Source organism: Listeria goaensis (assembly GCF_900186125.1).
In the GTDB taxonomy this organism is placed as follows: domain Bacteria; phylum Bacillota; class Bacilli; order Lactobacillales; family Listeriaceae; genus Listeria; species Listeria goaensis.
Genome location: NZ_FYBQ01000002.1, coordinates 1 through 115,343, shown reverse-complemented (window position 1 = coordinate 115,343; position 115,343 = coordinate 1). Strand labels below are relative to the sequence as shown.

The window sequence follows — 115,343 nt, the reverse complement described above, 5'->3', positions numbered from 1 at the left end:
AAACACTTATGGACGATGTGAAGTTGTATTATGATGACGGAGTTTCCGTTGTAATGACCAAATATATTGATGAAAAGCAGGTGGGGGAGAATGCAGAGAGTGTCTCAACCTGATAAAGATGCCGCAAAAGCAAAAGTCTATGAATGGATTCAGGCTTACCAAGAGACGGGCGATGACGAGGCGCAGTATCAGCTCGTTGTGCACTATAAAAACTTGGTTGAGTCCATCGCGCGTAAATATTCGCAAGGAAAGTCTTTTCATGAAGATTTAGTTCAAGTCGGAAACATTGGCCTACTCGGAGCAATTCGTCGCTATGATGCCACTTTTGGTAAAAGCTTTGAAGCATTTGCTGTCCCAACTATTGTCGGCGAAATCAAGCGGTTTTTACGAGATAAAACGTGGAGTGTCCACGTGCCGAGACGAATAAAAGAACTTGGTCCTAAAATTAAAAATGCGGTTGAAGAGCTGACACGGGAAATGCAAACCTCACCGCAAATCAAAGACATCGCCGCTTACATTGGTGTTTCTGAAGAAGAGGTCTTGGAAGCAATGGAAATGGGCAAGAGCTATCAAGCACTTTCTGTTGACCATTCTATTGAAGCAGATTCAGACGGCAGTACGATTACACTTTTAGACGTTGTCGGTAACAATGATGACGGTTTTGAACAAGTGAATCAACGGATGCTTTTAGAAAAGGTACTTCCAGTTTTAGATGAACGTGAGCAGAAAATTTTGCAATATACGTTTATTGAAAATCGCAGTCAAAAAGAAACAGGCGAACTGCTTGATATTTCGCAAATGCACGTATCACGTATTCAACGCCAAGCCATCAAAAAGTTGCGAGATGCTTTGCAAAATGAGGAAGTGGATTGAAATGGCAACGGAGAATAAATTAGATTTATTCACTTTCCAACGCGCTAAGCTGCTCCAGCAGTATTGTGGTGATGTTTTTTACACGTATGAAAAAGACGATCATTTTTTATGCGTTTTAGCAGATGGATTAGGAAGTGGTTACGAGGCGCATCTTGCAGCGAAAGCCATAACGGACACTGTGGAAAATGAACCAGAGGCGGATTTGGTGACTATGATTGAACATTGCAATCAGGCTGTTTCTGGCCTTCGAGGTGCTGCAGTTGCCATTATACGCGCCCATTTTAAAACACAAAAGTTGGCATATGTCGCTCTTGGTAACATTCGTTTTTACATGCTTGATAGTCATGGGAAATTAAGTTTTCCGCTTTCTACAACTGGGTTTCTGTCTGGAAGAAAACAGCATTTTAAGCAAAAGAATATGGAATTTAAGCCCGGCTCAAAATTTCTGCTCCATTCAGACGGATTAGTTTTAAAAAAAGTGAAAAATTATTTAACTTCAGCGCAGTGCCTTGCGAAAACGGGGTACGACATCGAGCGCTTAGTGCCGGATATACCAATGGATGATGTTACTTTTGTGCTTGGGAAATTCCCCGAATAGAGAACCGAACTGTCATTTTTAAATGGCAGTTTTTTCTATTTATTGATACACTAGAAAAGAAGGAAGTTCGAGGAGGTACATACCGTGGAAAAAAGTGTCTTACCATTTATTTACAAGAAATTAACTTATAAGCCCGCGCAAATTGATGCAGTAATTGGATTGCTTGAAGAAGGGAATACCGTACCGTTTATCGCCCGCTACCGTAAAGAAAAAACGGGCAGTCTTGACGAAGTCGAAATTCGAGATATTGAAGAAACTTACCAATATATCACCAAGCTAGAGGCGCGAAAAGAAGAAGTCATTCGTTTAATTGAGGAACAAGGAAAATTAACGGAAGAACTACGTAAACAAATTTTAGGGACGGATAAACAACAAACATTAGAAGACCTTTACCGCCCTTTTAAACAAAAGAAAAGAACAAAAGCGACCATTGCGAAGGAACAAGGTTTACTGCCACTCGCTGAATGGTTACTCACATTTTCTGACGGAAATCCTGAAGAAGAGGCGGCGCGTTATATTTCGGCTGAAAACAACGTTCAAACTGTCGAAGAAGCGCTGCAAGGTGCGCACGAAATTATCGCCGAACAAGTGAGCGATGTGGCGGAGTATCGCAAATGGATTCGCGATTTTACGCGTAAATTTGGGATGATTGTTTCCACGAAGAAAAACGATGCTGAGGACGAAAAAGCTGTTTACGAAATGTATTACGAGTATCAAGAAATGATTGCTAAAATGCAAAATCACCGTGTCCTTGCTTTCAACCGCGGCGAAAAAGAAGGCGTTCTCCGTGTTGCTGTACAAGTCGATACGACGAAAATTCACCACTTTTTAGAAGAAAGCATGTTGCCGAAAAAGGAGAACGCTTCCGTTCAAGTCGTCCGCGTCGCGATTTTAGATGCCTACAAACGTTTCATTGGACCAGCAATTGAACGTGAAATTCGCGCCGAGTTAAGCGAAATCGCCGAAGATCACGCGATTGATATTTTTTCAGAAAACTTGCGAAAATTACTCTTGCAACCGCCGTTAAAAGGCAAAGTCGTGTTAGGCGTTGACCCAGCGTATCGTACAGGCTGTAAACTCGCCGTTTTAGATTCTACAGGAAAAGTGCTTGAAATTGGCGTTATTTATCCGCATACAGCTAAAGCGCGCCGGCCAGAAGCTAAACAAAAAGTAACCGAGTGGCTTTCGAAATATGCTATTGAAATCATCGCCATTGGTAATGGAACGGCATCGCGAGAAACTGAGCAATTTATTGTAGAAGTCATAAAAGAAGCAAATAGCCAAGCGTTTTATACGATTGTAAACGAAGCCGGCGCAAGTGTTTATTCCGCTAGTGATGTGGCGCGTGAAGAGTTTCCTGATTATCAAGTCGAAGAACGAAGCGCCGTTTCAATTGGTCGCCGTCTGCAAGATCCGCTCGCCGAATTGGTTAAAATCGATCCGAAATCAGTTGGCGTTGGCCAGTATCAGCATGACGTAGCACAGAAAAAATTAAATGATACTTTGACGTTTGTCGTCGAAACGGCTGTAAACCAAGTTGGCGTAAACGTGAATACCGCATCAGCCGCGTTGCTCCAATATGTGGCAGGTTTAAACAAAACGGTTGCGGGGAACATTCGCAAATATCGCGAGGAAAACGGGCCATTTCAATCGCGTGCCGAACTGAAAAAAGTGCCCCGTCTTGGCGCAAAATCATACGAGCAAAGTATTGGCTTCATGCGAATTCTAGAAGGGAAGAATCCGCTTGATAAGACCGCAATTCACCCAGAAAGCTATGCTGCCGCGAAACAACTCATCGAAAAAGCTAATCATACGGTAAAAGATATCGGGTCAGACAGCTTAAAACAAGCGCTCGCCGATTTGAATGTCACAGAAACCGCCAAAGAACTTGAAATCGGGGTAGAAACGCTAAAAGATATCATTCAAAACCTAATTGCGCCCGGGCGTGACCTACGTGATTCGCTCCAAGCACCCATGCTAAAACAAGACGTTATCAAGATGGAGGATTTGAAAGCGGGAATGGAGCTTCAAGGGACCGTTCGAAATGTGGTAGATTTCGGAGCCTTTGTTGATATCGGTGTCAAACAAGATGGACTAGTTCACATTTCGAAACTAAGCCGTTCGTTCGTCAAAAATCCAATGAGCGTCGTTTCAGTAGGCGATATCGTGACCGTCTGGGTAGAAGAAGTCGATTTGAAGAAAAACCGTATCGCACTTTCTATGGTAGGACCTGCAGGGGCGTAAAATGGAACAAGCGGAATTACAAAAATGGATGGAAGAAACATCGCTTCGATACTTTGATAAAGTGTTTAAACATCAGGCGCGTTTTAATTCAAGGTTGCGGACAACGGGCGGGCGCTACCTGCTTCGTTCGCACGATATTGAAATGAATCCGAAATATTTGTTTCATTACGGCGCAGACTATTTTTTAGGCATTATGAAGCACGAACTCTGCCATTACCATTTGCATTTAGAAGGAAAAGGCTATATGCATCGCGACGCTGAATTTCGCGCCCTTTTAAAAGCAGTCGATGCCCCGCGCTTTTGTAAAGCTATCGAGCCGGACATTCCGAAGCACGTCTATGTTTGTGAACAATGCGGGCAAGACTTTTTTAGGAAAAGGAAGTTTAACGTGAATCGTTATGCGTGCGGGAAATGTGGTGGGAAGTTGCAATATATAGCGAATGGAACAGCTTCAAGCAAGCGAAATTTCAACTGAAATTTCGCTTGCTTTTTTATAAAAAGCTGATTATAATTAAATTTGTTAAGTTTATTCCACAGTAGCTCAGTTGGTAGAGCAATCGGCTGTTAACCGATCGGTCGCAGGTTCGAGTCCTGCCTGTGGAGTCACTCGGAGAAATACTCAAGAGGCTGAAGAGGCGCCCCTGCTAAGGGTGTAGGTCGCTAACGCGGCGCGAGGGTTCAAATCCCTCTTTCTCCGCCATAAACGTATCACACAAGCTTTATCTTTTTCTGGTAAAGCTTTTTTTATGTTTAAATTTCAGCTGTTGCGATAAGGGGCAATTACTGATAAACTTAATAAAGTCTGATAAATAGGAATTTGAAAGAAAAAGAAGGTGAATAGAATGGTGAAACCAGTTGTAGCAATTGTAGGTCGACCGAACGTTGGGAAATCGACCATTTTTAACCGCATTGTCGGGGAACGTGTTTCTATCGTAGAAGATGTCCCAGGCGTAACGCGTGACCGAATTTACAATACAGCAGAATGGCTTGGAAAAGAGTTTAATATTATTGATACGGGCGGAATCGAAATTGGCGACGAGCCGTTTTTAGACCAAATCCGTGCACAAGCAGAAATCGCAATTGATGAAGCGGATGTCATTATTTTTATTGCAAATGGTCGTGAAGGCGTGACTGATGCCGATGAACAAGTCGCTAAAATTTTATATCGTTCGCAAAAGCCAGTCGTTCTGGCCGTCAACAAAGTAGATAACCCTGAAATGCGCGATCAAGTGTATGATTTTTATTCACTTGGTTTCGGTGAGCCCTATCCAATTTCTGGTTCGCATGGGTTAGGACTCGGGGATTTGCTTGATGAAGTACGCAAACATTTCCCGCAAGAAGAAGAGGACGAATACGATGATGATGTGATTAAATTTTCATTAATCGGCCGTCCGAACGTTGGGAAATCCTCACTTATTAACGCCATGCTAGGCGAAGACCGAGTTATCGTCTCAAATATCGCAGGAACGACACGCGACGCGATTGACACCGGTTATACGTTTGAAGATCAAGAATACGTTATGATCGATACGGCCGGTATGCGGAAAAAAGGGAAGGTTTACGAAAGTACTGAAAAATACAGCGTTTTACGTGCCATGCGCGCCATCGAGCGCTCCGATGTCGTCCTTGTCGTTTTAAACGCCGAAGAAGGTATTCGCGAGCAAGATAAACGAATTGCTGGCTATGCTCACGATGCAGGCCGCGCGATTATCATCGTCGTAAATAAATGGGATGCCATCGAAAAAGATGAAAAAACAATGAATACTTTTACGGAAGATATTCGCGAACAATTCCAATTTCTAACATACGCACCCATCGTTTTTGTATCAGCATTAACGAAAAAGCGCTTGACCAATTTGTTCCCGCTTATCAACCAAGTGAGCGACAATCATTCACTGCGCGTGCAGTCGAGCATGCTTAACGATGTCATTAGTGATGCCGTTGCAATGAATCCGGCACCGATGGATAAAGGAAAACGACTTAAAATTTTCTATACGACCCAAGTGGCTGTCAAACCGCCCGCTTTTGTTGTGTTTGTCAATGAACCCGAACTTATGCACTTTTCATATGAACGCTTCTTAGAAAACCGAATTCGTGAAGCATTTCCATTTGAAGGGACACCAATTCGCGTGATACCACGTAAGCGGAAATAGAAATGGAGGAGTTTATTTTGACTAAAAAACAAATCGCAGTTCTCGGTGCGGGAAGCTGGGGAACTGCTCTTGCTATGGTTTTAGCCGACAATAATGAAGAGGTTTTTATTTGGGGAAATCATCATGCGATTGTTGATGAGATTAACCAGTCGCATAAAAATGCTCATTATCTTCCAGATATTCAGCTACCGGAGTCCATTCGGGCTACGCTTTCGCTAGAAGAGGCAATCAGCCATGCAGATATGCTCGTCATTGCGATTCCGACAAATGCGATGCGCATCGTTTGTAAACAGCTAAATGACACGCTTACGGAGCCGAAAATCATTGTTCATGTAAGCAAAGGAATTGAACCTGAAACGAATTTACGCATGTCTGAAGTGATTGCGGAAGAAATTGATGCGACAAAACGGAAAGGCATTGTAGTCCTTTCTGGTCCGAGCCATGCCGAGGAAGTCGCTCTTCGTCATCCAACAACGCTTTGTGCAAGTAGCCATGATTTAGCGCTGGCCGAGCAAGTTCAAGACGTTTTTATCAACAATAATTTGCGCATTTATACCAATGAAGATGTTGTAGGTGCGGAAATTGGCGGAGCCCTTAAGAATATCATTGCGTTAGGTGCAGGGATTTCTGACGGTCTTGGCTACGGAGATAATGCGAAAGCGGCATTAATGACCCGTGGAATGGCGGAAATTACGCGTCTAGGGGTTGCTGTAGGTTCTCATCCGCAAACGTTTTACGGCTTAACAGGGATTGGCGATTTAATCGTTACCTGTACGAGCGTGCACTCCCGCAACTGGCGAGCTGGTAACATGCTTGGCAAAGGAAAAAGTTTAGATGAGGTGCTAGAAAGCATGGGCATGGTCGTAGAAGGCGTCCGAACGGCAAAAGCGGTTTACGGTTGGGCAGAAAAACTGAACATCGATATGCCGATTTCAAAAGCGATTTACGAAGTGCTTTTTGCCGAAAAAGATCCAGGCGAAGCCGTTGATATGTTGATGGGACGCGAGAAAAAAGTAGAGAAAGAGAAGTTTTAAAACCGAAAACTCTAAAATAGAGTGATTTTAAAGCGATTTATACGCCTTGGAAATGTAGAAACCTATAAAACAAGCCATTTATCTTATTAAAAAGCTGACTCTATTTTAGAGTCGGCTTTTTTTGCGGATTATGCTAGAATAAAAATCAAGAGGAGGGATAAAATGTTAGTCATTCAGGAAGAAAAACAATACAACATTACTTTTGATGAAAAAATTGAAAACGGCTCCATTTTGTACGTCGATACAAAGCCTGAAAAAACAAAGGCGAGCCGCCAAATTGCAACCTTGACAGCGGTTCCGGAAACTATCGCCCACACGTCTGAAACAAAGACACGTCCCTATTTTATTTTAGAACAACCGAATGGTGAGATAACCGTTTCAACCCAGCGGATTCTAAACTTTGAAGGTACGTTTAATTTCCGCGATTTAGGCGGCTACATGAATGAAAACGGCAAGCAGGTAAAGTGGGGGGCACTGTATCGCTCTGGCAATTTAGCAGGCCTCACCAAAAATGACGTAGCACAAATTGAACAGCTTGGCATCAAATGGATTTGCGATTTGCGTAGCACAACCGAAGTGACCGCACAACAAACGCCTGAAATCCCCAACATTCCAAATCTCAACATCCCAATTGGTACAGCTAAAAATGAACCAGCGGAAAAACAAAAGTTAGATTTGCCAACGGATAGCGCGATTTATGAACCGCTGATGGGGGAAAGCTATAAAGTTTTTGCAACGTCGCTCGGTAGCTATCGCGAAATTTTCGAACAAATTCTCACACGTCAAACACCATTTTTATTCCACTGTACCGCCGGAAAGGACCGTACAGGCGTTTTAGGCGCCCTTTTATTAAAAGTACTAGACGTTCCAGAGAAAACGATTTTTAACGATTATGAGCTTACAAACCAGTATACGGACGAGATTTTAAGCGAAATGGTTGATTTAATTAAAGCGTTCACTGGAAATGACGTCCCGCTTGGGCTAGATGCCATTCGACCAATGGCAGAAGCAAAGCCGAGCTATCTGGAAATTGCGTTTACAGAAATGGAAAAGAAGTATGGTTCTGTAGAGGCATTCATTGAAGAAGGAATTGGCATTAATAGCGATATGAAAGCGTGTTTACAAAATATGCTTTTGTATTAAACTAGGCGAAGAAACCTAGATTTTTCAGGCAACAGACATATTTTTGCTTTGTTTTTATGAGGAAAAAGAACTATTTTCGTTCCAAGCGATGATTTCGCTTGCTATTATAGGTCTTCCAAGTTAGTATTATGTGTAACAGATTGATACTATCACGTTTTAAGCGTAATGTATTATGTTTGAAATGTTAAGAAATAGTGTCAATTTGGCATAAATCCTTGCAGTCGCGGGGATTATGTGATAATCTTTTATCAGAATTACTGCAAAGGCTTGCATTTAAGCCGTTTCGGTCTTAATTCTTCAAAGATTTTTCTTAAGCCTTAAAGTGATTTTGGGAAAAGGAACGTCCAAGTAATAATTAAGACCTGATTATTTTGGATTATTCTTTTGAGGGAGGTGAAACAAAAATGGCAAACAAAACAGATTTAGTAAACAGTGTAGCTGAAAAAGCTGAACTTTCTAAAAAAGATGCTGCGAAAGCTGTAGAAGCATTATTTGAAACTATTCAAGAAAACCTTTCTAAAGGTGAAAAAGTTCAATTAATCGGTTTCGGTAACTTCGAAGTTCGTGAACGTGCTGCTCGTAAAGGTCGCAACCCACGTACTAAAGAAGAAATCGACATTCCAGCAAGTAAAGTACCAGCATTCAAACCTGGTAAAGCGCTTAAAGAAGCAGTAAAATAATCTACATACGACTTTAAGCTAAAAACTACCCATCCACTTTGTGGATGGGTTTTATTGCGTTTCTTAACGCTTTAGCGTTTAGAAACGCAATATAAGACCGAACGGAGAGAGGTGTTAATCCATAAAAGAAAATGACGCTTTAGCGTTTAGAAACGCAATATAAGACCGAACGGAGAGAGGTGTTAATCCATAAAAGAAAATGACGCTTTAGCGTTTAGAAACGCAATATAAGACCGAACGAAGAGAGGTGTTAATCGATAAAATCCCCCGCGCATCAAGAGCTGCCATTCAGACGGCTTTCTCACCAAACTTAACCTTCTGCCCCTCCCAATCACTCCCATACGAATCAGTCCTAAGACGGATAAGCCATACTTTCCTAGACGTTGGAAAATAAACGTTAGGTCAGCTATAATTATTTTATAAGCAAAAATTTTCAGTTAACTATTTATTGGCGTTAATTAAATTACAAGAAAGGAGCTTTTTTACAAAAAAATAATTGTAAATGAATGGTAATTAAGGTATGGTAAAGGTATAGCAGTTGCGCATGACCTTGATGAAAGAGGGTGACACAAATGACGCACAATTTTTCAGAAGACGAGCTAGTATACGGAGACTCTTGGGGACTCGTTCATCGTGGCGTTTTAGAGGATAAAGAAATTGAAAGAATGAAAGCGCTACGAGATAAGGTTTATGGAAAGTCTGGTATTGCTGTGACAACGATGAAGCCGATTGGGCGTGTTGAGATTGAAGGCAAAGTATATGAGGCGAGACTTGAAAATGGTTATTTGGACGTTCGGACGCCAATTATAGTAGTTGGAATTGATTTTGGCTATTTGCTTGTAGAAGAACTAAAAATGGAGGCGAAGTAGATGATGTATGCAGGACCAATTATTATTGCAGTACTTATTATTCTAGTTTTAATTATTTTCTTTACACTAGTACCAGTGGGGCTTTGGATTAGTGCAATCTCCGCGCGAGTGTCGGTAGGGCTTGGAACGCTTATCGGAATGCGCTTACGTCGTGTTGTTCCGTCGCGAGTTGTGAAACCACTTATTAAAGCTGTAAAAGCTGGACTTGAACTTGAAGTTAACCAATTGGAAAGCCACTATTTAGCAGGTGGTGACGTTGATAATACGGTTGATGCCCTTATTGCGGCTCATCGCGCAAATATTGAGCTTGATTTTAGTCGTGCGGCTGCCATTGATTTAGCAGGTCGTGACGTTTTAGAAGCGGTTCAAACTTCCGTAACGCCAAAAGTTATTCGTACACCTGAATTTACAGGTGTAGCGCAAAACGGGGTTGAAGTAAAAGTTATTACGCAAATTACGGTGCAATCTAATATTGAACGTATCGTCGGTGGTGCCGGTGAAGATACTGTTATCGCCCGTGTCGGTGAAGCAGTTGTATCAACAGTCGGTGAAACGCGTGAACATACAGATGTTTTAGAAAACCCAAATAGCATCTCGAAAAAAGTTCAGGAGCAAGGGCTTGGAGACGGGACAGCATATACAATTTTATCCATTGATATTGCGGAAATGCGTATCGGGGACAATATTAAAGCAAAACTTGATATTGAAAAAGCAAATGCTGATATGGAAGTTGCTCAGGCGGCGGCTTCGAAACGTAAAGCGGAAGCGATTGCGCTGGAACAAGAAAATCGTGCAGCCGTTGTGGCAGCAGAAGCCGAAGTTCCTAGAGCGATTGCAAGTGCTTTTGAGGCAGGAAAACTAGGGGTCATGGATTACTATAAGATGGAGAACGTTCAAGCGGATACAAGTATGCGCGAAACAATTGCCGGCGACGACAAACCAATCGGTTGATAGGAAAGTAGGTGCCTAATATGTCTTTTGATCCAATGGATTTCATTAGCGACTTGATGGGCTTTTTACCACTGATTATCATGGTAGGTGGCGTCTTGCTTGCTAGGCATGCTAAAAAAGAGGCTGAAAGTAAGCGGAAAGCTGGAACTGGAAAAGCTCCGCAAAGTAAGATGAGGCAAGCAATGAATGAGGCGCGGAATGAATATCGTGATGCGATGAAAACTCATTCAAAACCGAGCCCGAAAGCAAAACCTGCTGTAACAAGTGGGACTTATACAAGCGCACCGCAAGTTCAAACAGCGAAAGTAGATGTTGCGGCTAAAAAACAAGCGGAGCGTGCGCGAAAACAAATGGAGCGCGAGTCGACTATTGAAGATATTAATGTGACGAGAAGTGGATTTGAAACGCATCGTTCACATCGACAAAAACTTTCAAGCATAAATTTGAAGCGTGCCATGATTGCGAAAGAAGTTTTAGACAAACCAGTGTCTCTTCGTGATCATTCATCTTGAAATTTGCTTTAGAAACGTGTATAGTTGTAGTTAAGTTCATAAGAAAATCCCGCTTAAGGGGAGTAGCAGTCATAGCTATGTCGTCAATCCGGATTTTATGCCCGGCATAGTTAGCAATTTTAAATTGTTTGCAAGACCTTACGTTTATTTCGTAAGGTCTTTTTGTACGCAAAAGAAGGAGGAAGAGTGTGAAAAAATTAGTTTCTGTATTATTAGCAGCTGGCTTAATCTTTACGCCAGTAGGAGGTACGATTGTTGACAACCTAGTTCCTGCACAATATTCGCAAGTGAAAGAGGCGGACGCAAGGGGCTACCGCTCGCCAGTTAGATCGTTTAAGTCAAATAACAACGGAATTAATCGTTCAAATGTAAACCGCTCGCAAACGAATGCGAATGCTGGTAAACGAGGGTTTTTTAGCGGCGGAGGACTTATGGGCGGCTTAATGATGGGCGGAATCGCTGGTTTATTATTTGGCGGTCTGCTTTCTGGAATGGGCGCATTTGGAAACATTTTAGGTTTAATGATTAACATTCTAGCGATTATTTTAATTATTCGTCTAGTAATGATGTTGTTTAGTAAACGAAAAAATCGCCATGCGGAACCAGTGGTGGAGTCTAGTCGCGGCAACCATGCCGATGTTCAGCATGAAACGATTCAAGCAGGAACAACTACGCGAGAAGAAATCCTTGATGAAGGAAATATTTCAAACGCGGTTATCGCCTTCTTCACGCACGAAAAAGGTTTAACGCTCGATGATGTACAAGTCGCGCTAACCTATGATGATAAAATTGGGTTTGGCGCTGACGTCATTCAAAATGACCGTGTGATTCAGCAATTAGACCATTTCTCACTTATTCAAGCGATTCGCTACTGGGCGGAACATTTCGCGCACATGGATCCGAATATGGGGCTTAAGCTTGAGTACTCGGAACGCGACGGCATCTATGCTGTTGTCACAGAATAAAATGAAGGCGGCTAGGCGTAAAAGCTTAGCTGCTTTTTTTGACAGGCGAAGCAACTAGCGGTATAATTATTCTTACTTATTTAGTCGGAATTTGGAGGGGTTTGGATTGCATTTAAAAAAAGTAGGAAAGAAAGTGGAACTTTTACACGAAACTGGGAACTGGCCTTTAATCAAAGAAGAAGGTTTTTCCCCGGTTCAAATTACAGTGGCGGCTGTCGCGGCTTGTAGCGTCTATGTGTACGCGAAGTTGCTTGAGAAGAAGCGGATTCCGTTCGAAGACTTGGAAGTTGATGTGGACTACGAGCAAGATTTAGAGCAGCCGGTGCACGTGATTAAAAAGATTAATGTGCAGTTCGAAGTAAAAGTGGCAGCGGAATTCCAACAAAAGGCTGAAAAAACGGTGCATCTCGTGAAAGACGCTTGCCCCGTCGCGAAAAGCATGCACCCTGATATTGAGATTACAGAGCAAGTAAGGTTTTTGGAAAAGTAGGTGTCTGCCTACTTTTTTATTTTTCTGCTTCGAATTAATTTTCAAACTATGGCACTTTGTGCGACGTAGAAACTAAAACGAAAGTCCTTTCTTTCGTGAAAGCGCATACAAATAAAATAGGTCGAAAGTTTTTGTTTTAAACAAAAAGTATGAATTTCGTCTTAAATAATCCAAAAACTTTTACAGCGCTTTCAAAATTCGTATAATAAGGGTAGCGAGTTGAGTTTCATGTGTTTTAGACTAAAGGGGGCAATGTATCATGTTATTTGAGAAGATGGAAAAATATGATTATGAACAAGTTGTTTTTTGTCAAGATAAGGCTTCTGGACTAAAAGCGATTATTGCGATTCACGATACGACACTCGGACCAGCGCTTGGTGGATGTCGGATGTGGCCGTATGAAACGGAAGAGGAAGCGCTTCTCGATGTGCTTCGTCTAGCTCGTGGGATGACGTATAAAAATGCAGCTGCGGGGCTCAATTTAGGTGGCGGGAAAACGGTCATTATCGGAGATCCGAAAAAGGACAAAAGCGAAGCGTTGTTTCGTGCGCTAGGTCGTTATGTGGAAAGTTTAAACGGCCGTTACATTATTGCTGAGGATGTCGGTACGACCGTTCAAGATATGGACTACATTCATGAAGAAACCAAATATGTGACAGGGATATCTGAAACGTTTGGCTCATCGGGTAATCCAAGTCCAATGACAGCGCGGGGTGTTTATGCAGCAATGAAGCGCACTGCAAAAGAGGCTTTTGGAAGTGATTCTTTACTTGGGAAGAAAGTAGCGGTCCAAGGTGTTGGCAACGTGGCGTACGCGCTTTGTGCGCTGTTACGCGCGGAAGGCGCGGAGCTTGTCGTGACGGATATTAACCCAGACGCGGTAGAGCGAGCGGTACGCGATTTTGGTGCGGAAGCGGTCTTGCCAAATGATATTTATACGGTTGACGCGGATATTTTTGCCCCGTGTGCGCTAGGCGGAATTTTAAATGACGTTACCATACCAAATTTAAAATTTAAAATGATTTGCGGAAGTGCAAACAACCAATTGCTTGATATTCAAACGCATGGCGAAATGCTTTCTGCACGCGGAATTTTATATGCGCCCGATTATATCGTAAATGCTGGCGGCGTCATTAATGTGGCGGATGAATTGCTTGGCTACAATGAAAACCGTGCGAAGAAAAAAATTGATGAAATTTATGATCAAATTGGAAAAGTTTATGAGATCTCAAAAGCTGAAGGCATCATTCCAGCAGAAGCTGCTGACCATATGTCTGAAAAGCGAATTGAAATGATGAAGCAAGTTCGTAGTACGTTTTTGATGATGAAATAGCGTAAAGGGTCCCTTTGTTTTTTGAAAGGGGCTTTTTCTTGCCTAAAAAGCGCTGGATTATTATACTTATTTCATAAGACACAAGGAGGAATTGACAATGAATGAAGGACAACAAAAGTTTCTTGATTTTATTTTAGAGCGGACTGAAAAGGGGAAAGAATCCGCTATGAAGGAGCTTCTTAGCGAGAGCTTTGGCAAACAAGATTCGGGAGATTTTGACCAAAAGTATTTGATGGCAATGGTTCCAAAAATGGTTTCTTACATTCGCGAGGATAAGCGTGATGAAGTCATGGAAGTAGTTCAAAAATTTGGCGCAAGTCATGTGAGCAAATAATATGGCAAAGTCGATTGTAGAAAAACTTAATTTAACGAAATACGCGAACAAAGCGGTTCTAAACGTGCCACAGGATTTCACTGAGCTTGATGCTTTGGCTAGCGTGGACCATTCTTTTAAACAAAAACAGTACGATTTGATTTTTGGTTTTGCGCTAACGATGGCGGAAATGGAGGCTTTTGTAAACGATGTTGTTCAGCACGACCGCCTGGCCAAGAAGGGCTATTTGTTTGTGGCATATCCGAAAAAAGGAAATTCGGTGTACGACACGTTTGTGCATCGTGATGAAATTATGCCAACGCTTAAAGTTGATGAGGAAGGCTTTTTGCCAAAAAGTAGTTTGAAGTTTTCGCGCATGGTGAGCATGGATGATACGTTTACAGTTGTTGGTATGAAGGAAGCTTTCAGTGAAAAAGGAAAAAGTGCAGCGAAGGCTGAGACGAATTATGCAGAGAAAATTCCCGATTTAAAAGCGCGACTTGCGGACGATGCAGAGGCTTCTGAGCTGTATGAAAAACTTGCTGCGGGTTATCAAAAAACTTGGGCAAGCTATGTTTTTAGTGCGAAACAAACGGCAACAGAAGAGAAACGCTTGGAAGAAACAAAAACCATTTTAAAGGCGGGCTTTAAAAGTAAAGATTTATACCGTCAAAATAAAAAATAAACGGAACGTACTTAGTGAATTTTGCTAAGTACGTTTTTTTCTATAAAGCTATGATAGCGTGGAAAAAGGCGAAATATGTTACAATACGAGTAGGAATAGTGGAAGGGACACGTTTTATATGGCGAATTATGTGAATAAGGAAAAACGACAAATTGATTTCGATCCATTGCAGTTGCCTATCATTGCCATCCCAGAAGTTATGGCGGTTTCGTTTACGCCAAAATCAGAAAATGCGCTTTTAATCCGAATAACAGATGTTGGTCTGGCTTTTAAAACGCTTAAAAATCCTGAGCTATTTGAAGGGATTCTTGAAGTGCGCTTTAATGACATTAACGAAGAAGACGACTACTGGGGATTAAGCCAAAAAGAAGAACATGAAATGAAGCTCTTTAACGAGCGACACGCTGCTGCGATTTATTCTTTTTTAGACCATCACGCAAATCATGGTCAAATTGTTGTGCATTGTAACGCAGGCGTCAGCCGAAGTAGCGCGGTTGCGATGGGAATTGCTGAACACTACAACGATACACCTACACTTTTAAAATTAAAGGAAATCAAACGATATTTACCGAATCCGCGGGTGCTAACTGTGATGCGCGGTGAGAAATTTACATCAGCCTGATGACAAACGGCCATCTTCGTCGTTAAAATACACGTCGGTGCGGTTCCAGACAAGTCATCAGGCTAGTTTTGTGTTCATTTATCGATTTGAAATGTGCTTTTTTTTCGCGAATCATTGTCGGAAAAGTCGCGCACGTCAGACTTTACATTCTATTTGAATTGTTCTTTTAAAAAGGATTTTTGTTTTTTAATGGTATAATGACATTCTAGTATGGGATACAATAATTAGTAATTATATGTATAATAATACACAAAAAGGAATGAGATTTATGTCAAATGAAATTAAAAAAATGGGACTTATTAGTTTAATTCTAATGATTTTCACGTCCGTATTTGGTTTCGCAAACGGTCCAATTGGCTTTTACCGAATGGGTTATAGTGCGATTCCATGGTACATTGGAGCCGGAATTTTCTTCTTTATTCCATTTGCGCTTATGATGGCCGAATACGGAGCAGCTTACCGTAAAGAAAAAGGCGGAATTTATTCATGGATGAACGATAGCATCGGGCCACGTTATGCCTTCATCGTTACTTTCATGTGGTTTACTTCTTACGTCATTTGGATGGTCGGAACCGCTTCTAAAGTTTGGATTCCATTTTCCATCTTCCTATTTGGCGAAGATAAAACCCAAACATGGTCGCTTTTCGGCTTATCGCCAACACAAACCGTCGGGATACTTGCCGCTGTTTGGATGCTTATCGTTACGTTACTAGCTTCAAAAGGTTTAAAACAAATTACAAAAGTAACGGCTGTCGGCGGAATCGCCGTTATGGGTCTAAACATCGTTTTAATCGTCGTAAGTTTACTTATTCTAATGTTAAACGGCGGAAATTTTGCGCAAGATATTTCGGGAGTAAAAGATTTCCTTGTATCGCCAAACCCAAGTTATCTTAGCCCGATTGCTATCTTGTCGTTCTGCGTATTTGCGATATTTGCATACGGGGGAACCGAGGCAGTAGCCGGCCTAGTTGACCAAACGAAAAACCCAACGAAGACTTTTCCAAAAGGTATTATGATTGCCGCCTTTATTATTTCAATTGGCTATGCTTTAGAAATTTTCATGTGGGGAATTAGTACCAACTGGGATAAAATTTTGAGTGGATCTAATGTCAACTACGGGAACATTACATACGTTTTAATGTACAATCTTGGTTTAGAATTTGGGAACGCGCTTGGTCTTGCAACGGACGCAGCATCGCAAATGGCCAATTGGTTCGCAAGAGTTACTGGTCTTTCTATGTTTTTAGCATACACGGGTGCGTTCTTTACGCTCATCTATTCACCGCTAAAAGCCATTGTACAAGGTACAGCCGAGTACTGGCCAAAGCGCATGAGCAAAATCAACAAATTCGGCATGCCGGAATTTGCAATGTGGATGCAGTGCTTACTCGTTGTTATCATCGTGCTCATCGTTTCATTCGGTGGGAAAAGTGCTTCGGCATTCTATAACACGCTAACACTTATGGCAAATGTTTCTATGACACTACCATATGTGTTTCTAGCCTTTGCATTCCCGTTCTTTAAAAATCGTGAAGGACTTGAACGACCTTTCGTTGTGTATAAAACAAAGGCAATCACGTACATTGTGACAATTATTGTCGTAGCTATTGTTGGCTTCTCAAATGTTTTCACAATTATTGAGCCTGCGATGAGCGGTAACTGGAATGATACTATTTGGATGGTAGTCGGACCAGTCGTATTCGCCGTGATTGCAATGGGAATTTATGAAAACTATCAGATTCGACAAAAGAGATTGAAGAAATAAACTTAAAAAAACTGCTCTCGATTTATCTAATTGAGCCAAACATTCATAACTACGGAGATGCTTTTTGGTGGGTACTCGTAACGATTACGACAGTTGGCTATGGAGATATTTCACCAATAACTTTCACAGGTCGTCTGATTGCTTCACTACTAATGGTTTTTGGAATCGGTATAATTGGAATCATTACAAGCACAATAACCTCCTTTTTTATTTCAACAAAAAAAGATGTTTATACGATTTTAAAAGATATCGATTTGCTTGCAGAAGAAGATAAAAATAAGGTTAAGAAGTATTTAGAAACGAATAGCTAAAAAAACAACTCCCATAAGTTTTGGGAGTTGTTTTTCATTTATTTTTACTTAATCATACTTATTTTGTTTTTCTTTGTCTGCGAGTGAATACTGCGAGAGCGCCTAATAATAATGCGCCAAGTCTGACTAGAATACCGCTGTCTACCGCTGAATCACCTGTTTTTGGTAGTGATGTTTTCACTTTTTCTGGATTGTTAGAAGTAGGGTCTTTGATGACGTTTTTCTCTTGTACATCAATGTTTGTGCTAGGAATCTTGCCATCTGTATCTGTTGTGTCGTTATTATTGTCCGTTGAATCATCGGCAGGAGGAGTTGGCATAACATCATTGGACGCCTCTTCATAAATGTAAGTGACAGTTTGAGCTGTGTCACTAAATAGACCTGTTGCATTATCAGGAGTGGTTTGTAAAACCCAACCGTCGATATCTTTTGCGGTAGAAGTGTAGTTATCTCCGATATTTCCACTTAATGTATCGGCAGCGGCTAAATCATTGCCATCACCATCTACATATTTAACGGTAACATCTTGAGCAGGGATAACTTCTTTTTCATACACATAAGTGACAGTTTGAGCCGTGTCACTAAATAGACCTGTTGCATTATCAGGAGTGGTTTGTAAAACCCAACCGTCGATGTCTTTTGCAGTAGAAGTGTAGTTATCTCCGATATTTCCACTTAATGTATCAGCAGTGGCTAAATCATTGCCATCACTATCTACATATTTAACGGTAACATCTTGAGCAGGGATAACTTCTTTTTCATACACATAAGTGACAGTTTGAGCTGTGTTGCTAAATACGCCTGTTGCATTATCAGGAGTGGTTTGTAAAATCCAACCGTCGATGTCTTTTGCGGTAGAAGTGTAGTTATCTCCAACAACTCCACTTAAAGTATCGGACGGAGCAAGCGTATTACCATCGGTGTCGACATAGTTAACAGTTACTTCACTGTAAGTATCATCTACAACCTTAATTGGTTGTGATACTTTGAGGGAATAAGAAAAATCTACGCCAGCTGCTGATTGGTCTGTAGCAGCCACGTTATAAGTGACAGTAGTATCACTTGTCATATTATCCCATGAAATAGTTTTTGAATCACTAGAGATTTGTCCTTCATTAGAAGCACTTTGCACAGCCATCACTTGACTATCTAACCCTTTTGTAGGATTTTGGGAAACGGCAGTGTCACCTTGTTTAACAGTTATTGCTGGTAAAGTAATGGTTTGATTATTGATTTGTAAACCTTTATAATCGTCAGAACCTTTTATCATTGTGTTAAATAAATGATTTAGAGAAGAGACATCTACAATATGATTAGAATCTGCATATAAGATTTCTAATCCTTCTAAAGTTGCTAGGTCATCTAAGGAAGTAAGATCGTTTTGATTTAAATATAAAACTTCTAAGTTATTCATATTTTCCAATGGAGCAAGTTGCTGTACATTATTTTTATTTAAAATCAATGTTTGAATTGAACTATTCCCGCTTAATGGAGAAAGATCACTGACTTCGTTGTCATTTAAATTAAGAATTTGAAGATTAGGCATTTCTGCAAGAATAGAAATGTCATCAATTGCTGAATAGTCGCTAGAAAGCCAGCGGTAAGATTCATAGCTGAAAGAGGTTAGGTTTTTAGCTCCTAGTAGTGGTGAAAAGTCTTGAATATAGTCACCACCGAGTTCTAATTGCTCAAGTGATGGAAGGTTTTGGATGCCTTCTAGACTGGTAAGTGCTGTATTGACACCAACAATCCTTTTTAGCTTGGGTAAATTTATTATGGGGGTAATATCACTCACATCACTAGCTGAAATATCCAGTTGAGTCATGTTTGTTGCAAATTCTAACCCTGTTAAATCTGAAACTCGTCCAGGAACAGCAGCTTGAGCTGGATTAGAATAGTTAATTGCTGCATTGTCAAGTTGTGCCAAATCAGCTTCTGTTAAAGAAGTTGCAAATGGTTTATCTAATAAGTCTTTCAAGCCTTCAAGAAGGTTTTGATCTGGAATGTTGACAGTATCTGTCGCCGCAGCTTGAACGTGCATGCCAGGATTAATGCCAAAAGTTGCAAGTAAGCAAGCTAATATTGTGGCTACTATTTTTTTCATTTTGTTCTCCTTTTCCCATTTATTTTAAATCCCTTAATATCCGGTACTACAATCAAGATGTTTATGGTGTAAACTTGGTTACATTATTTCTTAGATAAGGATTATGCCGTTTGGCAGTAGAAATAACATAGTTTTTTCGTCTTGGATACGTGTTTAAGCTTAACAGAGTTATAGAACATACTCGTGTGTAAATTCGACATAACTAATCGCTTTTTTTTACGAATTGATGAACTTTGTGATTTTCGTTCATAATTAGATTTATATCTTGTCGCTTTTGGCTATTTATTAGCATAGAGCAATTTTTCAAGGAGATTAAACAAAGTGAAGTGACCTATCATTCATCTCATTTTATTTGTTTATAGACAAAATTAGAGCTTCTATTTATGTAAATAAGGGCAAATCATTTTTATTTGTTCTCTTTGTCTGCGAGTGAATATTGCAAGAGCGCCTAATAATGTGCCAAGTCCGACTAAAATACGTATCACCTGTTTTTGGTAATACTGATGTGGGTGCTTTTGTTGAAGTTGAATCTGTTAGTGTTTTATAAAAAAGAGGGGAGATAAATTGTTCTTCTAACATAGGGGAGGTATACGTATTTATGAAAATTTTGTCACATTATTTTTAGAGAAATATAGTGGTTGTGTATAGTTTATACACGATAAAGTAGAAGCTTTTTGATATCCTAAGTTATAAAAATTAAAATAGGAGTGAGTAGAATGAAAAATAAAGAAACAGTCAAGGTCATAAAGGATTTAGAGAAGAATCAGGCAGAGCCGACTTGGGTTCGTCGAATGGATTTGATTAAAAGCACAATGATTTCGGGGAAGTATTTTAAAGAAGAGTTTATGATTGTGATAGACGGGACTATGCACTTAGAGAGTAGAAACAAACAAATCATACTGTTCTTTTCAGATGGGGATGTCATCAATCAGCAAGTGTCAGAGCTAAGTATTCATAATGATCTTCAGTTAGTGTGCGATACGGATGTAAAAGTGGTGTTCGTTTATCGAGAATATTTCCTGAATTTTGCAACGAATAAGCCGACGTATTTAAAATGGTTTCTTGATATTTCTTTACTTAATAATATGAATCTGTACAATGAACTAATAAAATACCAATACTCCTCAGAAGAAAGACTTATGTGTTCGCTAAAAATGATTTGTGAAAAACTGAACATAAAAATTGAGAAAGGATATTACCAAATACCATCTTTTATAAATAAGATAACTTTGTCAAAATATAGTCATATTTCGCGCCAACAATTAGATATTTTGCTAGCAGCACTCATTAAAAAAAGAGAGATTAAAATGGACAATCGAACGCTTTATATCAGAAATTGATAAACTTCAAATTCTATTTGAACCAAGAAATAAAAATTTTACAGCACTTTTAGCGTTGTAATCTGTTACGCAAAATGTAACAGGTTACAAGCCTTGCGTTTTCGTTTTGAAAACGCTTTTTTCTATTCCAAATTAGAAATGCTTGTATTATGATGAACATGCGGCAAATAAAACTCGAGTAAAGCCCGTTAGAATCTAATTTTGAGGTGAGAAGGATGACGAAAAAACGTGATTTTGTAGATACGAAAGATTTTTCAAAAGAAGAAATTCTATTCATGATTGAAATAGCTTTAAAAATGAAGCAATCCATAAAAGATGGACATTACCCACAGCTTCTTAAGCATAAAACACTTGGAATGATTTTTGAGCAGTCATCAACACGGACACGCGTGTCATTTGAAACGGCGATGACACAATTAGGTGGGCACGCACAGTATTTAGCACCAGGGCAAATTCAATTAGGTGGGCACGAATCGGTTGGGGATACAGCGCGCGTTTTATCGCGTTTAGTAGATATTTTAATGGCTCGTGTAGAAAGACATCATACGGTTCAGGAATTGGCGAATACGGCGTCCATTCCAGTCATTAATGGTATGAGTGACTACAATCACCCAACGCAAGAACTTGGGGATGCAATTACGATGTTTGAACATTTACCTGAGGGTAAAAAAATTGAGGATTGCAAAATTGTTTTTGTGGGCGATGCTACGCAAGTTTGTGCGTCCACGATGTTTATGGCAACAAAACTCGGAATGAATTTTGTACAGTATGGTCCGAAAGGTTTTCAGCTCAAAGAAAATCATTTGGAAATTGCGGAAGAAAATTGCAAGGTTTCTGGTGGTAGCTATCTCATCACTGAAGATCCTCGTGAGGCTCTTCAGGATGCAGACTTCATTTATACAGACGTATGGTATGGTTTGTATGAAGCTGAACTTTCGGAAGAGGAGCGTATGAAAGTCTTCTATCCGAAGTATCAAGTGAACAAAGAAATGATTGAAATGGCGAGTCCAGATGTGAAATTTATGCATTGTCTTCCAGCGACTAGAGGGGAAGAAGTGACCGACGAAGTGCTTGATGCCTCTTATTCGGTTGTCATTGATGAGGCAGAAAACAGGTTAACAGCGATGCGTGCGCTTCTCGTTTTCTTTATGAAGCCATACTTGAATTTTGCATCAGAAAAAGTAGGAAATGTGTATGATGCCGAGCTTGAGCTTTTACTTAGAAATGCGCCACAAGAAAAATAGTTTGAACCAAGGAGGAGAGGGGCAACCTTCTCCCCCACTTAAAAAAAGGAGTGGGTATTTTGGAGAAAAAGAAATTTCGTTTATTTGATGCTGTTTTGATGGCGGTTTGTGTTATTTTAGTCGTGGAGTCAGCAGCTCCTGCGGCGGCCATTGGTTCATCACAATTTTTCTGGTGGATTGCACTTTTGATTTTATTTTTCCTGCCATATGGACTTATTTCCGCAGAACTTGGGACAACGTATGATGATGAGGGCGGGATTTATGATTGGGTAAAAAGGGCTTTTGGGAGAAAATGGGGTGGCCGTGTTGCCTGGTTTTACTGGATTAACTACCCAATTTGGATGGCGAGCCTCGCCGTTTTATTCGTAGAAGTAGGCGGACAAATTTTTAAGCTGAATATTAGTACGCCAGTTTCAATTTTCATTCAACTTATTTTCGTTTGGCTAGTTGTTTTAATCAGTTGTTATCCGGTGAGCGATAGCAAATGGATACTGAATGTCGCAGCTTTTTGTAAGGTTGCTATTATGATTAGCTTAGGAGCACTAGGCATTTATTTTGCGATTACAAAAGGCTTGGCGAATGATTTTTCTGGGAAAGCGTTACTACCGAGCTTTGATTTGCAAAGTTTATCGTTTATTTCTATTATTTTATTTAACTTTTTAGGATTTGAAGTCGTGACGACGCTTGCGAGCGATATGGAAAATCCGAAAAAACAAATTCCGCAAGCGATTATTTACGGTGGAATATTAATTGCATTTTTCTATTTGCTAGCAGCATTTGGTATGGGGGCAGCCATTCCAACGTCAGAACTTTCAACGTCTAGCGGACTAATTGATAGTTTCATTATGCTTGTTGGCGGCATCAACCCATTTGTCATTATTATTGGGCTTATGTTTATGTATACGCTCATTGCAAACTTAATTTCGTGGGCGCTTGGTGTGAACTATGTAGCGATGTATGCAGCGAAGCATAATGACTTGCCTAGCGTATTTGGGAAGGTGAATAAGAAAAATGAAATGCCGATTGGCTCAAGCATTTTAAATGGGATTGTTGCTTCAGTATTAATTGTGATTGCGCCACTCATTCCAAACGAGAACATTTTTTGGGCGTTTTTCGCATTAAACGTTGTGGCCCTTTTAGCTTCATATATTATGATGTTCCCGGCATTTTTAAAACTTCGCAAAATCGATCCGGACCGCGAGCGTCCGTTTAAGGTACCTGGTGGAAAAGTAGTGCTACGACTGATTACGTTTGTTCCAGTTGTGCTACTTGTCGTTACACTGATTTTTTCAGCGGTTCCTCTAAATGGTTCTAGCGCTGAATTAAATGAAAAAATTCCAATTTTAATTGGCTCTATCATCGCATTTGTCATTGGTGAAATTTGTATTTTCGTAGCTGGAAAGAAGAAGGAAAAGAATAGGGAAGAGGGAGTGAATTCGAGTGAAAACAATTGATAGCTCACCAAAAAAAGATGGTTTTAGAATGCCAGGAGAATTCGAAAGACATGCAGGTTGTTATATGTTATGGCCAGAACGCACGGACAATTGGCGTAATGGCGCTAAGCCCGCTCAAAAGGCTTTTGCAGATGTGGCAACAGCTATTTCAAAATTTGAACAAGTAACTGTTGGCGTGTCAACAGCTCAATTTAATAATGCGCGCTATATGTTGCCAGATGAGGTGCGTGTTGTTGAAATCGATAATGATGATGCTTGGGTGAGAGACTCGGGCCCAACTTTTGTGAAAAATGATGCTGGTGATATTCGTGCAGTCGATTGGAGCTTTAATGCATGGGGGGGCCTAACAGATGGCCTCTACTTCCCGTGGGACAAAGATGATCAAGTCGCGCAAAAAATCGCTGAACTCGAAATGAAGGACCGTTACCGTTTAGCCAATTTCGTCTTAGAAGGAGGATCGATTCACGTTGACGGCGAGGGAACGCTCATTGCAACCGAAGAATGCTTGCTCTCAGAAGGCCGCAACCCGCAACTTTCCAAAGAACAAATCGAACAAGTGCTAAAAGAATATTTAAACCTTGAAAAGATTATTTGGTTAAAAAGAGGCATTTATTTAGACGAAACAAACGGCCATGTTGACAATATCCTTAATTACGTGGCACCAGGCGTTGTTGCGCTTGCTTGGACGGATGATAAAAGCGATCCACAATATGAAATCTCCAAGGAATGCCTAGATATCCTTGAACAGGAAGTGGACGCAAAAGGGCGCAAGTTAGTTGTGCATAAAATCCATGTGCCGAAGCCAATTTTAATTACTGAAGAGGAAAGTCACGGCGTAGATGCTGTAGAAGGCACATTACCACGTGTAGCAGGTGATCGTCTTGCAGCGAGCTATATCAATTATTATACGGCAAACGGAGGCGTTGTATTCCCACTGTTTGGTGACCCGAAAGACAATGAGGCGAAACAGAAGCTTTCAGAGCTATATCCAGATCGCGAAATCATTGGCGTGCCCGCGCGCGAAATTTTACTTGGCGGTGGAAATATTCACTGTATCACTCAACAGGTGCCAAGATAATCTAGGAGGAAAGCAGATGGGAAAACGTAAAATTGTAGTTGCGCTTGGCGGAAACGCCATCTTATCGAGCGATGCAAGCGCTGAGGCACAACAAAAAGCATTGGAAGAAACAGCCGAACATCTCGTGCAGTTCATTTTAAACGGCGATGACTTAATTATTTCGCATGGTAATGGGCCACAAGTTGGTAATTTGTTACTGCAACAGCAAGCGAGCAATTCGGAAAAGAACCCTGCTTTGCCGCTCGATTCATGTGTGGCGATGACGCAAGGAAGTATTGGTTACTGGATGCAAAATGCGCTTGATAAAGCGTTTCACAAACATGGAATTGAGAAGGAAGCGGTTTCGGTCATCACACAGGTCATTGTAGACGAAAAGGACAGCGCCTTTCAAAATCCAACAAAACCAATTGGCCCTTTTTTAACAAAAGAAGAAGCAGAAATTGAAATGCGTGAAACGGGTGCGATTTTTGTGGAAGATGCGGGACGCGGCTACAGGAAAGTTGTACCATCACCAAAACCAGTTGGGATTAAAGAACACAAAGCTATTAAACAGCTTATTGAGGGCGGTATTGTGACGATTTCAGCTGGCGGCGGTGGGGTTTCCGTTGTGAACCATGACGGTGATTTAGTCGGTGTTGAAACGGTTATTGATAAAGATTATGCCTCATTAAAACTCGCGGAAATGGTGGAAGCAGATTTGCTTGTTATATTAACAGGCGTCGATAATGTGTATGTGAACTTCAATCAGCCCAATCAGCAGAAATTGACGCAAGTCACGGTTTCAGAACTGGAAAAATATATGGAGGAAAATCAATTTGCGAAAGGTAGCATGCTACCAAAAATTGAGGCAGCTACAGATTTCGTCCGGAAACGTCCAATGAGTAAGGCAGTTATCACATCGCTTGAAAATATCGGGCAATTTCTTGAAAATGAAGACGGCACGATTATTGTCGCCGGTTAAAACAAAGCAAAATGGACTTTAGTGATATTTTTCACTAAAAATCCATTTTGCTTTACGTGTTTATTGTATAATGGAAATGTGGAGGGATGGACATGGCAAAATTAAAACACGAAACACCAAATGAAAACGGATTCTTTATGCCTGGAGAATTTGAAGAACATGAAGGCTGCCTTATGATTTGGCCAGAACGAACCGATAATTGGCGGCTTGGGGGAAAACCTGCACAGAAGAGTTATCGTGATGTCGCGGTGGCGATTAGCAAGTTCGAGCCAGTTACCATGTTTGTGTCTTATGAACAGTACGCAAACGCACGTTATATGTTACCAGACAATATTCGCGTCATTGAAATGAGCAATAATGATGCATGGATGCGTGATTACGGCCCAATATTTTTAGTAAATGAAGCACGGACGAAAATGCGTGCTGTAGATTTTCGCTTTAATGCATGGGGCGGACTACTTGATGGCTTATACTTTCCGTGGGAGAAAGATGACCAAATGGCCCGGAAGATAAGTGATTTATTTGGCATTGATTATTACTTTTTGGACAAGTTCGTGCTAGAAGGTTGCTCCGTTCACGTAGACGGCGACGGAACGCTCATCACCACCGAAGAATGTTTGTTATCAGAAGGACGTAACCCACATTTGTCTAAAGCAGAGATTGAAGACGTTTTAAAAACGTATTTTAATGTGTCAAAAGTCATTTGGCTTTCACACGGTTTTTATTTGGACGAAACAAATGGCCATATTGATAATATTGTGAACTTTGCCGCACCAGGCGAAATTGTTTTATCTTGGACAGATGATAAAAATGATCCGCAATATGAGATTTCAAGAGAATGTTTTCAATTGCTCGCAAATGAAACAGATGCAAAGGGGAGAAAGTTTCACATACATAAATTATATTGCCCCACCCCAATGTACATAACGAGAGAAGAAAGTGAAGGCGTGGACGCTATTAAAGGAACAATTCCAAGACAACCTGGTGATCGTTTGGCAGCTAGTTATGTGAATTACTACACAGCAAATGGTGGTATTATATTTCCTTTGTTTGATGATGAAAATGACATAGCGGCGCGGGAACTTCTCCAAACACTATATCCAACGCGCAAAATTATCGGAATTCCAGCGCGGGAAATTTTGCTTGGTGGAGGAAATATTCATTGCATTACCGAACAAATTCCCAAAATTACGCATCTTGTTGAAGCCGTAAAATAAAGGAGCGCTTATTGATGGATTTTTTTGAAATCTCAAGTAAACATGTATCAACCTTGACGCGAAATGAACGAATTTTATTTGATTACGTTGTAAAAAATATGAATACAATTAAAAATCAAAGCATTCGTGAGGTATCGGCGGAATGTTTTGTATCCACCACGACATTCCTGCGTTTTGTTCGCAAATTAGGATTTTCAGGCTATAGCGAATTTACAACTGTACTTAAATTTACTCTTTTAAGCAAAGTAGAACTAAAACCATCTCCATTCGTTGTGGAACAAAAAGATTATCGGGAAGAATATTTGAAAAATATTATAGAGTCTGTCCGTGTATTAGAGCCGTCAAAGATGACCAAAATCACTCGAAAGCTTATGAATAAATCAAAAATTTATTTTTTTGCAAAAGGGTTAAGTAAACATGCGGCTCAGTATATTAAGTATCTGTACACGATGAGTGGCTTTTTAGTGGAGTTTCCAGAAGATTATCAATACCGGCAAGCGATTTTGCAACATATTGGCCCCGATGATTTAGTTTTTATTTTGACATATGGCGGACACGATATTGAGCTGATTCAGACTGCGCAAAAATTGAAAGCGCGCAAAACGCCGCCGATGCTAATTTCTATAACAGGCGCAGATAATAATATCATTCAGAACATGAGTGATATCAATTTATATATTTTTACCGATGAAATCGAGTTAGATGCGTTAGATATTACATCGCGAATTTCAACCATTGCGATTATGGAGCTGATTTTATACCAATTTATGGAAGATATGGATCCAGAATGCGGCGAATAAAATGCTTTTTTCTATTAGAAATCCTCTTTTTCTAGTACACTTAATTGAGAAGAGCTAGTCAGGAATGGAGGATTTTTATGAGTAAACATTACGACTATATTGTTATTGGCGGAGGCAGTGGTGGAATTGCTTCGGCGAATCGGGCGGCGATGTACGGGAAAAAGGTGGCGTTAGTTGAGCCTGTTCATCTTGGCGGGACGTGCGTCAATGTTGGCTGTGTTCCAAAGAAAGTGATGTGGTACGGGGCGCAAATCAAAGAGGGCATTGAAAAACTAGGCCCGGATTATGGGTTAAACGGAAAGGTGAATTTTGACTTTAAAACGCTCGTCAAAAATCGCGAAGCCTATATTGAGCGGCTACACGGTATTTATAAATCCAATTTAGACAAAAATAAAGTGACGGTTTTAAACGGCTACGCTAAATTTACGAGTGAAAAATCGGTCGAGGTCGCAGGCGAAACTTATTCGGCGGACCACTTTTTAATTGCAACTGGCGGCAAGCCGACAATTCCGGATATTCCAGGCGCCGAGTTTGGAACGGATTCAAACGGCTTTTTTGCAATGCGTGAGTTGCCAAAGCGCGTGGCCGTCGTTGGAGCTGGCTACATTGCTGTTGAATTGTCGGGGATTTTAAACGCGTTTGGCGTAGATACGCATCTTTTTGTTCGCAAGTCTCTGCCACTGCGCCATTTTGATTCAATGATTTCGGAGACCCTAAAAGAATTGATGGCGAAAACGGGGCCGAAGCTGCACACGGAAAGCGTGCCTCAAGCTGTTCGAAAAAACGAAGATGGCAGCCTAACGCTTGAACTCCAAAATGGGCAAGAAACGGTCGTTGATAAGCTAATCTGGGCGATTGGGCGGACTCCAGTTACTGAGACGCTAAATATTGCCGCTAGTGGCGTAGAACTTGACGCAAAAGGTTTTGTCAAAGTTGATAAATATCAAAATACTTCGGTTCCGGGGATTTATGCGGTCGGTGATGTGACGGGGCATATCGAGCTGACGCCAGTAGCGATTGCAGCGGGTAGACGGCTTTCTGAGCGACTTTTTAACGGGAAGCTTGACGAACATTTGGACTACAATCTTGTGCCGACTGTCGTGTTCAGCCATCCGCCGATTGGGACGATTGGTTTAACCGAAGAAGAAGCAAAAGCAAAATTTGGGGAGAAAAATATTAAAATTTATTCGTCGTCGTTCACATCGATGTACACGGTTATTACCGAACATCGCGAGCCGTGCCGCATGAAACTCGTCTGCGAAGGCGTTAACGAAAAGATTGTCGGACTACACGGAATTGGAGCCGGCATGGACGAATTATTACAAGGCTTTGCAGTAGCAATTAAGATGGGTGCAACGAAAGCTGATTTCGACAACACAGTTGCGATTCACCCGACGAGCGCCGAAGAATTTGTTACGATGCGATAAAAAAGGAGGAGCTATCATGGCAAAAAAACTTGCACTTTATTTCGTTAGACATGGACAAACCTATTTAAACAAAAACCTGCGCATGCAAGGCTGGGCGGACACCCCGCTCACACCAGAAGGGATTGAAATCGTGCGTCAAAGCGGGCGAGGTCTTGCGGACACAGAATTCGTTGCCGCCTATTCGAGTGACTTGCACCGCACCATTTCAACTGCTGAAATCTTGCTTCACGAAAATAAACACGGCTTCGGTCTGCAACTTGAACCTCGCAGTGAATTTCGCGAAACGTTCTTCGGTTCTTTTGAGGGGGAAAAGGGGAGTGTGGCGTGGGACGAAATCGCCCGCTCTAACGGCTACGATTCGCAGGAAGACTTCTTTTCAAAAGTGGACGTCAGAACGATGATGAACGACACGAAAAAAGCCGACCCAACTGGCGATGCCGAGGACTTCATGACCTTTTGGACACGCGTCGAAAAAGGTTTCCTTCACGTCATCAACCAACACCGTGACACAGGTGGAAACGTCCTAATTGTGGCCCACGGAAACACCATTCGTAACATCGTCCACGAACTCGAGCCGTCCATCACAGAAAGCTTTGTCCTAGACAACGCCAGCGTAACAGTTTTAGCTTACGAAAACGGCCTATTTAAAGTTGAACGACTGAATGACATTTCGCATTTTCGAGCAGAATAAGCAAAACAAAGAGGCTGATCTCCATGTCCCAGCCTCTTTGTTTTGCGTTTTTTATTATGTTTCCAAAGTATCGAGTTCACTTTCCCCATCATCAGGAGGAGGTGCGTTCTTATCACCTCGCCGCAGTTGAATGAGTTTGACGATATTAACAATAATCGTTTTAACGACTGCGTAAAGTGGGACACCTAAAACCATGCCAAGTAGTCCAGCTAAATTACCAGCTACAAGTAAAATGACGATGATTGTTAGCGGGTGAATTTTAAGCGAGCGTCCCATAATAAGTGGCTGAAGCACGTTGCCATCGATTTGTTGCACGATGACAACTACGATAATAACGAGCAACGCCTGGAACGGCGAAGTGAAGAGTGCCACAATAACGGCAGGTGCCGCTCCAATGACAGGCCCTAAGTACGGTATAATGTTTGTTACAGCGGCAATAAGCGCGAATAACAGGCCATATGGCTGGCCGATAATTAAATAGCCGATAAACGTAAAAATACCAACAAATAAGCAATCCAGAGCTTGCGAGCTAATGTAAGAGGATAATGTTTTGTTCATTTCTTGGATGATTTTTTTGGCATCTGGACGAATAACTTTCGGGAAAAACTTTTCAACGGAATCCATAAAGCGATGACCATCTTTAAACATGTAAAGTAAGATGAACGGCACCGTAACGAGAATCATCACGAAGCTTGTAAGGAAGCTTGCGATGGCGCCAATTCCTGCAGTTACACCGTTTAAGACACTATTTAAGATTTGAGGTACCGAAATATTGGCTTTTTCGAGTTCACCTTTAATATCAAAATCATTTAATGGTGGATTTTTTGTAATGCCGCTGAGCCATTTTTCAAAATCAGACCAGTAACCTGGAATTGCTTTCGCAAGTTCAGATATTTGATCGGCAAGGATAGGGCCAATTTGAACGACTGCAAGTGTGACCACCACGATGAATGCGATGAAAATTAAAATGACACTAAGTAGACGTGGGACCTTCCTTTTTTCTAAAAAAAGTACGAGTGGGTTGAACATATAAAATAAAAATCCCGAAACTAAAATTGGTAAAAATAAAGTTGAAATAATAACCCCAATTGGTGAGAATATATATTTCATTTGAAGTAATAAGAAAACAATCGCGACAACCGCCAAAACTTCGATTGTCCAAAAGAATAACTTGCTTTCCCTAAAGCGTGATCCTTTCATTTGGAGCCCCTTTCTAAAATTCTTTTTTTATAGTGTACCATTATCCGCATGAAATAGCCATGTATAAATTGACCTTCTGCGAGAACTGTTATATTATATATATAACAGTAAGGAGGGGGAAGTATGCTCTTACAGATTGACCTACAGGCAGAAGAGCCCATCTACATGCAAATTGTTAATCAGATTATTGAAGGCATTGCGAAGCATGAGTTAAAACCAGGCGATGATTTACCTTCCGTAAGAAGTTTAGGCGCTGATATTGGTATTAATTTTCATACTGTGAATAAAGCATATCAAATATTGAAGCAGGAAGGCTTTATTTTAATTCATAGACAAAAAGGGGTTGTCATTCACCCTGATGGTGCATTTTTGGCAGATCAAGCTTATTTTGAAAAGTTGAAGCGGGCTATTCGGCCGATAATTGCGGAAGCGGCTGCGCGCAAAATGCCACTTGATGAGATGACAAAATTGGTTACTGCTTTATACAGCGAGATGGAAGGAGAATAAAAATGGAGGCAATTATCTTCATAATGATGTCGCTACTTATTATTTTACTGGAAGCGATAACCCCGTTTATTGTGCACCGGACAGAATGTTTTGGTGTCAGCGTCGGGGTCCGAGCTAACCAGGAGCCTGAACTAAAGCAAATGAAAAAGCAATACGCCTATAAAGTAGTACTATACGGAATTTTTGTTGTATTGCTTAGTTTTGCTTTAATGGCAGCTTTTTCAGGAAATGATACGGCGCAAGGCTTTTTATTTACGGCATCGATGTTTTTAATTTTAATTATTGCATTCGTGCTTTACGTGAAATATCACCGGCAAACGGTCGCTTGGAAGGCGAACAAAATTGAGCGTGGGGAAATTGGCGAATCGAGCGTTGTCCTCGTTGATACAGCTTTTCACCGGAATAAAATGATTATTTCTTATGCGTGGTTTCTCATTCCGTTTTTGATTACACTGATTACGGTGGCGATGACGATTGTGTTCTACAGTTCAGCACCAGACGTCATACCGAGTCACTACGATTTCAACGGAAATATCACGAATGAAATGCCGAAGAACGTTCGGAATGTATCGTTGCTCATCGTGATGCAACTTTTCATGATTGGCTTATTTATGGGAATCAATTTTATCATGTCGCGCAGTAAACAGGTGCTGGATAATGATAATCCAAATGACTCTGTAAGGCGCAATCAGCTTGCGCGCGCTATTTTTAGTAAAGCAATGCTTGTGATGTGTATTTTAATGGTCTTGATGCTTTTTGGGATTCAATTGACATTTTTAACTGGGCTTAGTGCGGAAATAATGACGACGGTGACACTTATTTTCATGTTGCTCCTGTTAGTTATCGTCTTCCTGCTTGCTTTTTTCGTGGGTCAAGGCGGCTCAAGGCTGAAAATCGGGGGGACGAAAAATACAGATAAGCCCATTCGGGACGACGACAAGTACTGGAAACTAGGTATCTTTTATTTAAACAAAAGTGATCCTGCGCTCTTTGTCGAAAAAAGATTTGGCCTTGGTTGGACGATTAATGTGGCGCGACCGCTTGCTTGGATATTGCTCCTTGCCGTGATTTTGATTTCGGTTCTAATCGGCGTCATCCTTTAGTGTGCAACTTCTGCCGTTTTGTGTTATCCTTTTAGCTATAAAGCAGCAAAGGAGTGAGTGAAGTGTCTTTACAATCAGCACGGTTAGAAGAACATGAAGATCTCTTTTTAGTTGGCTTAGCTTGGCAGGGAACATTTGCCGAGGCACGCAAGGGAAATATTCGGGAGGTCATCCAGAAAATGAAATCGCTTCTAGGAGGCGAGTTTACAGAGCTTTACGGAATTTCCATTCACAATATCGAGGAAGGGCTGACGCATTATTCGGCGGTTTTAGCTGACCACAAGCCGAAACATTTGCCTGATGAGCTCGAATGGCTAGAAATTCCAGCACACACTTACTTTGTTGGAAAACACGAGGGGAAAACAGATGTCGAGGCAACTTACAAAGAAGTTGCGTCAGAAATCGAGAATCGCAATTATGAACCCTACATGACGGCTGATTTTCCTGTTTTCGATCCGCTACCATTTAAAATTGAAATTTTTGATTTAAAAGAAGACATCAACGGAGAAAGCGAGTTTGAAATCCGCATTCCCGTTGTCCGTAAAATTGTTGACTAACACAGGAAAGATTCCTGCATCATAAATAAAAAAACGTATCATGTTCAATTGGACTGATGCGTTTTTTATTTGGAAATGGCTAGAAGGAACAGACGAAATATGCTATAATGAAATCGCATTTTTGTGAATGAATTAACAAAAAGGAAGAAGTGATTGAGTTTGTCCTATTACAGTCCAAAAGAAATTACAGATGTGACGATTGAAAAGGGGATTCAAAAAGCGCGTTCGGGTACATTAAGTTTAGTTATTTTAGGATTTCTAGGAGGCGCATTTATTTCGCTCGGGTATTTGCTTTATATTCGCGTTGTAGGGACGATGCCGCATGAGTGGGGAAGCTTCGCCACATTTATCGGTGCGAGTGTGTTCCCAGTTGGCTTAGTTTGCATTTTACTCGGCGGCGGGGAACTGATTACCGGCAATATGATGGCGGTTCCGTTAGCTTTTTTTGATAAAAAAATAACTACTGCGATGCTGCTCCGTAATTTGGGCATTGTCACGGTGATGAATTTGGTAGGCGCTTTGTTTGTCGCTTACTTTTTCGGACACTTCATCGGTCTTACGGAAGGTGACTTTTTGGAAAAAACCGTTGCAACGGCGGGATCAAAAATTGACGCCTCGTTTTGGGTAGCCTTCGTTTCAGGTATCGGCTGTAACTGGTTTGTTGGTATTGCTGTCTGGTTATCTTACGGTGCAAAAGATTTTGCTGGTAAAATTTTAGCTATTTGGTTTCCAGTTATGGCTTTCGTTGCCATTGGTTTCCAACACGTTGTCGCGAATATGTTTATTATTCCCGCCGCGATTTTCGCAGGGCACTATACATGGGGGGATTTCATTTTAAATATCATTCCGGTATATCTTGGAAATTTAGTCGGTGGCGCCATTTTTGTTAGCCTTTGCTACTTCCTAGCGTTTAAAAAGGACGTACCACAACCGGAGAAAGAAGAAATTAGACAACCCGTAACAGAAAACGAGTAGTGCTTGTCACTACTCGTTTTTTTATAAATAGAAGTCATTTTAGCTTAAAGTCTTTATTTTTCTTGTTAAAGTGATAAAGATATTGCCGTAAAGAATGATGAGGAGAAGTGGTAATACAAGCCAATATGGCGATAAGGTAAAAGTTGGAAATACACTAAAAGGAATCATGATAGCTCCGAAAATTGTCCAACGTAAGCGAATTCGTTTGCAAAGTTCAATAAGGGATTCTGAATCTGTATAGAGTTGCGCTTGCGGTTCATTTGGAACAGTTTCGTGTGTGAAGTACATCCATGCCCCTTGAAAAATGGAATATTGGAAGACGTTTTGAAAGCCAGCATCCTCGTGAAGGCTTACGTACTCGGATAAATCATTTAAATCCGCTTTGAAATCAATCTGATAAGACATTTTTTTAGGTTCCCCTTGTTTAAAATAGTAAAAAGGAAAGCGGTATTTTTCAAAGTGCCAACCTGAAGCCGCCATTTTTTCCAAGTATTGTTCTTCCTTTTCAAAATTCGCGACAGTAAAAAATTTAATCGTCCGTTTCCTATTTTTCATGGCGGATTCCCCCAATATTTTCGTAAAGTTCGATAATGCGTTTTTTTTCAAGTGCTAAAATTTCAAGTCCAAGAGGTGTGATTTGATAGATTTTTCGATTGCTTACTTCTTCAACGGGTTCAATTAAACCATCTTTTTTCATTTTGGAAAGACTCCCATATAAAGTTCCGGGCCCCAGCTTGATGCGGCCATTTGTTAGCTCATCAACGTTTTGGATGATGGCGTAACCATGCCTTCGTTTACTCAAAGAAAATAAAATGTAAAAGGCGGTTTCTGTCATTGGAAGATACGTTTTTCTTAAAGCATCAGTTAACATTGTATCGCACCTCGATATATTTGATGTCTTAACTATATCACGACGCGATATAGTTAGCAAGCAAAACTTGCAAAAAAACGCAAATGTCTTTATACTTAAATTATTAAATTAAAGGGGTGTTATTTTTAAGCCAATGAAATTATAATCCTGTTTTATATGAAAAAATGAATGCAAAACCATTTTTTTCGGACAGGATACGTATGCTCATTTCGCTTGTTAACATCTGCGGACTCATGTTTATTTTGTGTACTCCTATCCGGAAAATGGACAGGAGGTTTTTTTATGTTTACGTTAGAAGTAAAAGATTTGAAAAAAGATATGGGGGCAAGAACGCTGTTTGAAATTCAGCATTTGACAGCCAAACACGGAGATAAAATTGGTATTGTTGGGCGGAACGGGACAGGAAAGACGACGTTACTTGAAATTTTAGCTGGCGAAGCGGAAGCTGATGCGGGGACGGTTTTTCGTGATGGTGAAACAGGTTACATTCGGCAAATTAATCCGCAAGATGAGCGGCTCAGTGGCGGGGAAAAAACGCGGAAGTTGATTCAGGAAGTGCTGCGTACAAGACCGGAGCTTTTGTTCGCGGACGAGCCAACTTCGAATTTAGATGCGGACAGTGCGGCGCATTTAAAACGCGATTTTAAGAAATTCGCCGGGACGATTTTTGTGATTTCACATGACCGTGATTTTCTTGACGCGATTTGTTCGGAAATTTGGGAGCTTGAAGGGGAGACGGTTACACGGTACAAAGGAAATTATACGGCGTATCGTAAGCAAAAATCGCAAGAGCAGGAAATGCAGCAAAAAGCGTACACGGAAAATGTGGCGGAGAAAAAACGGCTGGAGTCGGCCATTTCGTATCGGAAAGATATGGCAGGCAGCATGGACGCTAAACAGGAGAAGCTATTTAAAAAAGGGCTGACACGGAAAGAAGTGGCATACGGCAAGATGTTTAAAGGCGTTCAGCAAAAAAGCCAGCATAAAACGATTAAGGCGACCGAAAAACGGCTTTCGCGGCTCGAACACGTCGACAAACCGTTTCAGTTTAAGCCCGTTAAAATTACGCTGCCGGAAACGCGCAGACTGAAAAAGGGCACGACGCTTCTGCAAATTTCGAAAGGGGACGTCACAGTTCCAGGGAAGAAGCTTTTTCAAACGGAAGCTTTTTCGTTAAAAATAGGAGATAAAGTGGCGCTTGTTGGGAAAAATGCCAGCGGGAAGACGAGCTTTTTGCGAGCGGTTTTAAACGAGGACGATTTTATTCGGCGGACGAAGGAAGTACGAATCGCCTACTTCGATCAAGAACTGGCGGGGCTTAAACTTTCCGACACGTTAATTGAAAATGTGAACCGTGTGAATGCCCACGACAAACAGCTTGCGATGGATGTTTTAGGTAGCATGCATTTTACGCAGGCCGATTTAAATAAAAAAGTTACGATTTTATCTGGCGGCGAACGCGTCAAGCTTTATCTATCGATGATTTTACTAAGCGATGCCAATTTGCTCATTTTAGACGAGCCAACCAATTACTTGGATATTGACGCGATGGAAGCGCTCGAAGGTATGATTCGCGGTTTTGACGGCGCCGTTTTATTCGTCTCGCATGACGGGGCGTTCGTTCGCAATGTGTCTGAACAAGTGATTCGCATTCAAGATGGCACGATGAAATGGATTCCAAAAGCGATGACGGACATTTTGAAGGAAGAGGATAGCTCTAAAGAAACAGTTGCGGAAGACAAATTGGTTGTCCAGTTACGGCTTACAGAAATCGCCGCGAAGCTTTCCGACCCGAAAATAAGTGCGGCAGAAAAAGAGAAGTTAAACGAGGCTTATTTGGAAAATAGTAGAATTTTGCGGCAACTTGAAAAGTGAATTATTGCGGTGTTTATGATAAAGTGAACTTAATTCAAGTTAAAGCGAGGTAATATTACGTTGCAGAATGATGTCCATGACAGGTTGAAAATGAAAAAAGTTGAGATGGAGCACTTAGTGCAGTTTAATGAACTTTTGCGCTATGTGTTTCAGGTGACGAACCAAGATTTGCAAGAAGTAGGATACGAGGAAGGCGAGATCGAGCAAGCGAAACGCCCCGTTTTAAAACAAGCAGATGTTTTAGGTTGGTTTGATAACGAGAAGCTTGTGTCACAGCTTGCGGTTTATCCGCTTCAGGTGAACATTCACGGTGAGATTTATGAGATGGGCGGCTTGACGGGCGTTGGCACGTATCCAGAGTACGCCAATTTTGGTTTAATGCATCAACTCATGCGGCAAAGTTTAAAAGATATGCGCGACCGCAAGCAAACCGTGTCGTATTTATTCCCTTATTCAATTCCTTATTATCGCCGCAAAGGCTGGGAAATCATTTCAGATATGATGACCTTTTCCATTAAAGATACGCAGCTCCCAAGCCTCGTTCAAGTTTCTGGCATGGTGGAGCGCACTAACATTAATCACTCAGACATAAAAGCCACTTACGACCGCTTTGCGCGCACACATCACGCAGCGATGATTCGCGGTGAGCTCTCGTGGGAAGAATATTTTCGCTGGGAAAAAGATGAACTCACAGCGGGTGTTTATTACGACGCGAACCACACACCACAGGGCTTTGTCTTCTACTGGATTGCGGACGATATTTTCCACCTAAAAGAAATGATTTATTTAACAGAAGAGGCGCGGTTAGGGCTGTGGAACTTCATCAGCGCACATTTTTCGATGGTGACCGATGTAAAAGGGCGCACCTACACGAATGAACCGATTGCTTATTTGCTCGAAGATAGCGAGATTGTCGAAACGATTCAGCCGTACTATATGGCGCGAATCGTGGACGTTCTAGGCTTTTTGGAAAAATACCCATTTCGACATCAAGGAAACGAGTATGCTTTCCATTTTGTTGTGGAGGATCCACTACTAGACTGGAACTTGGGGCCTTTCGGCGTTTCATTCGCTGATGGTAAGAAACGCATTACCCAAGAAGCAGTCGGCCCTGAAGTGAAAATTGACATCGGGACACTCACCACCATGCTATTTAGCTACAAACGCCCAACCTACCTAGCAAAAATTGGCCGCATCAAGGCAAAAGAAGAGACCATCGCCTGGCTCGAACAACTCATTCCACTTGAAACCGCCTATTTCTCAGATTATTTTTAAATGGAATAATGAGCCAAATAAAACGCAATAAGCGAACTAAGATGGCCGTTTGTCATCAGTCTGGGCACACCTTTCAATTTTGAAAGGTGTGCTTTTTTAACTTGATTTCTGCGGCTGATAGGAATAGAATAAACAAAGATTTGAAACAGGAAGAAGGTAACCAATTGTTCAGCAATTTACCTAGCTCATTTTTACAAATGAATACGATTTTTATCTCCATTTTAATAGAAGCATTGCCATTCGTCTTAATCGGTGTGTTTATCGCTGGATTCATTCAAATGTTTATCTCGGAAGCATTCATCGCACGTGTTATCCCAAAAAATCGCTTTTTTGCGGTCGTCATTGGTTCGTGCATCGGCGTCCTTTTCCCATCATGTGAATGCGGAATCGTTCCCATCGTGCGTAATTTGTTGAAAAAAGGAGTACCACTTCATGCGGGAATCGCTTTTATGCTGACCGCTCCCATTATTAATCCAGTCGTCCTTTTCTCAACCTATGTCGCCTTTGGAAGTACATGGGAAATCCCAATTTTACGCGTCGTCGGCAGCCTCGTTGTCGCAATGGTCGTCGGGAATTTAATCGCCTTTTTCTACAAAGGTGAAGGTTTGAAAGAGAAAATTTTATCTGAGCCAAACGAACAAGTTGAAACCGTCCAAACGGCGTCACTTGAATTTGCCGGAACCGATACAACAATCACGCAATTTGCCGGCATGGAAAGCGTGGCGAACGAAACGAAAACGCATGCTCATGCGCATCACGATGGCCACGAACATCACCAACACGCAGAAATGAAATTCGGGCAAAAATTATGGCATACCGCACAGCATTCTGTCGATGAATTTTTTTCCGTCGGTAAATATTTAGTGTTTGGCGCCTTTATCGCAGCGGCCATGCAAACGTACATTAAAACATCTACGCTCATGCAAATTGGACACGGTCCCGTTCTATCCATTTTACTCATGATGGTACTAGCCTTCATTTTATCGCTCTGCTCCGAAGCAGATGCATTTATTGGCGCCTCATTCCGCAGCATTTTTTCCACACAGTCGATTGTCGCCTTTCTCGTTTTCGGCCCCATGCTCGACATTAAAAACCTCATGATGATGCTCGCGTCGTTCAAAGCAAAATTCGTACTATTACTCGTCACCTCGGTCACAGTAGTGGTGTTCCTTTACGCCCTTATTATTTAGAAAAGGAGGAGTTCGATGTTACGCGCTTTTATACTATTCGGTTTTGGCTTTTATATGATGTTTCTGCACATTTCCGGCGATATTAGTAAATATATTAATATGAAGTATGCCTATCTCTCCTTTTCGGCGATGATAGCGTCATTTTTGCTTGCCACTATTCAGCTTATTATGGTTTTTCGTGACGAGGACGGGGCGAGCCATAATCACGCGGGGCATACGCATTCTGGAGAAAATACGCTTTGGAAAAAAATCTTTGTTTATAGTTTGCTGGCATACCCGCTAATTGTAGGCTTTCTCTTTCCTGTCGCCACACTTGATTCAACGATTGTGTCCGCGAAAGGTTTCCATTTTCCGAAAAACAATGCGGCGGGCGATGACCCTTATGCCGCAAACCAATTTTTACGACCTGATACAAGCGGCTATTTTGGCAAATCCGATTATGAAAAAATGATGGAAAAAGAGAAGGCGGCCATCGTCAATCAAAATCCGATTATAGTAACCGATGAAAATTATTTAATGACAATGGAAATTTTATATAACTATCCAGGCGAGTTTACCGGGAAGAAAATTGAGTTCACCGGTTTTGTTTATAATGACCCTGTCACAAAATCAGGCAACGTTTTCTTATTTCGCTTTGGGATTATTCATTGTGTGGCAGACTCTGGTGTTTTTGGGATGCTTGCGAAAATGCCTGATGGGACAGAAGACTTGCCAAATGATACGTGGGTAAGGGTATCTGGTGAGATTACGCAAGATTACTATGCGCCGTTTAAAATGAACATTCCAGCGCTTGATGTGGAAAGCTATACCAAAATGGACAAGCCAAAAGATGTTTACGTCTATCGAAAATATTAATTTTTGGTTGCGGATTTAACATGATTGCGTTATGCTTATTTTTGTGAGCTGTTTACGTTTTCACGAATCGATAAAAGGATGGGCTTAACAATGAATGATTATCGCCATTACTATCATTTTCCGCGCGCTGATTGGCAGGAACTTGAAGTAAGTAAAGACCAAATTTTAACTTCAGATGAACTGGAAGAAATTCGCGGTTTAAACGACCGGATTTCTCTTGAGGATATATCAGAAATTTATTTGCCGCTTATAAAACTAATTGCGATTCAGTATCATGAAGCGATTTTTATTCACGGTGAAAAAATGGAATACTTGAAGAAGAAAGAGGAACGTCCGCCTTTCATTATCGCGCTTGCTGGGTCGGTTGCAGTTGGTAAAAGTACCACAGCACGTGTGCTGAAGCTCATGCTTGATCGCTGGTTTTCAAAAACCCGTGAAGTGGAACTTGTGACGACTGACGGCTTTTTATACCCGAATGCGGAGCTTGAGCGACGCGGGATTATGAACAAAAAGGGCTTTCCTGAGAGTTATGATAAAAATCGGTTTATTGATTTTCTGATGGATTTGAAAACGAACAAAAAGAATGTCGAAATTCCGCTTTATTCGCACCTGACGTATGATGTTTTGGAAGAAACGCGCACGCTTCGAAATCCCGATATTGTTATCGTTGAGGGAATTAATGTGTTGCAAACGGATGCGACTGCGACTTTTTTTCCACGCGACTTTTTTGATTTCGCTATCTATATGGATGCGGCGGAAGAAAGTATTAAACGCTGGTATTTAGAACGTTTCTTCATGCTTCGCGAAACGGCATTCCAAGATACGAGTTCCTATTTCCATCAATATACCAAAATTAGCGAACAAGTTGCAGAAAACTACGCGCTAGAAATTTGGGACACGATTAACGGCTTAAACTTAAAAGAAAATATCGAAAAAACCAAATACCGCGCTGATTTGATTTTACATAAAGGGGATAATCATCTGATTTCGGATGTGTATTTGCGCAAATAACCGTCTAGGACTTTCTAGGCGGTTTTTACTTTACATTCCAATTAAAAAGGTTTATATTGTAAGTGAGTAATCACTCATTAAAAAACTGAAGTGGGGAATGTGATATGGAAGCGGTTATTTCGACGGAAAAATTGAATATCCAGTTTCATAATAAGCAGATTTTATTTGATGTGACAATGAACGTGAATAAAGGGGAAATTTATGGGCTTATCGGTCCTTCTGGTGCTGGTAAGACGACGCTTGTGAAAGCGATTGTTGGCATGGAGAGAGCGGATAGCGGGGAAGTACATGTGCTGAATGCTAAAATGCCAACGCTTAGCGTGATGAACCAAATCGGCTATATGGCGCAATCAGACGCGTTGTATGTGGATTTGACGGCTAAGGAAAACTTGGATTTCTTCGCCTCGCTTTATTTGCTCAAAGGGGCGATAAAACGCGAAAGGATAGCTTATGCGGCTAAGCTTGTGAACTTGACCGATGATTTAAACAAAAAAGTAAGTGCCTATTCGGGTGGAATGAAACGGCGGTTATCGCTTGCGATTGCAGTGCTCGCGGACCCGGATGTGCTGATTTTGGACGAGCCAACTGTCGGCATCGACCCGGAACTGCGGAAATCGATTTGGGACGAACTGAATGAGCTGAAAAACGCGGGAAAATGTATTCTTGTGACGACGCATGTCATGGACGAGGCGGAAAAATGTGATCGTCTTGCGATGGTGCGCGAGGGACGGATTATTGCGGAAGGTACGCCTGACGAGCTCGCGAGTGAAACGGAAAGCGGCAAGTTAGAAGATGCATTCTTGAAATTTGGGAGGGTGACAAAATGAGAGTTTTAGCCATTGTAAAGCGAATCGCCAACCAGTTTAAACGAGATAAACGCACGCTCGCACTGATGTTTATTGCGCCGCTGCTTCTCATCACGCTACTCAATTTCCTATTCGACAGCGATTCTGTAAATCCCAAAATTGGCGTTCACGGCATGACAGATAGCATGATCACACAACTCGAGAAAAGTGATTTATCTGTAAAAAAATATGAGAATGATTCGAGTCCAAAGGAAAAAATTGAAAAGGATGATTTAGATGCCTTCATCGATTTATCTGACAGCCAATTAACCATCACCTATGAAAACAGCGATCCTACAAAAAGTAAACAAATTGCGATGAAAATGCAAGGTGCTCTGTTAAAAGAACAAGAGACCGCAATGAAAGATGCTGCCAAACAATTGGAAACCCTTGCCAAACAAATGCAAGCAAGCGGTGCGAATATGCAAGGAAATACGATTACCATGCCAACAAATGGCGCAGATATTCAAGTGGAAGCGCACTATGTTTACGGCGACCAAGATACGACATTTTTTGATACCATTGGCCCAATTTTCATCGGCTTTTTCGTATTCTTCTTCGTATTCCTAATTGCCGGCATTTCATTTTTGCGCGAACGCACGACCGGTACGCTTGAACGCCTGATGGCCACACCAATTAAGCGCATCGAAATTGAACTCGGCTATATGATTGGCTTTGGGATATTTGCACTCCTTCAATCCGTCCTAGTTGCCATCTATTCCGTTCAAGTACTCGATATGATTCAAAACGGCTCCATTTGGTATGTCTTACTCATCACGCTAACGCTCGCAATGGCCTCGCTCGCACTCGGCATGTTGCTTTCCACATTCGCCAACAACGAATTTCAAATTATCCAATTCATTCCAATCGTGATTGTGCCGCAAATTCTCTTCTGCGGAATTTTCCCACTCGAAGGAATGGCCGACTGGCTGCAATGGATTGCACATATCATGCCGATGTATTACGGCGCACAAGCACTACAAAGCATTATGATTAAAGGAGAGGGTTTCAGTAGTTTCGCCGGTGATTTCTACATTCTTCTTCTATTCGTAGCGGCCTTTTTAATTCTCAACATCTTTGCCTTAAAGAAATATCGAAAAGTATAGGAGGAAACAAATTTGGAGAAACAACCAACTGACCTTTTACGCCAGATTTTAGACGTCACAGAAAAAGATAAGCGAATGAGCGAGAAGCAAAAAAACATTATCAAAGCCGCCATTGAGCTTTTTGCCGAAAAAGGTTTTTCTGCTACGAGTACGAGTGAAATTGCAAAACGCGCCGGCGTAGCAGAAGGAACGATTTTCCGGCACTATAAAACGAAAAAAGATTTGCTGATGGCAATTACGATGCCAACCTTAATTGAAGGAGTCGTCCCGTTTTTAGCGCAAGATTTCGCCGAAGAAGTGTTCCAAAAGGAGTATGCCGATTTTGAGACGTTCCTAAAAGCTATCATCAAAAACCGTTTTGAATTCGCAAAAGACAACGGAAAAGTCATTAAAATTTACTTTATGGAACTCATGTATCATGACGAATTGCGAACGCAATTTTCTGAGATTTTCATGACGCACGTAAAAGAGCATTTTGATGCGCTCATCGATTTCTACAAAGAAAAAGGCGAACTGGCAGACATGCCGAACAGCACCATCATGCGCGCTTTGATTACCAATATCGTCGGATTTATCCTCACCCGCTTCATCGTCATGCCTGATGCAGCATGGGACGACGAAGCCGAAATTAATTTCACAGTCCGCTATATGATGCAAGGTCTTGTTAAATGATTAATCTGTAGGTGGGCCTAGCAAGGCTTAGAAACGCGAATCTCCATGAGTTTCGCGTTTTTTTAAATTAATTTTATTAAGAAATCCGAAAATTTTTGCCGATTTATTAGAATTCTAATTGTTAGATATAAAATTTATAGTTGACATTCTATTTTAAAGCGTGTATATTTATTTCTAACAGTTAGATATCTAATTATTTGGTGTAGGAGGGATTATTTTGGATAAAATGGTAGTTTCGAATTTGTTACGTTCCATCATGCATAAATCCCGCGAATCGATGGAAAAGCGTGTCAAAGATATGGGGGTTAGTTCGCAACAAGGTCGGATGATTTCTTATATCGCGCAAAATGAAGACAAAGGATTGATTCAAAAAGACTTGGCAGAAGTGTTTCAACGCCGTAGTGCAAGCATCACAAGTATGTTGCAGGGATTAGAGAAAAAAGGGTATATTGAGCGACGCATACCTGGAAACAATGAAAGGCAGAAAAATATTTACGCACTGCCAAAAGGAAAAGCGCTGATTGCTGAAACCAATGAAGCTTTTTATGAGGCAGAAAAAGAACTAGTCCACGCTTTAAGCGAAGAAGAAGTCCAGCAATTGACAGCTTTACTAAGAAAAATCGATCGCAGCCTCTAACGAACGAGCAGTTACTAACTGCTTGCAATCTTATAGTTAGAAATCTAACATTTATAAATCTAACAAAAGAAGGGATTATTATGGAAGAATTAGAAGTTAATGAATCAAATATTTACTATTTAAAGGAAGCGCCAATCCGCAAAGCTATCGCCCATTTGTCAATACCGATGATGGTCGGAATCTCAGCAACGACGGTCTACAATTTAATCAATGCTTTCTTTATTGGTCTGCTAAATGATACGAATATGATGTCCGCGATTACTTTGGCGTTACCAATTACAATCATTTTGATGGCTTTTGGGAATATGTTTGGAGTTGGAGGAGGAACCTTTATCACGCGCTTATTAGGCCGTGGTGACGAGCAAAAGGGTCGAAAGGTGGCTGGTTATTCTTTTTACATGAGCATCCTATTTGGTGTGATTATTGGAATTGTCGCAATCATCTTCATGAATCAATTTGTCCACTTACTTGGCGCAGATGGTCAAACATTACTTTATACAAAACAATACGCAACAATCCTTTTTGCAGGAAGTTTTGCTTTCATTTTAAATTTTGCTTTGGAACAATTGGTTCGTTCAGAAGGGGCATCAAAAGAATCCATGTATGGCATGTTCATTAGTGTTGCTGTTAGTATCGCTTTAGATGCATTACTGATTTTAGTTTTTAATCTGCATATGATTGGTGCAGGGATTTCGATCGTCATTGCGAATCTCGCTTCATCGATTTATTATGTTTGGTTCTTAGAAAAGAAAAGCGCGTCTTTAAAAGGCTTCTTGAAGCAATTTAAACTTTCAATCAAAGATCAATTAGAAGTTTACAAAATTGGGGTCTCGGAATTGTTTAAATCTGCATTCATGATTGTCACAACTTTATTGTTAAACAATTTTTCCGTTGAATACGGTGATAATGTCGTTGCTAGCTTTGGCATAGCCGTTCGAATCACCCAACTACCTGAATTTTTGACGATGGGGCTATTTTTAGGTGTGATGCCATTATTTGCCTATAGCTTCTCCGCACATAACACGAAACGCTTAAAAGAAGCGTTGAAGGAAGTTTCTTTATGGATCGGGGGAATCTCAATCCTCTTTGCCCTTTTGGCTTACTTATTCCGCGTACCCGTATTAAGTTTATTTACCAGTGATCCACGTGTCATTCAAGTCGGCTTAACCATTCTTGCTGCTCAACTCATTTCCTCGGTCTTTAACGGTTTTTCCGGTTTATTTACTGGAATCTTCCAGGCGTCTGGTTTGGGTGCTCAGACTGGGATTATGGCAACTATTCAAGGAACTTTCTTCATTCCAGTTGTTTTGCTGTTGCATTATTTCTACGGCTTGAACGGTTTGATTTGGTCAATGACGGTAACGGAAGGAATTGCTTTTATTACGGGAACCATAATGATGATTCCTTACTTGAATAGACTGAATAAAAATGAATTGCCGGCACTGCAACAACAATAAACTAGTTCCAAATAATTTACGAAGTACGTCCAATTGCTGCACAAAAAGCCAGAAACACAGCAAACTTTCCATCAGGCGAGTCTGCCGCGTTTCCGGCTTTTTTTATTAATTTTTCCGCGAATTAGCTACAATATGAATATCTACGCCATCTGTTTGGCGCATGATGGCATTGACAATCGAGCCTTTTGTAACTTCCTCGACTCTTGTTTTAACAGACTGGCCTAAAATAATTTGGGTGATATTATGCTTGTTTGCCACATCTGTAATCACTTGCGCAATTTTCCGTTCTTTAATCGGCTCTACTAAGAAGTGGGCGTTAAATTGTTTGGCGAGACTTTGCCATGCCACGTATTCTTGTCGTGTTTTTTCAGGTAGTTCATCGAGCTCTTTTGTGATGGCTGCTAAGATGTACAGTTCGCTACGTAACCGGTCTGCGATGCGGAAGCCGCGGCGAATCAATTTTTCAGCATTGGCATCATTTTTAATACAAACGAGAATTTTTTCGTTCATCATCGCTGCCCGGAGGCGTGCCGCTTTTTTATCCGCTTTGTCGTCTACATCATCGGCGACTTCGCGGAGTGCGATTTCGCGAAGGGCAGACAGGTTTTTCGTCGTGAAGAAGTTTTCAAGCGACCGTTCAATCTTCTCCGGCGCATAGATTTTCCCTTCTTTTAGCCGTTTTTGCAATGTTTCTGCCGTAACATCAATTAAAATGACTTCATCTGCTACTTCTAATAAAAAGTCTGGAATTCGTTCGCGCACAACGACCCCAGTAATGTCGTGAACAACATCACGCAAGCTCTCCAAGTGCTGAATGTTGACGGCTGAAATGACGTTAATTCGGTGCTCCAATATTTTTTGAATGTCCTGATAACGCTTTTCGTTCGCCGATCCAGGAATATTCGAATGCGCCAGCTCATCAATCAGGACAACCTCTGGATTTCGAGCAATAATGGCCTCAACATCCAAATCAAAATACGTATTATTTTTATATGGAATTTCTTTTAAAGGAAGTTGTTCAAGGCCATCGATTAACGCGGCCGTTTCTTTTCGACCATGCGTCTCAACAAGCCCAATCACTACATCAATGCCTTCTTTCCTCAGTTCGTGCGCTTCCGTTAACATTCGGTACGTTTTCCCGACACCCGGTGCCGATCCAATATAGATTTTTAACTTACCGCGCTTTAATTTTTCAATTTGTGCTAGCAACTCTTCCGGACTTTTACGATGGAAGGAAAGATTTTTGTTGCCCACTAGACGCACCTCCATTAACTTTAAGCTGTTTACAAATATTCATTTTAGCACAAACTCTTTTAAGAAAGAAGAACATTTTTTGGATAAAAAAGAGCTGACCATTTGGTCAGCTCGGATTTCACTTACTGCGCGTAGTATCCTCCGTCAACAGGTAATTCAATTCCCGTGACGAAACTCGACTCATCACTTGCGAGATATAAAACGCCATAAGCGATGTCGCGTGACTGGCCAAGACGTGGAAGTGGTGTCAGCGATTCGAACCAGCCTTTTGTGGCTTCATCTTCAAATAATTTTTTCGTCATCGGCGTTTCGATATAGCCCGGGTGAACCGAATTACAGCGAATGTTTTGTTTGGCGTAATCGACTGCCACAGCCTTCGTTAACAATCGAACAGCGCCTTTTGATGCCGTATAGGCACTTGCACCAGAACCGCCAGTTAAACCAGCAATGGAGGAGATGTTAATGATGGAGCCGCCGCCCTGATTTTCCATAAGTGGGATAACATGACGCATACCTAGAAACGTTCCTTTTAAGTTGACGTCAATCACTTTATCCCATTGCGAAATGCTTGTATTAACAAGATTTAATTCGGTGCTAATACCAGCATTATTCACTAAAATATCGACACGACCAAATTTGTCTAAAGCAAGTTGAATCACTTTTTCCCAATCTTCATCAAGTGCTACATTATGCGTTAAAACTTCAGATTTTGGTTGAATGGCTTTTAATTCTTTACCTGTTTGATTTAAAACTTCTTCTTGCATGTCCGTCGCTATTACGAAAGCCCCTTCTTTCGCAAACAGCAATGCTTCTTCCTTCCCTTGTCCCCCAGCAGCGCCTGTAATGATCGCAACTTTATCTTTTAATCTCACTTTGAATCCCTCCTAATTTGATAACGCTTACAATGTTATTATAAAACGAAAAAAAGAGCAGTTCCAGAAAACTGCTCAAAAAATAGTACTTAAATTTTAGTATCAAAAACTGACTTTTCTTTTTAACCAATTTTTCCCTTCGACAAAGCGCGATACGAGCATGGCACAAACTGTATTGCCGGTTGAATTGAGTAGCGTTGCAGGGATATCAATAATCGTGCTAATAATCATAATCGTTGCGACAAGTTCAGGTGAGAAGCCGAAAATCGAGATGATTAAAAGTTCGCCAGTCATTCCGCCGCTTGGGATGGCGCCCATGACTGCGCCGACTAAAAAGGCAACAGCAAGAATTGCTAAAATGCTTGAAGCACTCGTCATATCTTTTCCAAAGAGGGTGAAGAGGAACACAATTTTCATGATGCCACCCATGACCGAACCGTCTTTGTGCGTGTTCGCCCCGAGTGGAATGACGGTTTCAGCAATGTCGTCAGGCACACCCATTTTTTTGGTCGCGACAAGGTTCACTGGAATACAAGCCGCACTAGAAGAGGTAGCGATAGCCGTAATGGCTGGCGTTGTGACATGTTTCCAGAAAACTTTTACGCCAGTTTTCCCAGAAGCAATAAAAGCATACAATGTGTTCATACCGAAGAAGTAAATCACGGTTAGGACGAGATAAAGGAAGAAAATGCCGAGGTAGCCGTTAATAATTTGCGGACCGAGCTGACCAACTGTCACCGCAAAGTAGCAGCCGAGTCCAACTGGCGCAGCGTACATGATGAATTGCACCATCTTTAAAATAACCTCGGTTGCTGAATTTAGAAATGCAGCAACGGGCTGTCCTTTTTCTCCAGACATCGAAGTAGCTAATCCAAACAAAATCGAGAAAATGATGAGCGGTAGGAGATTGGACTTTGTAAAGAGCTCGAGAAAATCAGGTACAGTAAATGTTGTCACTAAAATTTCCGCAAGTCCTTTTCCTTCCTCCGTAGGCGCTTTTGGCAAATTCGCTGTTATAGCCGATAAATCTACGTTATGTAGCGGGTTATAAATCGAAATCCCGATAAAAGCAATAATTCCTGCAAGAGCTGCTGTTGTAAAAAACACTGCGAATATTGTACCGATAATTTTTCCAAGTCTTGCCATCTGCTTCATGTTCGCGATGGCCGACGAAACGCTTAGAAAAACAAGAGGAACAATGACAACAAACATTAAGTTTAAAAAGATGTCCCCAATTGGTTTCACAATCACCGTTTTATCCCCAAAAATAACACCAAAAAGTCCACCTAAAACAATACCAAGTAGCAGACAAATGGTAAACGCATAATTTCGTAATAATTTCATTCCAATTCTCCCTTTCTAGTAAGTACTTTATTAGAATAGCAGAGATGGTGGGGGAATGGAAGAGGTGACATAAAAAAGCCACTCTATTATGAGTGGCTTCAGACTGATGACAAACGGCAATCTTCGGAGTTTTTGCCTCCGCTTCGCCTAACTTCTCACATGGTCGGGCAAACTACGCCCCTGTGGTACTCGAATTTACTTAGAATCTCACCATCTGTATTCTTATGCGTGACACGTTTTGCTTAAGTTTATAAATTTGGACCACTCGTAAAATGAGTGGTCCAGATTATTTATTTTGTTGTTTCAGACGTGTCGTCGCTGTCTGGTTTCTTTTTATTGTAGTTGTATTTTGATGGGTCGACTTTTTTGAAGCCGTCTGGTGTGTAGAATCTTAGTAGGTCGCCCTGCAAGACAGAATCGGAAAGTTGTAGTTCTTTTGCGACCGTATCTTTTGTTGCTTCCATTTCCTTCGTTTCTGTTTCAATTTGTTCGCCCGTTGTTTGGTCGTAATATTTCCCACCAATTAAAGAATAAGTTGGGCTAATAAAATCACCATTTCTAAACGGTACGAGTTCTTTATGATCTTTCGAAAGTAAATCTGTTCCCATTTGTAGGTAATCTTTTGTGTCAATACCTAGCAAGTGGAGCATCGTAGGAAGTACATCGATTTCGCCGCCGTACTGCGTTTGAACGCCGCCTTTTACGCCTGGAACGTGAACCATGAATGGCACGCGCTGCGCTTGAGCATTCTCAAAAGAATTATAATCTTTCCCTAAAATTTGCGTCATCGCAGAAGCGTGGTTATCGGAAATTCCGTAATGGTCACCGTACATAACAATGACAGAATTATCGTATAGCCCTGTTTCTTTTAGATAAGTGACAAACGATTTCACAGATTCATCTAAGTAGCGAGCCGTTTGGAAGTAAGTATCTACCGAAGAATCGCCTGTCGTAGCTGGCGCAATACTTGCCTCATCTTCATTAATCGGATAAGGGAAGTGGTTCGTTAAAGTAATGAACTTCGCATAAAATGGCTGTTTAAGCGTCTCAATATATGGCTCAGATTCTTTAAAGAACGGTTTATCTTTCAAGCCGTAATTCGAAACATCATTTTCATTCATATCGTAATAACTTGCATCAAAGAAATGGTTGTAGCCAAAGTGCTTGTACACTTCATCGCGATTCCAGAAACTCTTATAATTTCCGTGGAACACAGCCGAATCATAGCCATAGTTCGCTAAAATCCCCGGAGCTGATTGGAATGTATTCGAACCTTTTGTTGTAAAGGCGGACCCTTGAGATAAGCCGTAAAGGGAGTTCTCAAGCATCATTTCGGCGTCAGCCGTTTTGCCTTGCCCCGTTTGATGGAAGAAGTTTGTAAAGCTAAGCGTGTTTTCATCCTTAAAGAAGGAGTTAATAAACGGCGTTACTTCTTCACCATTTAATTTATAGTTGATTAAAAATTGTTGGAAACTTTCTAGATGGATATAAATAACATTTTTACCTTTTGCTTTACCAAAATATTCCATGTTCGGTGCCGCATATTTTGATTTCGTATAATTAAGTACTTCATTGACGTCACTAGAGTCAGCAAGCGCTTTTTGCGTTTGTGATTCAGTGCTTTTCACAGCATCGTAGATTTGGTAATTAGTCATTCCTAGGTATTTCACAATATAATTACGGTCAAATGTTCGCGTTAAAAGTTGCGGACGATCAATTTCGGCTAGACCGAGATTGGCGAAGAACATCGCAACACCAAGCGTCAGAACGCCAACCACTTTTCTTGCACGAATGCGCGCTTCTTTATTTGGACGAACGATACCGAAAACTAGCAAGGCAATCAAAATGAGTACATCGACAAAGAATAAAATATCCGTCCAGTTTAGTAAGGCAAGAATACTTCCACCCATGTCACCCATATTTTGCATTTGCTTCGGATTTAAGTTCGGAAGCGTGATAAAGTCCGAGAAGAAACGGTAGTAAACCATATTTGCAAAAAGAATAAAAGTCAAAAGGAAATCGATCACGATAATCCAAATAAAAGAACGTCGACCTTTTGCAAATAGTGCCAGTCCCATAAAGAAGACAGCCGTACTGAGCGGATTAATGATCAATAAAAATTGTTGCATTGCATTTTCAATACCAAGGTTAAATTGCGTTTCATAGGCAATGACTGATTTTAGCCAAAATAGAACGACGGCTAGAATAAAAAATCCATAATTTTTGCTTAGAAAAGTCAGGATTTTTCCTTTCCCATCCTTCATATTACACCTCTCCTACACTCTATTTACTATCTAGTAATTTTTAGATTTTGATGAAAAAAAGCAGGGTTTCGCATATAAAATACAAAGCCTGCACCAACATAATCTTAACATAATTTTAACAAAAGGGAAAACATAACACATGGGTCTTGAGATGGATGACTAGAAAAAAATACGCAACATCGGTTATTATAGAAGAAAAACGAGGAAAACCATTGAAACTAACAGAAAAATTTTTTGAGAAAAAGACTACAATTGAAGTGGCGCGAGATTTACTAGGGGCGAAACTCGTACACGATAAGTGCGGCGTGAAATACGAAAGCTTAATCGTCGAGACCGAGGCTTATTTAGGCGAAACTGACCAGGCGGCGCACAGTTTTCGGAAACGGCGCACAAAACGCACGGAAGTCATGTTCAGACAAGCAGGCGCGATTTACATGTACCAAATGCATCGCCAAGTTTTGCTGAATTTCATTACGATGGAAGCAGGCATTCCAGAAGCCGTTTTGATTCGCGCTGTAGCGCCGCTTACTGCCCTCCCTGAAATGGAGATAAATCGCGGCGGAAAAACAGGTTTTGATATTTCGAACGGGCCTGGCAAATTGACACAGGCGATGGCTTTTTCGATGCAGGACTATGGTAAAACGCTGTTTGATAGCAACATTTGGCTTGAAGAAGGTAAGCGGCCAGTTCAAATTGTTGCGACCGAGAGAATTGGCCTCCCAAATAAAAAATTGGCGAAGCATTTTCCCCTAAGGTTTATTGTGGGTGGAAATCCGTATGTTTCGGGAAAAGTGAAGAATTTATCAGAAAACAACGGTTTTCATTGAATTTTAATTTGCTGTGACGCGGTTGCTACTATATAATAGAAAAGCAAAGAAGGAGGAGGAAGGTTATGGCAAAGAAAATTATTGCAATTATTATTTTAGTTCTTGGCTTACTACTTATTTTCTCACCATTTATAAAAAGTGGCATCGTGAAATATTTAAGTGGTCATGATGACATTACGAACTATTCGGCCCAAACTTTAGATGATAATAATAAAAAAGAGGCAACATTTGATTATGATAGTGTGCAACTTCCTTCTATGAAAAATGTTGTTGAAGGAGCAGCGAACTATGATAAAGACGCGGTTGTTGGTTCCGTTGCGATTCCGTCTGTCGATATCCAACTAATGGTATTAAAAGGGACGAATACGGCGAACTTGCTTGCTGGTGCAACGACAATGCTTCCTGATCAACAAATGGGCAAAGGGAATTATCCACTTGCAGGGCACCATATGCGCAATGAGTCGATGCTTTTTGGTCCGCTAATGGATGTAAAAGAAGGTGCTAAAGTTTATTTAACCGATTTAAATTCACTTTATGAATATAAAATCACATCGACGAAAATCATTGATGAAACAAATGTCAGCGTACTGGACGATGCCGGAGACAATCGCATCACACTCATTACGTGTGATAAGCCAACCGAAACAACAAAACGCTTCGTAGCAGTTGGCGAACTAACGAATACGCAAAAATTAACTCCAGAACTTAAAAGTAAATATTTTGAATGAAAAGAAGCATAAATCCAGTAAGAACCATTTCTTTAGATGGTAGTATTACTAGATTTATGCTTTTTGTTTTTAGCGACTCATTTTATTTTGCGAATTTGGTGCAAATCATGGAAATGAGTAAAAGCAATACACAAAATAAAGGAAATACAAGGATAGAGCCGGTGTGAAAAATACTAATTAAAAATGTACAGATGCTTACAATACTGTAGTAGCCTAAACTTAAAAATGCCCCAGCTGTACCAGCTACATCAGAAAATTTAACTAATGCTAGGCTTAAACAGTTTGGTAAGGCCATTCCAATTCCTGTAAGAATGATGAAAATACCTATTATATAAACAAGCACTTGCAAAAATAAAGGTAAAACTAAAAGTGAAATGAAAGAAAGGAATAGGCTACCTATTAATGATAATTTAATGCCGTTTTGAATAATGGCATGCGGTGCTTTCTTTTTCAATAATTTATTGGATTGCCATGCACCTAAAATGGCTGCTGAAGCGACTACACATCCCATAAGTCCGTATTGACTTTGAGTAAAGTGAAACTTTTCAATAAAGATTGTGGGTGCTTCGGTGTGATAGCTAAAAAGCAGCCCATTAAAGATTCCTATTAGAACGCCAAATGCTAGCGTATATCGATCTAACAACATTGTTATACCTATTGAAAAAATTTGCTTGGCATTCCTTTTTTCTGAGGAAAGACGGACAGTTTCTGGCAATCCTTTAAGACTCCAAAATAATAAAAGCATGCCCATGACGACTAGAAATAAAAAAACGAATCGGAATCCATAAAATTCACCAAGATAGCCACCAATCAAGGGGCCAATTGCTGGTGAGAAGGCTAAAGCGGCTGAAATTTTAGCAAATAACTGATGGCGTTCCGTGCCTTCATAATTATCTCGTAAAATTGTTTGTGTAGTTACAGAACCTGTACTTGCACCAAATGCTTGTATAAAACGACCTACAAATAACCATTCAATATTTTTAGATAACACACATAGTATGCACCCTACAACATAAATCACTATACCTAAATTCATTGCTTTTCTTCGACCAAAATAATCTGAACCGATTCCCCAAAAGAAAACGCCTAACGCAAAAGCTACAAAGTAAATGCTTAACGTCATTTGTGCGATATTTAATTGGACACCATAACCATGCGCGATTTCTGTTAGTGAAGGTGTATAGATTGTTTCGCTTATTTGTGGAAAGCCTACTAGGCAGACTAATAGAGCTAAATTTATTTTTTTACTTTTTTCGATGTTTTTTTCCATTATTAAACTCCTAATTTAATTATAATCTGGGAAAAAAACATCCTTCACAGGGAAACGGTGGAACCATGATTTTTATGCGATTATAAAAATTCATGTTATCACCTCTTTCTTTTCATTTAAGCTTAAAGAATAACATAAATATAAAGGCGGGGCAATGCGGATTGAAACAACAGCACAAAGCCTATTACTTTGGTTTAAAAACGAAGTGTTGTATCATGGAATTATGTTGAAGAGAGGGTGAAAAACATATGGAACTTACTGTTTTTGGTCACTGGGGCGGGTATCCGCTAGCGAATGATGGGACAAGTAGTTATTTGCTATCAGAAGGTGACTTTCATCTATTAATTGACGTCGGAGCAAGCGCTGTTTCAATTATGCAAAATGACATCCATCCAAATGATTTGGATGCGGTCATCATTTCACATTTCCACCCAGATCATGTGGCCGATGTTGGTATTTTACAACATGTCCGCCTACTTTCGGATATGGAAAATAAACCGCCTGTTTTGCCGATTTATGCGCATAAGGAAGACGCACGTGGCTATTCGTATTTAGATATGGAAGGCGTCTCAAAAGCACATGAATACCGGGCGAATGAGGAACTTAAAGTTGGGCCATTCCAAATTCGCTTTTTAAAAACAATTCATCCAGTTCCGTGTTATGCGATGCGTTTTGAAGCGAATGGGAAAGTGCTGGTTTATACGGCGGACAGTGCGTATCAAGAGGCGTTTATTCCATTTGCAAAGGATGCTGATTTGCTCATTACGGACACAAATTTCTATCAGGATATGGCTGGGAAGTCGAAGGTGCACATGGCGAGCGTTGAAGCGGGGAAAGTGGCGCAAGAAGCGGGCGTTAAAATGTTGCTGCTGAGCCACCTGCCACAAAAAGGAAATTTAGAAGAGCTGAAAAATGAAGCGGAATCGGTTTTTTCCGGCGACACGAAATTGGCTGAAAAAGGTTTAAAAATTCATATATAAAAAGGGGTAAGAAACGTGTATTTTATTGATAACAAGGATGAAAAAGATCCACGCATCAATCTTGCGGTCGAAGAATTTATTTTAACGGAGCTCAATTTAGACGAGCCAGTGCTGCTGTTTTATATTAATAAGCCGTCTGTTATCATTGGACGGAACCAAAATACGATTGAGGAAATCAATACGGAATATATCGAAAAAGAAGGAGTTATCGTTGTGCGGCGCTTATCAGGCGGTGGCGCCGTTTATCATGATGAAGGAAATCTAAATTTCAGCTTTATTACAGAAGATGATGGCGATTCTTTCCACAACTTCGCGAAATTCACTCAGCCGATTGTTGAGGCGCTCAAAAAACTTGGCGTAAATGCGGAGTTAAAGGGGCGAAATGACCTGCTAATTGACGGTTTCAAAGTGTCTGGAAATGCGCAGTTCGCGACAAAAGGAAAGATGTTCTCGCACGGCACGCTCATGTACGACTTAAACCTCGATGATGTGGCGGCTTCGCTCAAACCGCGCAAAGATAAGCTGACGTCAAAAGGAATCAAATCCGTGCGCAGCCGAGTTGCAAATATTGCTGATTTTTTGGATAAAAAGATGACCACGGAGGAGTTTCGCGATTTATTACTTCTTTACATTTTTGACGTGGAAAACGTATCCGATGTGAAAGAATACAAGCTGACTGACGCCGACTGGACGCGCATTCACGAAATTTCAAAAGAGCGCTACGCCAATTGGGATTGGAACTACGGAAAATCTCCTAAGTTTGATTTGGAGCGAACAAAACGCTTCCCGGTAGGTTCTGTCGATATTCGTCTGAATGTCAATAAGGGCATCATTTCCGACATCAAAATTTTCGGTGACTTCTTCGGCGTTTTAAACGTATCCGATATTGAAGAACGTCTAAAAGGTGTTACCTATAAAAAAGAGGAACTTGAAACGGCGCTTGCTGATTTAGACATTCAAAAATATTTTGGCAACATCACAAAAGCGGACTTTTTAGAGTTGCTTTATTAACGCGTGAAAGAGGATACGTATAATACGCATCCTCTTTTTCTTGATTTCAGGAGAGTAATAAACTGAAAAATTCACATAATGGACACAGAATGTTAGTTTTACATATGCTACACTTAATACTGGAATGATTTAAAAATAATAATGAGCTGAATGATTACCGAATGATATTTTTGACATATGGTGAGATGCGGCGAAGAGGGAAGTTGAATTAGAAAATGAAAATAACAGTAAAAAGAAACACCGGTTTTATGGGAGCGGCAACTAAAGTCGCCTTAAAAGTAAATCAACAAAAGGTGAAATCGTTAAAACACAATGAAGAGGTAGAAGTAGACATACAAGGAGATTCAGCCGAAGTAAATGCTAATCAAGGTTTTTTCGGAAGTAAAGGAGTGAAAGTTGCTGCAGGGGAATCGGTAGAAATACAGACAAATCCGACGGCTCTTCTTTTATTTGGAATTGTTCTAGCCCTGTTAATTTTATCTTTCTTTTGGAATAGTCTAATCGGGACCGTAGTAATGTTTGTAGGGATTTTGACCACGCTCTTCTTTTGTATTAAGAATTATTACATAGTTAAACCTGGTTCATCAAATAGCCAGAAATAAACGATTTTGTTAGGGAAAATACATAAGTTACGCTAGAAAATGGCCTAGGAGTCGTCAAAAACTTCTGGGCATTTTTTGTGCGCTCACATGCGTAAAAGGTTTGAACTTCTAAGTTTTCACAACTTGTATGTTTGATTGCGTAAGTTGCCTATCAAATAGAATGTTTTTCGATTATAATTGGCGTATGAAGTGAGGAGGTAGAATGATGGAAGTGGATATCCGAGAAGGTTTTAAGGCAGTTCGAGCTGAAATACGTTGTCCTTACGAAGATGCCGAAGTACGACGAGCTGCAAGACTGCTTAGAAGTTTGGGACAAGAAATTAGTGGGAAACTCGGTGGCAAAACATATTTACTTGAATTGCTAGATATATTATATGTGGAATCTGTTGACCGAAAAAGCTTTGTTTATACAGCGGAAGAGACGTATGAAACGGCATTAAAATTATATGAAATTGAGGAACGATTCCCGGATAGCAGTCTTTTTCGCAGCGCCAAGTCCCAAATTTTAAACATTTCGCATATCTCAGCTCTTCGCCCAGATTTTAACGGTAGATTAGAAGTTTCCCTAACAAATGGAGAAAAATTAATTGTTTCGAGGCAGTATGCTCGGCAATTAAAAGAAAGGATTGGTCTATAATGAACAAAATAATGGCTTATATATTGCCAATGAAAAATTTTGCAGCCATGATTTTTGCAGGATTTATTATCCTCTATATGGTGACAGGCGTCTTGTTCGGTGCCATTTACAACACAGATTTTGATTATAAAATCCCGTTCACCTTTGTGTTACAAGGACTTGTGTTAGCACTATTAATTTCGTGTTTGTGGTCCATTTTGTTTAATAATAAAAGAAAAAGTCGCACCTTTATCCGGCTAATCATCTTTGCTATTATCCTTATAGGGCTTGTTAAGATTAGTGCGCTAGCGTTACTTACATTATCACTCCAGTGGGTCAGTTTATGGATTGCGGTTACAGCAATAATTGCGGTCGGATTAATTGTCATTGCCATTTTAGGCGAATTATTTTTTAGAAAAGAGGGGAAACGTTATACAGAGAAATTAAAAGAGTATCAAGCGAATTTATAATAGAAAGCGTATAAATTAAGAAGTAAATGTGTAAAACACACAAGAAAATAAAAAAATATGTCTTTTTAGAAAATTTTGTATGCTTACTCTTGCTTTCATCAGAATACGTGCTATATTAAATTTATATATATATTCTTGTTAAGGAATGTAACCTTATGGGCATAACCTGAAACAATGATACGCAGCTTTTTTGTGTATTTTTGTTTCAGGTTTTTATTATATATTCATAAAAAAGGAGTGGAACTATGAAAAAGTGGATTATGTTAGTTTTAGTAGGTTGTTTATTTGCTTTAGCAGGGTGTGGAACTAGCCAATCGGAAGCACAAACAGGATTAACGTATAAACAAGGGGTGCTAGAAACTACAAAATATGGAAAAGTAAAAGGTTATCAGAGTAAAAATGAAAACGTTTTAATTTGGAAAGGAGTACCTTATGCCAAGGCACCTGTTGATGAATTGCGCTGGAAAAAACCAGAAAATCCTAAGAAATACAAAGGCACGTTAGATGCAACCAAGGATAGTGAGATGTTTATTCAAACTTCTCAAGATGGTGTGACAGGAAGCGAATCAAGTTTGCGTCTGAATATTTACCGACCTAACACAAAAGAGCAAAATTTACCTGTTATGGTTTACATTCACGGTGGGAACAATCAAGGCGGGAGCGCTACGGAAATTAGTGGTGAAGCTTTTGTAAAGGATTTAAATGCGATTTTTATCTCAGTAGATTATCGTCTTGGAGCATTAGGATTTAATCCTCTCCCAGCTTTACATACAGGCAACAAGTTAGAGGATTCTGGCAACTACGCGTTACTTGATATGGCGAAATCATTAGACTGGGTGAAGGAAAATATTACAGCTTTTGGCGGGGATCCCAAAAACATTACATTTTCCGGCTTTTCAGCAGGAGGAAGAGATGTTATGGCGTCGTTAACTTCGCCTGTTTTTGACGGGAAATATCAAAAAGCCATTGCTTTTAGTGGTGGTATGACAGTGGCAGATCCAGAAGATAGCGTGAAAGTTTTTGCGAAGGCAATCGCGCCACTTGTTGTAGAAGATGGTGTCAAAAAGACAACGGAAGAAGCTTATACGTGGTTACAACAAGATAAGAAAGAAGTGCGGGACTATTTATACGGTTTATCAGCGGAACGATTAAGCAAATTGATGGGCAATGCCTCTATTCGCATGAGCGCTTTCCCGCATCTTTATACGGACGGAGCTGTGTTACCTAAAAATGGTTTTGACACGAAAGAATATAATGATGTGCCATTAATGATGTTGTCAGGGACAAGTGAATTTTCCTTTTTCGCAATGGGAGATCCTTATTTTGCTGAAAGCCTAGCAAATGGTGATATTCCAAAAAATCAGGAAAAACTAGCCGAATTTAACTTTGCGAAACAATATGGTAGCGATATGTATGCCTTGTTTAACACAGAGCTGTCAGCAGAAAAACTAAGTGAACATTATAAAGGTGATATTTATAACACGAAAATGCCTTTTGGAACAAATCTTAAAACGACAACAGATATGAGTTTGGTGGGGGCATTTCACGGCGTGTTTATTCCTTTCTTGGATAGCAACAATCAAACGTACTTATCTACGATTACGGAATCGTATCAACTACCTGGAGCGAAAGAGTTGCAAGGGGAATTCAGAGCGTATCTTAAAAACTTCTTGCATGATGGTAATCCAAACGGTGATGATTTGACGAACTGGACAAAATGGAGCAAACAAAATCAAGCTAGTTTACTTCTCGATGCGAATGACAATCATGCGCAAATTAAAATGGAGAAAGAAACGGATACGAATCAAGCTATTATTGAACGCATTGAAGCGGACACAAGCATTTCAGAAGCAGCTAAAAGTAAAATTGTCCACACTGTATTAAATGGAAGATGGTTTAGCGCGGATTTAGATGCCTACTATCATAATCCTAGTTTATGGCCTAACTAAATAAATGAACCGCCCGATTTTCGGGCGGTTCATTTTATTTGATCTGTTCTTTCAGTGCGTATAAATGGCTTGCCTCAAAGCCGTTTGCCTCGTCCACCACGTAAAGCGGGCGGTGCCGCGTTTCTTCGTACATGCGGCCAATGTATTCGCCAATCATACCAAGGACGAGGAGGACGATGCCGAAAAAGATGAGCTGAATGATGACGATAGACGCCCAGCCAGGCACCGTCATGGTGGTAAAGAGTTTTTGAAAGAGGACGACAATCATGTAGAGGAAGCCGCATGTGGCAACCGTTACGCCTAAATAAGTTGCGAGTTTTAGAGGCAAATAAGAGAAAGAAGTAATGCCGTCAAGCGAAAGCTTAATCATTTTCTTGAGCGGATACTTCGTTTCACCGTAAAGCCGCTCATCGCGCTCGTATTCGACCTCCGTTTGCTTGAACCCGAGCCAGCTCACCTGACCGCGGACGAACGGATTTTTCTCCTCCAACTGCCGAAGCGCCCTGCACACCTTCGCATCCATTAGCCGAAAGTCGCCAGTATCAACAGGGATCGGGGTATCGGACAGCTTTTCAAGGATCCGGTAGAACACTTTGGCACTAAATTTTTTGAAAAACGATTCACCTTTACGGACTAAACGTTTCGCATAGACAACTTGGTAGCCTGCGCGCCATTTTTCTACCATTGCGGGAATGAGTTCCGGTGGGTCTTGCAAATCGGCGTCAATCACTACAACGGCTGCGCCACTTGCATAACGAGCACCCGCGGTAATCGCAATTTGATGGCCAAAGTTCCGCGAAAAATGAATCACTCGAACGTGCATATCTAGTTCCTGGAGGTCATCTAAAATGCGGCGTGTGTTATCTTGGCTGCCGTCATTCACAAAAATCAGTTCAAAATTAGGCGTTAGACCCCGCATGACGGCCGTTAGACGTTCGTAGCTGCTTATTAAAACTTCTTCTTCATTGTAGACTGGAATGACTACTGAAAGCTCGATTAGATTGGTCATTTCACATCATCTTCCTTTCCTATTTCAATAAATAAAGCGTTCCATTTCCAGTTCCATTCATGCCCTGTGCTCCGAAAGCACTTGTAGTGGCCGACGAATTTGCGTCTGTTTCAGAACTATACTCGCTGGAATCAATTGCGGTTCCATTTTCTTGAATCCAATTAATGACGTCTGAGTCGGCTGCTTTACTATTACTTGGAAGGTAAAAGTATTTTATTTCGCCGTTTTTAACCATCGTTTTCAGTTCGCTTACGGTGAGCGTCGGGTCGGTCCCGTTAAAGCCACCCATCGCCATGACGGCTTTTTGCGTTTTAATGATGTAAGGGCCTGCTGTTGTCGCGTCTGTCGTGCCGAATAAATATGTTTCGCCGGTATTGTTTTCTTCTAAATACGCGATTAAACCAGTGTCCACAGAAGCATCTGCGAAACCGCCGCCGCTTGAAGTTGCGAGTTGTGGTCCTGTTTCAGGAAGCGAACTATTGCCACCGTAAATTAAAGGCGTGAGCGACCAATAGGTTGGTGCCGCTAGTAAAATTGCCAGTCCGAGCGCTGTGATTTTTGCGGTAAGACCTTTCGATTCTTTGCGATATAACACGAGGAAAAGCGAAATCGCTGCTACGAGAAGGGCAATCCCAATGGCAAATGGCGCGCTATACTGAAAGACGAAGAAGGCTTGCAAGAAACCAGTTAAAGTAATGGCACTTGGGAGTAAAAAGGATTGCCAATTTTGCTGCTCGCGATATAGTTGGAAAAGAGCGACTAGCCCTGCGCCAGCTAACGCCGCAATTGGAGGAGCGAGCATAATCAAATAATAATGATGGAAGAAACCAGCTACGCTGAAAAATCCGGCAACTGGAAGAAGCCAAGCTGCCCAGAAAACCATTTCCTTTTGGGCATCTGATAAGTGAAACCATTTTGCGTTTTCACGACGACACGCAATGAAAATCGCAAGTATGCCAAAGAGTGCTAGCGGCAAGAACCAACTAATTTGGTCGCCTAAGGCCGTTTGGAAGAGCCGTAGCGGACCTTTTTCGCCTGTGCCAAACATACCGCCGCTACCCATCATTTTTGAACCGCCTTGTCCGCCACCGTTTTGTCCAGAAGGGGGGCTAGGCATGCCGGTTGAATTGCCATCGCCGAACGACTGGCTGCCATCATTTTGTCCGCTAGGTGCGCCGCCTTGCAAGCCGTAACTGCTAGTAGACGGGCCACCGCCGCCGGTTCCTGTGCCGGTTTCCTGCCCAAGTAAACGTTCCACGCCATTGTAGCCGAAAGCAAGTTCTAGGACGGAGTTCGTCTGACTGCTTCCAATGTAAGGACGACTCGACGCACTTGTTTGGTCAACAATAATCGCCCACGAAACGGATACACCGAGCATGAGGACGAGAGATAGCGCCAAATGGACCGCCTTTTTTTTCCAAGAAATGTTAGTAGCGAGTAAATAAAAAACTACGAAAGCAGGAAGTACCATGTACGCCTGCAACATTTTGACGTTAAAGCCAACCCCAATCATGACGAAAGCGAGCAGCAACCAGCCAAGTTTTCCGCGCCTAACAGCTTTGAATAGAAAGAGCGCACCAAGCATTAGGAAGAAAACGAGGACGGCATCAACGTTATTTGTTCTGGAAACGGCTACCGCGATTGGAGTTAGCGCAAGTAGAAGTGCCGAAATACGGGCCGCCCATTTTCCGAAGCGCGGCCGAATTAGGATATATAAAAGGATAACGGAGCCAACGCCAGCAAGTGCTTGCGGTAAAATGACACTAAAGCCATGAACGCCGAATATTTTAGCGCTAATCGCCTGAAGCCAAAAAGCAACAGGTGGCTTGTCTACAGTAATGAAGCCTGCTGGATCAAAGGAGGCATAAAAGAAATTATGGAAATTTTGTACCATACTTGTAACGGCTGCTGTATAATAAGGATTAACCGTTGCATCATTCCAAATACCATAAAAATTAACAAAAATAGCTATACAAATAATACCAACAAAATAAAAATCAATTTTTTTCTTCATGAAATCACTTCTCTCTTTTTATGAATAATCTTAGTGTAAAAGCTAAATGTGAATAGGTTATGAATAAATTTGGAAAGAAGTTTAAAATTCAGACGGATTAGATGTGAGGCTTACCCAATTTTTAACAAAAAAAAACATAAATTTTTAAAAAAGGTCTTGTCAAAATTAGTATCTGGTGTTATGATATAAAAGTTGTTACAAACAACGTCATAAAGCCAATTGTGCGGGTGTAGTTTAGTGGTAAAACCACAGCCTTCCAAGCTGTTGTCGGGAGTTCGATTCTCCTCACCCGCTCTTTACATACTGTTACTAACGCAGTGTTTCGACCTTTTTAAGCGAAGCATTGCGTTTATTTTTTATTTTAAAAGGAGGTTTTCGCATGGATACGACAAAGCTAAAGGCTGAAATAATTCAGTATGCGACCGAAATTGGTGTGCAGAAAATTGGCTTTACGACTGCGGATCCTTTTTTGTTTTTAAAAGAACGTTTGGAAATTGCCGAAAAAGAAGAGGTTTTAACCGGGTTTGAACATCCCGTTTTAAACGAGCGAGTGTATCCTGAACTCATTTTCGAAGAGCCAAAATCCATTATCGCGATTGCGCTCGCCTATCCGTCTAAGCTAAAGGAAAGCCCTGTGAGCAAGCGTGAATCGCGGCGTGGCGTCTTTGCACGCGCTTCTTGGGGCACCGACTATCATACGATTTTGCGCGAAAAGCTGGCACTTATTGAAGCTTTTATTTTAAAACGAGTGCCCGAAGCTAAAATGAAAAGCATGGTCGATACGGGCGAATTATCTGATGTGGCTGTGGCAGAACGAGCAGGTATCGGTGCTCGCGGTAAAAACACGCTGTTAATTACGAAAGAATACGGTTCATGGGTGTACTTAGGCGAAATGCTAACGAACATTGCTTTCCCGCCAGATGAGCCAATTGGCGACTTGTGCGGTGACTGCAATCAGTGCGTTAAAGCTTGCCCGACTGGCTCACTACTCGGCGAAGGCGCAATGAATCCCAAAATTTGCTTAAGCTATTTAACGCAAACAAAAGGCTTTTTAGAAGAAAAATATCGCGATGTGTTGCATAATCGTTTATATGGTTGCGATACGTGCCAAGTTGTTTGTCCGTATAATCGCGGTCATGATTTCCACTTGCACCCTGAAATGGAACCAGACCCAGAACGCGTGCGGCCGGAATTGAAACCGCTTCTGCACATTTCAAATCGCGAATTTAAGGAGCAATTTGGGCATATGGCAGGCTCTTGGCGGGGGAAAAAGCCGATTCAAAGAAACGCAATTATTATTCTGGCGCGATATAAAGATAAAACGGCGATACCCGACTTAATCGGCTGCTTGTTGCATGATGCGCGGCCAGTCATTCGCGGTACTGCCGCATGGGCGCTCGCTAGAATTGGTGGCCAAAACGCGGAAACAGCCATTTTAACGGCAGAAAAAGCAGAAACGGACAATGACGTTTTGGCAGAAATTAAACAAGCGAAAAAAATTTTAGGAGTAAGGTGAGTAAAAAATGGCAAATCATATCGTACTTTATCAACCAGAAATCCCGGCGAACACGGGAAATATTTCGCGCACATGCGCAGGGACGGATACGTATTTACATCTTATTCGCCCACTCGGTTTTAGCACAGATGACAAAATGTTGAAACGCGCAGGCCTAGATTACTGGGACCACGTAAAATTAAATTATTATGACTCACTAGATGAGTTTTTTGAAAAAAATGCGGGTGGGGAGTTTTATTTTATTACGAAATTCGGCCGCCACGTATATAGCGATGTGAATTATAGCAATCCAGATAAAGATTACTTTTTTGTGTTTGGAAAGGAAACGACAGGACTGCCTGATGAGCTTTTAAAGGCACATGAGGAAACGGCGCTTAGAATTCCGATGACGGATAAAATCAGGTCGCTTAATTTGTCGAATACGGCTGCGATTTTAATTTATGAAGCTTTGCGGCAACAAAATTTTGGCGAACTAGATCAGGCGCCGCACTATGAACACCAAGTTTTTGAAGATTAAAGGGGTAGTTAAAATGAATGAAACGATTGAACAAATTTTAGGGCATTATTCGGTACGTGAGTTTGAAGATAAGCCGCTTTCGGAGGAGCAAATTACCTTGCTCGTGAAAAGTGCACAAGCGGCTTCTACTTCCAATTTTGTTCAAGCCTATTCGATTATCGGGGTAAGTGATAAATCGCTTCGCAGGGAACTAGCAAAAATTGCGAACAATACGGGCTACATTGAAAAAACGGGGCAATTTTTCGTTTTTGTCGCAGATTTAGCAAGGAATAAACGCATTGCGGAAGCATACAACGCTTCGGCCGATTCTTTAGAAACAACCGAGAAGTTTTTAGTGGCGGTTATTGATGCGGCGCTTGCGGCCCAAAATATGGCGCTCGCAGCCGAATCGATGGGGCTCGGGGTTTGCTATATTGGTGGAATCCGGAATGATTTGAAGAAAGTGTCGGAGCTATTGAACATTCCGGATTATGCGATTCCACTATTCGGTTTAACAGTGGGACAGCCCGTGCAAAATTCTGCGCCTAAACCGCGAATGCCAGAAGGGTTAATTTATCATGAGAACACCTATAGGAATAAAGAAAAAGAATTGTATTATGCGTATGATGAAATCATTCGTGACTATTACAAGGAACGAACTGGCGGCGCGCGCATTGAAGCTTGGACGGAACAAATTGCAAAAGGCATGAGCCAAAAAACGCGTATGGAATTGAAGGCTTTTATCGAAAGTAAGCATTTAGGAACAAAATAAAAAAAGCGTTAGTGATAAACTCACTAGCGCTTTTTTCGGTTCTATTACTGGTTTCGCTTGTTTCTAGCAGATTGAATTAAGTTCCAGATAATGAGAACTAAAATCACAACGAGGAGGATGTTAATTAAGCCACCTGCGATATGAAAAATCAATCCGATAAGCCAAACGACGAATAAAACGACAATAATTCCCCAAATGATACCTAACATATTAAAACCTCAAATCCTTTGATTGTACGTTAATTAGTACCACAATTTGGCATGCGCCAAACATTTTATAGGTTATGTTTCGTTCGAATCGTTTGTAAAAGTCCTTCTGTTCCCGCTGTGACAAGACGTTCTGTTTCATCAAAATCTCCCGTATAATACGGATCGGGGACGCTCGAACGGTCACTATTTGGTACAAAATCCATCAATTTATAAATCGAGGCTGAGCTGTTTGCACCGCCTAACGCTAAAATATCTTCTAAATTGGCATCGTCCATTCCGATAATGTAATCCGCCGTTTCAAAATCCGCTAAACTAATTTTCCGCGCGCGCATATGACTGAAATCAATTTGATGTTTTTCTAAAACCTTTTGCGTGCCGCGATGAGGGGGATTTCCTAAATTCCACGTACCCGTTGCTGCCGAATCGATTTCGAATTGGTCAGCTAAATGCGCGTCCTCCACTTGCTTTCTAAAAAAGCCTTCCGCCATCGGAGAACGACAAATATTCCCAAGGCATACAAAAATCACTTTAATCATGATGATTCTCCCTTCCATTCCTTCTCTAAAGTCGAAATATCAATACCGCAAGCTTGAAACTGCTGAAAAAGTTCGTTCACAAGAGCTTTTGGTAATTTTCGTCTAAAATATAAAATTTGATTTTCAAATAGCGTAAAAGCATTTTTCGCGTCACCTTCCAAAATAAGCGTCCTAATATGATGTAAAAACCACGGCTTATCTGCTTCGTCTTCAAGCAAGGTCAAAATTTTCCTTCTCCCATCAAAGTCCGCCTGAAGGAGCATCTGATCAAGTTTCGCGTGCCCATAAGTTGTCACATTTTCATATTCAAATGGCTCAAAGTAAAGCTGCGCTAAAAATGTATCAAAGTTTGCGGCAATCGTAAGCGTCTGCAAGGTTTCAAAATCGGCGTATAAAATGCTCGGCAAAGCCGTTTTATAATCAAAACCAAGATAGCGTTCGCCGTCCTTAGAAAAATAAATAATCTTTCCAGAAAGTGGATTTTCAGATGCTGCCGGAGGCTCTGTGATTAAATTGTGCAGGCCAAAAATTTGATAGACTTCCAGAAAATCAAAGCCATAAGATGTTGGCTCGCTCGTTTTAAAATGATTTTTTTGAATGAAGCCGCCATTTTGTTTCGCGATTAGTGCCCGGTACGCCGTAGGTAACTGAATTTGATTTGCCGCTTCAAACGCTTCGATGTCACGCGCTAAAGCAGGCGCCGTTTTGGATGCTAGCCACATTTTAAACACCTCCAAATTCCATTATGCTAAAGATTTTTAAACGTTGCAACAATAAATCGTTTAGGAAAATGATTTTGTGGTAAACTTAGATTGTGATACTTTCCACACTGGACAAAATGTGGGGATTAGTTTATAATAATTATTATATAATAGTAATTATAATTTAGGAGGAGAAAAGATATTATGAAAACAATTAACTCGGTAGATACAAAGGAATTCTTAAACCACCAAGTCGCTAATTTAAACGTATTCACGGTAAAAATTCACCAAATTCATTGGTATATGCGCGGACGCAGTTTCTTCACCTTACACGAAAAAATGGATGACTTATATAGCGAATTTGGGGAACAAATGGACGAAGTAGCGGAACGTTTACTTGCGATTGGCGGTAGCCCGTTCAGCACATTAAAAGAATTTTTAGACAATGCGAGTGTTGAAGAAGCACCTTACACGAAACCAAAAACGATGGAAGAGTTGATGGAAGATCTTGTAGGCACGTTGGAACTTCTCCGCGATGAGTATAAGCAAGGGATTGAGCTTTCTGAAAAAGAAGGCGATGATGTTACAAATGACATGCTAATCGGCTTCAAAGCAGAGATTGACAAACATATTTGGATGTTTAAAGCTTATCTTGGCAAAGGCCCTTTGGATAAATAAGGAGAGAAAGATGTGGCGCGCAGTCACATCTTTTTTTTTGCACAAATGATGTTATATAACAGAACTTGTATGGGAAAATTGTTATCTAACAAAATGTTTAAAGTTTTGCGAAAAGAGGTATAAAAAAATCAAGCATAAAAGCAGAATGCATGATTAATCATTAAAAATCTGCTAATCTAACTATAAACCATTAAGGAATGAGGAGTGAAATTATGGAAATCAAAGTGACGGAAAATGCCCAAAGCTGGTTTAAAGATGAGTTCGATGTATCAGGCGATAACGGTATTCGCCTTTTCGCTAAATACGGTGGCTCCAATAGTTCCTTGCATCCAGGTTTTTCAATTGGAGTTTCTGCTGCTGTCCCGAACGAAGCCGTTGTAACCGATCAAGAAGAAGGCATTCTGTTCTTTATCGAAGAGCATGATTATTGGTTCTTCAAAGAGCACGACTGGGAAATTGACTATAATCCTGAAACAGAGGAAGTCAAATATTCCTTCACGGAAACGGTCAAGTAAATGCGAAGTTAATGAACTGCAAGCGTAAAGCTTGCAGTTTTTTTAGATTGACGCAAAACGTACGTTCTGTTAAGCTACTAAAACAGGGGGTTTTTACTAGATGAAAAAATTAGTAGTTTTATTTGCTGCACTACTCGTATTATCGGGTTGTAGCAACATGTCCATCGTTTCAGGAGAAGCGGAAAGCAAGGTTTCTTCGGAAAAGTTAGATGGCGCAAGTTTTACATTTTTTGACGTTGGTCAAGGGGACAGCACCCTAATTGAGGCGGACGACGGCACGACCATTTTAATTGATACTGGGCGGAGCGATGACAATCGCATTTTGACGTACTTAAAAGAAAAAAATGTCGAAAAAATTGATTTGCTTCTTTTGACGCATCCGCACGCCGATCATATTGGCAACGCCGATAAAATTATTCAAACATACAAGCCAAAGGAAATTTGGATGGACGGCTTAACTTTTAATAGCTCAATTTATGAGCGCGTTATTGATGCGGCGCTTGATTCTGGAGCGGCATATAAGGAACCCAGAACAGGAGATGAGGCGTCTTTTGGACCGTTTGAACTCTCCGTTTTAAGCCCAAAAACACTTAGTAACGATGCAAATAATGATAGTATTGCAATCAGGCTTACATACAAGGACATTTCGGCGATTTTCACTGGGGATGCTGAAAAGGGGCGCGAAGAGGAGATGGTGGACAGCGGCATCAACCTGAAAGCCGACATCTTAGACCTCGGGCACCATGGTTCTTCCACTTCAAACCAACCTTTTTTCTTGGATAAAGTAGAGCCGGAAGTAGCAATTTATTCTGCGGAAAAGGGGAACAGTTACGGGCATCCTCACGTCGAGGTTTTGGAATGGCTAAAAGAGCGAAACATTCAAACTTACGGAACAGATGTGAACGGTACGGTGACGATTACGACAGACGGACAAACGCTTAATGTGGCTACGGAAAAAGCGGGCACGCCCAAATCCGGAAGCAGTTATAAAGCGGATACGAAACAACGGGCAGAATCCAAAACCGACGAAGGAAAGTCGGAAGAAATGCCAACTTCCATCAATTTAAATACGGCTTCACTAGAGGAATTACAATTTTTACCGCTTATCGGTCCAGAACTGGCAGGCAAAATCATTGCGGAGCGGCCTTATGAAAAGGTTGACGATTTAAAACGGATTAACGGAATTGGTGATGGCATTGTAAGACAAATCAAAGCGCAAGGAATTGCGGTAACGAAGTAGGTGAACAGAATGGAAGCAGTGCTTGACCGAATTGAAGATGGCATCGCGGTGTTTCTTATAAAACCAGATGAAACGGAATTTGAAATCGCACAAGCTAAAATTCCAACCGACCTAAAAGAAGGCGACGCCGTTTTGATTGCAGAAGACGGTACGGTGACAAAAAATGAAGCAGCCACTGCAGCGGCCAAATCGCGTATCGCAGAAAAATTGGAACGCCTTCGGAAACAAAACAGGCGTTGACATGAACGTGTAAGCGCGGTATATTAATAAAAAATCGGACCTCTTTTCTTTGAAAAGAGGTCTCAGATTGTAAGGAAAACTCTAAACTGAAGCAAAACGTACCATGGCACAATCAGACTGAGGTCTTTTGAATAGGGGGATGGATTTTGGAAGAGCAAATTTTGACGTATTTAGAGGAAAATCAGGCGACGTTTGTGGCGATGAGTCACGCGATTCATGCGCGGCCGGAAATTGGGAATGAAGAGTTTTTTGCGAGTCAGCTTTTGGCGGACACACTTGAAAAAGAAGGTTTCACTTTGAAACGCGGTGTTGCTAGTCATGAAACAGCCTTTATTGCCGAAAAAAGCAGTGGGAAAAAAGGGCCTCGAGTTGTCTTTTTGGCGGAGTACGATGCGCTTCCTGGGCTCGGGCACGCGTGCGGTCATAATCTTATTGGAACGACGAGTGTATTTGCGGCGATTTCGCTTGCGCGTGTTTTGGCGGAAATTGGTGGAGATGTGCTCGTTTACGGTACGCCAGCTGAGGAAGGCGGGCCAAATGGCAGTGCGAAGGGAAGTTTCGTGCGCGAGGGATTATTTGCTAATATTGACGCAGCACTTATGATTCACCCAAATGGGAAAACACATGTTACGGTGCCAGCCCCGGCCGTTGATGTGCTTGATTTTGAATTTATTGGAAAGGCGGCACACGCAGCAACTAATCCGGAGGCAGGAATTAACGCGCTGGACGGCGTCATTCAATTCTACAACGGGATTAATGCGCTTAGACAGCATTTGCCAAAAGATGCGAGCATTCATGGTATCATAACGGACGGCGGTAAAGCGGCGAATATTGTGCCAGATTACGCGAAAGCGCGCTTTTTCGTTCGCGCCGCGAAGCGCAAGAACTTAAATACTTTAACCGAACGCGTTATCCAAGTCGCAGAAGGTGCCGCTTTACAAACCGGCGCTAAGATGAACGCAATTCGTATTCAAAACGGAGTTGACAATGTCTGGGTAAATAAGCCGTTTAATCACCTTTTCGCCGAGATCGCAAAGCAGTTAGATATTCCGTGCGATACAGACGGAGTTGGGGTCGGGTCGAGCGATGCAGGCAACGTCAGCCAAGTCATTCCAACCATTCACCCCTTTATTAAAATCGGACCAGAAACGCTCGTCGCGCACACAGATGAATTTCGCGAAGCAGCAAAATCAAGCGAAGGAGATAAAGCCCTTTTACTTGGGGCAAAATTACTCGCTTTGACTGCGCTACAACTTTACAAGGATAGCGACCTACTTGAAGAAATCAAACAAGACCAGTTGCGCCTTGCGAAATTAGAATAAAATAAGACGGAAGACAGATGGCCAGTCTCGCCATCTGTCTTCCGTCTTATTTGGCGTGAGCTTTTAAGCATCAAAAATCGTTTTATTGCGAACCGCGCCCATACCACAAATACAAAAAACGCCAAGTGCGAGCAGAAGAATGATGAGCGGCACCATAAAACTTCCTAGCCAGTCATGCAAAATGCCGAACAAAATCGGCCCACAAGCTGCAAGCAGATAACCAATTGATTGCGCCATACCTGACATATCCGCCGCTTCTTTCGCCGTGTTGGTCCGCAAATTGAAGAACATCATACAAAGACTAAAGGAAGTCCCCGAGCCAATGCCAAGACATACTATCGCAACAGCGAGCATCGCAAGATTTTGAATCGGCAAGAGCAAACCTAAAATGCCAAGAACCATCATAATCGCTGAAAATAAAACGAGTACGCGCTGATTCTTCATTTTAAATGCAATGATAGGAACGATAAACGTGATAGGCATAATGCCAAATTGCATGAGCGAAAGCATAAAACCACCTTCAGCGCTAGAAAAGCCTTGTTCTTGAACCATGACAGGCAAGAATGCCACCGAAATGTAAAAGACAGCCGATTGAATTCCCATCATTGCCGCAATTTGCCACGCCATTTTAGAATGCCATACATTCCCCGTTTGACTTTGTTCCACTACATGCGTCTGTTCCAATTGGGCTCGTTTAGTTGAAAGTTGTGGCAGCCAAATTAAAAGGGCCACCGCCACAAAGCCCGCCCAAATAAAAAGTGTCGCCTGCCAATTGCCGCTGAGCTGAGTCGCAATAGGAACACTTAAACCAGAAGCAATCGCCGCAAATAAGTTCATTGAAATGGAATAAATTCCAGTCATCATGCCAAGTTGAAACGGAAACTCTTTTTTGATTAAACTAGGAATAATCACATTTCCAAACGCAATCCCAATCCCGATAAAAAGCGTGCCGACAAGCAAAAAAGTTAGATTGCCGATAGGACGAATGATACTGCCAAGTAAAATCATAAGTAGCGTATAAAAAACGAGTTTTTCAACCCCCGTTTTTTGACTAATTTTTGAAACAAAAGGAGAAATAAGCGCAAACGCAATGAGTGGCAGAGTCGTTAAAAATCCTGCTAGCGTATTCGAAATAGGCATGCTTTCGCGAATATAATCGAGCAGTGGACTGACAGCCGTGAGCGGCATCCGCAAATTGACAGCCACCAAAACGATGCCAGCCATTAAAAATATCTTTTGATTGCGTGCAACCTGTTTGTTTTCTAGCATAACCAATTAAAACCCCTCATCTGAAATTCGATTTTTGTAAAGTGAAATGTAGGAATCCACCTCATGTTGTGCTTTTTTGACATCTTGATGTGAAATAGCCTCAACTAATGCCTCGTGACTATTCAAACGATCTGCCTGAAGCAACGTCGAGTGCATAATGGAGGTGTGAATTTTATCAAATAAATGTGCATAAATATCCGTGAGGAGCTCATTTTTCGAACAAAGTGCCATAGTATGATGTAACGCCATATCCGCTTGAATAAATTCGTCAATGTTAGCCGCCTGCTGGCATTTTTTCACAAGCGCATAAAGCGACTCAAGATCAGCTTCCGTTCGCCTAGCACACGCAAGAGCCACAATTTCACTCTCCAGCGCATGCCTAGCTTCAAAAATTTCGAGCAAAGAAGACTTCGAAACACGCTCCTGCAAAACAGCTTGAAGCGGACTATTCGCCACAACAAACGTCCCGTTCCCTTGACGTACTTCTAAAAGCCCCATTTGGGATAAAGCTTGGACGGCTTCCCGGAGAGTATTTCGACTAATTTTCAAGTCTTCCATCAAATGTTTCTCACTCGGAATTTTATCGCCCACTTGCCATTCACCTGAATGGATTTTTTCTTCAATAAAGGTATAAACTTGCTTACTAAGCGTTGTTCGCTCAATTTTCGATTTCATAAAATCCCTCTTTCAATTAAAGGTAGGATGATAGGTTTATTGTAAAGGAATTTTAAATGGTTGTAAATAGCGATGAGGAAGGAGATGTGCTATCATTGAAAGTATTGAAGAGGAGGAATGGCGAAATGGAATGGTTCGCACAGTTCTTAAAGAAAGACACCCCGAGACGACTTTTTGTTTTTGTCATTCTTGGCGTGCTCATTTATTTAGTTCGCAGTATGATAGATTTAATTTTACTCACGTTTATCTTTGCGTTTTTAGTCACAAGGCTCGAAAATGTGATTTTAAAGCGCGTTCGAATTCCGAGACGACTCATTGTTATTTTTTTGTACATACTCGTTGCCGCGCTTTTATATATCGCGATTGTTTATTATTTGCCGATTCTTATCCAGCAAATTTCAGATCTCGTGAATATGCTCGTTGCCATGTATAACCAGCCGGGCGACAATACGATGGTAAATTGGATTGTGGATTTGTTGAAGCAATCGAATATACAGAAATATTTAGAAGCTAGCGTGGAATTTGTTATCGCATCATTATCAGGCATTGGTGCCATTGGGATGTCCTTTTTCTTAGCGCTCATTTTAAGTTTGTTTTTCTCGCTCGAAAAAGAGCGTGTCACGCAGTTTACATCACAATTTTTCACAAGCAAAATCGGCTTTATTTTTAAAGATTTCGCTTATTTTGGAAGCAAATTCGTTTCAACATTCGGTGTCGTATTAGAAGCGCAACTTCTTATTGCACTTGTAAACACATTTATTACGACGATTGCCCTCTATCTTATGGGCTTTCCGCAGCTTCTTAGCTTATCCATCATGGTTTTCGTACTCGGCATGATTCCTGTTGCAGGTGTCATTATTTCTTGTATTCCGCTTTCGATTATCGCGTATTCCATCGGCGGGTTTACAGATGTGTTTTATATCTTGCTCACTGTGGTCATCGTGCACGCCATCGAAACGTATATTTTAAACCCAAAATTAATGTCTTCAAAAACCGATTTACCAGTGTTTTATACGTTTATTGTGCTGATTTTTTCGGAAGCATTTTTCGGCGTTTGGGGGTTGATTGTGGGGATTCCAGTATTCGTATTTATTTTGGATCTTTTAGATGTGCGGAGAACGAGCGAAATACCACGTAAAAACTTTTTCGGTAGGAGGAAGAAAAACGATGATGCGTAAAATCACGGAAAACTACCCGTATGCACTACTTTACGATGCTGATCCATCAAAGGAAATCGTCGCAGATTACTTGGCACGCGGCGAATGCTACGGCCTTTTCGAGCATGAGCAACTCATCGGTACAATCGTTTTACTAAAAACCCGCCCCAAAACCATTGAAATCATGAACATCGCTATTTTGGAAGAAAAAAGGGGCTTAGGCTACGGAAAAAACCTCATTACGCAGGCGATTAATATCGCACAAAAATACGGCGCCAGAACAATTGAACTCGGAACAGGCAATTCCAGTGTGAGCCAGCTCGCGCTCTACCAAAAATGTGGATTCAGAATGACGCATATCGAAAAAGATTATTTCACGAAACATTACCCCGAACCCATTTTCGAAAATGGCATTGAATGCCGCGATATGATTCGCCTATCCTTTAACTTGTAAAAGAAAAATCACGCCAGGCCGGCGTGATTTTTTGCGTTATCTTATCCGTTTGAAATCCATAAAAAGTCGCCGATAACAGCATCGACTTCCGGGTTTTCATGCAATTTGCTATGTTCAGCATTGCTGCCTTCAAAAACCTTTTCTTCATAGTTTAAAATATCCGAAAAAATGAATTTCCCAGAAAGCGCGCTTGAAACAGGGACGCTCCCATCACTTTTTGTGCCATCCAATTTATCACCAGCAATAGTGTATACTTCGAGCGATTTAGGAATCGATGCTTGATGTTGAATAAAATTCGCATAGCGTTCCGTTTCTGTTTTTGGTCCTGTATCCGTCAAATCATATGCGCTGTTACCAATTGCTAGCCCGTTTAGCGGGGCGCCAATTAAAACGAGCTTTTCAAGCGTCGGGTATGCGGCGTCATTTCCAGTTTGCTCCACATAATTTGTCAAACTAACGCCGCCCATCGAATGCCCGACTGCATTCATCTTTGTAATATGGTAGTCCGATTTTAGCGCTTTACCTACCGTTTTCAACCATTCCGTCTGATTGACCATCGAACTTTTATTATTTTCGAATAAAACTTGAATGAGTGGATTATGACTAAATTTGTCATAGTTACCCGTAATATCAAGTGTGCCGTCTGATTTAACCGTAATCACAAGTGATTTCGTTGCATCATTTTGTGATTCGAGTCTCTTTATCATGCCACCAAGTGAATTTTTTGTGCCTGCGTAGCCATGAACAAATAGTGTCGGAATAGCGATTTCACGAGGCTTTTTCACATCAGCTTTCGCTTTAACCGTTTGTTTCGCCTTATTGTCATCCGCATTCCGCTTATCCATCGTTTGAAAAATAAAACTAAAACCTAAAAAAAGGAGACAGAGTGCGAGTATTAAAAAGATGATTTTTTTCATATCGAAGAAATTCCTCCATTTTTATTTTCCAAAAAGAAATGGAATAACTTGCTTGTCAACAGCAGGGAGTTCGTGCATATTGCTATGCGTCGCATCCGGCTCTTCTATAACATGTGTCGTCACTTTTTGGTTTTTAAAAAGTGTTTTCCCATACAGTACGCTGTCCACTTTTACTTCCCCGTCACTGTTCGTGCCGTCTTCTATATTACCAGCAATAATCAAAATCGGGATATTTTCGGGTAAAACTTTCGCCATTCTCGCGGCAAAATTTGAATGGACTTTTTCCTCGTTTCGGATATCAACTTGCTCATCGCCGTTTATGTACTCTTCAGGGTAAAGTGGTACGGCCAAAAATACAACTTTATTAATGGTCGGGTAGTTTGGATCTTTCGAATACGATGCTAAATATGCCTCCCAGACACCACCGCCCATCGAGTGCGCCACTGCATTGAATTTTGTAATGTGTTGGTGCTTTTGCAAATAAGCCATTACCTTTTTCATCCACATCGCTTGCTGCGTAATAGTTGCGCGATTATTGTCAAATACAACATTAATAAGCGGATTCTTAGCGCTAGAGTTATATTCACCTTCTGTTGAAATTTCGCCAATTTTGCTGACATGGACAATCATCGCATCCGTTGCGACATGATATTTTTGGTCAAAACGGCGAATCATGCCATGAAGTGAGCGATCCGTTCCGTGATAACCATGAATGAAAATCGTTGGAACTCCAGTGCTTACAGCTTCAGGCCTTACTGGATTTAGCTGGATTAGCGAGAAAATCGCTCCTACAACACATAAAATCGGCACTAGATAAGCTAAGAAAATTCGCTTCATCATGCGAGTTCATCCCCCCTAATTCAAAGTCTGATTTGATTATACATGCTTTTAAATGAAATTGCACTTACTTAAAAACTTGGAATAACAGAACATTTAATAGTATACTGAACTAGTAAGAGAGTTAGGAGGAGTTTATTTTGATTAAAAGAACAGGTGAAGTGGTTTTAACCAGTATCGGTCTAGCTTTATCTCTCATTTTACAAGGCCTCATGACCTACTATGCTTTCGCTTTTGTAAACTCAACTGCTACACAAAGCGGGCGTGAGATATTTATAGCAAACTATGAAGAAACATTACAGAAATCGGGGATAAGTTTGGCTGATGCGCCGTCCAGTACGCAGTTAATTGATGTACTAGGCAAGTATTCGATTTTTCTCCTTGTCTCTTTAATTGTAGTCATCATTTTAACAGCACTAGGCTTTATTTTCATTGTTGGCAATAAAAAGCCCGTTCTTGCCGGTTTCTTATTCCTATTCGCGGGTCTTTTCGTTGTCGCATCAACTTTCTTGGTAGGCTTCATTCCAGCCTTGCTATTCCTGATTGCGGCAATTATGTGTTGGGTACGCAAGCCAAAAGTTAGCCCATTTGATTCATTTTAAGCACATATACATAACAAAAACGGTACTTTTTAAGTATCGTTTTTGTTTGAAAAAATTTCCAAACGGGAAAGAATCAAATGGATAATAAGGAGGTGCGGGTTTTGCGAAAAAAATCTAGCTTAGCGCTAATTGGTGCCGTTTCTGGAGCTGTGGTTGGCGTATTATCTTATATCGTTTACCGGCAACGAACGAATGATCCTTTTGACAGTGTGAATGACATTCGAAAGAAATATGAAGAGGAAGAAGAGAAAGAAACCGAAATTGAGGCAGAAAATATGGTATCCGAAGGCGCGATGTCAAGCGTAAATTATGCAAATAGGTCGCAAGAGTAATAGTGAAAAGTGGTATTAACGTTTGTTTAATGCCATTTTTTTCTTGTTTTTTTTAGCAAAAGGGAAGTAAGCCTATAGTCTGATTTGAAGTTCCTTCTATAGTTGCTTATTTTTGTTGAAAATTCGCGTTATGATGGATACAGTTAAAGTAAGGAGGCAAAAATGATGAGAGGCATAATCATTGCGATACTCGTTGTCATCTTAATTGGTCTAATCTTAACGCTATTATGGCCTGCAATTATGGCAACACTCGGAGCCGTTTTAGGTTTCTATTCGCTTAAAAAATTACTTGAAACAAAATCAGTCGGTGAAAAAGTCGTATACGGTATACTTATTGGTATCGGAGCCTTAATGATTCTTACAAATTTAAAAGGCGCAATTGTTGTCCTAGTCATTGCAGCAATTGTTTACTTCCTAACTAAAAATAACCGTAATAAACGAAATGATAACAACGATACATTTGATTACCCATATAATAAATAATTGGAGGAGAACAAAATGGCAAATTTCTTTGATAAAATGAAAGAATGGAATAAAGAGGTCACTAAGAAAATTGATGAGCGCGCTGAAAAACGTCGCAGTTCGGTAACATATTACATGGATAAAACAAAAGCTGAAATGAAAGACGCAGAACGCATGGTTGAAAAACAACGCGAGTTAAAATCCTTATTTTATAAAGAGTATAAAGAAATGGAAACTTATGTTGAAAAGCGCCGCCGCCAAGTAGAAATTGCTGAGGAAGCTGGCGAAACTAAGCTTGCTGAATTTGCAAAAGCAGAAGTGGCACAATACGAAGAACAATTAGAAACAACAAAAGGTCACTATGAACAAGCTTCCAAACAATTAGAAGATTTAGAGCTCCGCATGCATGAAATGCGCTTAAAATGGAAAAACTTAAAAACACAACACTTAGCTGAAATGGCTGAAAAAAATGCTGCTGAAACTTCAGAAAAAATGGACAAAGTAATCCATGATATGAGCTGGGGCAGCGTTTCTGACTATCACGAAGCACAAAAACAACGCGATCTAGCTGAAGAGGCAAACAAAAAAGCAGATATGGCTAAAGAACTTTCGCAATCCTTTGATGAGCTGATGGATGAACTTGAAAAGAAAACAGCCAAAAGCAAAGAAGTTATTAAAGATAAAGCGCAAGACTTTACAACGATGGTAGATGACATCATCGAACGCGAAAAACAAAACTTCAAGAAAAAAGATCAAGCATCCATGGAAGAACTTCTAAATGATCTTGAAAAAGAATCCAAGAAAAAAGAAAAGGACGACAACAAAGAAGTCTTAATTCCTGAACTTGAGAAAAAAGAAGAAGAAAAAAATAAAGACAAAAAATAATCATCGAAACGTATCAAGCTAAAACCACCTTACTAGGTGGTTTTTTAGTTGCTTAAATTCTCTCTTTGAGGGTAAAAAGAAAAAAGATAAGTTGCTTTTTTTGAAAAAAGCGGTATAATAATTGGTATAGACCGATTGAGAATAGGAGGCTTTCGTAATGACTGTAAAAGTAATTACAAATGCAACAATTTATACAGGAAAACTCGTTTTGGAAAATGCTTACATGCGTTTCGACAAACAAGTAGAGGAAATTGGTTCCATGAGTAACTTTAAGCCAAATGGCGGAGAAGAAATCATCGATGCCAAAGGACAAAAAGTTGTCCCCGGTTTTATTGATGTTCACTCACATGGTGGTTACGGTCATGATGCGATGGACGCTGATCCAGTAGCACTCAAAAAACAAGTTCGTGGCATGTTAAACGAGGGGATTACAACGTATTTTCCTACAACGATGACGCAGTCGCACAAAAATATTGAAGCAGCATTAAAAGTAATTGGCGAAGTAGCAAAAGAGGAGCCAGTTATCGGTGGTATTCATTTAGAAGGTCCATTCGTTTCTGTTGTATTTAAAGGTGCTCAACCTGAAGAATACATCCAAGCTCCAGACCTTGAACTGTTCAAAAAATGGTATGACATTTCAGGCGGGCTAATCAAAGTGGTGACGTATGCCCCAGAACATGAAACCTCTCCTGCTTTTGAAAATTTATGCCAAGAACTCGGTGTTGTTCCTAGTGTCGGGCATTCCAATGATGTGCGCGAGCATTTGAAAACCAGTAAGGCAACCCATGCGACACACCTTTACAATGCCTGCCACCGAATGACGCACCGCGAACCTGGTGTTCCGGGTCACGTTTTACTCGAGGACGGCATTCAGGCGGAGCTTATCGTTGACGGCATTCATGTTAACAAAGACATGGTTAAGCTAGCCTATAAAATGAAAGGCGCACACGGTATTTCACTTATCACGGATTCGATGCGTGCGAAAGGGATGCCAGAAGGGAAATCTGAACTCGGTGGTCAAACGGTTATCGTGAAGGATAAACAAGCGCGTCTTGAAGACGGAACACTCGCTGGAAGTGTGCTGACTTATGACGATGCTTTCCGCAACATGATTAAATTTACGGGCTGCTCAATTGAAGAAGCGGTACTTATGAGTTCCGTCAATCAAGCAAGAGAGTTTAATTTAATCAAAAAAGGTGGTCTTGAAGCAGGGAAAGACGCTGACTTTAACCTTTTTGATGATGCCCTAAACTTAACTGCCACATATTCTTATGGTCAAAAAAACGTTTAATTGAGAGGAAGAAGTAAACATGCAACTTATTAAAACAGCAGACAAACTAGAAGGTTCTAAAAAAGGCCTAGAAATTATTGAAACAGCAATCCGAAATGGTTCTGTGAAAACGTTAGGGCTTGCAACAGGAAGCACACCTGAATTGTTTTACGGAGAATTCATTAAAAGTGACGTTGATACAAGCGATATTACAACTGTAAACTTAGATGAGTATGTAGGTCTTGCAGCAGACGACCCAAACAGTTATCATTACTATATGAACGAGTTACTATTCTCTAAACGAAAATTTAAAGATAGTTTCTTACCTGACGGCGAAGCAACAGACGCTGAAGCTGAATGTGCACGTTACGAAGAAATTTTAAATACGCATCCAGTAGACATTCAAATTTTAGGTATTGGAACAAATGGTCATATTGGTTTTAATGAACCTGGAACTTCTTTCGATTCTTTAACGCATAAAGTTCTTTTAACAGAATCTACGCGTGAAGCAAATAAGGTTCACTTTGAAAAAGAAGAAGATGTACCAACACATGCTTACTCCATGGGGATTAAATCGATTATGAATGCGAAAAAAATCATTTTGTTTGCGTTTGGAGAATCTAAAAAAGAAGCGATTAAAGCAACTATAAACGGATCTGTAGATGTAAACTGCCCAGCTTCCGTATTACAAAACCATCCAGATGTGACAATTATTGTGGACGAAGAGGCGGCTTCACTTCTATAAAAAAGAGGGCTGAAAAATGATCGATAAACAATCGGGAATTCCAATTTACATTCAAATCCAAGCCGAAATTAAACAAAAAATTGAGGCGGGTGTTTGGCAGGTCGGGACAGCAATCCCGGCCGAACGCCAACTGGCAGAAATGTTTCACGTGAGTCGTATGACAGTTAGGCAAGCCATTCAAGGTCTTGTCGATGATAATATTTTGCAAAGGCGCGTCGGGGCTGGCACGTTCATTGCGGAAAAGAAATTGACTGAACGACTCGAAGCAGTAACAAGTTTCACTAATTTAATGTTGCAGGCAGGAAAGAAGCCTTCCACGCGCATCGTTTCTTACGGTATTCGGCCTGCTAGTACGCAGGAGCAAGAAGCACTAGCAATACCAGAAAAAAGCAATGTTATGAAAATTGAACGGATTCGTTACGGAGACTCAGTTCCCATTTTATTCGAAGTAGCAACAATCCCTGAAAATATTGCGGCGCTTCTTACAAAAGAGGATATTATGAATTCGTTGTATGAAGCGGTGGAAACAAAAATTGGTCAGCAAATTGGTGAGGCAGAACAGATTATGGAGGCAGCGCTTGTTTCAGAAAAGGTTGCGCCCTATTTGGATGTAAAACTAGGTTCACCGGTTATGAAACTCAGACAAATTACATTTTTAGAAGATGGTCGACCATTTGAGTTTACTCGCTCGCAATATGTGGGGAGTAGATTTCAGTTTGTAGCTAAAGTTAAACAATAAAAAGAACTTCCGTGAGGAAGTTCTTTTTTTGTCTTATTTCATTTCAAGATTTTTAGCTAGTTCATCGTGCAGGCGTGCTCGTTCGGCGTCGGATACGACATAGTACCACGGGCCGCCATCAACACGGCTACCTTCACCTTTGACTTGGAGGTTTTCGATATTAGATAGTGCGCCGCGATAATCTTTCGCGATACGTGTAATATCGTTCATTGTAAAGTCGGTTTGAATGTTGTCGCCAATGGCATTTAAAATGCCGTCAAAGCGCCAAATAATACCTGTACTTAATGCTTTCTCAGCAACAGCAGACATAACTTGTTGTTGCCGTTTTTGACGCCCAAAGTCGCCTTCTGCATCAGTTTTACGGATTCGTACATACGCTAACGCATCTTCACCGTCTAAATGAATTTTTCCTTTGTTAAACACCTTTTTGCTACCATCAGCCGATTGTGAGGCAAGCGTCAGACCGTCTTTATCATTGACAACATCAATACCACCCACCGCATCGACTAAATCGCGGAAGCCTTCCATGTTAATCTTGATGTAATAGTTGAATGGAATGCCGTTTAGAAACTGTGTTGTTGTAGCGTCCGTCATTTTAACACCGCCATAAGCATAGGCCGCATTAATCTTATGCGGATTTGAATCGTATCCAGGAATGGTGGTTTTTGTATCACGCGGGATACTCAACATTTGAATTTTATTTGTATTCGGGTTTACAGTTGCCGCAATAAGAGTATCTGAACGCCCTTTATCACCAGCGCGTTCATCGACGCCTAGAATTAAAACAGAAAAGGGTTGTTTCTTTTCTAAATCAACACTAGCGTTTTCTTTTCCTTCAATTGGGGTATGAATTTTATTAAAGGTTGATGTTGTTTTCCAGTAAGCGTAGCCTAAGTACCCAGCAATTCCGAGAACAAGAACTAGCAAGATTGTAAGAAATATTTTTAAGCCTTTGCGCTTTTTCTTTTTATTAGATCGCAAATTGTTCATCCTTTCTTATTCAATACTTTCATTTTAATACAAATTAAGTCTAACGTCAGCTTTTTTAGGAAAAAGTCGAAAAATCGACACAAATTTTAGCATTTAGTATAAAATTAGTTTACTAAGCTTTAAAGAAGAGCTTAAGATTTAGGATTTACGTTGTTTTTTTAAGCATAACGACGTATAATAAGTACAGAATTTAATGTAGGGGAGGCCTTGCCTTGTTACCTTCGATTGTTATCCTTTGTCTGATTGCATCAATCGTGTTAACGCCGCTAGTGCGACAAGTCGCTTTATATTTTGATGTGACGGATAAACCGGATAAAAGACGTGTGAATGTACGACCAATTCCTAGCCTTGGTGGTCTGGCTATTTACATAAGCTTTTCAATTGGGCTTTTTTTACTCCCGATTGATAAAACCTTCATTTGGCCACTTTTTCTAGCTGGTACGATGATGATGATAACAGGATTTATTGATGATTTATTTGAAATTAAAGCACGCTATAAATTAATTGGCCAAGTTTTAGCCGCGTTTATTATCGTTTTTTGGGGCGGAATTTCCATAGAATTTATTAATCTGCCATTCGGCGGGGAAATTCATTTTGGCATTTTCAGTGTACCGCTAACGATTTTATGGATTGTTGCCATCACGAATGCAGTCAATCTTATTGATGGTTTGGACGGTTTGGCAGCGGGTGTTTCTACAATTGCGCTGGTTACAATTTTAGGCATGGCCTTTATTATGTCAGACCCAATTGTTATTTCGATTGCCGCAATTTTAATTGCCGCAACTTTAGGTTTCTTACCATATAATTTTAATCCAGCGAAAATCTTTATGGGCGATACGGGCGCGTTATTTTTAGGCTTTATCATTGCTGTATTATCGGTGATGGGCTTTAAAAATGTTACGTTTGTTTCCCTGATTGTGCCAATTTTAATTTTAGGTGTGCCTATCTCGGATACGATTTTTGCGATTATTAGAAGAGCTGTCACCAAACAGCCGATTGCAATGGCCGACAAATCGCATATTCACCATCAATTGATGAATTTAGGCTTCACACATCGGCAAACCGTTATTTTAATTTACGCGATTGCAGCACTATTTTCACTGTTTTCATTCATTTTTACTATGTCAACGATTTGGGGCTCCATCTTGCTGATGGGCGTACTTCTTCTCCTCGTTGAAATCTTTATTGAATCGCTCGGCTTAATCGGTCAAAACTACCGACCAATCATGAAACTACTACGAATTGAACAAGCACGCGATGATGACAATGAATCTTAAAAAGCTAGGATTCCCTCGGGGCCTAGCTTTTATTTTGGCGAAAACAACATACTTGCGAAGTATTGCCCGTATGGCAGACTTGTGATACATTATTCATTGTAAGTTAAAAGGAGAAGAGGAGAATTAAATATGGAAATTATTGCGACAGCAGAATCAGCACTGCAAGCCGAAAATTTGCTTCGCGCCGGAGTCGATACGCTCTATATTGGAAATAGTCGTTTCGGCCTTAGATTGCCAGCTTCTTTTTCAAATGAGGAATTAGAAGAAATCACGAACTTAGCCCATTCTTTTGGGAAAAAGGTGATTGTGGCGGTGAACGCTTTGATGCACAATGAGCACGTCGAAGAGATTCCGGCATTTTTAAAAGCGCTTGATAGAATGGCGGTAGATAAAATTGCTGTAGGGGATCCAGGCGTTATTTTGATGCTTGAAGAGCTGGAATTATCTGTGCCATTCATTTATGATGCGCAAACTTTTGTGACGAGCGCCGAACAAATTGATTTTTGGGTAAAACAAGGGGCCACTGGTGCGGTACTCGCACGCGAATTAACTCGGCCGGAAGTCGCGCAAATTGCGGCACGCCTAGATATTCCCGTAGAAGTGCTTGTTTACGGGCCAACTTGTATTCATCAATCGAAACGAAAGCTTGTCACGAATTATTATAATATAGTTGAGCTTGACGAGAGTGCTGACAAGACGCGGGGGCTTTATTTACGAGAGCCAAATGATGCGGACAGCATGTTGCCGATTTATGAAGATGAAAATGGAACGCATATTTTTAGTACAGAAGATATTAGTATGATGCCCTATTTGGAGGAGCTTTTTGACGCTGGTGTGACAACGTGGAAGCTCGATGGGATTCTTTTGCATGGCGCGGATTTTGTTGCGATTGCGAAGCTTTTTGTGGAAGCAAAAGAGGCGCTCATGGCGGGGAATTTTATTGCGGAAACATTTGTTAACCGTTTAGCAAATCTGGCTCCAGATACACGTGAACTAGGTGCTGGGTTTTATTTGAAAAATCCGGATGAAGTCAAGTAGGGGGAATATTGATGAAGACAACATTAAAAAAACCTGAGGTGCTTGCGCCAGCGGGGAATTTAGAGAAGTTGAAAATTGCGATTCGCTACGGAGCGGACGCTGTATATATTGGTGGACAGGCATTTGGGCTTCGCTCACGTGCCGGAAATTTTAGTTTTGAAGAAATGCAAGAAGGCGTAGAGTTTGCACATGGTCACGGGGCAAAAGTTTATGTCGCAGCGAATATGGTTGCCCATGAGGGAGATACAGAAGGCGCGGGTGAATTTTTCTTAAAGCTACGCGACATTGGTATTGATGCAGTTATCGTGTCCGATCCTGCGCTCATTCAAATTTGCTTTGATAGCGCGCCGGGACTTCCGGTTCACTTATCAACGCAAGCATCGGCCACGAATTACAAAACGCTTGAATTTTGGAAAAAAAGAGGGCTTGAGCGTGTCGTTTTAGCGCGCGAAGTCAGCATGAAAGAAATTCGCGAAATCGGCGAAAATACGAATGTTGAAATGGAAGCTTTTATCCACGGAGCGATGTGTATTTCTTATTCAGGTAGATGTACACTTTCGAATCATATGGCGAATCGTGACGCAAACCGCGGTGGTTGTGCGCAAAGTTGCCGCTGGAAATATGATTTGTTTGAGATGGACCACGGAAAACCACAAAACTTGGTGGACGACGACGAGGAGCCATTTTCCATGAGTGCAGTGGACTTGTCAATGATTCGCTTTATTCCTGACATGGTGGATGCTGGCGTCGATAGTTTGAAAATCGAAGGCCGAATGAAGTCCATTCATTATGTGTCAACGGTTGCGAGTATTTACCGGAAAGTGGTAGATGCTTACTGCGCAGATCCGGAAAACTTTGAGTTTGATCCAGCGTGGGAAGACGAGCTTTGGAAAGTGGCGCAGCGCGAACTTTCAACAGGGTTTTTCTACAAAGAACCAACAGAAGATGAGCAGCTTTTCGGAAAGACGCGGAAAATACCGCAATATGCTTTTGCCGCGCAAGTGCTTGATTATGATGAAAAAACGAAGATTGCAACCTTGCAACAGCGGAATAATTTCGGCGTCGGTGATGAAATTGAATTTTACGGGCCGAGCGATACGGGCTTTAAACAAGTGGTGCGTGAAATCTGGAATGCAGACGGCGAAGCAATTGACCGAGCACCAAATGCAATGATGACCGTTAAAATGGTTGTAGATAAACCAGTGGAAGCATTTTATTTTATGAGGAAGAAGAAATAAAAAGGATGAGGATATCTGTTATGGATATCTTCAGCTTGTAGAAAAACTCTAAACTTAAGCCAAACAAAACATACTACGCACAATCAGACTGATGACAAATGGTGAGATTTTCATGGATTGCCGAGTACCGCACCGGAGCGGAGGCAAGAACTACGAAGATTGCTGTTTGTCACCAGTCTGATCTTTTTTTGTATAAAAAAGCCTAAACGATAGATTTAGCAATCTTTTGTAATTTTTATTTTGAAATAAAATCGGTCTGTTTTGAGCCTAAATCTCCATAGAATGGACACTATTTTTCAGAATTTTTGTGCTATACTAAAAATGCTGCAGCGATTCATGGTTTTATAGGAGGAACGAAATGAAAAAGATTTTGTTTGGAATGTTGTTATTTTGCCTAGCGATGGTCGTATCTGTACAAGTTTCTTATGCAAATGGCGTTAATACTAAGCATATTTTTAGTATCGAAGACCCCACTTGGATTAGAAATTCAGGTATGAGCAAGGGAGTGAATCACGATAGGCAAGATTTAGGTTTTATTTTACAAGCTGGGAAAGTTTTAAAAGTTCGTCAAACAAATCCAAATTTTGGGCGTACACTTAAGTTATCATTACTAGGCAACGATTCACAATTTGAAAAATCGGTGAATGTTGGAACAAATTGGGTGACCATTAGTAGCTCAAAAAGTTTAGTGCCTTTCATTGATACACCGTTTGGAGATACAAGTGCTACCATTCAGTATGAGGTCGTTTCAAATGAAGCACAAAAACCGTTACCTACCTACAAGAGTCAAAACAGCGAACGAGATTTCTTCAGAATGTGGGATCAATTTAATAGTGAATATGCGCTAGTTCAAGGAAAAGATTTTCAATTGTTCGTTCCGAAAGGGGACAAAGAAAAACTTAGAAATATGAGAGATTTCAACTCTTTGGACGCATTAATTGGGCATTATGAAAAACTATTTAAGATGTATAATCAAATTGCTGGTTTTGACGGATTGACAGCTTACAACAAGAATTCTGCCAACCGTTATTTCTTGAAAGCCGATGCAAACGGTCCTGGTGGAGCTTATTATAGTTGGAACTGGACCGCGATGACCAGTCCTTCGATTGAGTCATGGCTAAAGGAAGCTGACTGGGGACAGCTTCATGAAATTGGACACGGCTACCAAGCTGGATTTGATAGCAAGGGAATGTATACTGGGGAAGTATTCAATAATTTATATGGCGTTCAATATCAGTATGAGCACTACGGAAAAGCGGCGGATAAAAATGGTTGGCTTTTCGACTACGGAAATAAGAAAGCAGTTGAGGAAGGTTTGTATGAAAGTTTAATTGAAAAAAATGGGACATATGAATCTGTTGGGCTTAGGGAAAAGTTAATTTTACTTACGATGCTTAGACAAAAAGCGGGCAATGATGCGTTACCTGCCATGTATCAAGGTTACCGCAAAGCTGCAAACGAACCTGACTTTAATCCAGAAGCCTACGCATTGCCAGATTTATTTAATGAATATTATAGCCAATATAGCCAGCTAGATTTCTCGCCAGTTTTAGAGAAATGGGGACTGACATTAAGTGGAAATCAAGAGTTTGTGAACCGTGCGAAAGGTTATCCAGCCGTGGCTTCGCTTGCTCATATTGTACCTAAAGATAAGCTTGCCAGTGCACGGAATTTACTTGATGCTAAGCTACTCATTACATCGAATTTTGAGATGGTCAAAAATGAAGAAATTGCATCGCTTGATTTAAAAGGCGATTTAACGCTAACATTAAAAGCTGATAATATTTCAGATTTAGTTGGAAGCAAAATTCGTTTGAAAGATGGAACTAGGACGGTTCAAGAAAAAGTAATTAGCAACGGGTCAATGACTTTTACGAGTGTTCCAAACGGCGTATACAGTCTAGAAGTGGTTGGTAGTCAGGCGGACAAGTATGACGTTAAGACATCATACGTATATGTAAAAGAAGCGAAAAACAATGCAAATATTTCTTTGACTAAAATTAATAAAAGTTTTATTGGCAACCAAACGATTCAATTTTTAGGACTTAGCAATCAACCTTTTGCCAGTTTTCAAACTGATGTAAACCAAGGAATTGCCAAGCTTTCAGTTGTTTCAAGTACGCCGCATAGCTATTTCGGAAATCGGAAATACGCAGAAATTACCGTTAAAAATGCATCGGGTGCAGTTCGCTATCACAAAATAATAAACGGTACTAATGCTTCGACTGGGATAGATGAATTTGCTTTTAGAGAAGGGGATCGTGTAGAGGTTTATCACGCGGAAACAGCAGGAAGACTCGTTTCAAAAGAAAGTATTGTTGATTCGTCAAGGAGTGATAATGTGTGGGTGATGACGAAATGGGGATTAAAAAATCAACAATTACAAAATAACGCGGAACAAGATTTTCAAAAAAAAGTGGTAGCAATAGGTGATGCGCTCCTGAAAGACGAAACAATGAAAGTTGCGCCGCTCTCACTGGTTGAGGGCAAGAAACATCTACTTGTGGCCATTCAGTCGCTTACTGAACCGGCTAAAACGGAGTATTTGCAGAAATATAAAAATCTTTTTCCCGGGAAAGAAGAAAAGAATTTCGTGAATGATTATGTGTATACATTTAAAGGGTGGGGGAACCATCTTATCGCGACAATGAATGTGTCGCCAAAAGATATGCAAGCAACTGTTGCGATTAATGCCAACATGCCACATTCTTACTTTGCGAGCTCATATGCCTCCATTACGATTTTAGATAGAAATGGTCTGGAAAAATATACGAAAGATTTTGTAGGCACAACGAATTATCCAGCAAGCACAACTCAGATTCACTTAGCTGAAGGGGATTACATTAAAGTCACGCATAAGGAATCGGGTTCACGCTTAACAATTCAAGAGAAGACGCACCAAACTTTCTTGAAAAAAGGGGATTTAATTACGTATCGTGTGACTAACACTGGCTTAGAAGAAGTGAGTACATCAGAAATTCCAGTGCCTAAAGCTGCCGGCTACGACTTTCAATATGTGTTGAAGGGATTAAGTAATCATGTTGTTGCGACGATGAACGTTTCGCTAACCGACATGCAAGCAACTATTTTGGTAACGGGGAATCGTCCACATGATTACTTCACAGCTTCATATGCCGCGATTGATATTGCGGATAAAAATGGAACAAGGAAATACCGCCAAGATTATTATGGGACAACAGATTATCCTACGAAAACAACGCGCATCAATTTGGCAGAAGGCGACCGCATTAAAGTAAGTCATCGTGAGGCCGCTAGTAGACTAACCATTCAAAACATGCAAAGCGGTAGTTTATTAGAGAAAACGAACCTTACTACTGTTTATATTGTTAAAAAAACAGGTTTAGAATTAGTTAAATGATTTTGCGAGCCGATTCCAATTTTTGGAATCGGTTTTTTATGCACAAAAAAAGAGCGGTACACGACTCGTTACCGCTCTGATTTAACATTTTTAACCGATATACTGCCAAACAATTTCACCGTCTTTTAATTCGACGGGTGTTACTTTTTGTTGGAGGCGCCACTTTTTCATTTGGCGTTCAATTTGGCATTGTGATACGTTGTAGAATTGCGCCATTGAGTGGGAACTTGTTACTTTAACGAGCTCAATGTATTCTTCCATCGATGGCTTTTCTTCTGGTTCAGGGAAATGGTTTAAAAGCTCGGATAAAATATGGACATAAATATCATAACGATGTAGGCCTGTAATTTTCAGACCGGCATCTTCAATGTTGCGATTAAAGAAAACAACCGTTGGATTTTCGGTAATCTCCATTTCACGCGCCACTTTTTGATCTCCGATATAGGAGCGTTTAGCGATGTTCGAACTAAAGTCTTTACGGAACTCGGTTAAATCAAGTCCAGTCGAACGTGCTTTTTCAAAAAGGAGGCTTTCATTTGAAATATCTTCTTCGTTCACAAAATAAGCTTCTTGAAGTTTGCGTAAAAACGAGATTCCAAGGTTTTTTCCTTGAAGTTCAGCTGCTTTAACGGCAAGACAAGAAACATAGGAGCGATGAGCAAGCATTTGTTGTTCTTTCAAAGGAAGATTTTCTTTGGAACGCTTTTGCTTACGCATGAAAGTTTGAAGATTATTATGAAGAATATATCTTAATTTAAAATAGTTACCATATTCCATTTGCAGGCGCCGAATGTTTGCTTCCATATCGAAACAGTCTTTACAGGCTGGATCGAAAAATAAATAAATCTCAATCGGCTTACTATTTGCGATGGACGTATAATATAAATTTTGATTAATCATTTTTAATCACCTGATTTTTAATTTCTGACATAAATTCGTTGTCATAGTCTTTGTACCAGTGTGAAAATGTTCTTTAGCATTTGCTGATACACTTTTTATCTATACTCATTTTAGCAGTCACCTAATAAATTAACAAATAATTGTACCTGAGAAAACAGAAGAATTTGCATAAGTTTAATAAAATCGCCATATTTACCGCTTGATTTTATTAATTTATATCACTTTTATATGTATAGTTATAAAAGCGTTCGATTTTATTTAAAGCGGGATGGGGAGAAATACGGTTTTTCTCTAAGAAATGATTGAAAATTTCTTGTCCTTTTTCAAAATCGGAAACTTCATATTCTAAATCAAAATCAATTTTGTCGCCGTAAAAATTTTTATCGAATACTAAAAGGCCTTTTTTGTAGGCGACTTCTGCGCGTCTTGTTTTTAGGGAACCAAAATAGTGTAAGTCCTCATGGGACACGTTTAGTGTGGCTAATTTATCACGGACTGATCCGGTTGGAATATTGGCGCCGTCAAAAATGGCTTTTGCTTGGTCACTACCTAAAAGTTGTGAGGTTTCAAGTAGGCCATCGCCTTGTGGGGTTTTGAGTGTCATTTCAAAGTGCGTTCCTTTTTGGCGAATGCGAAGGGCACTAAGGCGCTGTTTTAGAGCAAAGTCTTGTGTATCGAGATAATAATTTGTTTGCTCGAAAAAATCGGTTTCTTTTAAGCGAAATAAATCGCAAAGGGTTTCATACTCGTTTTCAGACAAAAGATTACGGAACTCGATTTCCAGTTCTTCCATGGGCATTTTCCTCTTTTCGTGCTTTTCTTCTATAGTAACATAATGAGGAAAATATGGTAAAATAAGAGGGTATGAATAAAAGTTCAGTCTATGAGGTGAGTTTTTTGAACCATTGGGAAGATTTTTTGGCACCGTATAAGCAGGCTGTCGATGAATTAAAAGTGAAACTGAAGGGAATGCGTGCGCAGTTTCAGCTTGAAAATAACCATTCACCGATTGAGTTTGTCACAGGACGGGTAAAGCCGATTGCGAGTATTTTAGATAAAGCGAATCAAAAAAATATAGCGCTAGATCGTTTGGCGGAAGAAATGCAGGATATTGCGGGTCTACGTATGATGTGCCAATTTGTTGATGATATTGAAACGGTCGTTCATTTGCTTAGACAAAGGAAAGATTTTCGGATTGTGGAGGAACGTGACTATATTGCGAATAAAAAGCCGAGCGGTTATCGTTCGTACCATGTGGTGATTGAATATCCGGTGGAAACAATTAGTGGCGAGGAAAAAATTCTTGTCGAAATTCAAATTCGGACGCTGGCGATGAATTTTTGGGCAACAATTGAACATTCTGTAAACTATAAATATCAAGGGGAGTTTCCAGAAGCGATTAACACGCGTTTGAAACGTGCGGCGGAAGCGGCTTTTCAACTTGATGAAGAGATGAGCCAAATTCGCGAAGAAATTCAAGAAGCGCAAGTTTATTTTTCGAAAAACAAAGATGTGCCGAAAAGTAAGACGCAAAGTCATCATGAATTGCCTAAAAAATAGTGAACGATAAAAGGAGAATGCACAGTGAAATATGTGATTACATCGAAAGGGGACGAAAAGTCCAATTTACTTAGGCTAACGATGATTGCTGCTTTTGATGAATACGAAATGGAGTATGATGCGCTAAATCCAGAAATTGTCATTTCCATCGGTGGTGACGGGACGCTGCTCGCTGCTTTTCATGAATATGAACATCGCTTAGACCGAACGGCGTTTGTTGGGATTCACACGGGGCATTTGGGCTTTTACGCAGATTGGCGCCCGAACGAAGCGGAAAAGTTAGTGGAACGCATTGCAGAAGGCAAATATGATAAAGTGTGCTATCCGCTCTTAAAAACGACCGTCCACTACGAATTAGGGAAAAAAGAAGCCGTTTATTTAGCTTTAAATGAATCCACGATAAAAAGTTCCGGAGGTCCCTTTGTCGTTGATGTTATGATTAATGAAAGTCATTTCGAGCGCTTCCGCGGTGACGGGCTATGCATGTCCACGCCTAGTGGCACAACAGCCTACAACAAATCGCTTGGCGGCGCCCTTATGCATCCATCTGTCAAAGCCATGCAGCTTACGGAAATGGCTTCCATCAATAACCGCATTTACCGGACGATTGGAAGTCCGCTTGTTTTTCCAGAACATCATCAAGTGAAATTAAAACCAGTAAATGACAAAGACTTTCAAATTTCAGTGGATCATTTAAGTATTTTGCATCGCGATGTGCGCGAAATTGTATATGAAGTAGCAAGTGTGGAGATGCAATTTGCTCGTTTTCGGTCGTTCCCTTTTTGGAAACGAGTGCATGATTCCTTTATTGAAGACTAGGAGGAAAAAAGGTTTTGTTTTTAGAGTGGCGAGTTAGTGAACAAGAAACGGGCATTTTACTTCGAACGTTTTTACGACATCATCATATTTCAAAACAGTTACTTGCTTCGGTGAAATATAATGAAGAGGGCAAAATTGAAGTAAACGGCGAGGAACAAAATGTGCTGTATAAAGTTCAGGCGGGGGATAAGATTCGTATCCATTTTCCACCTGAAAAGGAAAACACGCGTTTAATTGCGGAGTTTAAACCGCTAAATGTTGTGTATGAGGACGATTTTATTTTAGTTTTGAACAAGGAAGCGGGCATGGCGAGCATTCCGGCGCAGTATCATCCGAGTGGGTCTGTTGCGAATCATTTAAAGGGTTACTATGAAACAATTGGTCTCGATTCGGCGATTCACATTGTGACGCGTTTAGACCGTGAAACATCTGGTCTGATGTTGATTGCGAAAAATCGGTTCGCACACGCTCGTCTAAGCTGGACGCTTCAAAAGGGGCTGTTAAAACGGCGCTATCAGGCGCTTGTTTCGGGCAACTTGGCGGAGGACGAGGGTTTTATTGAAGCACCAATTGGGCGTAATAGCGATATTAGCATCATGGAACGCATGGTCGCGCCTGACGGGAAATATGCGAAGACAAACTACAAGCGAATTGGCAGTTACACGTCGTTTGATCATTTGCAAATTGAGCTTGAAACAGGAAGGACGCATCAAATTCGGGTGCACTTTTCTTATATCGGCCATCCTTTAATCGGTGACACGATGTATGGTGGGCCAAATGAATTGTTAGCACGAAACGCTCTACACTCGTATCATCTACACTTGGTGCATCCTTTTACCGAAGAGTATATGGAGTTTGAAATCCCTTTGCCAGAAGATTTACAAGCGCTTCTTTAGAAAAATGTGGAAAATGAGCTTTAAAATGATGTAAAATAGAAAAGGCAATGCAAATTGAGGAGGAATTAGTAATGAATTTAACTTTAGAGGGAAAAACGTATGTTGTGATGGGGGTAGCGAATAAACGCAGTATCGCTTGGTCGATTGCGAAATCTTTAAATGATGCGGGGGCAAGTCTTGTCTTTACATATGCGGATGAGCGCGCGAAGAAAAGCATCGATGAACTTTCTAGTACACTTTCGGAAAAAAATCATGCGGCACCTGTCGTTCAATGTGATGTAACAAGCGAAGAAGGCATTAAATCCGCTTTTGAAACGATTAAAGCGCACGTTGGAAAAATTAGTGGTCTAGCGCATTGTATCGCGTTTGCCAACAAAGATTTCCTAGCTGGCGATTATTTAGAAGTAGACCGCGAAAGTTTCTTACAAGCGCACGAAATTAGCTCCTACTCCTTTACAGCTGTTGCGCGCACGTTAAAACATTTAGATATGCTAACAGAAGATGCGAGCTTACTGACACTTACGTATCTTGGCGGCGAGCGCGTTGTCGAAAACTACAATATTATGGGTGTAGCAAAAGCTTCTCTTGATGCTACTGTCAAATATATGGCGATGGATCTTGGCAAAATCGGCGTACGCGTCAATGCAATTTCCGCAGGCCCAATTCGTACATTATCCGCACGCGGAGTAAGCAGTTTCACGAAATCTCTTGCAATTGTGGAGGAAAAAGCACCGCTTAAACGCTCGACACAGCCTGAAGAAGTTGGCGATACGGCACTCTTCTTGTTTAGCCCACTTTCAAGAGGCATTACAGGCGAGTTAATTCACGTCGATAGCGGTTATCATATTATCGGATTCTAAAGTATGCATTCTAGGCTCCTGTTTTCTGTTTTTTAAGGGAAACACGGAGCCTAATTTTGTGTCATGAGACGAGCGTAGACATGGTCCGGGGCGTGTGCTATATTTAAAATTGGAAGAAAACAATACATATAGAAAGGAAACACAAGGGATGGGGAAAATAGCATCTAATACGACTATAGCAAATACAGCAGTTGCTGATGTCAAAGCAATTTCTGTTAATAAGGGAGAACAGGTTTCTTTAGCTAAAAGTACGATTTCAAGCATGCAAACAGGAAAAAAAGTGAATAACCAGTTGTTACCAAATTTAGCTGAGCTTGTAGATTGTGTGCAGGCCGAGAGTGAGAAATTTCCAAAAATAGCCGAAATGATGGCTCTTCAAGATAGCCAGATTAAATTTTAGGAGATGAAAAAAGTTGGTAGAGAAAACGAATGAGGGAAAACGAACTGCTTATAATCAACTAATTGTAGAAAAAGAGAATCAGATTGACCAATTGAGTGAGGAACGAGCTACAATAGAAAATGCGCTAGAGCGTTTAGAAGTGGATTTGCAGAACGGGTTTCAAAGATTACAAATATTGAATGAAGAAAATGCGAACTATCAGCATAAAGAAGATTTTCGAATGCAGCAAAGGAATGATTGTATGGCGCATAGTTTTCGGCAACAAATACGAAACGCCCACGAAGAGTTTACATTTGCTTTCAAGAAAGAGATTTGTCAAATGGATGAGGAACGAGAAACTCTTTATAAGGAAAGGAATGAACTTCCTTGGGACTAATTTATTCAAGTAGCGAATCAAGCAAGTTAATCCAAGCTCTGTCTAAAAATTTATCAAGTGGGAAAGAAACCATCACACAGCTAAAAGCTGGAAGCCAAAAAGTGATTCAGGCTGTGGACGGGCGCAAATTGTCTGGAGCTGCTTATACAGCTGGGAAAGGATTATTTACAGATCTTGTTATACCAACTATTACAAGAGTGACTACTGCATGTGATAGTATTGAACAAGAATTAAACAAATATCAGCTTGCGGATGCCGTTGTTTCAAGTGAAGACTATTTGGATGAAGACAATCTAAATCAACAAATAGCAACGCAAAAAAATATGAAAGCATCTGTTGAAGGAACAACAGTTATTATCGATATGTTTTTAAGAATGAATAAAAATACAGCATTAATTGATGTTGCACAAAATCACAAGAGAAAATTAAGTCAAATGTCTAACAGTCTTGACCAAGAAATTGATGAACTTCAAAAGAAAATTGAGAAGCTTTATGAATTTGAAGGGCAAACAAAAGGTTTATTTAATAGTAGTCTGGATGATATGAAATTAGCGATGCAAAGTGTGTTAGTATTGAATAGCATAACGATAAAAAAAGATGGTACATACAAATTTCCTAAAGGTGCCGATAAAAGCTGGTTTACGGAGCTGAAAAGTAAGGAACAGCTAGAAGAAATGGAAAATCAGGAGAAGAAAGTAGCGATTAAAGAATTAAATGAGCTATTTGAAAAAAATCCAGCGGCAGCAATTGAGAAAATCAAAAATAATGATCGTTTGTTTGACTATGTGATAGGCGCTTTAGACAAATTTCCTGATAGCTTACAAGATGCAGCTCTTGGAATTTTTATTGCACAAGAAAGCTGGAATAAATTGCCTAAAGATGTGGCTACAAACGTTTTAAACAGTCCTAAATTTGCTTCCTATCTAGGTGAAGCATCTTTTGCAACACAAGCAGTTGTATATAATGGTTTAACTAAATTGAGCGAAAAAGGCTGGAGCGTCTTAGCACCAATTGGCTATTCGACCAAAATTCTTTCTAGAACAAGTGAAGGTGCAAAACTAATTGCGAGCTCTAAAGTTGGCTTGGATGTATTTAAAAAGTTGAAGCCGGTTTCTGAATTTGTTAAGGCGCATCCAGTGGCGAGGGAAGGTATTGGATATGGCGGAGACACATTAAGCATCACAGCGTATGCTTATGAAGAGTACATCAATCCAGAGAGTCCAGCTTATGGGGATGCAAGTAAAGCAGTGTATGGTGGGTTGAGTCTATTTATATGGAATGCTGGACCGCTAGAAGGGGTACAGTATGGAGGGCCTATTGGAGCCATAGCCGGGACATTAAATACGATGATTAAAGGCGTGGATATAACTACTCCTGAGATAAAAGTTAATATTGTCTTGGGAAATATTCATATTAACTCTCATAGTTTTTACTTTGGTTTAAGTGGTAGTGCTGAAACAAGAGAGAATAATAAGAGAGAATGGCTTGATGAACAGTATAAGTTGTACGGAAAGCATGATAGTGTTGCACCAGATAAGCATTATCGAATAGGTGTGCAACCTCAGAGTGGTAGCCCTAATTTTAATCCAATATTTGAAAAATAATCAAATCATAATAGATTCCCATATGGAATGGAGTATTTAAATGAAAATTATCGCAAAACAAACCTCATTTGAGCAGGCGAGTCGATTTGTAGATATACAGAAGCTTGTTCAACAAACAAAAAATCCTACGGAAAATTTATTCACCCGTGAGCTGCAAATAATATTTCTTGCATTTTTTTGTGGATTCATTGCGCTGCTACCGTTAAAAAATTCGTTTGTTATTACAAGTATTCTAATTACTATAATTTTGATAAGCCTTGCCTTTTACTTTATTATAAAATCTAAAAATAAATCTTTGAGCGATTTTGGTTGGGTAATAGCCAAATATATGATGGTTCAAACACTTAGCATAAGCTTAGTATTAGGCATGAGAATTGATGGAAATAAACCGTTTGGAGAATTTTATCTTTTGCTGGCGTTCTGTTATTTGATTATTATTTTGGTGCTTTGCTATTTTCGATGTAGCTATTTGGTTCAGAACTATCTAAGGAAGCATGGTATGGATATAAAAGAGTCAAAAACGTCAAAGATATGGAATAAAGGGATGTTTAAACTATCAATAGGTTTAGTAGTGATTATTATTTTGGGAACACAATTTTATAGGCTTATTAAATGGTGGTTTATTAAAGATGATAAGTCTCTTGATAAAATATCTATCCAAAATGAGTGGTTAGGGACGTTTGTTATATTAGTTATTATTGGATTATTAGTAGTTCTCCTAATTGTCTTTTCATTGCTTCCAATTCTGTTATTTAATGCAAAAGTAGTCGTAGAGGGAATCATGTTAAAAGAGTATGCAGAAGAATTCCGGAATCAGTCCGGACTTACTGAAAATGAATGGTACGGGGAGAAATAAAGTAGTTAAATTAAAAACAGCTCAGCAAAATCCGGATTTTGCTGAGCTGTTTATTTTAATTTTTCGTTTCTAAATCTTTTTTAAGTTCTTTTGGTAGTTTTGCTTTGTGAAAATAGAAATCACGAGGCGTTTCTGGGTAGCTTGTTGGCGCTTGTTGTTTGGCGAATTTGGCGATGGCGTCGTCAATTTGCACCCAGCCGCGCCAACTTAAATGGATAGGGTCTTCTAAAAAGTAAGGCGAGTCTTGACGGTCTTCAAGCGAAATATAACGGAAGCCGTTTTGCTCCACTTGCTCTTTTGTTTTTTTATAATATTCGTCAAGTCCCTCTTGTTTCATGCCGATAAATCGCAGCCATTCGCCATTTACAGGAGGATTTACAAATAATACATCAGCACCTGCATTTTTGAAGGCGTCCATTACAAGTTGCAAATCGTCATATTCAGGTGAGCTTGCATAACTTAAATTTTGACGACTATCTTTAAGTTTAGCCATATTTGGTGAAATTTTCTTATCGAAATATTTTTGTTTCACATGAAATGGATTGTCACCAGTACTTTTTTCACCAAGCGAAGCGGCCATTTTGTCTAGTTCATCGAAATTTAGAACAGGAGGAAGCATTTTAACGCCTTCCTGAATTCGCTTCTCTTTTGAGCCAGTGACTAATTTTGATTCGAGCTCATCTTTTCGGATTAAAATACGGTACTCGATTTCCGCAGCGGCGCGCGTTAGCATGGAGTCGTGCGGCTTGTTTGGTCCCGGTGTAGTGATGTTTTCGAGCAATTTTGTGAGCGTTGAGTCGTTTTGGACGACTTTGTAGCTAAGAAGCCGCCTTGCAGCAAACCTACGCTCCGGTGTATCTTTTTCTTCCTGAAGCGCAAACGTGTACGCTTGAATGGGCGAAAATGTTGCGCCAAAATGAGCATCATCTACGCCATTTGGTTGGAACCATTGTGGCGATAAAATAAAGACGACTTTTTTCCCTTTCAGTTGATCGGATAGCATGTTGATGTCCAAATAATGAAAGAGCGACTGCGTACCAGGCTGGCCGATTAAAAACGGCGTGTAGCTTGTGCCGTATTTTTTTGCAATGACGCTCGGGTGGAAGGGATCAATGCGCGATAGTTCCGAGGAACCGAAAATGGGCATGTAATCTTGATTCATCGCTGTTTGTTGCAAAATTTTCCCACCTACGACATTCCCGTTCATGGACGTAGCCGCATTTTGAACGGCCGTATTTGAAACGCCACCAAATAGCGCACTCGGTCCGAAAAGAATAAACAAGAAGACACCGCAAGCCACTAAAATGGGGCCAAATGTCATCCATAGTTTTTTTCTCATGATTTGAGGGCCTCTAATTGCTTAATCACAAGTTCTGGCGTTGCCCATTCGTCGCGGTCGAATTCGGAAACGGGAACCGTAATATCGAGACTACTTTCAATTTCAACAAGGAGTTGCACTGTTGCCATTGAGTCGAGTAAGCCCTCGTCAAATAAGCGGACGCTTGTATTTTCTTTTACTTCTTCTGATTCTGTAATTTCTTCTAAAATATCTAAAACTTGATCACGAAAACTCATTTTTATTACCACCTTAGAAAGTTATTTTATCAAATATGCCAGAGAAAATGAGGAAGCCGAAGCAAACGAAGTTAAACGTAATGAACATTCCAATAACATAAGTGATTTTATTTTTTGGATAAAACTTATATTTTTTGTTGATGCGCTCAAAAATGTCGAAACCGACGATAAGCAACGCTTGGTATAAGCCGTAAACAACGTAGTACCAGTGAAGGCCGTGCCAAATTCCCATGATGAAAAAATTGACAAAGTACGCGATATAAGCGATTGTAAATTTACTTTTAAACCATTTCTTTTTCGTCAAAAAGAAGACGAACCGCATGAAAATGAAGTCGCGGAACCAAAATGAAAGCGTCATGTGCCAACGATTCCAGAAGTCCTTAATGTTGCGTGCGAGAAACGGTTTGTTGAAGTTCATTGGTGTTTGGACGCCGAGTAGGTAGGAAACCCCAACAGCGAACAAACTGTAACCTGCAAAATCAAAAAATAAGTACATACTATACGCGTACATATAGCCAAGCAAACTCATATTAAAATCAACATGTTGGATTAAAAGTCCTTCAAGTGGGGTTTTCCAATGAACATCGATTAAATAGGCGATGATGAACTTATAAAGGAAACCTAAGAAAATATAAAAAATACCACGGTTTAAAAGTTCTACATATTTCGAGGGTTCAAGCGGATTTTTAACATCCTTCTGGAATCTCCGAAATCGGTCTATTGGGCCAGAAGAAATGGTTGGAAAGAACAGCAGAAAATTCACAAATTCCACGGAATCATATTCTTTTATGAGTCCATCGCGAATTTCCATTACCATCGTAGTGGCTTTAAACGTTAAATAGGAGATTCCTAGAAAGCCGACGAGTGTTGTGTGATCCGCAAGCAATGGCTGCACTTTAACAATTGCAAGCGGTAAAATCGACAGGATTACAGCAAGGGTAAAAATACCGCCATGATTTTTGTTTTGAACACGTCTGTAATGAAAATAAAGCCGGACAACAATGAGTTGCCAAAAAATGAAAACGATAAAGGCAATGCCTTGCACTAAATTGCTTGAAAACATGAAGAAAATGAAAAGTAACGTGACAAACGCGTTATAAACTGGAAGTCTTTTCCCCATTAAATTTGCAATCACAATCGGTGCGATAAAAAGTGCGAGGATTGCAAAGTAAAAGATAGAGCCGTATGGGGTGGTCATTCGTTCACCTCATTTTCTAAAAGTTTTCGATCGATTTTTCCATTATTAGTTAAAGCAAATTCGGTCTTATAAATCCATTTCCGAGGAATCATATAGTTTGGCATTTTATTCGCGAGTTCCTGTTTAATGGCTTTCGTCAATTTGAACGGCTTATCAAAGTCATGCTCATTTGCGACAACAAACGCAACTAATGAATCCACCTTTCCTTCCACGTATTTTGGAATAACGACGGCACTTCTAACGTAGCTGACTTCTTTTAAGTTGTTCTCGATGTCTTCAAGCTCGATGCGATAGCCGTGTAGCTTCACTTGGAAATCTAAGCGACCTTGGAAAAACAATTGATTATTTTTAATTACACCGCAGTCACCCGTATGATAGGCCATGAGATCAAAAGCTTTAGAAAAAACTTCTACGGTTTTTTCGCGGTTGTTTAAATAGCCTTTTGAAACGCTCGGTCCGACGAGCACAATTTCCCCTTTTTCACCATCTGGTAGGCGTTCATGTGTTTCAGGGTCAGTGATGAAAAGGCGCGTATCAGGCTTGACTTGTCCAAGTGGGAGGCTCGGATAGGCGGCGATGACTTCATTTGTAATTTCAATTTTGGTAACGGCAACGGTTGCTTCTGTCGGCCCGTAAGTGTTATAAATTTTGGCGTCTGGAAAGCGGGCAATTAATTCGCGTGCAGTTTCTTTGGTTAGGACTTCCCCGCAAAAAATAAATTTTGAGAGCGAAGGATTATTAGCGCCGTTAAAATGGGGGTCAAGTAAACAAATGTCAGCGAATGACGGCGTTGAAACGAAGACGTCAAGTCGCAGTCGCGGAATTTGACTGTACAAGTCTTTTAAATTGGCGCTGCAAGTCTTATCCACGGGAACTAGCGTGCTCCCTGAAAGTAAGCTTGGATACAGGTCCATAACGGAAAGGTCAAATGAAAAAGGTGCTTGATTTAAAATGCGCAAACCTTCTGTTAATGAAAAATCTTGCAGCAGCCAATTGGAAAAGCTGATTAAATTGTTTTGGCTAATTTGAACGCCTTTCGGTAGGCCAGTGCTGCCCGATGTGTAAATAATATAATGCGTATCATCACCTTGAACGGCGCTCGCTAGGCGTGGCTTTTTGCCCGTATTTAAGCGAATAAATTCAGCGATTTCGCTAGCAGTGAGAACAGGTTTATCCGTTTCAACCGGAAGTTCTTCCACAGCAAGCACGCAAGCTGGTTCTGCTGCGGTCACAATTTGAGTAATGCGCTCCCTTGGCATAGAAGTATCAACGGGAACATACGCATGTCCACTTTTTAAACAAGCCATAAAAGCGACTAACATAAGCGAGGACATGTGTCCGTAAACGACAATTGGCGCCTCTTTTGGAAAAGCTTTTTCTTCTAAAAAAAAAGCAAAGGAATCAGATTGATTTTTTAGTTCCTTGTAAGAAAGTGTGGTACCATTATATTCGTAGCAAACCTTCTGCGGAGTGAGAGTAGCCCATTCATCAATGCGTTCTGTAAGTGAGGTGGTCATCGTTTGTAAACCCACGCGTAATCATCCTTTCTTTTTAAAATTCGTTATAAATAAAATTGGTGCTATTTGGGTTTTTGAAGCCGTAAAACCATAAAAGTCCAAGTAAAACAGCTAAATAGAATGCTGTTTTAAGTATAAAAATCGTGGCTGGCTTATGAAAAAACAACTTTACTTTTTGCATCTATTCACCCCGTTTATGTCTATTATGTTACAAATGTTAAATTTAAATACGTAACTATCATATAATGTAACTCACTTGTATTGAAAAGTCTAATTACATTTTTGTAAGATTAGAGTGTGAATACGAGAGAAGAAAGACGAATTTTTAAAGATTTATGCGAGAATACGCTATAAAATGCATTTTTTGTCGAGAGGATTCTTTTAAAATTGTAAGGTTAAATAAGAAGGAGTGGACAGAATGGAGTCAAAACGTATGGCAGGCGAGAAGGCTTGTGAAGCAGTTCAAGATGGCATGATTGTTGGTCTTGGAACAGGAAGTACGGTTTTTTATACGATTGAAAAACTAGGGGAGCTTGTGCAAGCTGGCTTGCAAATAAAAGGCGTTGCGACATCAATTGAAACGGAGGAACTGGCGAAAAAGTGGCATATTCCTTTACTTTCCTTTAACGAAGTAACAGAAATTGACGTCACAATTGATGGCGCAGATGAAGTTACGCGGGATTTTGCAGGAATTAAAGGCGGCGGCGGTGCGCTTCTTCGCGAAAAATTAGTTGCGCTTATTTCAAAACGGAATATTTGGGTCGTGGATGAATCAAAAGTGGTTGAAGTGCTCGGAAAATTTTGTTTGCCAGTTGAAGTGCTCCCTTTTAGTTATAAATATGTGGAGCGAGCACTTAAAAAGCAAAATATCGGGGCAAATGTGCGTTATGCGCAAGATGGAGAGGTTTTTCTGACGAATAATGGGAATATGATTTTAGATTTAGAGATTTATCCGCTATTAGACGCAAAAAAACTGGCTAACGAATTAGACAGTTTATCAGGCATTGTGGAGCATGGTCTTTTTTTAGGTATAGCGGACGAGCTTATTATTGGCAAAAACGATGGAACCGTTGAAATGCTAAGTTAATTTGTGGATTTTGGGAAATAGCGAAACATAAGGTAAAGCATTAATTGTAAAATGAAAAAATAGATAATAAACTCAAATTGAAAGCCCGAAACATTTAAAATACTGTGTAGAACGGTGCTCGGCTCTGTCAAAAGGTGGATAGTGTGCAGGCGATCAAAGCGTCCTAAATAAATACCGTAACTTGATAAAAGTAAAATGATGGGGACGAGAATGGATTCACGCCAATTCGTGCGCTCTTTTATGGCATCTAAAATGAAACGAAGGGACAGGTTGCCAACGAAAAGGCCAAAAAACACCGCTCCCGACATGACGGTAAAGCTTTGCCATAACAAACTATCTTTTTGAAGAATACCGTTATAATCATAAATATTAAACTGTTTTAAATGAAAGAAGTCGGTAACTAAATAAAAAGCATTAGGGAAAAATAGGAGCCAAGCGGCAGCCAAAATCCAAAAAATGATGGCAGGTCGCTTTTTTTTATGTAGAAAAACAGCTAGTTCAAAAGGAATATAAGCTAATGTGATATTTAAAATTAAAAAATGATAGTAATCAAGTACATAAAAGAGGAGAAGCATCGTACTTATGTAAAAAATGCGACAACCCCAAATTAATTTATTCATATTAACCACTCCTTTCAACAAGCTTCATTATACATGAAATTGTGTGTTCTTTAACAAATATTAATAAAAAAATAGCCTTAAAAGGCTATTTTTTAAATGTTTTTTTCCATTTCTTTATGTTCGATGCCTGCATCCATGAAAATATCGGAACAAACTGTGTAACCGAGCTTTTCATAAAATGGAATCGCTGTGACTTGACCACCCAGTTTTAGTTTTGATGCACCTTGTTGTTTGGCTTCTTGTTCAATGGTTTCCATAATTCTTCGACCGGAGCCTTTGCCACGTGCTTTTTTCTGCGCACAAATGCGTTCTACTTTTCCGTAATTAGGCAGGAGACGCAAACGGCCTGTGGCAAGTGGTGTACCGTCGTCATCATAGTCGATAAACATGATTGTGGAAGGATCGTTATCAAATTCGTCCCATTCTAATTCTGGATCAACATGTTGTTCGGTAACAAATACATCAAAGCGAATTTGTAAGGCATCTTTGCGCATTTGTTCGTTTACTACTTTCTTTACTGTCAAAATTCTTTCTCCCTTCGTTAAACGCCCATGCTCTCTAAATCAAATGTATGAGTTGGAAGCATAAAAGTTAAGCTAGTTTTAATAAACGGTTGCCAATATTTCCAGCGGTGACCACCGTTAAATAGATGAAATTCAGACTCAAAACCTTTCTTCTCAATAAGAAAATGGAGTTTTTCGTTTGGTTCTAAGAAATTAGCGACTTGGTTATCGGTCGTTTCCACTTCAGTTTCTGCGTCCCCGATGATATGGAAGACTTTAAGGGCAGCTGGGTTTGCCGATTGAACGAGTTCTAAAAGGTCATCATTTACAAAAGGCGAATGTAAAATGACATTTCCAAAGGTGAATGGATATTTAAGCGCTGCTTTTAAAGAAACGCTTGCTCCGAGTGAATCCCCCATTAAAAAGCGACTGTTTGCCATTTGAAAGGAAGGAAACTGATTTTCTAAATAGGGGACGAGTTCATGGGCTAAAAAGCGCATGTATGCTTCATTTTGTTCACCATCTGGATGATATTTTCTGCGTCTGTCCTCCACTGTTTTATACGGTAAACAAGCAAAAATAGCTTTTTGAATCCTGTTCTGGTTCGTCAGTTCATCGACAAATTTAGGCAACTTCCCAAAGCTTAAATAATCTTTCCCGTCTTGAACGATAAAAAGTGGGTATTTATAAAGAGGTGAGTAATCCGGTGGTAAGTAAATAATGATGTCCATTTCCTCATTCAAATGTTTACTAAACAATTTTTCTTCGAGCATTTTACCTTCAGCCATCGTCAATCTCTCCTCTCGCCAATTTTTATTTTTAAAGAATGTCTTCATTTTATCATGATTTATTGAAAAAGGGAGTATAATTTGCTTATTTTTAGTTAAAAAGTTAGAAAATACTCTCTATTTAGTTTATTTGCTGCTCCAAGCTAGAGAAAAAATACTGTAAGGCTAGAAAAGTTGTGCTATACTTATGAAATAAGTTGAGTACACAGAAAGTAGGGAAGAAAATGGCAAAAGATATTGATTGGGCTAATTTAGGTTTTGGTTATATTAAAACAGATAAGCGCTATATTTCTCATTGGAAAGATGGCGAATGGGATGCTGGAACGCTTACTGAGGATAATGTACTTCATATTAGTGAGGGATCGACGGCCCTTCACTACGGACAACAGTGTTTTGAAGGTTTAAAAGCTTACCGAGCAAAAGATGGATCGATTAATCTGTTTCGACCGGATCAAAACGCGCAAAGAATGCAAAGAAGTTGTGAACGGCTTTTGATGCCAACGATTCCGACTGAAAAATTTATTGAAGCATGTCGAGAAGTTGTTAAAGCGAATGAAGAATTTATTCCGCCATATGGAACAGGTGGAACACTTTACTTGCGTCCGTTTGTTATTGGTGTTGGTGATAACGTTGGTGTTCATGCTGCACCTGAATATATCTTTTCGATTTTCTGTACACCAGTTGGCGCTTATTTTAAAGGTGGTTTGCAACCAGCTAGTTTCGTTGTATCAGATTACGACCGTGCTGCGCCAAAAGGAACAGGAGCCGCAAAAGTTGGTGGGAACTATGCTTCCAGTCTTTTACCTGGGAAAAATGCGCAGAAACGAAATTTCGCGGATGCGATTTATTTAGACCCTGCCACACATACAAAAATTGAGGAAGTAGGGGCTGCTAACTTTTTCGGAATTACGAAAGACAACCGTTTTGTTACACCATTTTCGCCTTCCATTTTGCCTAGTATCACAAAATATTCCCTTCTTTATTTAGCGGAACATCGCTTAGGGTTGGAAGTTGAAGAAGGCGATGTATATATTGATCAATTGGATGATTATAAAGAAGCTGGCGCTTGTGGAACGGCTGCTGTGATTACACCAATTGGCGGCATTCAAAACGGAGATGACTACCATGTGTTTTATAGCGAAACGGAAGTAGGACCTGTTACAAGGCAATTGTATGATGAGCTTTGTGGCATTCAATTTGGTGATAAAGAAGCGCCGAAAGATTGGATTGTAAAAGTAAAATAGGAGTTTCTCTCAGTTGATTTGAGTCACTCTCCAAAAGCTAGATGTTTGGTCTAACTTTTGGAGAGTGTTTTTTTATGCCCAAAATCCGTCGTGCAAAATGAACGGAATAGCCTTCTTTTTTTTTTTGTGATAGAAAAAATGTCACAAAAATTACATAAAACAGGTAAATAAAGCCGTTTTTATAGCTAATTTGACTATTTTTCAGATGCTAATATGAATATATGTGTGCATATACTTATGGGAAAAGGGGGGAATGATGAAGTTTTGAATAGGGAGGCTATAGGAAATCCTGACGTAAAAGGTATTTTCTATGTAAAAAATGAAATTTAAAAGGAGAACAAGCATCATGAGAAAATCTAAATTAAAGAAGATAGTAATCAGTACGATTACAACTACAATGGTAGCTTCTACAATTGCGACAGCGTTTCCATTTAATGCTTTAACAGTGAGAGCGGCTGATAGTGAAGCGCAAACACCAAAATTGAAATCAGGAGTTTTACAGTCTAATGCTGCAAACCTGTTAAAAAACAGTAATTTTAATGGTATTAGTAACTGGGATTTTCGTATTTGGGATGGCGCAAATGCATACAATGGTGGAACAACGGTAAGAAGCTATGATTATAATAGTTCAGATGGTTCCTATGCTATTAATGGCTACAGACCTAACACAATGAGTGTAAAACCACAGGGAAATGGCTCTATGGATATTTGGATGAATAGAACAGTTGATAACGGACCCGCAGGAAATATGTTCCAATCTGTTAATACAATTGCTGGTCATAGATATACTTTGAATTACACGGTTATTAATCAAAGTAATTCACTTTTTAAGGTCCACGCCCTAGATGGTTACAATAATATTAGTGCAAATGCAGGGACTTTAGCAACCACGGGTAGTTCTTGGTCTGCTAATTATGGCACTCAAAGTCTGACCTTTACGGCTCGGAGTAATTTTACAACTATCAGTTTTGACATCTTTAGAAGTGCAAATACAGGCAGCACACGGTTTTCTAATCTAAGTTTAGTTGATATTGATAATATGGACGAGACAACAATTAATCCGCTGACAACGAATTCTTTGACTGCGCAGGGAACGGCTGAGCCGAATGCTAGCCTTGTTATAACAGCAGGCGGAACAACGCTTACGACAACGACTGTAAACAGCGATGGTACTTATAATGTTACAATTCCAAAGCAAGCCGCTGGAACGATTGTAACCGCAGTTGCAACAATTAATGGACAATCAAAAAGTGCGCAAACTACAGTGTCACAAGGAAGTATTGCGCAAACAACGATTAATCCCCTTACAACGGATTCAACATTAGCAACCGGTAGAGGGGAACCAGGTGCCTCACTTGTGATTCGCAATCAGTCTGGGAATCAAATCGGAACAGGTCAGATACTTGAAAATGGTACATACAGTGTGACAATACCTAAACAAGTAGCTGGAACAATTGTGACAGCCACAGCAACAAAAAATGGGCAAACATCCAGTGCGAATACAACGGTAACGCAAGGGAATATTGCACCGACAACGATTAATGCGCTAACAACAGACTCTGTGAAGGCAGAAGGAACTGCAGAACCGGGTGCTACTCTTGTGATTCGTAATCAATTTGGTAATCAATTGGCGACAGGATCCGTACAGCCGAATGGCACATACAGTGTGACAATACCCAAGCAAATAGCTGGAACGATTGTCACAGCAACTGCTACTAAAAATGGTGAAAATGAAAGTGCCTCTACAACTGTGACACAAGGAAATATTGCGCAAACAACCATCAATGCTTTAAACACAGACTCTGTGACAGCAGAAGGAACGGCTGAACCGAATGCAGATATTGTGATTAAAGCAGGTTTGACTACGCTTGCATCAGGTCGTGTGGGTTCAGATGGAAATTATAATTTCTTGATTCCAAAACAAATAGTTGGAACCATTGTGACGGCCACAGCTACGATATACGGAAAGTCATCTAGTGCGAATACAACTGTGACACAAGGGAATATTGCACCGACAACGATTAAACCCTTAACAACAGATTCGCTAACAGCAGAAGGAACTGCTGAACCAAATGCGATTTTGGTTCTTAAAGATCAAAATAATAATCAAATTGCAAATGGTCGAATAGGCTCAGATGGAAAGTATAGTGTGGTGATTCCAAAACAAGCTGCTGGAACGGTTGTAACTGCGACGGCAACAAAAGATGGACAAACATCTAGTGCGAGCACAACTGTCACACAAGATAGCATTGCACAAACAACCATTAATGCATTAAATACGAACTCGACAGTAGCGCAAGGGAAAGCAGAACCGAATGCAGCTATTGCGATTAAAGTCGGATCTAGTACAATTGGGGAAGGAAGAGTAGGTTCAGATGGCAATTACAGCGTGACCATTCCAAAACAAGCCGCTGGAGTAACTGTCATTGCAACGGCTACAGCTGGTGGAAAGACCTCTAGCGCGAATACGACTGTTATTTCGGATGAAATTGCGCAAACGACAATTAATCCATTGAACACAGATTCTGTACGAGCAGAAGGGACCGCTGAACCGAATGCTTCATTAGTTTTGAGAGATCAGAACAATAACCAAATTGCACTAGGCCGAGTAGGTTCAGATGGCAATTACAGTGTGACCATTCCAAAACAATTGGCTGGAACCGTTGTGACGGCCACGGCAACATTAGATGGAAAGACATCTAGCTCGTTTACAGTTGTTACGAATGATACTATCGAGCCAACAACAATTAATTCATTAACAGTGGACTCAGTAACAGCATCAGGGACTGGTGAACCGAATGCTTCATTAATTTTGAGAGATCAAAATAACAATCAAATCGCGAGTGGGCGAATTGGCTCTGACGGGATTTACACGGTGACAATTTCTAAACAAGCGGAAGGAACTGTAGTAACAGCAACCGCGACAGCTAATGGGAAAACGTCAAGTGCCAACACGACGGTTATCAGTGATCGTATCGCACAAACGACCATTAATTCGTTAACAACGGATTCGAGGCAGGCTACGGGAACCGGTGAACCGAATGCAACGCTTGTATTGAGGGATCAAAATAATAATCAAATTGCAAGCGGACGAATTGGTTCAGATGGACGTTATACTATGGCCATTTCACAGCAAGCCCTAGGTACTGTGGTAACGGCGACAGCTACTTTAAATGGAAAAACATCGAGTGCAAATACGACCGTAACTGGAGGCGCAACAATTGCGCAAACGACGATTGAACCATTAACAACGGCATCAACCATTGTACGAGGAACTGCCGAACCGAATGCAAATATGGTAATCAAAGCAGGCACAACAACCATTGCAGTGGGACAAGCTGGTTCAGATGGAACATACACTTTCATTATTCTTCCCCAAGCGGAGGGTACGATTGTGACGGCGACAGCCACTGCAAATGGAAAAACATCGAGTGCCTCTACTGAAGTTACGCGTGAACATACGGGAACCGTAACGGTGAAAGAAGACTTCTATGTGGGCTATGACAGTCGCATTCAAGCCGAAGTAACAGGGGATATTACAAAAGTGTATCTCGAAGTAGATGGTGTTAGAAAATCAACCATTCCTGTTACAGGAAGCTTTGAATATTATGCAAAAGGCGTGATAACAAATACGAATCAAGTCGCGTATTTAGTTGGTCTTGATGCATCCAATCAAGAATTAGACCGGAAACGTGTGACGGTGAAAGATGGCGACTTAAAAGTTGGAACGATTACACCGAATACCTTTGTTGTTGGTGGTGCAGATTCTTATGTACGCGGAACATACACAGGTTCTGTTGTCAAAGTAGGACTTGTTGTAAATGGGACGCTTCTTACGAAGATTCCAGTTGGAACAGATGGTACCTTCCAATATTATGCACGTACTATCACAAATGCGGCAACAGATGAAGTCTATGCGATTGGTTATAACTCAGAAAATCTTGAAATTGCAAGAACAAGAGTACCACTAGTTGCTACTATTGCAGAAACAACGATTAATGCATTAACAACGGATTCCGTAAAAGCCGAAGGAACAGCGGAACCAAATGTGGATATTGTGATTAAAGACCAAAACAATACGCAAATCGGGAGTGGAAAAGTAGGATCTGATGGAAACTACAGCATTACGATTCCAAAACAAGCCGTTGGAACGGTTGTCACAGCAACTGCAACGAAGAATGGCCAAACGAAGAGCGCGAATACAACAGTGACGCAAGAAAATCTTGCACCAACGACGATTAATGCGTTAACAACGGATTCTGTGAAAGCCGAAGGAACCGCGGAACCAAACGCGGCAATTGTGATTAAAGATCAAAACAACAATCAACTTGCAAGTGGTGTTGTTCAAGCGAATGGAACTTACAGCCTAACAATTCCAAAACAACCATTTGGAACAGTTGTAACGGCAACCGCAACGAAGAATGAAAAGTCTGCTAGTGCAAGCACAACAGTGACGCAAGGTAATCTTGCGCCGACGACAATTGGTGAATTGACAACTGATTCTACAGTGGCAGAAGGGACGGCGGAACCAAATGCAACGATTGTGATTAAAGATCAAAACAATAACCAACTTGCAAGTGGCCGCGTAAGTTCTGATGGCACGTACTACCTTATTATTCCAAAACAAGTAGTTGGAACAGTGGTGACGGCAACGGCAACGGCTAATGGGAAAAATGCAAGTGCGAGCACAACTGTCACACAAGGTGGTATTGCACCGACAACGATTGGTAAGCTAACGACAGATTCTACATCGACAGAGGGAACAGCAGAACCAAATGCAACGATTGTGATTAAAGATCAAAATAACAATCAGCTAGCAAGTGGTCGTGTAGCGCCAGATGGTACGTATTTCTTTAGAATTCCAAAACAAGCTGTTGGGACAGTAATAACAGCGACTGCGACGGCTAATGGGAAAACTGCGAGCGCACATACAACGGTAACGCAAGAAAATATTGCGAAAACAACGATTAATGCGTTAACGACAGATTCTATAAAAGCAGAAGGAACAGCAGAACCAAATGCAGATATTGCGATTAAAATAGGTGGTACGACGATTGCAACTGGGAAAGTAGATGCAAACGGTAACTACAGTCTGGTGATTCCAAAACAAGTCGCTGGAACCGTTGTAACGGCAACAGCAAGCAAGAATGATAAGGTTGAAAGTGATTCTACTACCGTGGCACAAGGAAATATCGCGCCAACGATGATTAATGCGCTAACAACAGATTCTACATCAGTAGAAGGAACAGCAGAGCCAAATGCAACGATTGTGATTAAAGATCAAAATGATAATCAATTAGCGAGTGGCCGAGTAGGTTCTGATGGCGTGTACTATTTAATGATTCCAAAACAAGCAGTTGGAACCGTTGTGACGGCGACAGCGACATTAAGTGGTAAAACATCAAGTGATAATACAACGGTGACACAAGGAAACATTGCGAAAACAACGATTAATGCTTTAAATACAGATTCCGTGAAAGCAGAAGGAACGGCCGAGCCGAATGCAACGATTGTATTTAAAGATCAAAACAACAATCAAATTGCAAGCGGCGTTGTTCAGGCAAACGGCACATACAGTGTGACAATTCCAAAACAAGCGTTTGGAACGGTTGTAACGGCAACGGCAACGAAGAATGGAAAAACATCAAGTGATAGTACAACGGTGACGCAAGAAAATCTTGCACCAACAAGGATTAATGCGTTAACGACAGATTCTGTGAAAGCCGAAGGAACCGCCGAACCGAATGCAACGATTGTATTTAAAGACCAGAACAACAACCAAATTGCAAGTGGTGTTGTTCAAGCAAACGGCACATACAGTGTAACAATTCCAAAACAAGCGTTTGGAACGGTTGTAACGGCAACGGCAACGAAAAATGGAAAAACATCAAGTGATAGTACAACGGTAACGCAAGGAAATCTTGCACCAACAAGGATTAATGCGTTAACGACAGATTCTGTGAAAGCCGAAGGAACCGCCGAACCGAATGCAACGATTGTATTTAAAGACCAGAACAACAACCAAATTGCAAGTGGTGTTGTTCAAGCAAACGGCACATACAGTGTAACAATTCCAAAACAAGCGTTTGGAACGGTTGTAACGGCAACGGCAACGAAAAATGGAAAAACATCAAGTGATAATACAACGGTAACGCAAGGAGACCTTGCACCGACAAGGATTAATGCGTTAACGACAGATTCTGTGAAAGCGGAAGGAACGGCCGAGCCGAATGCAACGATTGTATTTAAAGACCAAAATAACAATCAAATTGCAAGTGGCGTTGTTCAGGCAAACGGCACATACAGTGTAATAATTCCAAAACAAGCGTTTGGAACTGTTGTAACGGCAACGGCAACGAAGAATGGAAAAACATCAAGTGATAGTACAACGGTGACACAAGGAGACCTTGCACCAACGACAATTAATGCTTTAAATACAGATTCAGTAAAAGCGGAAGGAACAGCAGAGCCGAATGCAGATATTGTGATTAAAGTAGGTCAAACAATGATTGCGACTGGGAAAGTAGGATCAGATGGAAATTACAGCCTGATGATTCCAAAACAAGCAGTTGGAACGATTGTGGTAGCAACGGCAACGAAGAATGATAAATCAGCAAGTGGGGATACAACGGTGACACAAGGAAACCTTGTGCCAACAACGATTAATGTGTTGACCACGGATTCTGTGAAAGCAGAAGGAACTGCCGAGCCAAACGCGGCAATTGCAATTAAAGTTGGACCAACAACGATTGCAACCGGTACGGCTAATGCAAGTGGTGTTTATAGTATTACAATTCCGAAGCAAGCGTTTGGAGCCGTTGTGACAGCAGATGCAACGAAGAATGGCAAATCTTCAAGTGCGAATACAACTGTAACGCAAGGAGCTCTTGCTCCAACAACGATTAATGGGTTAACAACAGATTCCATTAAAGCTGAGGGAACTGCTGAACCAAATGCGGATATTACAATTAAAGTAGGCCAAACAACGATTGCAACAGGAAAAGTAGATTCAAGTGGAAACTATAGTGTCACTATTCCGAAGCAAACGGTAGGAACAATTGTTAGTGCAACGGCGACAAAAAATGATGTAACATCGAATCGAGCGCCAACAACGGTTACACAAGGCGACATTGCGCCAACAACGATTAATGCACTTACAACAGATTCAGTGAAGGTAGAAGGGATTGCCGAGCCAAATGCAATGATTGTGATTAAAGATCAAGATAATAATCAACTTGCAAGTGGGATTGTACAACCTGATGGAACTTACAGCCTGACGATTCCGAAACAAGCATTTGGAACGATTGTAACGGCAACCGCAACAAAAAATGGTAAGTCTTCCAGTGCGAATACTGCAGTAACCCAAAATGAGATTGCACAAACAACAATTAATCCACTGACAACCGATTCTGTGAAAGCAGAAGGAACAGGAGAACCGAACGCAACGATTGTGATTAAAGATCAAAACAACAATCAGATTGCAAGTGGGATTATTCTAGCAAATGGCACATATAGTATTAGGATTCCGAAACAAGCATTCGGAACCGTTGTGACAGCTGATGCAACGAAAAATGGTAAGTCTTCCAGTGCGAATACGCCAGTCACACAAGGGAATATTGCAGCAACGACGATTAATTCTCTAACAACGAATTCTGTGAAAGCGGAAGGAACCGCCGAACCGAATGCAACAATTGTATTTAAAGACCAGAACAACAACCAAATTGCAAGTGGTGTTGTTCAAGCGAATGGGGCATATAGTGTCACTATACCGAAACAAGCATTTGGAACTGTTGTAACGGCAACGGCAAGTAAGAATGGAAAAACGTCTAGTGCGAATACGTTAGTCACTCAGGCAGACATTGCACCAACGACAATTAATCCACTTACAACGGATTCTGTGAAAGTAGAAGGAACCGCAGAACCAAACGCAACGATTGTATTTAAAGATCAAAATAACAATCAAATCGCAAGTGGTGTTGTTCAAGCGAGTGGGGCATACAGTGTCACTATACCGAAACAAGCATTTGGAACGGTCGTAACGGCAACGGCAAGTAAGAATGGAAAAACGTCTAGTGCGAATACGCCAGTCACACAGGCAGACATTGCGCCAACGACAATTAATCCACTTACAACGGATTCTGTGAAAGTAGAAGGAACCGCAGAACCAAACGCAACGATTGTATTTAAAGATCAGAACAACAATCAAATCGCAAGTGGTGTTGTTCAAGCGAACGGCACATATAGCATTACGATTCCGAAACAAGCAGTCAATACTGTTGTAACGGCAACGGCAAGTAAGAATGGTAAATCGTCCAGTGCGAATACGTCAGTTACACAGGCGGATCTTGCACAGACGACAATTAATCCACTTACAACGGATTCCGTGAAAGCAGAAGGAACCGCAGAACCAAACGCAACGATTGTATTTAAGGATCAAAACAACAACCAAATTGCAAGTGGTATTGTTCAAGCAAATGGCACATACAGTGTGACTATTCCAAAACAAGCATTTGGAACGGTCGTAACGGCAAGTGCAACAGCGAAAGGCAAAACAGAAAGTGCGAATACTACGGTTGCACAAGGTAATATTGCGCCAACGACAATTAATGCCTTAGATTCTGATTCTACAAAAGCAGAAGGAACGGCAGAACCGAATGCAGATGTAACTATTAAAGTAGGTAACACTACGATTGCAACAGGAAAAGCAGATGCTAGTGGTCATTACAGCATTACCATTCCAAAACAAGCGGCAGGTACTGTTGTCATTGCAACCGCAACGAAAAATGGGAAATCAGCAAGTGCGAACACAACCGTTACACGAGCTTCAAATGGAACGGTGACGGTGA

Annotated in this window: 112 protein-coding genes and 3 tRNA genes (1 of these 115 running past the window's edge); 86 read left to right on the top strand and 29 right to left on the bottom strand. The window is 40.6% G+C overall.

Annotation, left to right across the window (positions count from 1 at the left end; genetic code table 11):
- The 22 genes from rsbW to CFT42_RS03005 all read left to right on the top strand — a co-directional run.
- A protein-coding gene (gene rsbW, locus CFT42_RS03110) for an anti-sigma B factor RsbW (RefSeq protein WP_088809182.1) crosses the window boundary here: on the top strand, positions 1–113 show its 3' end. Its footprint begins 361 nt before the window's first position; only the last 113 of its 474 coding nucleotides appear in the window; its start codon lies off the left edge, out of view; its stop codon occupies positions 111–113.
- Positions 91–873, top strand: a complete 783-nt coding sequence (gene sigB, locus CFT42_RS03105) for an RNA polymerase sigma factor SigB (protein WP_088809181.1) — start codon at positions 91–93, stop codon at positions 871–873. Before rsbW ends, sigB begins: the two co-directional genes overlap by 23 nt.
- Entirely contained in the window at positions 869–1,471 is a 603-nt protein-coding gene (locus CFT42_RS03100) for a PP2C family serine/threonine-protein phosphatase (RefSeq protein ID WP_162859611.1), read from the top strand. The genes sigB and CFT42_RS03100 overlap by 5 nt, the downstream gene beginning before the upstream one ends.
- Before the next feature lie 84 nt (positions 1,472–1,555).
- A complete protein-coding gene (locus tag CFT42_RS03095) occupies positions 1,556–3,715 on the top strand; it encodes a Tex family protein (RefSeq protein ID WP_088815346.1) in 2,160 nt (719 codons plus the stop codon).
- A 1-nt stretch (position 3,716) separates the two neighbouring features.
- The gene (locus CFT42_RS03090; RefSeq protein ID WP_088815345.1) at positions 3,717–4,190 is read left to right on the top strand and encodes a SprT family protein; all 474 of its coding nucleotides are present in this window, start codon (positions 3,717–3,719) and stop codon (positions 4,188–4,190) included.
- Positions 4,191–4,245: 55 nt separating this feature from the next.
- Positions 4,246–4,318: transfer RNA gene (locus CFT42_RS03085), tRNA-Asn, on the top strand.
- Positions 4,319–4,324: 6 nt separating this feature from the next.
- Positions 4,325–4,415, top strand: a tRNA-Ser gene (locus CFT42_RS03080).
- Between the two features lie 142 nt (positions 4,416–4,557).
- On the top strand, positions 4,558–5,868 hold the full coding sequence (der, locus tag CFT42_RS03075; RefSeq protein ID WP_088809177.1) for a ribosome biogenesis GTPase Der: 1,311 nt from the start codon (positions 4,558–4,560) through the stop codon (positions 5,866–5,868).
- A gap of 17 nt (positions 5,869–5,885) precedes the next feature.
- Positions 5,886–6,902, top strand: a complete 1,017-nt coding sequence (locus tag CFT42_RS03070) for an NAD(P)H-dependent glycerol-3-phosphate dehydrogenase (protein ID WP_088809176.1) — start codon at positions 5,886–5,888, stop codon at positions 6,900–6,902.
- 162 nt (positions 6,903–7,064) lie between these two features.
- Positions 7,065–8,045 carry a tyrosine-protein phosphatase gene (locus CFT42_RS03065; RefSeq protein WP_088815344.1) on the top strand — a complete coding sequence of 327 codons (981 nt, stop codon included), beginning with the start codon at positions 7,065–7,067 and terminating at the stop codon, positions 8,043–8,045.
- Positions 8,046–8,449: 404 nt separating this feature from the next.
- Entirely contained in the window at positions 8,450–8,725 is a 276-nt protein-coding gene (locus CFT42_RS03060; RefSeq protein WP_088809174.1) for an HU family DNA-binding protein, read from the top strand.
- A 572-nt stretch (positions 8,726–9,297) separates the two neighbouring features.
- Positions 9,298–9,594: an NfeD family protein gene (locus CFT42_RS03055; RefSeq protein WP_088809173.1), complete on the top strand. Its 297-nt coding sequence runs from the start codon at positions 9,298–9,300 to the stop codon at positions 9,592–9,594.
- Positions 9,595–10,545, top strand: a complete 951-nt coding sequence (floA, locus tag CFT42_RS03050; RefSeq protein WP_088809172.1) for a flotillin-like protein FloA — start codon at positions 9,595–9,597, stop codon at positions 10,543–10,545.
- 20 nt (positions 10,546–10,565) lie between these two features.
- On the top strand, positions 10,566–11,057 hold the full coding sequence (locus CFT42_RS03045) for a hypothetical protein (protein WP_088809171.1): 492 nt from the start codon (positions 10,566–10,568) through the stop codon (positions 11,055–11,057).
- Between the two features lie 188 nt (positions 11,058–11,245).
- Entirely contained in the window at positions 11,246–12,022 is a 777-nt protein-coding gene (locus CFT42_RS03040; RefSeq protein ID WP_088815343.1) for a DUF2653 family protein, read from the top strand.
- A 106-nt stretch (positions 12,023–12,128) separates the two neighbouring features.
- Positions 12,129–12,512: an OsmC family protein gene (locus tag CFT42_RS03035; protein WP_088815342.1), complete on the top strand. Its 384-nt coding sequence runs from the start codon at positions 12,129–12,131 to the stop codon at positions 12,510–12,512.
- A gap of 259 nt (positions 12,513–12,771) precedes the next feature.
- A complete protein-coding gene (locus tag CFT42_RS03030; RefSeq protein WP_088809166.1) occupies positions 12,772–13,845 on the top strand; it encodes a Glu/Leu/Phe/Val dehydrogenase dimerization domain-containing protein in 1,074 nt (357 codons plus the stop codon).
- Between the two features lie 97 nt (positions 13,846–13,942).
- Positions 13,943–14,179, top strand: coding sequence for a hypothetical protein (locus CFT42_RS03025; RefSeq protein WP_088809165.1), 237 nt, complete (start codon positions 13,943–13,945; stop codon positions 14,177–14,179).
- 1 nt (position 14,180) lies between these two features.
- Positions 14,181–14,843 (top strand): YdeI/OmpD-associated family protein, encoded by a 663-nt coding sequence (locus CFT42_RS03020; RefSeq protein WP_088815341.1) that lies wholly within the window; start codon positions 14,181–14,183, stop codon positions 14,841–14,843.
- Between the two features lie 118 nt (positions 14,844–14,961).
- On the top strand, positions 14,962–15,465 hold the full coding sequence (locus tag CFT42_RS03015) for a dual specificity protein phosphatase family protein (RefSeq protein ID WP_088809163.1): 504 nt from the start codon (positions 14,962–14,964) through the stop codon (positions 15,463–15,465).
- A 268-nt stretch (positions 15,466–15,733) separates the two neighbouring features.
- Positions 15,734–17,230, top strand: a complete 1,497-nt coding sequence (gene yjeM, locus CFT42_RS03010) for a glutamate/gamma-aminobutyrate family transporter YjeM (RefSeq protein WP_088809162.1) — start codon at positions 15,734–15,736, stop codon at positions 17,228–17,230.
- Positions 17,218–17,541, top strand: coding sequence for a potassium channel family protein (locus tag CFT42_RS03005; protein WP_088815340.1), 324 nt, complete (start codon positions 17,218–17,220; stop codon positions 17,539–17,541). Before yjeM ends, CFT42_RS03005 begins: the two co-directional genes overlap by 13 nt.
- Before the next feature lie 58 nt (positions 17,542–17,599).
- On the opposite strand, the gene CFT42_RS03000 is transcribed toward CFT42_RS03005, so the two are convergent.
- Entirely contained in the window at positions 17,600–19,645 is a 2,046-nt protein-coding gene (locus CFT42_RS03000) for a MucBP domain-containing protein (protein WP_088815339.1), read from the bottom strand.
- Between the two features lie 716 nt (positions 19,646–20,361).
- On the opposite strand from CFT42_RS03000, the gene CFT42_RS02995 reads away from it, so the two are divergent.
- The 9 genes from CFT42_RS02995 to CFT42_RS02955 all read left to right on the top strand — a co-directional run bounded on the left by CFT42_RS02995 (position 20,362) and on the right by CFT42_RS02955 (position 29,857).
- Positions 20,362–20,985, top strand: a complete 624-nt coding sequence (locus CFT42_RS02995) for a cyclic nucleotide-binding domain-containing protein (RefSeq protein ID WP_088809159.1) — start codon at positions 20,362–20,364, stop codon at positions 20,983–20,985.
- Between the two features lie 215 nt (positions 20,986–21,200).
- Entirely contained in the window at positions 21,201–22,229 is a 1,029-nt protein-coding gene (gene ptcA, locus CFT42_RS02990; RefSeq protein WP_088815338.1) for a putrescine carbamoyltransferase, read from the top strand.
- Positions 22,230–22,285: 56 nt separating this feature from the next.
- Positions 22,286–23,683 carry an APC family permease gene (locus CFT42_RS02985; protein WP_088809447.1) on the top strand — a complete coding sequence of 466 codons (1,398 nt, stop codon included), beginning with the start codon at positions 22,286–22,288 and terminating at the stop codon, positions 23,681–23,683.
- Entirely contained in the window at positions 23,670–24,761 is a 1,092-nt protein-coding gene (gene aguA, locus CFT42_RS02980) for an agmatine deiminase (RefSeq protein WP_088809157.1), read from the top strand. Before CFT42_RS02985 ends, aguA (CFT42_RS02980) begins: the two co-directional genes overlap by 14 nt.
- 16 nt (positions 24,762–24,777) lie before the next feature.
- On the top strand, positions 24,778–25,722 hold the full coding sequence (gene arcC / locus CFT42_RS02975; RefSeq protein ID WP_088809156.1) for a carbamate kinase: 945 nt from the start codon (positions 24,778–24,780) through the stop codon (positions 25,720–25,722).
- 92 nt (positions 25,723–25,814) lie between these two features.
- Positions 25,815–26,939, top strand: coding sequence for an agmatine deiminase (gene aguA / locus CFT42_RS02970; protein WP_088815337.1), 1,125 nt, complete (start codon positions 25,815–25,817; stop codon positions 26,937–26,939).
- Between the two features lie 14 nt (positions 26,940–26,953).
- Positions 26,954–27,739 (top strand): MurR/RpiR family transcriptional regulator, encoded by a 786-nt coding sequence (locus tag CFT42_RS02965; protein ID WP_088809154.1) that lies wholly within the window; start codon positions 26,954–26,956, stop codon positions 27,737–27,739.
- Between the two features lie 77 nt (positions 27,740–27,816).
- Positions 27,817–29,166 (top strand): glutathione-disulfide reductase, encoded by a 1,350-nt coding sequence (gorA, locus tag CFT42_RS02960; RefSeq protein WP_088815336.1) that lies wholly within the window; start codon positions 27,817–27,819, stop codon positions 29,164–29,166.
- Between the two features lie 16 nt (positions 29,167–29,182).
- Positions 29,183–29,857 (top strand): histidine phosphatase family protein, encoded by a 675-nt coding sequence (locus CFT42_RS02955; protein ID WP_088809152.1) that lies wholly within the window; start codon positions 29,183–29,185, stop codon positions 29,855–29,857.
- 54 nt (positions 29,858–29,911) lie between these two features.
- On the opposite strand, the gene CFT42_RS02950 is transcribed toward CFT42_RS02955, so the two are convergent.
- Positions 29,912–31,057 (bottom strand): AI-2E family transporter, encoded by a 1,146-nt coding sequence (locus CFT42_RS02950; RefSeq protein WP_088809151.1) that lies wholly within the window; start codon positions 31,055–31,057, stop codon positions 29,912–29,914.
- A 123-nt stretch (positions 31,058–31,180) separates the two neighbouring features.
- Between CFT42_RS02950 and CFT42_RS02945 the strand changes: the two genes are divergently transcribed.
- The 4 genes from CFT42_RS02945 (at position 31,181) to CFT42_RS02930 (ending at position 34,199) form a co-directional block, all read left to right on the top strand.
- On the top strand, positions 31,181–31,564 hold the full coding sequence (locus CFT42_RS02945) for a GntR family transcriptional regulator (RefSeq protein WP_088809150.1): 384 nt from the start codon (positions 31,181–31,183) through the stop codon (positions 31,562–31,564).
- 2 nt (positions 31,565–31,566) lie between these two features.
- A complete protein-coding gene (locus CFT42_RS02940) occupies positions 31,567–32,667 on the top strand; it encodes a DUF1648 domain-containing protein (RefSeq protein WP_088815335.1) in 1,101 nt (366 codons plus the stop codon).
- A gap of 62 nt (positions 32,668–32,729) precedes the next feature.
- Positions 32,730–33,224: a GyrI-like domain-containing protein gene (locus CFT42_RS02935; RefSeq protein ID WP_088809148.1), complete on the top strand. Its 495-nt coding sequence runs from the start codon at positions 32,730–32,732 to the stop codon at positions 33,222–33,224.
- A gap of 159 nt (positions 33,225–33,383) precedes the next feature.
- Positions 33,384–34,199 carry a formate/nitrite transporter family protein gene (locus tag CFT42_RS02930; protein WP_088809446.1) on the top strand — a complete coding sequence of 272 codons (816 nt, stop codon included), beginning with the start codon at positions 33,384–33,386 and terminating at the stop codon, positions 34,197–34,199.
- A 39-nt stretch (positions 34,200–34,238) separates the two neighbouring features.
- On the opposite strand, the gene CFT42_RS02925 is transcribed toward CFT42_RS02930, so the two are convergent.
- Positions 34,239–34,754, bottom strand: a complete 516-nt coding sequence (locus tag CFT42_RS02925) for a DUF2812 domain-containing protein (protein WP_088809147.1) — start codon at positions 34,752–34,754, stop codon at positions 34,239–34,241.
- Positions 34,744–35,070, bottom strand: coding sequence for a PadR family transcriptional regulator (locus tag CFT42_RS02920; RefSeq protein ID WP_088809146.1), 327 nt, complete (start codon positions 35,068–35,070; stop codon positions 34,744–34,746). Before CFT42_RS02920 ends, CFT42_RS02925 begins: the two co-directional genes overlap by 11 nt.
- A 282-nt stretch (positions 35,071–35,352) precedes the next feature.
- On the opposite strand from CFT42_RS02920, the gene abc-f reads away from it, so the two are divergent.
- The 10 genes from abc-f (at position 35,353) to CFT42_RS02870 (ending at position 45,993) form a co-directional block, all read left to right on the top strand.
- The gene (abc-f, locus tag CFT42_RS02915; RefSeq protein ID WP_088815334.1) at positions 35,353–36,945 is read left to right on the top strand and encodes a ribosomal protection-like ABC-F family protein; all 1,593 of its coding nucleotides are present in this window, start codon (positions 35,353–35,355) and stop codon (positions 36,943–36,945) included.
- A 90-nt stretch (positions 36,946–37,035) separates the two neighbouring features.
- Positions 37,036–38,220, top strand: a complete 1,185-nt coding sequence (locus CFT42_RS02910; RefSeq protein WP_088809144.1) for a GNAT family N-acetyltransferase — start codon at positions 37,036–37,038, stop codon at positions 38,218–38,220.
- 164 nt (positions 38,221–38,384) lie between these two features.
- Positions 38,385–39,410, top strand: coding sequence for a permease (locus CFT42_RS02905; protein WP_088815506.1), 1,026 nt, complete (start codon positions 38,385–38,387; stop codon positions 39,408–39,410).
- A 15-nt stretch (positions 39,411–39,425) separates the two neighbouring features.
- Positions 39,426–40,265 (top strand): TIGR03943 family putative permease subunit, encoded by an 840-nt coding sequence (locus tag CFT42_RS02900; protein ID WP_088809143.1) that lies wholly within the window; start codon positions 39,426–39,428, stop codon positions 40,263–40,265.
- A 90-nt stretch (positions 40,266–40,355) separates the two neighbouring features.
- A complete protein-coding gene (gene coaA, locus CFT42_RS02895; protein ID WP_088809142.1) occupies positions 40,356–41,276 on the top strand; it encodes a type I pantothenate kinase in 921 nt (306 codons plus the stop codon).
- 104 nt (positions 41,277–41,380) lie between these two features.
- Entirely contained in the window at positions 41,381–42,103 is a 723-nt protein-coding gene (locus tag CFT42_RS02890; RefSeq protein ID WP_088809141.1) for an ABC transporter ATP-binding protein, read from the top strand.
- On the top strand, positions 42,100–43,227 hold the full coding sequence (locus CFT42_RS02885) for an ABC transporter permease (protein WP_088815333.1): 1,128 nt from the start codon (positions 42,100–42,102) through the stop codon (positions 43,225–43,227). Before CFT42_RS02890 ends, CFT42_RS02885 begins: the two co-directional genes overlap by 4 nt.
- Before the next feature lie 75 nt (positions 43,228–43,302).
- Complete coding sequence (locus CFT42_RS02880) at positions 43,303–43,899, top strand: TetR/AcrR family transcriptional regulator (protein WP_240310324.1); 597 nt, start codon at positions 43,303–43,305, stop codon at positions 43,897–43,899.
- A gap of 226 nt (positions 43,900–44,125) precedes the next feature.
- The gene (locus tag CFT42_RS02875) at positions 44,126–44,536 is read left to right on the top strand and encodes a MarR family transcriptional regulator (RefSeq protein ID WP_205408896.1); all 411 of its coding nucleotides are present in this window, start codon (positions 44,126–44,128) and stop codon (positions 44,534–44,536) included.
- A gap of 80 nt (positions 44,537–44,616) precedes the next feature.
- Entirely contained in the window at positions 44,617–45,993 is a 1,377-nt protein-coding gene (locus CFT42_RS02870) for an MATE family efflux transporter (protein WP_088809138.1), read from the top strand.
- Between the two features lie 105 nt (positions 45,994–46,098).
- On the opposite strand, the gene kdpDN is transcribed toward CFT42_RS02870, so the two are convergent.
- From kdpDN to ltaS, 4 genes are all read right to left on the bottom strand, one after another.
- Entirely contained in the window at positions 46,099–47,247 is a 1,149-nt protein-coding gene (gene kdpDN / locus CFT42_RS02865; RefSeq protein ID WP_088809137.1) for a KdpD-like non-kinase potassium sensor, read from the bottom strand.
- 122 nt (positions 47,248–47,369) lie between these two features.
- Positions 47,370–48,119 carry an SDR family NAD(P)-dependent oxidoreductase gene (locus CFT42_RS02860; protein WP_088809136.1) on the bottom strand — a complete coding sequence of 250 codons (750 nt, stop codon included), beginning with the start codon at positions 48,117–48,119 and terminating at the stop codon, positions 47,370–47,372.
- A gap of 102 nt (positions 48,120–48,221) precedes the next feature.
- Positions 48,222–49,463 carry a dicarboxylate/amino acid:cation symporter gene (locus CFT42_RS02855; protein ID WP_088809135.1) on the bottom strand — a complete coding sequence of 414 codons (1,242 nt, stop codon included), beginning with the start codon at positions 49,461–49,463 and terminating at the stop codon, positions 48,222–48,224.
- Between the two features lie 290 nt (positions 49,464–49,753).
- Positions 49,754–51,727 carry a lipoteichoic acid synthase gene (gene ltaS / locus CFT42_RS02850; protein ID WP_088815332.1) on the bottom strand — a complete coding sequence of 658 codons (1,974 nt, stop codon included), beginning with the start codon at positions 51,725–51,727 and terminating at the stop codon, positions 49,754–49,756.
- 212 nt (positions 51,728–51,939) lie between these two features.
- Between ltaS and CFT42_RS02845 the strand changes: the two genes are divergently transcribed.
- Positions 51,940–52,554, top strand: a complete 615-nt coding sequence (locus CFT42_RS02845) for a DNA-3-methyladenine glycosylase (RefSeq protein WP_088815331.1) — start codon at positions 51,940–51,942, stop codon at positions 52,552–52,554.
- A gap of 65 nt (positions 52,555–52,619) precedes the next feature.
- On the top strand, positions 52,620–53,282 hold the full coding sequence (locus CFT42_RS02840) for a class A sortase (RefSeq protein WP_088809132.1): 663 nt from the start codon (positions 52,620–52,622) through the stop codon (positions 53,280–53,282).
- Positions 53,283–53,364: 82 nt separating this feature from the next.
- On the opposite strand, the gene CFT42_RS02835 is transcribed toward CFT42_RS02840, so the two are convergent.
- Entirely contained in the window at positions 53,365–54,552 is a 1,188-nt protein-coding gene (locus CFT42_RS02835) for a multidrug effflux MFS transporter (RefSeq protein ID WP_088815330.1), read from the bottom strand.
- A 248-nt stretch (positions 54,553–54,800) separates the two neighbouring features.
- On the opposite strand from CFT42_RS02835, the gene CFT42_RS02830 reads away from it, so the two are divergent.
- From CFT42_RS02830 to CFT42_RS02805, 6 genes are all read left to right on the top strand, one after another.
- A complete protein-coding gene (locus CFT42_RS02830) occupies positions 54,801–55,532 on the top strand; it encodes an MBL fold metallo-hydrolase (protein WP_088809130.1) in 732 nt (243 codons plus the stop codon).
- 15 nt (positions 55,533–55,547) lie between these two features.
- Positions 55,548–56,543: a lipoate--protein ligase gene (gene lplA / locus CFT42_RS02825; RefSeq protein WP_088809129.1), complete on the top strand. Its 996-nt coding sequence runs from the start codon at positions 55,548–55,550 to the stop codon at positions 56,541–56,543.
- A 215-nt stretch (positions 56,544–56,758) separates the two neighbouring features.
- Positions 56,759–57,145 (top strand): hypothetical protein, encoded by a 387-nt coding sequence (locus CFT42_RS02820; protein ID WP_088809128.1) that lies wholly within the window; start codon positions 56,759–56,761, stop codon positions 57,143–57,145.
- A gap of 202 nt (positions 57,146–57,347) precedes the next feature.
- Entirely contained in the window at positions 57,348–57,782 is a 435-nt protein-coding gene (locus CFT42_RS02815; protein ID WP_088815329.1) for a LytTR family DNA-binding domain-containing protein, read from the top strand.
- The gene (locus CFT42_RS02810) at positions 57,782–58,231 is read left to right on the top strand and encodes a hypothetical protein (RefSeq protein ID WP_088809126.1); all 450 of its coding nucleotides are present in this window, start codon (positions 57,782–57,784) and stop codon (positions 58,229–58,231) included. The genes CFT42_RS02815 and CFT42_RS02810 overlap by 1 nt, the downstream gene beginning before the upstream one ends.
- Before the next feature lie 245 nt (positions 58,232–58,476).
- The gene (locus tag CFT42_RS02805; protein WP_088815328.1) at positions 58,477–60,180 is read left to right on the top strand and encodes a carboxylesterase family protein; all 1,704 of its coding nucleotides are present in this window, start codon (positions 58,477–58,479) and stop codon (positions 60,178–60,180) included.
- A gap of 34 nt (positions 60,181–60,214) precedes the next feature.
- Here CFT42_RS02805 and CFT42_RS02800 read toward each other — a convergent pair whose 3' ends face one another.
- Together CFT42_RS02800 and CFT42_RS02795 are read right to left on the bottom strand one after the other, a co-directional pair.
- A complete protein-coding gene (locus tag CFT42_RS02800; protein WP_088809124.1) occupies positions 60,215–61,189 on the bottom strand; it encodes a glycosyltransferase family 2 protein in 975 nt (324 codons plus the stop codon).
- Between the two features lie 19 nt (positions 61,190–61,208).
- Positions 61,209–63,203, bottom strand: a complete 1,995-nt coding sequence (locus CFT42_RS02795; protein WP_088815327.1) for a glycosyltransferase family 39 protein — start codon at positions 63,201–63,203, stop codon at positions 61,209–61,211.
- A 223-nt stretch (positions 63,204–63,426) separates the two neighbouring features.
- On the opposite strand from CFT42_RS02795, the gene CFT42_RS02790 reads away from it, so the two are divergent.
- The 4 genes from CFT42_RS02790 (at position 63,427) to nfsA (ending at position 65,987) form a co-directional block, all read left to right on the top strand.
- Positions 63,427–63,497, top strand: a tRNA-Gly gene (locus tag CFT42_RS02790).
- A gap of 85 nt (positions 63,498–63,582) precedes the next feature.
- A complete protein-coding gene (queG, locus tag CFT42_RS02785) occupies positions 63,583–64,719 on the top strand; it encodes a tRNA epoxyqueuosine(34) reductase QueG (protein WP_088815326.1) in 1,137 nt (378 codons plus the stop codon).
- Positions 64,720–64,726: 7 nt separating this feature from the next.
- Positions 64,727–65,236 (top strand): tRNA (uridine(34)/cytosine(34)/5-carboxymethylaminomethyluridine(34)-2'-O)-methyltransferase TrmL, encoded by a 510-nt coding sequence (trmL, locus tag CFT42_RS02780; RefSeq protein ID WP_088809121.1) that lies wholly within the window; start codon positions 64,727–64,729, stop codon positions 65,234–65,236.
- A 13-nt stretch (positions 65,237–65,249) separates the two neighbouring features.
- Positions 65,250–65,987: an oxygen-insensitive NADPH nitroreductase gene (nfsA, locus tag CFT42_RS02775; protein ID WP_088815325.1), complete on the top strand. Its 738-nt coding sequence runs from the start codon at positions 65,250–65,252 to the stop codon at positions 65,985–65,987.
- A gap of 44 nt (positions 65,988–66,031) precedes the next feature.
- Here nfsA and CFT42_RS02770 read toward each other — a convergent pair whose 3' ends face one another.
- The 3 genes from CFT42_RS02770 to CFT42_RS02760 form a co-directional block, all read right to left on the bottom strand.
- Positions 66,032–66,196: a lmo0937 family membrane protein gene (locus CFT42_RS02770; RefSeq protein WP_088809119.1), complete on the bottom strand. Its 165-nt coding sequence runs from the start codon at positions 66,194–66,196 to the stop codon at positions 66,032–66,034.
- 65 nt (positions 66,197–66,261) lie between these two features.
- Entirely contained in the window at positions 66,262–66,732 is a 471-nt protein-coding gene (locus CFT42_RS02765; RefSeq protein ID WP_088815324.1) for a low molecular weight protein-tyrosine-phosphatase, read from the bottom strand.
- Complete coding sequence (locus CFT42_RS02760; RefSeq protein WP_088815323.1) at positions 66,729–67,454, bottom strand: SMI1/KNR4 family protein; 726 nt, start codon at positions 67,452–67,454, stop codon at positions 66,729–66,731. The genes CFT42_RS02765 and CFT42_RS02760 overlap by 4 nt, the downstream gene beginning before the upstream one ends.
- A 183-nt stretch (positions 67,455–67,637) precedes the next feature.
- On the opposite strand from CFT42_RS02760, the gene CFT42_RS02755 reads away from it, so the two are divergent.
- From CFT42_RS02755 to CFT42_RS02735, 5 genes are all read left to right on the top strand, one after another.
- Positions 67,638–68,111: a Dps family protein gene (locus CFT42_RS02755; RefSeq protein WP_088809116.1), complete on the top strand. Its 474-nt coding sequence runs from the start codon at positions 67,638–67,640 to the stop codon at positions 68,109–68,111.
- 212 nt (positions 68,112–68,323) lie between these two features.
- Complete coding sequence (locus CFT42_RS02750) at positions 68,324–68,626, top strand: HesB/YadR/YfhF family protein (protein WP_088809115.1); 303 nt, start codon at positions 68,324–68,326, stop codon at positions 68,624–68,626.
- 100 nt (positions 68,627–68,726) lie between these two features.
- Positions 68,727–69,866, top strand: coding sequence for an MBL fold metallo-hydrolase (locus CFT42_RS02745; protein ID WP_088815322.1), 1,140 nt, complete (start codon positions 68,727–68,729; stop codon positions 69,864–69,866).
- Positions 69,867–69,875: 9 nt separating this feature from the next.
- Positions 69,876–70,106, top strand: a complete 231-nt coding sequence (locus CFT42_RS02740; protein ID WP_088815321.1) for a DUF3006 domain-containing protein — start codon at positions 69,876–69,878, stop codon at positions 70,104–70,106.
- A gap of 200 nt (positions 70,107–70,306) precedes the next feature.
- On the top strand, positions 70,307–71,428 hold the full coding sequence (locus CFT42_RS02735) for a M20 family metallopeptidase (RefSeq protein ID WP_088815505.1): 1,122 nt from the start codon (positions 70,307–70,309) through the stop codon (positions 71,426–71,428).
- A 63-nt stretch (positions 71,429–71,491) separates the two neighbouring features.
- On the opposite strand, the gene CFT42_RS02730 is transcribed toward CFT42_RS02735, so the two are convergent.
- Positions 71,492–72,697, bottom strand: a complete 1,206-nt coding sequence (locus CFT42_RS02730; RefSeq protein WP_088815504.1) for a CynX/NimT family MFS transporter — start codon at positions 72,695–72,697, stop codon at positions 71,492–71,494.
- A gap of 6 nt (positions 72,698–72,703) precedes the next feature.
- Positions 72,704–73,372 (bottom strand): FadR/GntR family transcriptional regulator, encoded by a 669-nt coding sequence (locus tag CFT42_RS02725; RefSeq protein WP_088815320.1) that lies wholly within the window; start codon positions 73,370–73,372, stop codon positions 72,704–72,706.
- Between the two features lie 125 nt (positions 73,373–73,497).
- Here CFT42_RS02725 and CFT42_RS02720 point away from each other — a divergent pair, with 125 nt between their 5' ends.
- Complete coding sequence (locus CFT42_RS02720) at positions 73,498–74,550, top strand: AI-2E family transporter (protein WP_088809111.1); 1,053 nt, start codon at positions 73,498–73,500, stop codon at positions 74,548–74,550.
- Positions 74,540–74,983 (top strand): GNAT family N-acetyltransferase, encoded by a 444-nt coding sequence (locus CFT42_RS02715; protein ID WP_088815319.1) that lies wholly within the window; start codon positions 74,540–74,542, stop codon positions 74,981–74,983. Before CFT42_RS02720 ends, CFT42_RS02715 begins: the two co-directional genes overlap by 11 nt.
- A 41-nt stretch (positions 74,984–75,024) precedes the next feature.
- Here the strand turns inward: CFT42_RS02715 and CFT42_RS02710 are convergent, their stop codons facing one another.
- Positions 75,025–75,900 (bottom strand): alpha/beta hydrolase, encoded by an 876-nt coding sequence (locus tag CFT42_RS02710; protein ID WP_088809109.1) that lies wholly within the window; start codon positions 75,898–75,900, stop codon positions 75,025–75,027.
- A gap of 21 nt (positions 75,901–75,921) precedes the next feature.
- A complete protein-coding gene (locus tag CFT42_RS02705) occupies positions 75,922–76,740 on the bottom strand; it encodes an alpha/beta hydrolase (RefSeq protein ID WP_088809108.1) in 819 nt (272 codons plus the stop codon).
- 137 nt (positions 76,741–76,877) lie between these two features.
- On the opposite strand from CFT42_RS02705, the gene CFT42_RS02700 reads away from it, so the two are divergent.
- The 7 genes from CFT42_RS02700 to CFT42_RS02670 all read left to right on the top strand — a co-directional run bounded on the left by CFT42_RS02700 (position 76,878) and on the right by CFT42_RS02670 (position 81,772).
- The gene (locus CFT42_RS02700) at positions 76,878–77,339 is read left to right on the top strand and encodes a DUF4064 domain-containing protein (protein WP_088809107.1); all 462 of its coding nucleotides are present in this window, start codon (positions 76,878–76,880) and stop codon (positions 77,337–77,339) included.
- Between the two features lie 101 nt (positions 77,340–77,440).
- Positions 77,441–77,671 (top strand): hypothetical protein, encoded by a 231-nt coding sequence (locus tag CFT42_RS02695; protein WP_088809106.1) that lies wholly within the window; start codon positions 77,441–77,443, stop codon positions 77,669–77,671.
- 165 nt (positions 77,672–77,836) lie between these two features.
- On the top strand, positions 77,837–78,154 hold the full coding sequence (locus tag CFT42_RS02690; RefSeq protein ID WP_088809105.1) for a lmo0954 family membrane protein: 318 nt from the start codon (positions 77,837–77,839) through the stop codon (positions 78,152–78,154).
- Between the two features lie 15 nt (positions 78,155–78,169).
- Positions 78,170–79,018, top strand: coding sequence for a PspA/IM30 family protein (locus CFT42_RS02685; protein WP_088809104.1), 849 nt, complete (start codon positions 78,170–78,172; stop codon positions 79,016–79,018).
- Between the two features lie 157 nt (positions 79,019–79,175).
- Positions 79,176–80,309 (top strand): N-acetylglucosamine-6-phosphate deacetylase, encoded by a 1,134-nt coding sequence (gene nagA / locus CFT42_RS02680; protein WP_088815318.1) that lies wholly within the window; start codon positions 79,176–79,178, stop codon positions 80,307–80,309.
- A 19-nt stretch (positions 80,310–80,328) separates the two neighbouring features.
- The gene (locus CFT42_RS02675) at positions 80,329–81,033 is read left to right on the top strand and encodes a glucosamine-6-phosphate deaminase (protein ID WP_088809102.1); all 705 of its coding nucleotides are present in this window, start codon (positions 80,329–80,331) and stop codon (positions 81,031–81,033) included.
- Between the two features lie 16 nt (positions 81,034–81,049).
- Positions 81,050–81,772, top strand: a complete 723-nt coding sequence (locus CFT42_RS02670) for a GntR family transcriptional regulator (protein ID WP_088815317.1) — start codon at positions 81,050–81,052, stop codon at positions 81,770–81,772.
- Between the two features lie 33 nt (positions 81,773–81,805).
- On the opposite strand, the gene CFT42_RS02665 is transcribed toward CFT42_RS02670, so the two are convergent.
- Positions 81,806–82,762, bottom strand: a complete 957-nt coding sequence (locus tag CFT42_RS02665; protein WP_088809100.1) for an LCP family glycopolymer transferase — start codon at positions 82,760–82,762, stop codon at positions 81,806–81,808.
- Positions 82,763–82,974: 212 nt separating this feature from the next.
- Here CFT42_RS02665 and CFT42_RS02660 point away from each other — a divergent pair, with 212 nt between their 5' ends.
- From CFT42_RS02660 to CFT42_RS02645, 4 genes are all read left to right on the top strand, one after another.
- Positions 82,975–84,039 (top strand): glycosyltransferase family 4 protein, encoded by a 1,065-nt coding sequence (locus CFT42_RS02660; RefSeq protein WP_088809099.1) that lies wholly within the window; start codon positions 82,975–82,977, stop codon positions 84,037–84,039.
- Between the two features lie 129 nt (positions 84,040–84,168).
- Entirely contained in the window at positions 84,169–85,077 is a 909-nt protein-coding gene (locus CFT42_RS02655; RefSeq protein WP_088809098.1) for a peptidase U32 family protein, read from the top strand.
- 11 nt (positions 85,078–85,088) lie between these two features.
- Entirely contained in the window at positions 85,089–86,315 is a 1,227-nt protein-coding gene (locus tag CFT42_RS02650; RefSeq protein ID WP_088809097.1) for a peptidase U32 family protein, read from the top strand.
- Between the two features lie 358 nt (positions 86,316–86,673).
- Positions 86,674–89,694, top strand: a complete 3,021-nt coding sequence (locus tag CFT42_RS02645; protein WP_088815316.1) for a putative mucin/carbohydrate-binding domain-containing protein — start codon at positions 86,674–86,676, stop codon at positions 89,692–89,694.
- Between the two features lie 90 nt (positions 89,695–89,784).
- Here the strand turns inward: CFT42_RS02645 and yjbH are convergent, their stop codons facing one another.
- Together yjbH and CFT42_RS02635 are read right to left on the bottom strand one after the other, a co-directional pair.
- Positions 89,785–90,594, bottom strand: a complete 810-nt coding sequence (gene yjbH, locus CFT42_RS02640; RefSeq protein ID WP_088809095.1) for a protease adaptor protein YjbH — start codon at positions 90,592–90,594, stop codon at positions 89,785–89,787.
- 208 nt (positions 90,595–90,802) lie between these two features.
- A complete protein-coding gene (locus CFT42_RS02635) occupies positions 90,803–91,387 on the bottom strand; it encodes a CYTH domain-containing protein (RefSeq protein ID WP_088815315.1) in 585 nt (194 codons plus the stop codon).
- A gap of 104 nt (positions 91,388–91,491) precedes the next feature.
- On the opposite strand from CFT42_RS02635, the gene yjbM reads away from it, so the two are divergent.
- The 8 genes from yjbM (at position 91,492) to CFT42_RS02595 (ending at position 97,965) form a co-directional block, all read left to right on the top strand.
- On the top strand, positions 91,492–92,154 hold the full coding sequence (gene yjbM, locus CFT42_RS02630; RefSeq protein ID WP_088809441.1) for a GTP diphosphokinase: 663 nt from the start codon (positions 91,492–91,494) through the stop codon (positions 92,152–92,154).
- Between the two features lie 24 nt (positions 92,155–92,178).
- Positions 92,179–92,973, top strand: a complete 795-nt coding sequence (locus CFT42_RS02625) for an NAD kinase (protein WP_088809093.1) — start codon at positions 92,179–92,181, stop codon at positions 92,971–92,973.
- A 14-nt stretch (positions 92,974–92,987) separates the two neighbouring features.
- The gene (locus CFT42_RS02620; RefSeq protein ID WP_088809092.1) at positions 92,988–93,869 is read left to right on the top strand and encodes an RluA family pseudouridine synthase; all 882 of its coding nucleotides are present in this window, start codon (positions 92,988–92,990) and stop codon (positions 93,867–93,869) included.
- Between the two features lie 71 nt (positions 93,870–93,940).
- Positions 93,941–94,729, top strand: a complete 789-nt coding sequence (gene fabI / locus CFT42_RS02615) for an enoyl-ACP reductase FabI (RefSeq protein WP_088815314.1) — start codon at positions 93,941–93,943, stop codon at positions 94,727–94,729.
- A gap of 148 nt (positions 94,730–94,877) precedes the next feature.
- Positions 94,878–95,129 carry a hypothetical protein gene (locus tag CFT42_RS02610; RefSeq protein WP_088809090.1) on the top strand — a complete coding sequence of 84 codons (252 nt, stop codon included), beginning with the start codon at positions 94,878–94,880 and terminating at the stop codon, positions 95,127–95,129.
- 13 nt (positions 95,130–95,142) lie between these two features.
- A complete protein-coding gene (locus CFT42_RS02605) occupies positions 95,143–95,505 on the top strand; it encodes a hypothetical protein (RefSeq protein ID WP_088815313.1) in 363 nt (120 codons plus the stop codon).
- A complete protein-coding gene (locus CFT42_RS02600; RefSeq protein WP_088809089.1) occupies positions 95,496–97,109 on the top strand; it encodes a T7SS effector LXG polymorphic toxin in 1,614 nt (537 codons plus the stop codon). Before CFT42_RS02605 ends, CFT42_RS02600 begins: the two co-directional genes overlap by 10 nt.
- A 40-nt stretch (positions 97,110–97,149) precedes the next feature.
- Positions 97,150–97,965, top strand: a complete 816-nt coding sequence (locus CFT42_RS02595) for a hypothetical protein (RefSeq protein ID WP_088809088.1) — start codon at positions 97,150–97,152, stop codon at positions 97,963–97,965.
- A gap of 55 nt (positions 97,966–98,020) precedes the next feature.
- Here the strand turns inward: CFT42_RS02595 and dltD are convergent, their stop codons facing one another.
- The 5 genes from dltD to CFT42_RS02570 are packed head-to-tail and all read right to left on the bottom strand — an operon-like array spanning position 98,021 to position 102,436.
- Positions 98,021–99,304, bottom strand: a complete 1,284-nt coding sequence (dltD, locus tag CFT42_RS02590; protein ID WP_088809087.1) for a D-alanyl-lipoteichoic acid biosynthesis protein DltD — start codon at positions 99,302–99,304, stop codon at positions 98,021–98,023.
- Positions 99,301–99,540: a D-alanine--poly(phosphoribitol) ligase subunit DltC gene (gene dltC, locus CFT42_RS02585; RefSeq protein ID WP_088809086.1), complete on the bottom strand. Its 240-nt coding sequence runs from the start codon at positions 99,538–99,540 to the stop codon at positions 99,301–99,303. Before dltC ends, dltD begins: the two co-directional genes overlap by 4 nt.
- A 13-nt stretch (positions 99,541–99,553) precedes the next feature.
- Positions 99,554–100,738, bottom strand: a complete 1,185-nt coding sequence (gene dltB, locus CFT42_RS02580) for a D-alanyl-lipoteichoic acid biosynthesis protein DltB (RefSeq protein ID WP_088815312.1) — start codon at positions 100,736–100,738, stop codon at positions 99,554–99,556.
- Positions 100,735–102,255: a D-alanine--poly(phosphoribitol) ligase subunit DltA gene (dltA, locus tag CFT42_RS02575; RefSeq protein ID WP_088809440.1), complete on the bottom strand. Its 1,521-nt coding sequence runs from the start codon at positions 102,253–102,255 to the stop codon at positions 100,735–100,737. Before dltA ends, dltB begins: the two co-directional genes overlap by 4 nt.
- Before the next feature lie 34 nt (positions 102,256–102,289).
- Positions 102,290–102,436 (bottom strand): teichoic acid D-Ala incorporation-associated protein DltX, encoded by a 147-nt coding sequence (locus CFT42_RS02570; protein WP_088809084.1) that lies wholly within the window; start codon positions 102,434–102,436, stop codon positions 102,290–102,292.
- A 237-nt stretch (positions 102,437–102,673) separates the two neighbouring features.
- Between CFT42_RS02570 and rpiA the strand changes: the two genes are divergently transcribed.
- Positions 102,674–103,342, top strand: coding sequence for a ribose-5-phosphate isomerase RpiA (gene rpiA, locus CFT42_RS02565; RefSeq protein ID WP_088809083.1), 669 nt, complete (start codon positions 102,674–102,676; stop codon positions 103,340–103,342).
- On the opposite strand, the gene CFT42_RS02560 is transcribed toward rpiA, so the two are convergent.
- The 3 genes from CFT42_RS02560 to CFT42_RS02550 all read right to left on the bottom strand — a co-directional run bounded on the left by CFT42_RS02560 (position 103,339) and on the right by CFT42_RS02550 (position 105,253).
- The gene (locus CFT42_RS02560; RefSeq protein ID WP_088815311.1) at positions 103,339–103,962 is read right to left on the bottom strand and encodes a DUF1361 domain-containing protein; all 624 of its coding nucleotides are present in this window, start codon (positions 103,960–103,962) and stop codon (positions 103,339–103,341) included. The genes rpiA and CFT42_RS02560 overlap by 4 nt on opposite strands.
- 92 nt (positions 103,963–104,054) lie before the next feature.
- Positions 104,055–104,486, bottom strand: a complete 432-nt coding sequence (locus CFT42_RS02555) for a GNAT family N-acetyltransferase (RefSeq protein ID WP_179946578.1) — start codon at positions 104,484–104,486, stop codon at positions 104,055–104,057.
- Between the two features lie 17 nt (positions 104,487–104,503).
- The gene (locus CFT42_RS02550) at positions 104,504–105,253 is read right to left on the bottom strand and encodes an alpha/beta hydrolase (protein WP_088809081.1); all 750 of its coding nucleotides are present in this window, start codon (positions 105,251–105,253) and stop codon (positions 104,504–104,506) included.
- 197 nt (positions 105,254–105,450) lie between these two features.
- Here CFT42_RS02550 and CFT42_RS02545 point away from each other — a divergent pair, with 197 nt between their 5' ends.
- Entirely contained in the window at positions 105,451–106,497 is a 1,047-nt protein-coding gene (locus CFT42_RS02545) for a branched-chain amino acid aminotransferase (protein WP_255377373.1), read from the top strand.
- Positions 106,498–106,843: 346 nt separating this feature from the next.
- On the top strand, positions 106,844–115,343 hold an 8,500-nt coding region (locus tag CFT42_RS14920; protein ID WP_088815310.1), incomplete at its 3' end, for an Ig-like domain-containing protein.

Excerpts from the sequence above, each read along its gene's own strand:
- sigB (WP_088809181.1), top strand. The coding sequence starts at position 91 with ATGCAGAGAGTGTCTCAACCTGATAAAGATGCCGCAAAAGCAAAAGTC.
- CFT42_RS03090 (WP_088815345.1), top strand. The coding sequence starts at position 3,717 with ATGGAACAAGCGGAATTACAAAAATGGATGGAAGAAACATCGCTTCGA.
- der (WP_088809177.1), top strand. The coding sequence starts at position 4,558 with ATGGTGAAACCAGTTGTAGCAATTGTAGGTCGACCGAACGTTGGGAAA.
- CFT42_RS03065 (WP_088815344.1), top strand. The coding sequence starts at position 7,065 with ATGTTAGTCATTCAGGAAGAAAAACAATACAACATTACTTTTGATGAA.
- CFT42_RS03060 (WP_088809174.1), top strand. The coding sequence starts at position 8,450 with ATGGCAAACAAAACAGATTTAGTAAACAGTGTAGCTGAAAAAGCTGAA.
- CFT42_RS03055 (WP_088809173.1), top strand. The coding sequence starts at position 9,298 with ATGACGCACAATTTTTCAGAAGACGAGCTAGTATACGGAGACTCTTGG.
- floA (WP_088809172.1), top strand. The coding sequence starts at position 9,595 with ATGATGTATGCAGGACCAATTATTATTGCAGTACTTATTATTCTAGTT.
- CFT42_RS03045 (WP_088809171.1), top strand. The coding sequence starts at position 10,566 with ATGTCTTTTGATCCAATGGATTTCATTAGCGACTTGATGGGCTTTTTA.
- CFT42_RS03030 (WP_088809166.1), top strand. The coding sequence starts at position 12,772 with ATGTTATTTGAGAAGATGGAAAAATATGATTATGAACAAGTTGTTTTT.
- CFT42_RS03025 (WP_088809165.1), top strand. The coding sequence starts at position 13,943 with ATGAATGAAGGACAACAAAAGTTTCTTGATTTTATTTTAGAGCGGACT.
- CFT42_RS03020 (WP_088815341.1), top strand. The coding sequence starts at position 14,181 with ATGGCAAAGTCGATTGTAGAAAAACTTAATTTAACGAAATACGCGAAC.
- CFT42_RS03015 (WP_088809163.1), top strand. The coding sequence starts at position 14,962 with ATGGCGAATTATGTGAATAAGGAAAAACGACAAATTGATTTCGATCCA.
- yjeM (WP_088809162.1), top strand. The coding sequence starts at position 15,734 with ATGTCAAATGAAATTAAAAAAATGGGACTTATTAGTTTAATTCTAATG.
- CFT42_RS03000 (WP_088815339.1), bottom strand. The coding sequence starts at position 19,645 with ATGAAAAAAATAGTAGCCACAATATTAGCTTGCTTACTTGCAACTTTT.
- CFT42_RS02995 (WP_088809159.1), top strand. The coding sequence starts at position 20,362 with ATGAAAAATAAAGAAACAGTCAAGGTCATAAAGGATTTAGAGAAGAAT.
- ptcA (WP_088815338.1), top strand. The coding sequence starts at position 21,201 with ATGACGAAAAAACGTGATTTTGTAGATACGAAAGATTTTTCAAAAGAA.
- arcC (WP_088809156.1), top strand. The coding sequence starts at position 24,778 with ATGGGAAAACGTAAAATTGTAGTTGCGCTTGGCGGAAACGCCATCTTA.
- aguA (WP_088815337.1), top strand. The coding sequence starts at position 25,815 with ATGGCAAAATTAAAACACGAAACACCAAATGAAAACGGATTCTTTATG.
- CFT42_RS02965 (WP_088809154.1), top strand. The coding sequence starts at position 26,954 with ATGGATTTTTTTGAAATCTCAAGTAAACATGTATCAACCTTGACGCGA.
- gorA (WP_088815336.1), top strand. The coding sequence starts at position 27,817 with ATGAGTAAACATTACGACTATATTGTTATTGGCGGAGGCAGTGGTGGA.
- CFT42_RS02955 (WP_088809152.1), top strand. The coding sequence starts at position 29,183 with ATGGCAAAAAAACTTGCACTTTATTTCGTTAGACATGGACAAACCTAT.
- CFT42_RS02950 (WP_088809151.1), bottom strand. The coding sequence starts at position 31,057 with ATGAAAGGATCACGCTTTAGGGAAAGCAAGTTATTCTTTTGGACAATC.
- CFT42_RS02945 (WP_088809150.1), top strand. The coding sequence starts at position 31,181 with ATGCTCTTACAGATTGACCTACAGGCAGAAGAGCCCATCTACATGCAA.
- CFT42_RS02940 (WP_088815335.1), top strand. The coding sequence starts at position 31,567 with ATGGAGGCAATTATCTTCATAATGATGTCGCTACTTATTATTTTACTG.
- CFT42_RS02925 (WP_088809147.1), bottom strand. The coding sequence starts at position 34,754 with ATGAAAAATAGGAAACGGACGATTAAATTTTTTACTGTCGCGAATTTT.
- CFT42_RS02920 (WP_088809146.1), bottom strand. The coding sequence starts at position 35,070 with ATGTTAACTGATGCTTTAAGAAAAACGTATCTTCCAATGACAGAAACC.
- abc-f (WP_088815334.1), top strand. The coding sequence starts at position 35,353 with ATGTTTACGTTAGAAGTAAAAGATTTGAAAAAAGATATGGGGGCAAGA.
- CFT42_RS02910 (WP_088809144.1), top strand. The coding sequence starts at position 37,036 with ATGAAAAAAGTTGAGATGGAGCACTTAGTGCAGTTTAATGAACTTTTG.
- CFT42_RS02900 (WP_088809143.1), top strand. The coding sequence starts at position 39,426 with ATGTTACGCGCTTTTATACTATTCGGTTTTGGCTTTTATATGATGTTT.
- coaA (WP_088809142.1), top strand. The coding sequence starts at position 40,356 with ATGAATGATTATCGCCATTACTATCATTTTCCGCGCGCTGATTGGCAG.
- CFT42_RS02890 (WP_088809141.1), top strand. The coding sequence starts at position 41,381 with ATGGAAGCGGTTATTTCGACGGAAAAATTGAATATCCAGTTTCATAAT.
- CFT42_RS02885 (WP_088815333.1), top strand. The coding sequence starts at position 42,100 with ATGAGAGTTTTAGCCATTGTAAAGCGAATCGCCAACCAGTTTAAACGA.
- CFT42_RS02880 (WP_240310324.1), top strand. The coding sequence starts at position 43,303 with ATGAGCGAGAAGCAAAAAAACATTATCAAAGCCGCCATTGAGCTTTTT.
- CFT42_RS02875 (WP_205408896.1), top strand. The coding sequence starts at position 44,126 with ATGGTAGTTTCGAATTTGTTACGTTCCATCATGCATAAATCCCGCGAA.
- CFT42_RS02870 (WP_088809138.1), top strand. The coding sequence starts at position 44,617 with ATGGAAGAATTAGAAGTTAATGAATCAAATATTTACTATTTAAAGGAA.
- CFT42_RS02855 (WP_088809135.1), bottom strand. The coding sequence starts at position 49,463 with ATGAAATTATTACGAAATTATGCGTTTACCATTTGTCTGCTACTTGGT.
- ltaS (WP_088815332.1), bottom strand. The coding sequence starts at position 51,727 with ATGAAGGATGGGAAAGGAAAAATCCTGACTTTTCTAAGCAAAAATTAT.
- CFT42_RS02840 (WP_088809132.1), top strand. The coding sequence starts at position 52,620 with ATGGCAAAGAAAATTATTGCAATTATTATTTTAGTTCTTGGCTTACTA.
- CFT42_RS02835 (WP_088815330.1), bottom strand. The coding sequence starts at position 54,552 with ATGGAAAAAAACATCGAAAAAAGTAAAAAAATAAATTTAGCTCTATTA.
- CFT42_RS02830 (WP_088809130.1), top strand. The coding sequence starts at position 54,801 with ATGGAACTTACTGTTTTTGGTCACTGGGGCGGGTATCCGCTAGCGAAT.
- CFT42_RS02820 (WP_088809128.1), top strand. The coding sequence starts at position 56,759 with ATGAAAATAACAGTAAAAAGAAACACCGGTTTTATGGGAGCGGCAACT.
- CFT42_RS02815 (WP_088815329.1), top strand. The coding sequence starts at position 57,348 with ATGATGGAAGTGGATATCCGAGAAGGTTTTAAGGCAGTTCGAGCTGAA.
- CFT42_RS02810 (WP_088809126.1), top strand. The coding sequence starts at position 57,782 with ATGAACAAAATAATGGCTTATATATTGCCAATGAAAAATTTTGCAGCC.
- CFT42_RS02805 (WP_088815328.1), top strand. The coding sequence starts at position 58,477 with ATGAAAAAGTGGATTATGTTAGTTTTAGTAGGTTGTTTATTTGCTTTA.
- CFT42_RS02800 (WP_088809124.1), bottom strand. The coding sequence starts at position 61,189 with ATGACCAATCTAATCGAGCTTTCAGTAGTCATTCCAGTCTACAATGAA.
- CFT42_RS02795 (WP_088815327.1), bottom strand. The coding sequence starts at position 63,203 with ATGAAGAAAAAAATTGATTTTTATTTTGTTGGTATTATTTGTATAGCT.
- queG (WP_088815326.1), top strand. The coding sequence starts at position 63,583 with ATGGATACGACAAAGCTAAAGGCTGAAATAATTCAGTATGCGACCGAA.
- trmL (WP_088809121.1), top strand. The coding sequence starts at position 64,727 with ATGGCAAATCATATCGTACTTTATCAACCAGAAATCCCGGCGAACACG.
- nfsA (WP_088815325.1), top strand. The coding sequence starts at position 65,250 with ATGAATGAAACGATTGAACAAATTTTAGGGCATTATTCGGTACGTGAG.
- CFT42_RS02770 (WP_088809119.1), bottom strand. The coding sequence starts at position 66,196 with ATGTTAGGTATCATTTGGGGAATTATTGTCGTTTTATTCGTCGTTTGG.
- CFT42_RS02765 (WP_088815324.1), bottom strand. The coding sequence starts at position 66,732 with ATGATTAAAGTGATTTTTGTATGCCTTGGGAATATTTGTCGTTCTCCG.
- CFT42_RS02760 (WP_088815323.1), bottom strand. The coding sequence starts at position 67,454 with ATGTGGCTAGCATCCAAAACGGCGCCTGCTTTAGCGCGTGACATCGAA.
- CFT42_RS02755 (WP_088809116.1), top strand. The coding sequence starts at position 67,638 with ATGAAAACAATTAACTCGGTAGATACAAAGGAATTCTTAAACCACCAA.
- CFT42_RS02750 (WP_088809115.1), top strand. The coding sequence starts at position 68,324 with ATGGAAATCAAAGTGACGGAAAATGCCCAAAGCTGGTTTAAAGATGAG.
- CFT42_RS02745 (WP_088815322.1), top strand. The coding sequence starts at position 68,727 with ATGAAAAAATTAGTAGTTTTATTTGCTGCACTACTCGTATTATCGGGT.
- CFT42_RS02740 (WP_088815321.1), top strand. The coding sequence starts at position 69,876 with ATGGAAGCAGTGCTTGACCGAATTGAAGATGGCATCGCGGTGTTTCTT.
- CFT42_RS02735 (WP_088815505.1), top strand. The coding sequence starts at position 70,307 with ATGAGTCACGCGATTCATGCGCGGCCGGAAATTGGGAATGAAGAGTTT.
- CFT42_RS02730 (WP_088815504.1), bottom strand. The coding sequence starts at position 72,697 with ATGCTAGAAAACAAACAGGTTGCACGCAATCAAAAGATATTTTTAATG.
- CFT42_RS02725 (WP_088815320.1), bottom strand. The coding sequence starts at position 73,372 with ATGAAATCGAAAATTGAGCGAACAACGCTTAGTAAGCAAGTTTATACC.
- CFT42_RS02720 (WP_088809111.1), top strand. The coding sequence starts at position 73,498 with ATGGAATGGTTCGCACAGTTCTTAAAGAAAGACACCCCGAGACGACTT.
- CFT42_RS02715 (WP_088815319.1), top strand. The coding sequence starts at position 74,540 with ATGATGCGTAAAATCACGGAAAACTACCCGTATGCACTACTTTACGAT.
- CFT42_RS02710 (WP_088809109.1), bottom strand. The coding sequence starts at position 75,900 with ATGAAAAAAATCATCTTTTTAATACTCGCACTCTGTCTCCTTTTTTTA.
- CFT42_RS02705 (WP_088809108.1), bottom strand. The coding sequence starts at position 76,740 with ATGATGAAGCGAATTTTCTTAGCTTATCTAGTGCCGATTTTATGTGTT.
- CFT42_RS02690 (WP_088809105.1), top strand. The coding sequence starts at position 77,837 with ATGAGAGGCATAATCATTGCGATACTCGTTGTCATCTTAATTGGTCTA.
- CFT42_RS02685 (WP_088809104.1), top strand. The coding sequence starts at position 78,170 with ATGGCAAATTTCTTTGATAAAATGAAAGAATGGAATAAAGAGGTCACT.
- nagA (WP_088815318.1), top strand. The coding sequence starts at position 79,176 with ATGACTGTAAAAGTAATTACAAATGCAACAATTTATACAGGAAAACTC.
- CFT42_RS02675 (WP_088809102.1), top strand. The coding sequence starts at position 80,329 with ATGCAACTTATTAAAACAGCAGACAAACTAGAAGGTTCTAAAAAAGGC.
- CFT42_RS02670 (WP_088815317.1), top strand. The coding sequence starts at position 81,050 with ATGATCGATAAACAATCGGGAATTCCAATTTACATTCAAATCCAAGCC.
- CFT42_RS02665 (WP_088809100.1), bottom strand. The coding sequence starts at position 82,762 with ATGAACAATTTGCGATCTAATAAAAAGAAAAAGCGCAAAGGCTTAAAA.
- CFT42_RS02655 (WP_088809098.1), top strand. The coding sequence starts at position 84,169 with ATGGAAATTATTGCGACAGCAGAATCAGCACTGCAAGCCGAAAATTTG.
- CFT42_RS02650 (WP_088809097.1), top strand. The coding sequence starts at position 85,089 with ATGAAGACAACATTAAAAAAACCTGAGGTGCTTGCGCCAGCGGGGAAT.
- CFT42_RS02645 (WP_088815316.1), top strand. The coding sequence starts at position 86,674 with ATGAAAAAGATTTTGTTTGGAATGTTGTTATTTTGCCTAGCGATGGTC.
- yjbH (WP_088809095.1), bottom strand. The coding sequence starts at position 90,594 with ATGATTAATCAAAATTTATATTATACGTCCATCGCAAATAGTAAGCCG.
- CFT42_RS02635 (WP_088815315.1), bottom strand. The coding sequence starts at position 91,387 with ATGGAAGAACTGGAAATCGAGTTCCGTAATCTTTTGTCTGAAAACGAG.
- fabI (WP_088815314.1), top strand. The coding sequence starts at position 93,941 with ATGAATTTAACTTTAGAGGGAAAAACGTATGTTGTGATGGGGGTAGCG.
- CFT42_RS02610 (WP_088809090.1), top strand. The coding sequence starts at position 94,878 with ATGGGGAAAATAGCATCTAATACGACTATAGCAAATACAGCAGTTGCT.
- CFT42_RS02595 (WP_088809088.1), top strand. The coding sequence starts at position 97,150 with ATGAAAATTATCGCAAAACAAACCTCATTTGAGCAGGCGAGTCGATTT.
- dltD (WP_088809087.1), bottom strand. The coding sequence starts at position 99,304 with ATGAGAAAAAAACTATGGATGACATTTGGCCCCATTTTAGTGGCTTGC.
- dltC (WP_088809086.1), bottom strand. The coding sequence starts at position 99,540 with ATGAGTTTTCGTGATCAAGTTTTAGATATTTTAGAAGAAATTACAGAA.
- dltB (WP_088815312.1), bottom strand. The coding sequence starts at position 100,738 with ATGACCACCCCATACGGCTCTATCTTTTACTTTGCAATCCTCGCACTT.
- dltA (WP_088809440.1), bottom strand. The coding sequence starts at position 102,255 with ATGACCACCTCACTTACAGAACGCATTGATGAATGGGCTACTCTCACT.
- CFT42_RS02570 (WP_088809084.1), bottom strand. The coding sequence starts at position 102,436 with ATGCAAAAAGTAAAGTTGTTTTTTCATAAGCCAGCCACGATTTTTATA.
- rpiA (WP_088809083.1), top strand. The coding sequence starts at position 102,674 with ATGGAGTCAAAACGTATGGCAGGCGAGAAGGCTTGTGAAGCAGTTCAA.
- CFT42_RS02560 (WP_088815311.1), bottom strand. The coding sequence starts at position 103,962 with ATGAATAAATTAATTTGGGGTTGTCGCATTTTTTACATAAGTACGATG.
- CFT42_RS02550 (WP_088809081.1), bottom strand. The coding sequence starts at position 105,253 with ATGGCTGAAGGTAAAATGCTCGAAGAAAAATTGTTTAGTAAACATTTG.